Source organism: Steroidobacter flavus (genome assembly GCF_042651805.1).
GTDB lineage: Bacteria > Pseudomonadota > Gammaproteobacteria > Steroidobacterales > Steroidobacteraceae > Steroidobacter > Steroidobacter flavus.
In genome coordinates this window covers 690,137-805,479 of the sequence record NZ_JBHSDU010000014.1, presented here as the reverse complement: position 1 = coordinate 805,479, position 115,343 = coordinate 690,137, and the positions used below count along the sequence as shown (strand labels likewise).

Here is a 115,343-nt window from a genome sequence, read left to right as displayed (position 1 = left end):
AGTCGACCTCACTGGGATCGCGATCGGCGTGGGCTGCGCGGTGTTGGCCATTCATCTCGAGCGACGCGAGCGCATGCGCCCGGAATCTGACGGCAAGCAAGCTCGGAACGATATGCCGGCGCCGGCTATCGATTGATCACGTCCTCCGGAGCCGCCGCCATTCTGTTTCTTTCCTCCTTGGGCTTCGCCTTCGCCGGCTATGTGGCGCTGTGCGTGACGACCCGCGCTCAAGCCAGATCGCTCTGGCCTGAGAGCTGGCAAACGGCGCGGATATATGCAGTTCGCGCTGTCGGATATGCGTTGCTCGCGCTCTCTGGTGTTGCCTGGATGATGTCGCAAGGCGCGGCGATGGGCTTCGCCAGTTGGTTGTTTTGCGTGCTACCGCTGGCCGCGTTGCCGTTGATCTTTGCCTGGCCGTATTGGCCGCGTCGACTGATCGCTCTCGGTATCCTTTTAGTACCGCTCGCGGCGATCGGCATGGCCATATGCGCAATCGATATATAGGTGACCCCAATGCTACCGGGCGTGCCGCTAGCATGCGCTCCACGAATAAGGTCTAGACATGAACGCGAATTCGTTTGCGCGGAGAACAATCGTCATTCCGCGACCCCGACGGGGACCCTTGGTTTGGATGTTCCGGAGTAGTTTCGTGAAGAAGTCGTATCGTTTGGCGGCGGCCGTGGCGCTGCTCGCTGGCCCTGTGAGTCTGTATGCGCAGGAGAACGTCGAAGAAGTCATCGTGACCGCAACGTCGCGCCCCGAGTCCATTGCGCGCGTTGTCGGGACGGTCGATGTCATCGACACCGCGGCGATCGAGCGCAGTTCGGCGAAGTCGCTCACTGAGCTGCTGTCACAGAACGGAGTTGCTTTCCTCAACGAATGGACGCCGGGACAGACGGCCATCAACATTCGAGGCGGCGCGTCCGACGGTCAGGGACGCGACTTCCGCAGCCAGGTGCTCATCCTGGTCAACGGTCGACGGGCCGGCACGGCGAACCTCTCGAAACTCTCGCCGGCGTCGATCAGTCGCATCGAGATCGTGCGAGGCCCGTCTTCAGTCATCTATGGCAGCCAGAACATCGGCGGCGTGGTGAACATCATCACCAAAACCGGCAAGACGGCGCAGGGCGGCAGTGCGCGCATCGTCACCGGTTCCTGGGATCTGGTCCAAGGTGACATCGAGTTCGGAGACGCCGGCGAAACCGTCGACTGGTATGTCGGTGCCTCGGCAGGTGAGCGCGGCGACTTCGATGGCGGCGGCGACACCGGTAAGCAGATCAATACGAGCTGGGAGCGGCGTGGCGCAGTCGGTGCGCTCGGCGTGCAGATCGCTCCGTTACATCGTTTGGAAGTCACCGCGCGCACTGACGGTGTTTTCGACGCGGGATTTCGTGGATCGGCGGCGAACTACATCAGCAAGGACGATCGATACAATCGCTCGCTCGATGTGACCTACACCGGTGCCACGGCCAGCGAGCGAGTGGATTGGCTCGCCCACGTTTACGGCGTGCAGGATATCGACAATCTGCGCTGGGCCTCGCCTGTCATTCGTTCCAGTGCGGGGACACCGACGGCGGGCACCTCCAAGGATTACAACGTCCGCAAAGTCGACATCGTCGGCTCTCGCTTTCAGCCGCGAGTGAAGCTTTGGGAAGGCAATGAGTTGCTGGGCGGTTGGGACTATGAGCACAGCACGATTCGCTCGACCCGCATTCGCGAAGGCGTTGGCGGAGCCGCGATTGCGCAGCTGGCGCCCTATGACAACAACCAGACCGAAGACGTGCACGCTTTGTATTTCGAGGACGCGCAAAGCCTGTTCAACGACCGGCTCACGGTGCGTGGCGGATTGCGCTGGACGCAAGGTGAGACGTCGTTCGATCCCACGCCGAATCTTGCAGGGCAGGTGACCCGCGAGGAGAAGTACGACACAACGACTTATGCCGTTGGCTTCGCTTTCCGAGCGACGGATGCATTGACGCTGCGAGCCGGCACCGCGTCCGGTTTCCGCGCACCGAACTCAACAGAGTTGGCGGCGGACTTCACCGCGTTAGGCGGCGGCCGGACTTTCGGCAATCCCGATCTGGAGCCCGAGAGCAGCACGCAAATCGAGGCGGGCGCGAACTGGCGCGGCGCGCACTGGAGTGCGGATCTCGCTGTGTTCCGCAACGTGATCGAGGATCGCATCGTCACTTTGCCGCGTCCGAACGTGGTGAATACCAGCGACTATGCGAACAACGCGGGCGACGTGAATATCGAGGGCGCCGAGTTGCAGCTGGAGTTCGATGTTCTGCCCCTGCTCGGTGCGACTTCGTCGGAATGGCGCTGGTCGGTGAATGGCGGCGGCAGCTATCACTGGGACATGGAAGACGAGGGAGCGACGTCCGCCATGAATACGCGACGCGTGCAGCGCGTTTATCAATATCAGGCGGCCTTGGGCTCGCAGATCGGACAGGAGCGCACGCGCTTCGGTTGGAATTTCCGGCTGGAAGGCGTGTTGCACGGTCCGGTCTGGTACAACACCGAAGAGTTGCTGCCGGTGCCCGAGGTGGAGCCGAACTCGAACTACATCCATCGCAAAGGCGCGTTCTGGCTCGTGAACGTGCGCGGCGAGTTGGAGTTGACGCAGCAGGTGCGTGCCTTCGCGGCGCTCAACAATTTGTTGGACGAGGCTTATCACCCGTTGCTGATCGCGACGGGCGAGTCGCCGTATCTGCTGGATACGCGGTTCTCCAACGGCGGCTTGGGCAGCGCATTGCCGGGGCGCGAATTCCAGGTGGGTGTGCAAGTCAAATTCTGAGCGCATGAGACATGCGAAAGGACTCATGGATGACGCGAGCGAAGACGCAGACTCCGTTGGCGGCGCTGGACGGTCACGGACCCTTGTGGCAACAGGTCCGGCGGGTACTGGCTGAACCCATTCGCATGGGCACCTGGCCTCCTGGCACGCGCTTGCCGACCGAGATCGCGATCAAGGAGAGATACCGAACGTCACGGATGACCGTGAATCGGGCGTTGCAAAGTCTCGCCGACGACGGACTCGTCGAGCGTCGGCGCAAGGCGGGCACGATCGTGACGCGCGGCGCTCAGGAGCGCCCGGTGTTCGAGATCTGGGACATCGCCGACGTCGTCGCGCGCCTGGGCGGCGTCTATAGCCATCGGCTGCTCGAATGCGAAAAGGTGCTCGACAATCCACAGCGCCGCGAATGGCTGGGGGTATCGCGTCGAACTTCGGTGCTGTGGATGCTCTGCCTGCATTCCTGCGATGCCGAGCCGTTCCAATTGGAAGAACGCCTCGTCAATATCGATGCCGCGCCGGGTATCACATGTCGGCCGCTGGAGGAGGGCGGTCACGGGCCCTGGTTGTCCGCCCACGTGCGCTGGAGCGACGCCGAGCACAAGATCTCGGCGTGCGAGGCAACTGGCAACATCGCCACTCATCTCAAAGCGAAGCAGGGGGCGGCGTGTCTGGTCATCGAGCGTCGTACCTGGAACGAGACGACGCCGGTGACGTTCGCGAGATTCTGGCAGGCGAATAACAGGTTCAGCCTGATCGGGCACTACGAGCCGGATCGCTGATTGCTCAGCCCGCTTCGGGCAGGCCGTACTGCTGTGAGAGATAACGACGAATGATCTTTTCATCGGCAATGTAGCGCTTGCCGTTGGCGGTTTGGAACGGCACGACATTCTCATCGACCGCCCGGTCGGGTGCGAGGATGAGCACGGGCATCGCTGAGAAAGCCTTCCACCGGAACCGAATCGTTGCAGTAGAGCGGCCCGAGCGTGGCATTGAAGAAGCCGGGGCGTAACAAATAAAGCTGATCTTTCACTTCAGGGATCGGCAGAGTCGTGGGCGGGCCGCTGAAACTTATTATTAGTGCTGAGCGCCGTCAAATCGCGATGCTATGATCGCCAGCGCCTACCAGATGGACGCTGTGACTGGATGTCTAAGTCGATCAGGTTCAAGGATCACCGGGCCGAGCAAGAGCTCTTCGAGCAGCGAGCGCTGCTCGCGGCTGTCTGTATGGTGCTCGCATTGGGGGCGGTCATCGCCCGGCTGGTCTGGCTGCAGGTGGTTCGTTACGACTATTACGTCGGCGAGTCCCAGGGCAATCGAATCAAGGTCGAGCCCATCCCGGCCAACCGGGGCTTGATCCTGGATCGGAACGGGCTGCCGCTGGCCACCAACGCCCCTTCGTTTCAGCTCGAAGTGACGTTGGAGCAGGTGCCGGATCTGGATGCGACGCTGAACGGGCTGGCGGCGCTCAACTTGATCGATCGGGCCGAGGTCCCGCGAATGCGCAAAGACATTCGCAGCCGCCGCTCCTTCGACTCGGTGCCTCTCAAGCTGCAACTGACGGAAGAAGAGTTGGCGCGCTTTGCGGCGCGTCGGCATGACTTTCCCGGGGTCGAAGTCGTGCCCCGGCTGACTCGTTACTATCCGTTGGGCAGTAGCAGCGTGCATGCCATCGGCTATGTGGCCGCGATCAGCGAGGAAGATGAGAAGGAGCTCGACCTGGCCCGCTACGCCGGCACGGTGCTGACGGGCAAGAGCGGAGTCGAGCGCGCTTATGAAGACGAGTTGCATGGTTATCCCGGCGTTCAGCAGCTGCTGGTCAATGCCCGGGGACGCCGGGTCGAGCGCATCGGTCGAGCCGATGTGCCGTTGGAAACGCGGCAGCCGATTGCCGGCAACGATCTGTTTCTAACGCTCGATCTTCGGGTTCAGCAAGCCGCCGAGGCAGCACTCCGCGGTCAGCGTGGAGCCGCCGTGGCCATCGATCCGGCCAATGGTGATGTTCTTGCGTTCGTCAGCACGCCGGCCTTCGATCCGAATCTCTTCGCCCGCGGCTTGAGCCGCACACAGTACCTGGCACTCACCGAAGATCCGACGCGGCCGATGTATGACCGGGCGTTGCGAGGCGTCTATCCGCCGGGCTCGACCGTCAAGCCTTTGTTTGCGCTCGCCGCACTGGAGTACGGTGTAGTGACTCCGCATGACACTCGTTACTGCCGGGGCATGTGGTCGGCGCCCGGCTATGGGCGCGCCCGTCGCGACTGGAAGAAAGGCGGGCATGGCCCGGTCGATATGGAGAAAGCCATCGCAACATCGTGCGACGTGTATTTCTTCGATATCGCCAGGTCGATGGGGATCGATCGGATGGCGGCGTTCCTGGGGCGCTTCGGCGTCGGCAGTGCCACCGGTATCGATGTGGCAGGGGAGCGCCTGGGCATCCTGCCGTCGACAGATTGGAAGAAGCGCGCTTTCAAACGACCGGAGCTGCAGGTCTGGTTTCCGGGCGACACCATCAGCGTCGGTATCGGCCAGGGGCAGATGTTAGTGACACCGCTGCAGTTGGCGCATGCCATCGCCACGTTATCGGTTCGCGGCACCCGCTATCGGCCACGAATGGTCCGCGCCATTCGGGATGTTCAGACCGGCAAGGTTCGTGAGTTGCCGCCCGTGGCATTGCCTCCGGTGAAAACCGCCGATCCCGAGGCATGGACGGTCGCTATCGCCGGTATGTTGGATGTCGTAAACGCACCCTACGGCACGGCGCGATTCGCGCTGTCACCGGCGCCGGAATATAAGATGGCGGGAAAGAGCGGCAGCGCTCAAGTTTTCACGGTGGCGCTCAGCGAGCGCATGCGCAAGCCCAGCGAGTTGGCGGAACATCTGCGCGATCACGCGCTGTTCGTGGCGTTCGCGCCGGCGGATGCGCCAACAATCGCTGTCGCCGTCGTCGTCGAGAATGCACCTGGCGGCGGTGGCTCGGGATTCGCGGGACCGATTGCGCGCCGACTCCTCGATACGTATCTGCTCACGCCGGCGCAGCTCGCCGAGCAGGACGCAAAGCGCAAACCTTCCAAACCTGTGGTTGTGCCCGCCGAGCGAGAATGAGCGAGGTGTGAACTCGTTCTCATATCCTGTCGCGTAACTGACAAGTTCGCCGACACAGGTGCGCACTCCATCGCGAAATCCGATAGCGGCTCGAAAAAGTCACGCCGCGATCACAACGCTAACTCTATTGTCTGCAAAGGGAGACGCGACAGGGGTTGTCGCGCGATCGAGGAAGAGCTCCGGACGCCGACTAATAATGATGAAGCATCTCGTGGTCCTGATCGTCGCGGCGTTGGTTGGCTTGATCTCGGTTGCCTGGCTCATCAAGGATCCGCCGCGTCATCCACCGCCGCATCCGTCGTACTTACCTGAGAAATAATGGCAGCTACTGGCCACACGGCGTCGAGCTCGGCACGCTTCGAATTCATCGACGGGCTGCGAGGCGTGGCTGCGCTGCTGGTGGCGATCGCTCATCTTGCCGACGCCGCTTCCGATCGGCATCCAGGCATCCTGGGGCCGGGGATTGCAGAGCTGGCCTCTTTCGGCCGCTACGGCGTGCAGATCTTCTTTGTGCTCAGCGGTTTCGTGATCGCACACAGCCTGACGGGCGGTGAGTACTCGTTCAAGTATCTCGGCCGGTTCGCCGCCCGCCGTTTCGTGCGCCTGGATTTGCCGTACTGGTCGGTGATTGCGCTGGAGGTGGGGCTGCTGTGGCTGAGCGGCTGGCTGATGGTCGAGTACTCCCGGGAGTTGCCGTCGGCCGGGCAGATCCTGACGAACGCGCTCTATGTGCAGACCTTCCTGGGCTACGAGCACATCCTGCCGGTGTTCTGGACGCTGTGCTACGAGGTGCAGTTCTATCTGGTCCTGGTGCTGTCGCTGGTGTTGCTGGAAAAAATGCGCAATGCCGGGGTGGCCGCCGTCACTCTCCGCACCATCGCCAGCGTCGCGCTGTCGCTGACCTTTCTCTGGTCGATCTGCCTGTTCGTCGGGTTGCTGACGCCGTTGCGGGAGGGGCTGTTTCTCGACCGGTGGTTTCAATTCGCGCTGGGCCTGGTCGTCTATCTTTATTATCGCGGCCACTGCGACCGGGATGTGCTCATCGTGTCGGTGGTCCTGTGCGTGGTTGCCGCGGTGATGTTCGGCTCGAGCACCTATCGAGTCGCGGCTCCGCTGGTGACTGCCGCGACCGGGATTGCGATCGTGTGCAGCTTCCATTTTGCGTCCTGGCGTCGGTTGCTCGCGGGACCGGTGATGCAGTTCCTGGGGCGTATCTCTTATAGCTTGTATCTGTTGCACCTTGGGATCGGCTGGCGCGCGACCGTGCTGGTCCGCGAACTGATTGGCGCCAACTATTCCACCGTCTGGGCCTACGTTGCGTTCATCTGCGGAATGCTGACGAGCATCGTTGCCGCGTGGATCATGAATGTGCTGATCGAGCGGCCGGCGATGCGGCTGGCGCGAACCATCGAGCTGCCCAAGCGGGAGCCTCGTACTTTGACTGGTGTACTCGTGCCAGTGCCTGCGCCATAGTAGTGCCATCGCAGCTGGCAACTTACCAAGCAACACTGGATACATGGCGCCTTCGCCGGGTCGTAAAAAACGAGTGCTCGTGGCCGTGGGGGCGGATTCGCGAGCTGAGCACGTGATGCAGGCGGGGAAGCGCATTGCCGATTTGCTGGCGGCGCCATGGACGCTGGTCTTCGTCGAAACGCCTGACTTGCTGCAACGGCCTTCGAGCTCGCGCGATGGCTGGACGGAATTGCAGCGGCTCGCGGGCACGCTCGGCGCTCAGGCAGTCACGTTGGATGGTCAGTCCGCCGCTGAGGCGCTGCTCGACTATGCGCGTACTTCAGAAGCGACCCATATCGTGATCGGCGCGCCGAGGCGAAAGGGGCTGCTTGCCTCGCTGCGCCCATCGACCGCATCCCGACTGGTTCGCGAAGCCCGGCACTTCGACGTCATCACTATCGGCTCGGCGCATGGCGAGCGCTCCGGCACACGCTCCCGCGACTCTTCCAAAGCCAGCTGGCTGAAATCCATTCGATGGTCACGCTATGGATGGGCGCTCGCGATCAGCGCGCTCACCAGTGCCCTCCTGTATGCGCTGGATCCCTATGTGGCGGTGGCCAACATCATCATGTCTTACCTCGCGAGCTCGACGTTCGTCGCGGTCAAGTTCGGCCGCGGCCCGGCGGTGCTCGCCTCCTTTGCGAATGTTGCTGCCTTCGCTGTGTATTTCGTGCCGCCGCGCTTTTCCGTCACGATGGTGGACTTGCAATATCTGGTGACCTTCACGGTGATGTTGATCGTCGCTGTCACCATGGCGAACCTGATCGCGAGCGTGCGCCGGCAGAGCCGGGCCACGGGCGATCGAGAACGGCGCACGGCGTTGTTATATGCGATGACCCGCGATCTCAGTGCCACGCGCGGCGTCGCGAACATGTCTCGCGTGGCGGTCCGGCACATCGTGGATGTTTTCGATTGCCAAGCGGCCGTGTTGCTTCCCGATGCCACCGGGACGTTACAACGTCCGGCCGACGCGCCGATGGACGGTTCGTTCCGAAACGCAGACCTGTCCGTGGCTCAATGGGTATTCGAGCACGGGCCCCGCGGCGGCCTCGGCTCCGATTACATGCCGGAAGCACCGGCAATGTATCTTTTGCTCACACACGAGCAGCAGCGCTTCGGGGTTCTGGCGGTACTGCCACAGACCAGCCGGCGGTTGTTAGCTCCGGAGCAGACTCGTCTGCTCGATTCGTTCGCCGAGCAGTTGAGTCTGGCCGTCGAGCGCGCCGGCTTGTCGGCTGCCGCCGAGGCGGGTCGTGTCGCTGCCGAAACCGAAAGCCTGCGTAATACGTTATTGGCATCGATATCGCACGACTTGCGCACGCCGCTGGCGGCCATTGCCGGCGCCAGCAGCACACTGGCCGAGCGAGGACGAGAGATCGATGATGACATTCGGACGCAGCTGGCCCGATCCATCGAAGCGAAGGCCGTGGAAATGGCGGAGATTGTTTCCAACGTGCTCGACCTGATGCGCTTCGAATCGGGTCAGATCGCGCTCCGGCGCGACACGCATGCCCTCGATGATTTGATCGGCTCGGCGCTGGTACGGGTCGAGGAGCGTCTGCGGAGTCATCCGGTCCGCATCGATGTGCCGAACGAGTTGCCGGTGTTACACGTGGACGGAACCCTGATCGTGCAAGCGCTCGCCAACATCTTCGACAATGCCGCCAAGTACACGCCCGCCGATGCCGTCCTTCATATCGGAGCGCGGCTCGAGGAACAGCGGGTGAGGGTGGAGATCGACGATGAAGGGCCAGGCTTTCCAGCCGTGGATCGCGAGCGCCTGTTCGACAAGTTCAGTCGCGGACAAGGTGAAGGTGCGGTCGCGGGGGCCGGTCTGGGGCTGGCGATCTGCCGCGCCATCGTCCATGCGCATGGAGGCACGATCCGCGCGACCGATCGACCGGGCGGCGGAGCGCGTGTCGAGTTCTTTCTTCCAACCACCGCAGGCTCGCTGTGACACAAGCCATGCACCGCATTCTGGTCGTGGAGGACGACCCAACCATTCGCGCCGTGCTTCGCGCACTATTGCAGTCCGAGCCCTATCGTTTGGTTGAGGCCGAGACAGCAGCGCGAGCGCTGATCGAAGCGCGGACGCATCGACCGGATTTGCTGCTCGTCGACCTCGGGCTGCCCGATGCCGATGGAATGACCGTGATCCAGGGCGTTCGCGAGTGGTCCAGTGTGCCCATCATTGTGTTGTCGGCGCGGACCATGGAAACACAAAAGGTGGCGGCGCTCGAGGCGGGCGCGGATGACTACGTCACCAAGCCGTTCGGTGCGCCCGAGTTGATCGCGCGAGTCCGCGCCGCTTTACGCCGAAGCTCGCGAGGACTGGATCGCACAGCGATCGTTCGATTGGGCGATGTCACGATCGATCTGGCGCGCCGGGAGGCTCGCGCTGCCAATAAAGAAATCCGTTTCACGCCGTTGGAATATCGGGTGCTCGAATCGCTCGCGCGACAGGCGGGAATGATCGTGACCGCGAATCAGCTGATCCGGGAAGCGTGGGGCCCCGATCGCGCTCATGACACGCAGAGCCTGCGTGCTTGCTTGAAACATTTGCGTCAGAAGCTCGAGCCGAATCCGGCGCAGCCGGTGTTCATCATCACCGAAACCGGCCTGGGCTATCGACTGCGACCGAGCGACGCACCCGACGCACCATCGGCATAGCGGGCGACGTAAAAGCACGTCAAGCTCAGCGCCAGCATTTCACCGCCGTCCTCGACGATGGTCGCCATGGCATCGAACGCCGTGGTCGAGAGGAGGCGGTGGATTGCATCGCCGCCGATCGCGAACATCAGCAGCGCCGCCAGCAGAATGCCCATGTTGATCGAGATGGCGCGTGCCATCGATGAGCTGCGAATGTATGCGACCACGAGCACCGGCGTGAGGAACGCGCCGCCGATCGTTGCATAGATCAGCTCGCCCCAGTCGCGACCCCTCAGGCCGCCGAAATCGGCAATGTGCGCCCACGCGACCAGGTCGAGCCCGATGCGCTCATGAATGCGCATTGAGTCGTCGAGCAACAGGAAGCCATACACCCCGATCCAGAGCAGCAGCACAGGAAGGCGGGTTTTCCGAAACAACTGGCTGAGCGCGAACATGATGCCGGCGTACTTGAGATATTGAAACATCTCGCCGTAGCCGCGATCGCGTGCGATGGACCAGCGCTCCGAGGTGAGCAGGTTCGTATGCACGTGCAACCAATGCAGCACGATGAACAGCAGGTCGCCACCGATCAGCGCTGCCAGTAGTTTGCGAGGCGCGAGGATCGGGCTCGCAACGTCGTGCGACTCCGAAAAAAGTGTGGCACTCGAGTACGGGGAGGAGGTGTCGTCGATCACGAGCAGAATTCTAGGAGATCGACGCGTGGCTGGATTCACGAATTGCGTCGGTCATTGGCGACCCGGTTGTTGTATTTGCAACAATGTAGCTGCACGCCGACAGCAGCGCGCGGCGAACTATCATTTGTTAGTCGTCGCACAACAGCTCGACTTTGCGAATGGCCAGATCCACCGCCTGCTGATCCGTTGCTTTCGCGAGCTCCTGTTTCGCGGTATCGCAATGGACGGCCTCCGATCTCACAGCATCGCTCACCTGGCTGACTGCCTGCGCGTTGGTTGGATCGCAGTAGTCCGATGAAGCGCGACGAATGTTTGCATTGCTGCCGACCCGCTCGATGGCGACGCAATCGTTGACCTTGATTTCGCGCTGATCGCTGACGATGCGAACGGAACTGCCGTCCGCCATTTGCACAGTGTATTGAGTGCCTGAGCGATTGCCTTGAGTGGCGGCTGCGCCGGCAGCACCGACCACAGCTCCGGTGGCGGCGCCACGTGCCGCCGAACCGCGTCCGCTCGCAATGATGCCGATCGTTCCGCCGAGGAGCGCGCCTTGGGCGGCGTTCGAGTCCAAGGTGACTTGCTGGGCGTTTTGCACGACGCCGAACTGCACGGTCGCATTTTGACCGACCCGATGCGACGTGGCTTCGCATCCAGCAATCGCCGTGAGCGCGACACCGACGATGCAAAGAATCATTCGGCTCGAGGGGGAGTTGTCCATGCGACGGCCCTTTCAAAGTGTCGAACGTTGGCACCTCAGCGGCGGCGGCACTATTGGACCTGGGCCCAAGTCGAGGTTGACGCCTTGCGAAAACCACAATATCTTGTGCCCATCCTCGGTGCCTGCCCCAAGATCAGTGGGGCAGGCTGAAAAGGGAATCCGGTGACATTCCGGAGCTGCCCCGCAGCGGTAATTGGGAACGAACGGCGCACACAGCACTGGGCTTTTGCCTGGGAAGCAGCGCCAAGTAGGTCGGCACACGCCGGAGCCCATGAGCCCGAAGACCTGCCGAAGATCGCGCGTCGTCACAGGCGCGCACAGGCTGTCGGGCTCTCGTGGGAAAGGGCTGGCGGATGTTCGGATCGCTGCGTTCGCTAGTGACCTCGCTCCGTTGTTCCCGTCTTTCCCTCGATCGCCCGATTTCGCTCGCGGGAGCGACGCTTCGAGGAACAACACACATGCTGGCGACCCTGGACTCTGCTCAAACCGATTTTCATTTAACGCCTCCACACTCGGCTCGCACCCAGATGCGAGTCACCAAGCGCAACGGCGAGCGCGAAGCCGTCGACGTGAACAAGATCGTTCGTGCGGTCGGGCGCTGTGGCGACGGTCTCGACGCGGTCGATCCCATGCGCGTCGCACTGAAGACGATTGCTGGCTTGTACGATGGCGCGACCACTCGCGAGCTGGATGAGCTGTCGATCCGCACGGCCGCTTCGTTCACGTTCGAAGAGCCGGAGTATTCGCGTCTCGCGGCGCGTCTGCTCGCGGGCTTCATCGACAAGGAAGTGCAGGGGCAGGGCGTTTATTCGTTCTCGCAATCGATTCGCCTGGGCTTCGATGTCGGGCTGATCAACGAGCGCGTGATGAGCTTTGTCGAGAGCAATGCCCGCAAGCTCAACGACGCCATCGACGCGCGTCGCACCCACGAGTTCGAATACTTCGGTCTGAAGACGCTGTACGACCGCTACTTGTTGAAGCACCCGACGCGCCGGCTGGCGCTGGAGTCGCCGCAACAGTTCTGGCTGCGCATTGCCTGTGCGCTGAGCGCCAGCGTGCACGAGGCCATCGACCTATATCAGGTGTTCTCATCGCTCGACTACATTCCCAGCTCGCCGACGCTGTTCAACGCCGGCACGCGCCACGAACAATTGTCGAGCTGTTTCCTGCTGGATTCGCCCGGCGATTCGCTCGAATCCATCTACGATCGTTACAAGGACATCGCGCTGCTGTCGAAATTCTCCGGCGGCATCGGCGTGGCCTGGCATCGCGTGCGCTCGGAAGGCTCGCTGATTCGCGCGACCAACGGTCTCTCGAATGGGATCGTGCCGTGGTTGAAGACACTCGACTCGTCGGTGGCGGCGGTGAATCAGGGCGGTAAGCGCAAAGGCGCGGCTTGTGTGTATCTCGAGCCATGGCATGCCGACGTCGAAGCCTTCCTCGAACTGCGCGACAACACGGGCGACGAAGGCCGCCGTACTCATCACATCAATCTGGCGAACTGGATTTGCGATCTGTTCATGCGTCGCGTGGAGGCGGATGAGATGTGGTCGCTGTTCGATCCGAAGGATGTGCCGCAGCTGCCGGACCTGTGGGGCGAGGCGTTCGATGCGGCTTACACTCAGGCCGAAGCGCAAGGGCTCGCACGAAAGTCTGTGCGTGCACGCGACTTGTATGCCCGCATGATGCGCACCCTGGCGCAGACTGGCAACGGCTGGATGACCTTCAAGGACAAGTGCAACCGCGCGGGCAATCAGACGGCACGCGCCGGCAATACGATTCATCTGTCGAATCTATGCACCGAGATCCTCGAGGTCACCAGCGATGACGAGACTGCGGTGTGCAACCTGGGCTCGATCAATCTCGGCCGTCACGTGATCGACGGTGCATTCGACTTCGACAAGCTGGCGCAAACCGTGCAGACGGCCGTGCGTCAGCTGGACCGGGTCATCGATCTGAACTTCTATCCGATCGCCACGGCCCGTGCCTCGAATATGCGCTGGCGCCCGGTCGGGCTGGGTGTGATGGGCTTGCAGGATGTGTTTTTCCAGCTGCGCATGGCGTTCGACAGCGCGCAAGCGAAGGAACTGTCGACGCGCATCGCCGAGACGATTTATTTCCAAGCGTTGCGGACGTCCATGGAACTGGCGCGCGAGTTGGGACCTCACGATGCATTCAAGGACACGCGTGCCGCGGAGGGTGAGTTGCAGTTCGACAGCTGGGGCATCACGCCGTCGGACGAGACGCGGTGGAATGCGTTGCGCGCTGAAATCAAAGCGCACGGCTTGCGTAACAGCCTGCTCATCGCCATCGCACCGACTGCGACGATTGCCTCGATCGCCGGTTGCTATGAGTGCATCGAGCCGCAGGTTTCCAACCTGTTCAAGCGCGAGACTTTGTCCGGCGACTTCCTGCAGGTGAATCGTTACCTGGTGGAGGAGTTGAAGCAGCTCGGCTTGTGGACCGATGAGATTCGCAATCAGATCAAGCTGGCGGACGGCTCGGTGCAGGGCATCGCCGAGATTCCTCAGGCACTGCGCGCCATCTATCGCACGGCTTGGGAAGTGCCCATGCGGGCGCTGATCGATCTCGCGGCGTCGCGTGGCGCGTACATCGATCAGAGCCAGTCGCTGAACCTGTTCATCGCCAATCCGACCATCGGGCAGCTCTCCAGCATGTACATGTATGCGTGGAAGAGCGGCATCAAGACCACTTACTACTTGCGCTCACGTCCGGCGACGAACATCGCGAAGACGACGGTGCAGGTGAGCGACACCGCCGCGGTGGTGTGCTCGTTGGAGAATCCGGAACTGTGCGAGGCGTGCCAGTGAGCGCCGTCATGACTTCACGCAGCGCCTCCCTGCTGGATTCAGGCTTCGATCTGACGCTGCGCCCGATGCGCTATCCGCGCTTCTATGAAATGTATCGGGCCGCGATCAAGAACACCTGGACCGTCGAGGAGATCGACTTTCAGATCGATCTGGGCCATCTGTCGCAGCGGATGACGGCGGCCGACCGGCATTTGATCGAGCGGCTGGTGGCGTTCTTCGCCACCGGCGACTCGATCGTCTCGAACAACCTGGTCATCAGCCTGTACCGGCACATCAACTCGCCCGAGGCGCGGATGTATCTTTCGCGCCAGCTGTACGAGGAGGCGCTGCATATCCAGTTCTACCTCACGCTGCTCGACAATTATGTTCCGGATCAACAGCGACGCGCACAGGCATTCGCCGCCATCGAAAACATTCCGTCGATCCGTCGCAAGGCGGAGTTCTGTCAGAAGTGGACCGATGAGGTGTTCGGCCTGCAGCGGATCGAGAGCGACGCCGACAAGCGTCGTTTTCTCTTGAACCTGACGTGCTTTGCCAGCTGCATCGAAGGATTGTTTTTCTTCGGCGCGTTCGCCTATGTCTACTTCCTGCGTTCGCGCGGGCTGCTGCCGGGACTGGCGGCGGGCACGAACTGGGTGTTTCGTGATGAGAGCGCGCACATGGCGTTCGCGTTCGAAGTGCTCAATACGGTGCGTCGGGAAGAGCCGCATCTGTTCGATGCTTCCTGGGCTCGGCAGGTGCAGACGATGATCGAGGAGGCGGTCGAGTGCGAGGCCGCGTTCGCCGACGATGTGCTATCGGGCGGTGTCGTCGGTCTGACTCGTCGTGAGATGCGCCAGTATCTGGAATACGTTGCCGATCAACGGCTGCGCGCGTTACATCTGCCCACGCGTTACAACGTTCGCAATCCGTTTGCGTTCATGGAATTGCAGGACGTGCAGGAGCTGACGAACTTCTTCGAACGCCGCGTCTCGGCATATCAGGTGGGCGTGCAGGGGGAGGTCGCTTTCGACGAAGCCTTCTGATTTCGTTGCGCCAGGGGTCATCGCGCGAGGTGCGACGGTCAAACGGAGGCCCCCTATGTCGATGTGGAACATAGTCCTCCGCCCATGGCCGATCCGAAACTCAGTGTCCGAGGTGCAGCGGTCCTCCGAGCGTTCCTCGACGTCGCGCCGGAGGAGCTTACCGGTTCCGAGCTGATGAACAGCGTCGGCATCTCGTCGGGGACGCTGTACCCGTTGCTGAGCCGCTTCGAGTCGGCGAAGTGGCTGACCAGTCGCTGGGAGGCCGGCGATCCGGCGAAAATGGGCCGTCCGCGCCGCCGCTACTATCGCCTGACGGCGTTGGGGGCCAACAAGGCCAGGGAATGTATCGAGCTCATCGTGCCTGGTATCTGGAGCCGGGCATGATTGAGTTCCTGCTGTCGGTGCTGAAAACCCTGGTCGGAAAGATTGTCACAGACGAGTTCAATGCGACTTGTCCTTCCGTCGCCCAGTGGCTTGTGAAGAGGAGCGCTGCCCGGCTCGGCGCGGATCGAGAGCGCTATGAGGAACAGTGGCTGGCCGACCTGGCCGATCGCGGCACGTCGATCAGGAAGTTGATATTTGCTATCGGCGTGTGCCGAGCCGCGGTCACGCTGCGTCGGGAGTTTGTTCCAGCGGGGAAACCTGTCCAGACGGACAGCGAGCGTCGGTTGGCTGAAATCGATCAGGCGCGGCGAACCTTGGCGGCGCGCTTGACGATGCCAGCCCTGCGATTTGAATTGGAATGCCTGCGCGACGCGCTCACCAAAATCATCGAGAGATGCCTGAGCGATCTCATGCAATGGAAGATCTCTGCTGTTGTGGCCGTCGTCTTTACGATCTTCGGAATTATGCTGGCGTATTTCAGAATGCGCTGATCGCGGCCGGCCTCTTCAACGCTGCTCGCCAGCCGGCGCGAACTTCGCAAACCGAATCGCCAGTGCCGGCAGCACCAGCAGGTTCAAAATCATACTGGTCACCAGACCGCCCAGAATAACGATAGCCATCGGGCCTTCGATCTCCTTGCCGGCTTCCTCGCTGCCGACCGCGATTGGCAGCAGGCCGAGCGCCACGACCAGGGCGGTCATGACGATCGGTACCAGGCGCTCGCTCGCGCCCTGAAGGGCGGTGGCCACGCCCCAAGGCTTGCCTTCTCGGGTCACCAATTCCTCATAGTGAGAAATCATGAGGATGGAATTGCGCATGCTGATGCCAAACAGCGAGATGAAGCCCACCATGGCGCCGATCGACAAAGCGCCGCCGGTGAGCAGCAGGATCAGCACGCCGCCGGCCAATGCAAAGGGAATATTGGCCAGCACCAGAAACAGGTTGTGCCGGTTCGCGAACACCAGCGACAGGAGCATCACGATCACGACGAGCACGAACGCGGAGTGCAACAGCAACTCGTTCTGCGCTGTCTTCCTGGCTTGCGCCGCGCCGCCGACGGTCACCGAAACATCCGGAGGCAAGGTCACATCGGAGCGCACTTTCTTCTCAACCGCCTGTGCAAACGAGCTCAAGTCGCGCCCGACGACGTCCGCAGTGACCTGCTGACGCCGTTGCGTACCTTCATGCATGATCACATAGCGACCCGGCGTGCTCGCAATGGTCGCAAGCTCCCGCAGCGGCAAGGTCGTGCCAGTGGCGTTGCGGATCAACAGGCCGCCAATCGCCTCCGGATCCCGGCGGCTGCCGGGCTCGAGGATGACCGCCACCTCGAATACCCGATTGTTGTCGTTGGTTTGTGCCACCACGACGCCTTGATAGGCGAACTGGACCGCTTCGAGCACGTCCAGGGGCGCGAATCCATACTGACGAAGCCGATCCGGGCGCAACGCGATGGTGAGTTCGGGAGCGCCGGACTGAGCCTGCGACAGAACATCGGCCGCGCCCGGCACCGTCGCAACGACATTCCTGATCTGCTGAGCGACCCGATCCAGAACGTCGAGGTCGTCGCCGAAGATATTGATCACCATTTCACCGCGCCCGCCGGTGAGAATCTCTTCGATACGCTCCTCCAGAAACGGTGTGACCGCAAAGCTGATGCCTGGAAACGTTTGCAGCGTCGCCCGGATCTGTTCCTGCACCTGCTCCTCTTCCTCGCCGGAGAGGCGCTTCAGCTCGATGTGAAATTCGCTGAACTCGGGGCCGGCCGTGTCTTCGCCCTGTTCGGCGCGGCCGAGCTGTTGAGAGACAGACTGTATGCGTGGGTTCTTGAGCAACGCCTGAGTGATCCGCCCACCCAGGTGGAGACCAGCGTCGACCGAGGTGCCCGGCGCAGTCATGACTCGCAGCACATAGTGACCTTCCTTGAAGTCGGGCAGAAATTCCCCGCCCATGAACGGCAGGGCGAGCAAGGCGGCCAGACAGACGATGGCCGCGCTGCCGATGATGACGCGTGGACGCCGATCGATGCGCTCCAGCAGGCGACGGTGCCAATGTTTCAATCGGTCGATATAGCCGGGCTCGCTCGCATCGGTGTTCGCGAGCAGCAGACTGCACAGCGCCGGCGTCAATGTGACTGCGACGATGAGCGAAGCGATGGCAGCCAGGACGAACGACACGGCCAGCGGCGCAAACAGTCTGCCGTTGATGCCCGACATCATGAGCACGGGCCAGAATACGGCGACGACGATGAAGGTCGCGTACACGATGGGGCTGCGCACCTCGAGGGTCGCATCGACGACGACGGTATCGAACGGTTTCGGGTCCGCACTCGCCCGGTTCTCGCGCAAGCGTCGCCACACGTTCTCCAGGCCAATGATGGCGTCGTCGACGACCTCGCCGATGGCAATGGCAAAGCCGCCGAGCGTAATGGTGTTGATCGATGCGCCAAAGTGTGCGTACGCGACCAGCGCCATCAGCAGAGACAGCGGGATCGTGGCAATCGCAATGAAGGCGCTGCGAAGATTGGCCAGGAAGAACAGCAGCACGACGATCACCAGCGCGCCGCCGATCAACAGCGCGTGAGTGATGTTTCGAATCGACGTCTCGATGAAATTGGCGGGGCGGAACAGCGCCGGGTGCAAAGTAATCCGCTCAGCATCGAGGAGCGGCCGCAACTGGGCCAGCGCGGCTTCGACGGCGCGTGTCACATCCCGCGTGTTCGCACCGTACTGGCCGTGAATGTTCATGATGAGACCGGGCCGGCCCATGACCAGCGCATCGCCGATCTTCGGTTCTGGACCGTCGACGACGTTCGCGATGTCCCGCAGTCGAACGCTGGTGCCACCGCGTTGTGCCACTACGGCTTCGGCGAGCGCGGACGCGGAGAGTGACTGTCCTTCGGTGCGCAGCGTGATGCGTTGATTGTCAGTCTCGATGAACCCTGCGCCTCGGACACCCGTGGACTTGCTCGCAGCCGCGACGACTTCATCGATCGACAATCCATACAGCATCATCCGGTCCGGCAGGACCTGGATCTGCAGTTGCCGGATCTCGCCACCGAATGCTTCCACGCGTGCGACGCCCGGAACGCCGAGCAATCGTTGTCGTATCGTCCAGTCGGCCATCGTGCGCAGTTCCATCGCGGAGTGATGATCGGACGTGAGGCCGATCGAGAGCACCATGCTGGTGGACGACGCGAGCGCGCCCATGGCGGGTGTGTGAACCCCGGTGGGAAGGGCGCTCGCAAGTTGGGCGAGACGTTCGGCGGTCAGCTGGCGCACTCGATAGATGTCAGCGTCGTCTTTGAAGACGAGCGTGACGACGGAGAGCCCCTGGATGGATTGCGAGTAGATGTTTTCAAGCGCAGGCGTGCCGTTCAAGCTGTACTCGATCGGGCGCGTCACGAGCGTCTCGACCGCTTCGGCGGACAAGCCCGGTGCTTCTGTCTGCACGACGATTTGCGGTGGAGCGAACTCCGGAAAGACGTCGAGCTTCGCGCGCTGAGCAACGAATACACCGTAGGCCGTCAGCAGCACGGCAATGGCCACGACGAGGACGCGGAAGCGGACACATAGCGAAACGATGTGACGGAGCATGCCTAGTCCGCCAGATGAATCTGCGGGCGAAGCTCTTCAGACAAGAGAGTCTGCGCGCCGCCGACGACCACGCGCCCTGAAGGCGCGGCACTGGCATCGATGAACCAACCGTCGTCGAGCGCATGTTCCAGCACGACGGGCTTGCGTTCGAAAGTCCCATCGCCCGTCTGAATGTAGACCCAGGCTTGTCCCTGATGACGAACGATGGCCGAGCGGGGCAGGATCACGCCGCGCAGTCGCGGCCCCTCCAGCGTGAGAAAAGTAATCAGCCCCATCTCGGGCCGCAGCTCGAACGAGTTGGGTTGAAGTAGAAATAGAAATCCCTGGCCGGGAGTCTGCGCGGATGCCATCGTCGCCCGACCTAGAAATCGCGCCTCAGCAGAGCGCGTGGGATCGAAGGGCGACAGCACGCGTGCAGTGGCAGGGGACGATTTCAAGGACTCGTCGACGGGGAGATCCACGCGGATCAATACCGCCTCCAGGCTCGACAAAGATTGCACCAGCCGAGCCGCATCGCTCTTGATAAACGCTGGACCCCAGGCGCTGCCGAGCCTGCTGCGAATCGTCTCCACTTGAATTTGATCGCGCTTCACCGTGGCCGACGCAGTTTCCAGCGCGCGTGCCGACGCGTTTTGATCGTTGGCGTGGAGCGCTCGTACGCGCTCATATTCTTTGGTCGACACTTCGAGTGTGGCTTGGGCGGCGCGCAGTTCGGCGAGCAGATCGAGCAGCGGCTGCGTATCGATGACGCGTCCGTAACCTTTCACTTCGCGGGCCACCTCGCGAGGTTCCAAGTTGGCTACGACGATTCCAGCTTGGGTCAGCTGTTCCGGCTTGAGCTGTACGATGCCAGGAGTGTTCGCTTCTGCCGGGGCTTCATCTTCATTCGACTGCGGCGGTTGTTTCGTGTGAACGATGCCCCACACGGCAAGAGCGCCGATGAGTATGCTGCCCGCCAGCGCTGCCAGGATTTTTTTCATTTCAGTGCATCGAGTGCGGCGAGCGGCTGTTGAATCGCATCTTCCAGCGCGCCCGCGGCCCGGGCCGCTTGAGTTTCAATATCGAGAACGGCCACCGCGCTGACCGCCGCTTCCAGCTTCGCCGTTTGATATTCCAATTGATCGATGTCGCCGGCGCGCAGCCGGACTTCCTGGCGAGCGATGTCGTTGGCCAGTGCTTCGTGAAGCGTTCGTGCACGCGTCAACTGATCGGTCGCAAGGTGATGAGTTGCGCTTGCTTGATCGATCTGCGCGATGACCCCCGCCTCGAGCGCGTGAAAGCGGGCGGCGCTTTCCTCACGTTGCGCTTCAGCTTGGGCGATGCCGCCTCGATTGCGATTCAAGGGCAGCTCGAAGCCGATCCCAAGGCTCCATTTGCTCTCGCCTTGATCCCACTCGTAGGCGGGGCCCAGATGAAGGTCGGGATATTGTTTGGCAATCTCTGTCTGAAGATCCGATTCGCTCGCGGCGTATTCGGCGAGCCCGGCCGCAATGTCGGCGCGGTATTGAAGCGCCAGGCGACGTGACTGTGCCGCATCGAGCGCGGGCGCCGGATCGAGCGCGAAGTTCAGCGAGACGCCAGTGAGCGCATGCAACGGCACACCGAGTGCACGTGCGAGATTGCTCTGAGCATCCGTCTGCTGTCGCTCGGCTTCGGTGAGATCAAGCTGCAGACGAGTAATCGCAACTCGTGCCGGGGAGAGCTCGGCGGCCGATGCCGCTCCAAGATCGAACCGCTGTTGCAGAAGGTCTGCGATCCGTTGCTGAACGCGGAGCTGATCTTGTAACAACGAGAGCCGTCGTTGCGCGGCGGTCAATTCGATCAATGCCGATCGTAATTCACTGCGAACCTGCCAGGCGGCGCCGATGAAATTCAGTCGCGCCGCTTCGGCAAGATGCTCGGCTTTGCCGATGCGAAGACGGCGCTTGCCCGCGGTCTCGATTGGGATATCGACAGACACGCCGGGCAGCCAGGGCGACGTTCCACTCTGTGCGTCGACGTTGTAAGTAGGTGCCAGGGTGAGCGAGGGATTGGCACGCATGCCAGCCGCTGCCACGGTCGCTTCGGCTGTTTGCCACTGAGCTCGCGCCAGTCGCAGGTCGGTATTGAAGTGAAACGCAGCGAGCGTTAGAGCCGGTAGATCCCACCACGGCCGCGGCCAGGGCTCGGCCAACTGCGGAGCGTTGGCCTGCAGGAACACGCGCAGCTCATAGTCGTTCAAGCTGAGCGCGTCGTACTTCTCAGCGATGGTTTCTGGTTGCAGCGGTCGAGGCTCGAAGTGGGCACAGGCGGCCAGCGTCAGCAGGCTGGCCGCGAAAAGCGAGGCGCGACGTAGCGACACCGAGTACATCGCGCCATAGTGCCAGTGCGCCAGTAACACAACTCTGACGAAACATTGTCGAAATTGTCAGAGATCGCGCTTGCCGGGAAAGGTGAGGGTGATTTCAGTGCCCTTGCCGACTTCGCTCGCCAGGCGAGCGGCGCCTCCATGCAAGGTCATGATGGATTGGACCAGCGCGAGGCCGAGCCCGAAGCCGCCGGTTCGTTGGCTGCGAGAAGGGTCGGCGCGATAGAAACGATCGAACAGATGGGGCAGGTGCTCGGCCGCGATGCCCGAGCCTGTGTCGCGGACACAGATGGTCGTCGAGCCACCTTCGACCGTCGCAATTCCAACCGTCACTCGCCCATCTTTCGGCGTGTGGCGGACGGCATTGCTCAGCAGGTTGCTGATGGCTCGTTGGAACAAGAGGGAGTTCGCATACACCGGTGCGTTGCCTTCGACGGCGAGGCTTACGCCGTTCTCTTCGGCGTTGGCGCGATGGAACTCGATGACGTTCTCAACTTCTTTGGAGGCGTCGAGCTCGATCCGTTCCAACCGGCCGTCGACCTGGTCGGCCCGCGCCAGAAACAGCAAGGAATCGATCATGCGGGCGAGGCTGGCGAACTCTTCGATGCCGGACTCCAGGACCTGACGATACTCTTCCACCGAGCGGGGCTGTGACAACGTCACCTGCGACTCGGTCAGGAAATTCGTCACCGGCGTGCGCAACTCATGGGCAATGTCCGCCGAGAATTGTGAGAGCCGTCGGAACGAGTCTTCGAGACGTTCCAGCATCTGATCGAACGCGCCGGCGAGGGCGGTCAACTCCTTGGGCCAAGCCTGACTGCTGACGCGGCGATCAAGATTCCTGGCGCTGATCGCACCGGCGGCGCGCGTGATCGAATCGAGCGGCGCAAGCCCACGGCGCGCGATTGCATAGCCGGCGAGTGCGGACGTTGCCAGGCCTGCCAACAGCACAATGAGAAGATTGCGCCGATAACGCTCGAGCAGCGCTTCCTTGTTTGAGACGTCGAGCGCGAATTGCACCTGCCATGATTTGCCGTCGGTGGTCGGCGCGCGGGTGGTCATCAGGGCGAGCGTCCGGTTGCCCACCTTGATCTCGCGCATCTCCTCGGGAGCTGCGACTTCGGAGCTGAATGCGGCCGGCTCGATGAGCTTGCTCATGTCGGGCGTCTCGACGATCAGCTGTCGTTGCTCGTCGAGCACGCGCACGTAGTAACGGCTGAAGCGCCGTGCCGCGCCCTCCAGTCGTGTTTCCTCGTCGAACGCGGCCATGTCGTGCGGCCGGTCGTGAATGATCGCCCTGAGCACGAAGACCTTATCGGCCAGGAAGCGGGCGGTCTCGTCATCGAGGCTGCGTGCCAGCGTCCAGTAGAGAAACAAGCCACCGGCCAAAAGAATGCCGAAGCCGGACACCGTGATGAGCGCCGTGATACGCGCGGCGATCGACCACGTGCTGGATCCCGCAGATTTCTTGGCAGGGACGTCGGGCATTTACATGCGAGTGTACCTCATGGAATTTCGGCCTGCGGCCGGGGCAGGGCCAGCGGCCTCGGCGTCACTCGTTCGCGTTCCGGCGACAGTAAGTAGTAGTACAGGACGTCCGCGACAATCAGCATCACGAAGAAGGACACGACTGTGTCCGAGAAGAAATGCGCGCCGCTGGCAATTCGGCAGAACGATGCCAACGCGCCAAAGCCGAAGCCCGCGATCAGCAATGCGCGTCGTCGGCTCAGCGCTCTGGCCAGCGCCAGGAAGAAGAAGCCGCCGGCGGCTTCGCCCGATGAGAACGAACAGTTCTTGCCGCATTCGGTGCTGACGACGAACGGCGGCGTGTACAGCTTCGTGCCGCCGAACTCCACGACGTCCCTGGGTCGCGCGCGACCGAAATTATCTTTGAGCACCAGGTTGACGATCAGCCCGGCGCCGACCAGCAACACCATGAACAAGTAGACGACTTTTTTGCCGCAGACTTCGCCTACGTTGCGCTTCCACAACTTGTTGTAAACGTACACGCCGATGACTGTAGTCAGCGACAGACAGAGCACGTAACCCAGGCTCTCGTGCATGAGTTGGTTCCACCAGTGGCTGGCGAACGGGAAATTCCGGTCGAAGAACAGACGCGAGATGGACAAATCGATCTGCGGGAACGCCATCAGCAGTAATGCCGCCGCCGCGAAGCCGGCCAGGAACAGCCGGCTACGTTTCAACTTGAGGTAATGCATCGGTAATTTCGCCCCCCCGCAAGCACGACGGACTCGCCGACCAACGCTGGGTCGCGAGTGACATTGGGCGTAAGACGCGCGCGGCAGAAAAACCAATCGCGCAATGCACTACTTTTAAAATTAAACCGGCCGGGCGCTCCCGGGTGAAAACTTGACGCTACAATCGCCGCCCGTTTGCAGCGGAATCCGAGCGAGCCGACTTTGTTAAATTCGAGAGCGCGACTCCGCACGTCGCATACCCGGTTCCTGGTGGGGTTTTCCCTGCTGCTGTATGCGATCTGTAACGCGATCAACATCGACCGCCTGTCCCAGTGGTTTCGCCAGGGCGAGGGCATCGACTATTCGGCGCTGATTGCCTATCTGGTTGCCGGGCTGTGCCTGTTCATCGCGTTCTTCACGCTGCTGGCTCATCGCCGGACGCTCAAGCCGTTCGCGATCCTGCTGACTATCCTGAGTGCCGCCGTCACTTACTTCATTGCGAAGTACGGCGTCGCCATCGACAGCTCCATGGTTCAGAACACCGTCCACACCGATGCGACGGAAGTGCGGCAGCTCCTGTCGGCGCAGATGATCCCGTATGTGCTGTTCCTGATGGTCGTGCCCATCGGCCTCATTTTGTGGGTGGATATCGAGTTCAAGGCGTCGGGCCGATACCTGTTGGGCTCGCTGAAACTGTTCGGCGTCACGTTCCTGATCGCCCTGGCGTGCCTGTACGTGGAATACAACGCCATTCTTCGGGCGGGCAACGTGTCGAACAAATACATCGTCTATTCGCTGGTGCCGGTCAACGTCATCTCCAGCTCCATCAACGCGACCTCCAAAGCGGTCAAGCCTTACTTCAAGCGAAGCGAGAAAGAGGTTCAGGTCGATGCGCGCGTTACCGCGCCCGACAATCTCGTGGTGGTCCTGGCGGTGGGTGAGTCTTCGCGGAAAAAGAATTTCAGTGTCTACGGCTACACGCGGAAGAACACGACGCCCGTGCTGGAGAAGACTCCGGGCCTGCATTTCCTCGACGGCGTCGCGACGCGAGCTTCAACGCTCTATGCGCTGCCGAAGATCCTGACCAAGGATGACGTCAAGCTCACGACGATTGTTTCCAAGGCCGGCATTCCGACCGCGTGCTACGTCAATTACACGCTCTATGACAACTGCGCGGCCGTCGGAGAGACCAAGGCGACGAATTGCGGTCACGATGGCAAGTGTTACGACGAAGATGTGATTCCGCTGCTCCAGAGCAATGTGGCCAGCTACTCCTCCGGCTATCGATTCATCGTCCTGCATCTCGGCGGCGGCAGTCACGGCCCGGTCTACGGCGATCGGCATCCGCCGGAATTCCAGCAGTTCAAGCCCATGTGCGAAGATGCCGACGTCGCGGGAAAATGCACGACCGAGCAGATCTATAACTCCTACGACAACACCATTCTTTACGTCGACCATGTGCTGGGGCAGGTGATTCAGACACTGGAGCAGTCGCGCGTGCCGTACCTGCTCATCTATCTGTCCGATCACGGCGAATCGTTGCTGGAGAACGGTGTGATGTTTCATGGCATGCCGCCCGGCATGAAGTTGCCCGACGAACAGGCGCAGATTCCGCTGATCGTCAAATCGTCCGTGCCGATCTCGATCGTCAAACGCGCCGAGTACGGTCAGCCCGCGGTGTTCGATACGATCCTGGATTTGTTCTCGATCGAGTCGTCGAAGTTCGATCGGGCGGAGAGCTTCATCAAGAAGCAGAAGGGCAGTTAGCGGGCTTCGAGGACGAAGCCGACGCCGCGAACGGTGTGGATGAGCTTGAGCTGCGAGTCCCCATCGACTTTGCGTCGTAGCCGGCCGACCGAGACGTCCACCAGGTTCAGGTCGCTGTCGAAGTTGATATCCCACACCTGAGACGCAATCAGCGTGCGGCTCAGTACCTCGCCCTGACGGCGCATCAGCAGTGCGAGCAGCAGAAATTCCTTCGGCGTGAGATCGAGCAGGCGACCAGCGCGGGTCGCTTTGTGTTTGTGAAAATCCAGCTCGAGGTCCGCGACCCGCAGCGTATCCGGCTCTCTACTTTGAGCCCGGCGGGTGAGGGCGCGCACGCGAGCCAGTAGCTCCGCATAGACAAACGGTTTGACGACATAGTCATCCGCGCCCAGTTCGAGTCCTTTGACCAGATCCTCGGTCTGATCGCGAGCCGTTAGAAACAGCACCGGTGTGCGCTTGCCGGACGCCCGCAACTGGCTGACCAGCGACCAGCCATCTCGGCCGGGCAGCATCACATCGAGAATCAGCAGGTCGTACTCCTGCGTCTCCATCAGATGGGCGCCGCCAACGCCGTCGTCAGCCGCATCCACGACGAACCCGGCCTCCTTGAGTCCCTTGCAGAGGTAGGTCCGGGTCTTTTCTTCGTCTTCGACGATCAGCAGACGCATGGGTGAAGTGTAGCCCCTGAGCCGGGTGGTTGCCGATCCCGTCTTGACTAACCTGCGGTTCTCTCAAGAATACGGTTAGCAATGAAGACCGGCGACTCTCTGTTCGCGGTGCTGACCGACCGCACGTATCGCCACCTGTTTCTGGCGCAGATCGTCGCGCTGGTCGGGACGGGGCTGGCGACTGTTGCGTTGGGCTTGCTCGCGTACGACCTCGCTGGGAAGAACGCCGGCGCGGTGCTCGGTGTCGCGCTTGCGATCAAGATGATCGCTTACGTGGGGATCGCGCCCATCGCGGGCGCCTACGCGAATCGGTTGCCGCGTCGGACTTTGCTGGTGACGCTCGATCTGGCACGTCTGGCCGTTGTCGCCGTGCTGCCGTTCGTCAGTCAGGTCTGGCAGATCTATGTGCTGATCTTTGTCTTGCAGAGCTGTTCGGCAGCGTTCACGCCGACCTTCCAGGCCACCATTCCGGATGTGTTGCCGCAGGAGCGGGATTACACCAAGGCGTTGTCGCTCTCTCGACTTGCGTACGATCTGGAGACGCTGCTGAGTCCGGCGCTCGCAGCGTTGCTGTTGCTGGTGGTGAGCTACAACGCCTTGTTTGTTGGGACGGCGCTCGGCTTTCTGGGCTCGGCGCTGCTCGTTGTATCGGTTGTGCTGCCGCGGGCTGTCCTGCCGAATTCACAGACAACCATTCGAGAGAAGCTCACGCGTGGCATTCGGATCTATCTGCTGACGCCACGCCTGCGTGGATTGCTGGCACTCAACCTGGCGGCAGCGGCGGGGAGTGCGATGGTCATTGTGAATACTGCGGTGATCGTTCGAAGCGAGCTGGGTCATTCGGATCGAGCGGTTGCTCTGGCGCTCGCGGCGTTTGGTGCGGGGTCGATGACAATGGCGTTTTGTTTACCTCGTATCCTGCGACGCTGGTCGGATCGCATCGTGATGATGACCGGAGGCGTCGCGCTGACACTCGTGCTGGCGCTGCAAGGTGCGCTGTGGTTGTCGCTGTCTTCATCTTCGCGATGGCCCCTGTTGTTACTGGCGTGGCTTGCGCTCGGCGCGGCTTACGCAGCGCTGGTCACACCGGGCGGTCGGCTTCTGCGTCGGTCTTCGCATGAAGCAGATCGCCCGGCGTTGTTCGCGGCTCAGTTCTCTTTGTCACATGCATGCTGGTTGATCGCCTATCCACTGGTGGGCTGGCTGGGCGCACAAGCGGGCACAGCGCCAGCGTTGCTCGCCATGACGGGCCTTGCCGCGCTGGGCGTGCTCGTTGCCTCGGTGGCCTGGCCGCGTCATGACAAAGAAATCCTTGCGCATCGTCATGACGATTTGCCTGCGAACCATCCCCATCTGCGGAACAGCGGGCACGAGCATTCGCATGCCTACGTCATCGACGAGTTGCATGTTCGCTGGCCCGCTTAGTCTCTCGCTTCAACTCCGGCCCTCGTGCGGGCACCCCGCTTGACCTTCACCCAAGGTGAACCCGTAGAGTGCAGCCATGCAGCGGGAAGCGCGCGATTCCAAGACTCTGAGCATCGGCGAGTTTGCGGCCGCCACGCAGCTGACGCCGAAAGCCCTGCGTCTGTACGACGAACAGGGATTGCTGCGTCCGGCAAAAACCACGGTGAGCGGCTATCGAGTCTATGCGGTCGAGCAGGTCGGCGCAGGCAGATTGATCCGGGCACTGCGCGACATGAACTTGTCTCTGGCGCAGATTGCGCAGGTGCTGGAGGGCGACCCGCTCCAATCGGAAATGTTGCTCCGTGAATTCCTGATCGAAGCGGAGCAGAGATACGCACGCGAGCGACGCGCCTATCAAGCGGCGCTGGGATTGCTGCGTCATTCGCGACCCTCTCCAGGCGTATCCATCGAGGAGCATTCGATGGCGGCGCAGGTGGTGCTGGTGCACGGCTTCAGTGCCGACCAAACCAACTTCATCCCACGCTATCTCGCTGAGTTGCAGGAATCGCGACGGCGGTTGAACCTGTGTCAGCAGCGATTCGATGCCTGGTCCGCCTGCCTGCTGCTCGAGCCGTTGAGTCAGGACGAGAGCCGACTGGAGCTCGTCGTGCCGCTCATGGACGCCGACCGGAATCTGCCACTCACCACGCGTACGATTCCGGCACGGCGATATGCGGCGATTCGGCTCCACTCGACCGAGCCCGCCGCTCTGGCAGCCGCGGTCGATGCATTGTTCGACCGGTTCGATCGTCAAGGTGCGTTTGCGATAGACACGCCGATGGTGCGTGTCGATGAGAGCGAGGACAGGCGCTATCAGGTGTGGTGGGCGTTTGAATCGAGGTGAGGTGCGTCATGTTGAAGACCTTCGACTGCAATACGCTCTATGGTCAGCTCGGATTGCAAGACAGCCCGCTCATCGTCGATCTGCGCACCGCCGATGAGCTGGCGCACTCGGGAGAGTTCATTCCAAGTGCCGTTCGCGTCGATCCGGATGGAATCGAGCAGTGGTGTCGACGGCTCACGACTCATCGGTTGGTAGCTGTCTACGGCTCTAACGACGCCGCCAGCAATGCGATGGTGTCGCAACTCGAATCGCGGGGCATTGTCGCAGGAGCGCTCACGGGTGGATTCGATGAATGGCGGCGCAACGGCATGCCAACGGTGAGGGCGCGTCGGGAATATCGCGTGCCGGGTTCGTCCCGCTGGGTTACGCGCGAGCGCCCCAAGATTGACCGCCTGGCATGTCCATGGCTGGTTCGCCGCTTCATCGATCCACATGCGGTGTTCTTCTACGTACCGGCTCAGGCGGTTCGCGCCGAAGCCGCGGGTCTCGCCGCCGAACCTTACGACATTGCGGACGTAACGTTCTCACATCGCGGTCCACGCTGTAGCTTCGATGCCTTTCTCGATGAGTTTGGCTTGCACGATCCTGTGTTGGATCAGCTCGCCGACATCGTGCGCGCCGCGGACACGGGGACGCTGGAGCGTTCCAAGGAAGCACCCGGTCTGCTGGCGATTTCGTTGGGCATGTCAGCGACGATTCGCGATGACATCCTGCTGCTCGAGCAGGCAATGTTTGTTTACGACTCGCTGTACGCATGGTGCAAGAAGGCGCGCGATGAAACTCATTCGTGGCCGCAAACCAAGGGCGTGCCCGCGTGACGGCGGATCATTCGGCGGCGCCCGCGAGTGTCGATCGTAGTCAGGCGTCGCAAGAAACATTGACGGCTTTGTTTCTGAGATTCCTGAAACTCGGTGCCATGGCCTGGGGCGGGCCGGTTGCGCAGATTGCGATGCTGCGTCGGATGCTGGTGGACGATGAGCGCTGGGTGAGCTCCGAGCACTTCAACCGGATCTTGGCCTTGTATCAAGTCCTGCCAGGGCCGGAGGCGCACGAGATGTGCGTCCATTTCGGGACGCTGGCCCGCGGTCGAATCGGAGGAGTGCTGGCGGGTGTCGGCTTCATGCTGCCGGGCTTCGTGCTGATGTTTCTACTGTCGTGGGTGTACTTTCATTCTGGCCTGGACCTGCATGGCGACCTGTCGTTGCTGTTCTCAGCGGTGCAGGCGGCGGTCATCGCACTCATTGTCCGGGCGGTCCATCGAATCGGTAGCCATGTGTTGCTGGATCCATGGCTGTGGGCCATCGGAGCGGGGAGCCTGGCGGGGCAGCTGTCAGGTGTGCATTTCGCGGTGCTCCTGGCGGCCGGCGGTCTCATCTATTCCTTACGACAATCGAGTCGCTGGCTTGTCCAGGCGATGCTGAGTCTGTGCCTCGCAGGATTGGCTGGCAGCTTTCTGGTCCATGGCGCGCTGGATTCATCGCCACTGGTGGATGCGGCCACTGCGCTCGAGCCAGTATCGACATCGGTCGAGCAAGTGTCGCTCGCAACACTCTTCTGGTCCGGGCTCAAAGCCGGGCTGTTGACCTTCGGTGGCGCCTACACCGTGATTCCCTTTCTCCAGCGGGATGCCGTGTCGCAGGGCGCCTGGATGTCGAATGCTCAGTTCATGGATGGCATTGCCTTATCGGGGCTGTTGCCGGCGCCTCTCATTATTTTTTCGACCTTCGTCGGTTTCGCGGGGGGCGGCCCGATGGGCGCGGTGATACTGACGGCGGCAATCTTTCTTCCCGCGTTCGCGTTTCCACTGCTGGCGCATGGGCCGCTGGACAGGCTTCTGCACGAACCTCGTATTCGGGAGTTTCTTGACGGGCTCACAGCAGCCGTAGTGGGGCTCATCGCCGGGACCGTGGTCGTATTGCTGGTGACCGCCGTCAGGAGCACTTACACAGCCGCGGTGTTCGCGGGCGCACTTGCTTTGCTGTTCTGGTCCAAGCACAAATTGGCGGTGCCGCTCGTGGTCGCCGGCGCCGCGACCGTTGGGGCAATAGCGATAGCCATCCGGTGACGCGGGATTCTAGGGGGAATGTATGACTGAGCTTACTCGTCGCGAAGTCCTTCAAACAGCTGCTCTCGGAGTCACGATGCTTGCCACCACCGATGTTTCCGCCCAACAAACGGCAAGCTCCAGCGCCCCGGCGCTGTCGCGTGCTATCGAGCCGAAGCCATTGCCTTTCAATGCCAAGAGCCTCAACGGGCTCTCGGAGAAACTCGTCCAGTCTCACTGGGAGAACAATTACGCGGGCGCCGTCAAGGCGCTCAATGTCGTTCGTGAGAAGTTGCGAGCACAGTTGCCATCGCAGGATCCTCCCTACATCTACAATGGCCTCAAGCGCGAACATCTCATTCGCACGGGCTCCGTCGTCCTGCATGAGTTGTATTTCGGAAACCTCGGTGGGGACGGCAAGGCGCCCGCCGATCTCAGGTCGGCGATCGCGAAATCGTTCGGAACGTTCGACGCGTGGGAAAGCGAGTTTCGCAAGATTGCCCAAGGTCTCGGCGGCGGCTCGGGCTGGGTCGTGCTCGGCTACAACGAGCACCTGCAGCTCCTGGAGAACTATTGGCTGGCCGATCACGCACACAATCCGCCCCATACACGGCCAGTACTGGTGATGGATATGTACGAGCATGCGTATCACATGGATTTCGGGGCGGCGGCTGCCAGGTATATCGACGCATTCTTCGCGAATGTGAACTGGGATGAGGTGAGCAAGCGCGGCGTGTAGCACTCGATCTCATGAATGGGACTCCTGTAACGTTTGCGCCGGGGCTACGCGCACCGAGTCCGGCCGGTAGGCCATGCGATATAAGCCTGGCAGCACCAGCAAGGTCAGTAGCGTGGACGAGAGGATGCCGCCGATGACGACGGTGGCCAGCGGTCGCTGAACTTCCGCGCCCGTGCTCGTGTTCAACGCCATTGGGAGAAATCCGAGTGCTGCCACCAATGCGACCATCAGGATCGGACGTAAGCGCATCATCGCGCCTTCGCGGATGGCGTCCTCCAAGCCCGCGCCGTTTGCCAGTCGATCGCGGAATGCGGACACCATCATCACGCCGGTGAGCACAGCAACTCCCGACAATGTGATGAAGCCGACACCGGCAGTGATCGATAGCGGGATGTCTCGAAGCCAGAGGGCGATGACGCCGCCGGTGAGTGCCAATGGCACGCCGCTGAATACCAGCGCGGCATCCTTCGCTGAGCCGAACGTCATCAGCAGCAACGCGAAGATCATCACCAGCGTCACCGGGACCAGCACAGCGAGTCGCTGAGATGCCGATTGCAACTGCTCGAACGTGCCGCCGTAGTCGAGCCAATAGCCCGCCGGCAATTTGATCTCTTGCGCGATCTTCGCCTGCGCTTCCGTTACGAAGCCGCCCAGATCGCGTCCGCGCACGTTCGCTGAAACGACCAGTCGACGTTTGCCATTCTCGCGACTGATCTGATTCGGTCCGGGCGCAAGCTTGAGCGAAGCAACCTCGCCGAGCGGCACATAGCCGCCTTGCGGTAGCGAGATGGGCAGGCGAGACAGGTTCGTCACATCCGCACGCAGATGCTCCGGCAACCGAACCACTACGCCGAAGCGCTGATCGCCTTCGAAAATCTGACCGGCTGCTTCGCCACCGGTCGCAGCCGACAGCACATCCTGAACATCCGCGACGTTCAGCCCATAGCGATACAACGCCGCACGATTGGGCTCGATGGACAGGACGGGCAGGCCCGCCACTTGTTCGACCTTGACGCCCTCGGCGCCCTCGATGCCGTTCAAGACGCGAGCAATGGCGTTACCGGATTTCAATAACTGATTCAGATCGTCGCCGTAGATCTTGATGCCCAGGTCCGAGCGCACACCCGAGATCAATTCGTTGAAGCGCAGTTGAATGGGCTGACTGATCTCGAACGCGTTGCCGGGAATGGCGTCGAGCTTTTTCTCGATCTCCTTCACCAGCTCGGCCTTGGTTTTCTTCGGATCGGGCCAGTCACTGCGATCCTTGAGCATGACGTAGCCGTCCGAGATATTCGGCGGCATCGGATCGGTCGCGACTTCAGCGGTGCCCACGCGGGAGAAGTAGGTCTTCACCTCCGGAATATCTTTCAGTGCGCGCTCCAGCTGGAACTGCATCTCCAGCGATTGAGTGAGGCTGGTGCCCGGAATGCGCAGTGCCTGGACCGCGAGATCGCCTTCATCGAGATTCGGAATGAACTCGGAGCCCATGCGCGAGCCGATCCAACCGCAGAGCCCGACGAAGAGCACCGCGCCGGCGAGGATCGACATCCGAAACTTCAACGCACCCTCGAGAATGGGCGCATAGGCACTGCGCGCTCCGCGAACGATCGCGTTCTCTTTCTCTTCGATCTTGCCGGTCAAGAACAGCGCGACCGCGGCGGGGACGAGCGTGAGCGACAGGATGAGAGCGGCGATCAGCGCGATGATGACGGCGAGCGCCATGGGCCGGAACATCTTTCCCTCGACGCCGGTGAGGGCGAGGATGGGCAGATTGACCAGAATAACCACGAGCACGCTGACCAGGCTCGGGGTGAAGACTTCGCGAGTGGCGGAGAACACCGTCTTCAAGCGCTCTTCCAGATTCAACAAGCGCCCGAGGGCATGCTGACGCTGCGACAGCCGCAGGATGCAGTTCTCGACAATGATCACGGCGCCGTCGACGATCAAGCCGAAATCGAGCGCGCCCAGCGACATCAGGTTGGCGCTGACTTTCGACTGGACCATGCCGGTCATCAACATCAGCATCGAAAGCGGAATCACTGCGGCTGTGAGCAAGGCGGCGCGGATGTTACCCAACATCAGCAGCAGAACCGCGATGACCAGAATCGCGCCTTCGAGCAGATTCTTCTGCACGGTGCCGATGGTTTTCTCGACGAGAACCGTGCGGTCGTAGACCGGGTCGGCGGTGATACCCTCGGGCAAAGTCTTGTTGATCTCAGCGAGTTTGTCCGAGACGGCCTTCGACACTGTTCGGCTGTTCTCTGCGATCAGCATCACGGCCGTGCCGAGCACAGTCTCTTCGCCGTCGCGTGTGGCCGCGCCGGTTCGCAGCTGCTTGCCGTAAGCCACTTCCGCAACGTCTCGAATCGTGACAGGGACGCCGCCGCGGTGAGCGACGATGATTTGTTCGAGGGAGGGAATATCGGCGACCTGGCCCGGCGAGCGGATCAAGTACTGCTCGCCGTTGCGCTCGATGTAGCCGGCACCGACGTTGGCATTGTTCCTTTCGAGGGCCGCGACGATATCGTCGAAGGTCAGCCCGAACGCGAGCAGTCGAGCGGGATCGGGCGTGACGTGATATTCCCTTTCGAAGCCGCCAATCGTGTTGACCTCGGTGACGCCGGGCACCTGTCGCAGCTGAGGTCGAATGACCCAGTCTTGTAGCGTGCGAAGGGCAGTGGCGTCGTAAGGCCGTCCGCTGGGCTGGCGGGCATTCTCGTCGGCATGCACCGTGTAGAGATAAATTTCGCCCAGACCGGTGGCGATGGGGCCCATCTCAGGTTCGATGCCGGCGGGTAGCTGACTCTTCGCCTGCTGCAAGCGTTCGTTGATGAGATTGCGCGCGAAGTAGATGTCGGTGCCGTCCTGAAACGCGACAGTGACTTGCGACAATCCGTAACGAGACAGCGAGCGCGTGTACTCGAGGTGCGGCAGGCCCGCGATGGCAACCTCGACGAGGTAAGTAATGCGCTGCTCGACTTCGAGCGGCGAGTAGCCGGGCGCCTGGGTGTTGATCTGAACCTGGACGTTGGTGATGTCGGGCACCGCGTCGATGGGCAGGCGTTGATAGTTCCAGACGCCGGCCGCGGCGGCGACCAGTACCAGAAACAACACCACCCATCGCCGGGCAATCGAGAAGCGCAGGATTGCGTCGATCATGGGGTGGCTCCTAGTGTTCGTGCTCGGCCGAGCCTTTGCCCAGCTCGGCCTTCAGGATGTAACTGTTCGCGGCGGCGTAGCGCTCACCCGCTTGCAGACCATCCGTCACTTCGCTCAACTGACCGTCCGCGCGGCCGATGCGAACCGGGCGCGGCTGGAAGCCTTCATTGGCGTGGACGAACACGACGTTGCTGTTCTCCAGCGTTTGTAGCGCTTCGTTACGAACGACGAGCGGAACCTGATTCTCGCCAAGCGTGACATGCGCCGTCACATACAAGCCGGGAGCCCAGCGTCTGTCGGCGTTGTCGAGGAGTACTCGCGCAGTCAATGTTTGATTGGCGCTGCTGCCGAAGGGCGCGACGTAGACGATCTTGCCGTCGGCGTTCACGCCCGTGTCGCTGCTTGACACTCGAACTGTCTGGCCGACGCGAACCTTCGCCATATCGCGGGGAAACAAGGAGAGTTCCACCCAGACGGTCGACAGATCGGCGATGGTGAACAGCACTTTGTCTCCCGTCTGTTCGCCTGGATTGGCTTGACGCGCGGTGACGACGCCATTGAGTGGCGCGACGACCGAGTATGTTTGCAAGCTCTCGTTGCTCTCAACGGTGGCCAGCGTTTCACCCGCGCGCACGGAGTCGCCGATCTTCGCGGTGACCCCGCGAATCACACCGGGGAAGCGGGCGCCGACATCTCTGACGCGCTCAGCGTTCGGCGCGACCACGCCGTAGACTGGCAACGTTTCCCGGATGGTGGCCGGACCGGCTTCAGCGACGACGATTCCTGCGGCCTGGATTTGCTCGGGCGTCAGGGCGACGGATTGCGATTCGCCGCCTTCGTCGTCATGGTCGTCGTGGCCCGCCTCAGTCTTCGGTTCGGAGCCGCCGCAACCGCTGACAGCCAGCGCCGCGACGATCAGCACCAATAGTGATTTCTGATTCATGGTTGCAACTCAAGGTGTCATCGGGCGGGTGAGGGCGGCGCTGGTGAGACGTTCGATCTCAGCCAGTACGCGGTGGTAGTCGGCCGCGGCGTCGATGGCCGCGGCTTGCAATGCAAGCAGCTCTTCCTGAACCGTAATGAGCTCCAGGAAAGAGAAGCGGCCGCGGTCGTAGCCGTTGCGTGTTTGATCCAAGGCGAGTTGCGCTTGAGGCAGCGCCTCGTTTCGCAACGTATCGACGCGAGCACGGCCGGTGTTCATCTCCTGATACAAGGCAAGCAAGCTGGCGCGTGCTTTGATGCGCGCCGCGTTCCGGAGGGCATCTGTTTGATTGAGCCGGACCTGGGCTTCGCGAATCGTGCCTTGGTTCTTGTCGTAGATGGGCAGCGGCATCGAGAAGCCGGCGACCAGGGCCGCGTCGTTGTTTTCTTCGAAACGTCGCATGCCGACGCTGAAGGTGAGATTCGGTCGAGCCTGGACGCGGGCGAGTCGTAACTCTGCCTCACGCAGGCGTGCTTCCGACGCGAAGCGCGTGAAATCCGGTGATTGCTCCAGTCGATCCATCAATGCCTGGAACGACTCCACCGCGCGCAGATCGAATAGCTCCGCTCTGGCCGTAGTGAATGCCGGCTCGGGGCTGCCCCATGCGGCGGAGAGCGCGTAACGCGCGGCGCGCAGCTCACTTTCCGCTTGGCGTTGTTCGATGAGTGCCCGCGTCAGTGCGATGCGTGCGCGACTGCGTTCCGCTTCAGGGGATCGTCCCGCTTCGACGCGAGCGCCGATGGCATCGAGGGTTTTCTGTGAGAGCGCCGTTGCTTGTACGGCGAAGCGAACACGTTCCTGCGCGGCGACGACATCGATAAAGCGACCAGTGACTTCCGAGAGGACGTCCAGCTCGCGGGCACGTTGTTCGATGCTTGCGAAATCCAGATCCGCCTCGGCGGCGGCGCGACGCAAGCCTCGCTTACCGCCCAGCTCGACGACCTGACTTAAGCTGAGCGTCGTTTCGAGCGAGTCGACTCCCCGAGCCGCGCCGGTGCCCGCAAAGTTTTCGAGCTCCACGCCCAATTCAGGATTGGGCCGCAAATCCGCCTGCACGATGCGTGCTTGAGCGGCACTCAATTCATAGGCGCTCGCCAGCAGATCGGGGTTGCTGCGCAAGGCAGCGTCGATGGCACGCGCAAGCGTCAGCTCGCCCTCGGGATTCACCGGTTCAGCCGGCGATTGAGCGTCAACAGACGAAACAACAGACAGAAACAATAGAGCGCACGACGCCCAGGCGCGTGCAACAGCCAATAACATTGGAAACCTCCTACAGCACGCGCGTGTTCACACGCGTGACGTCACAGTGAATGACTAAGAAACGGAGGTTTAGCGAGGCGGTCCGCGCAACGGCGGACGGAGACTGAAGACAGAGGCGAGATAGGGAAGGACAAATTGAGCCGGACGGCTGGTGCTCTGCGTGATTGGCAGGAGCAGGGCGAGCAGAATGCTCGCAAATACGATGACCGGCATCTCATCGACACCGATCTTCTTGACCCAGGGAGCGACCGAGAGATCGACATCCACGTCGTTGTGGCCACCGTCGGACGCCTCGGCACCGCTATGCGTGGGTGCATCCTCGACGTGCATGGCAACCGCTTGTTGCTGCTGGCCGTCCAGACACAAGTGCAAATGCGCCTCTCCAACCCGCACCAATAGCAGCGCTATGGCGAGTAGCCATAGGAGCCGGGCGATGGGGGAGTGACGTAACATGCAGCTAGTATGCCTCAGGGGTGGCAGTTTCTCACGAACTCGATGGCGGGTTTGTGACGTTCATCTTGGACGGTACCGCCGGGCGATACCCTGCATGGACCGCCGACGAGCCGACTAGTTCACATCCCGTGGCGGCTACGCGTTGTTACCGGGCGACTCCGAGTAAGCCATGTTGTAGGCCCCTTCTTCCTGGCAGTACACTGGCCCCCATGACTCGCTCCCTGCGATTCCTTTGCATTCTGTTGCTGAGCCTGTGCGGCTGGGTCACCCCGTCGCTGGCTTGCAACTTCATGCCGGAGCAGCGGGACTGTTGTCCGGAAGGCGTGCCTTGCGAAAGCGAGCGCAGCCATCCGGCCGACGACTCGACGGGCCTGGTGTGTTGTGCTCCGTCGACGACCACCAACTCATCCACTGTTTCAGCACAGCAGCAACACGACGACCAAGCATTGCTGCCTGTCGATGGCGGGGCGCAGCCGGGCGTCGTGATGCCGCGCGCACCTCCGGTGCTCTTGTCCCGGGCTCCGATCGATTTTCCGCTGTTCCTTCCTCAGCAGGACACCTACCTGCGCACCGGGCGTCTACGCCTTTAAATCCTCGGCATGTGAAGCCTGCGGCTCACCCGCGTTGACGTAACCGTCCATCGCGAAGCTGCCGCATTCCAATTCCGTGCGTTCACGAGGAATGTATGTTCGTCAGGTCACTGGGCGCGCTCATCGCAGCGGCGCTCGTTCTCACACCCGCGACTGCGGTGTACTCCGATCCTTTGTCTTTGGAACAGTCCATTGAGCTGGCCTTGCAGCGTGCGCCGGAGCTGCAGGCGCGAGCTGCGATGGTGGAAGCCGCTCAGCACGTAGCGGTCGCTGCGGGTCGGTTGCCCGATCCGGAACTGTTGTTGGGGACTGCAAACCCTCCCGTGGACGGGCGCAATGCCTGGAGCTTCGATCGCGACGAGATGACGATGCGCGAGATCGGCGTCATGCAAACGTTTCCGAACTCACGCAAGCGCGCTTCGGAACGGGAACAAGCTGAGGCGCAGATAAAAACAGCGCGAGCGAAATCCCTGCAGGAACAGCAGGAAGTCGCTGTGCAAGTGAGCCGGGCCTGGTTCGAGGTGTATGCCGCACACGCGGCGGTGTTGAGCCTGGAGCAGAGCCGTCCGGAGATCACGTTGCAAGCCGAAGCGGCGCGCTCGGCTCTTGCAAGCGGTCGAGGCACAGCGGCCGATGCGCTGGCGGCCGCGTCAGCTGTTGGCGAATTCGAGGATCGGCTGCTCGAAGCGCGTCGCATGGAGAAGGTGGCAAGGATCGAGCTTGCTCGATGGCTGGGCGACGACGCGAGTCGCGAGCTCGCCGCTCCGGGTCCCATCGATCAGCTCCCAGCGCCGCGTGAAGCTCTGCTGGCATCCATTCATCAGCACGTCGCCTTGGAAACGTTGGACGCGGAGCTGTCGGCCGCCGATGCGCGTCTCAATCTTGCCCGTGCGCAGAAGCGCCCGGATATCACAACGGAGCTTTCCTACGGCAAGCGCGGCGATGTGTACGGCGACATGGTGTCGTTTCAAGTGCGCATTGGATTGCCGATCTTCGGCGGTACCCGACAAGACCCGGTGATTGCCGCGCGTCATGCCGAGCTGGAGCAATTGCGAAGCGACCGGGAAGCGCAACTTCGCATGCACACGGCAGAGGTGGCGCAACAGCTGGAAGTGTGGGAGAGCGCACGCGCACGAATACAACTATTGGAGCGAGATCGATTGCCGATAGCTCGCGAGCGGTCGCGGGCAACGCTCGTGGGTTTTCAGTCGGGCCAGACAATGATCGCCGACGTGCTCGATGCGCAACTCGATGAGTTCGTGCTCGAGCGCGAGCACGCGAAGGTGCTGGCGGATCTCGGCGCGGCGTGGGCGTATCTCGCCTATCTCAACTATCCAGCACGAACTGTAGCGGGGAGCCTTCAGCCATGAGCCGCGAACATAAACTGATTGCCGCCGTGTTCGTTGCGTTGCTGGTCGGAGTTGGTATCGGCTTCGCGATATCGCGTCATCCCGCGAATCAGCCCTCCGTGGAGAAGACCGAACGCAAGGTGCTGTACTGGCACGACCCTATGTCTCCCGGTGCGCGTTTCGATAAGCCGGGGAAGTCGCCATTCATGGATATGGATCTGGTGCCCGTGTACGCAGATGAAGTGAGCGGTGCTCAAGTGACTGTGAGCCCGACCGTCGCGCAGAACCTCGGCATTCGGTTGGGCACCGTCGAGAAGGCGGCGTTACAACAACGATTGAGCACGGTAGGCAGCGTTGCATTTGACGAGCGCTTGCTCGAGGTCGTGCAGGCGCGCGTCGACGGATATGTCATTCGACTCCATGTGAAGTCGGCATTGGAGCACGTTCGTCGTGGCCAGCCGCTTGCGGACATTCAGTCGCCGACTTGGCTCGCCGCGCAGGAAGAATATCTCGCGCTGCTCGATGCGCAGTCGGAGCGTGGGCGCGGGATTCGCGAGGCGGCCAGACAACGACTCGCGGTGCTCGGCGTGCCGGAGGCGACGATTCGAGATCTCGAGAAGACGCGTCACACGAACGCGACTACGACAGTGGTAGCACCCATCGATGGTGTAGTAGCGGAGCTGGCTGTTCGTGAAGGCGCAGCGTTCGCAGCCGGCGCGGCGTTGTTTCGGATCAACGGTCTGACGACTGTGTGGACGAACGCGCAAGTACCAGAAGCTCAAGTTTCAATGATCCCGATTGGATCCAGCGCGACTGCTCACGCAACCGCGTGGCCTGGCATGAGCTTCAAGGGGAAGGTCATGGCGTTGTTGCCGGAGGTCGATCCACAGACGCGTACGCTCCCGGTCCGCATCGAGATCGAGAACGCCGGATTCAAGCTCGCGCCAGGCATGTTTGTATCGCTCGAGTTCGCGGGCAACACAGAGCGGGAACAACTCGTGGTGCCGAGTGAGGCAGTCATCCTGACTGGCGAGCGCACGGTCGTCATCGCTGCTAGAGAGGAAGGCGGTTTCGACGTCGTCAATGTCAGCGTTGGGATGGAAGCGAACGGTAAGACGGCGATTCTCTCCGGGTTGACGGAAGGGCAATCGATCGTGCTGTCAGGTCAGTTCCTGATCGATTCGGAAGCGAGCCTCAGATCGACGGTGTCGCGGCTGTCGGGCGATGCGAAGGAGCCTCAGCAATGATTGCGGCGCTGATTCGCTGGTCGCTCCAGAATCGTTTCCTGGTATTGCTCGCGACGATTGTTTTCGCAGCGTGGGGAACCTGGGCCGTCTCGCGCACTCCCCTGGATGCCTTGCCGGACTTGTCCGATGTGCAAGTGATCATTCGCACGTCCTATCCGGGGCAGGCGCCTCGCATCGTCGAGGATCAGGTCACCTATCCGTTGACGACGACGATGCTGTCCGTGCCTGGCGCGAAAGCCGTGCGTGGCTACTCGTTCTTTGGCGACTCGTTCGTTTATATCCTGTTCGAGGACGGAACGGACTTGTACTGGGCGCGCTCGCGCGTACTCGAATATCTGAATCAGGTGCAGGGGCGGTTGCCCGCCAACGTGCAGCCATCGATTGGACCGGATGCGACTGGCGTGGGCTGGATATATGAATATGCGCTCGTCGATCGCACCGGCCGGCACGACTTGTCACAGCTGCGTGCCCTGCAGGACTGGTTTCTGAAGTACGAACTAAAGAGCGTGCCGAACGTCGCGGAAGTGGCGACGCTCGGCGGTGCTGTGCGCCAGTATCAAGTCGTGATCCAGCCGGATCGGCTTCGTGCGTACGGGATCTCACATCGAGACGTCATCGCGGCGATTCGCGGTGCGAATCAGGAAGCGGGCGGCTCGGTGCTCGAGCTTGCTGAGGCGGAGTACATCGTGCGTGCCACGGGGTATCTGCGAAACCTGGATGACTTTCAGAAGATTCCGTTGCGCACTGGAGCATCGGGCGTGCCGGTGAAGCTGGGCGACGTGGCCCACATACAACTCGGACCGGATCTGCGGCGAGGCATTGCGGAGCTCGATGGCGAAGGTGAAGTGACCGGCGGCATCATCGTGATGCGCTCGGGCAAGAATGCGCTGGAAACCATCCAGGCCGTCAAACGCAAGCTCGATCAGCTCAAGCCCGGACTGCCGGAAGGCGTGGAGGTGGTCGAGACCTACGACCGCTCGGGGCTGATCGACCGTTCGATGCGCAATCTCACCAGCAAGCTCGCCGAGGAGTTTGTTGTCGTCGCACTGGTGTGCTTTGTCTTCCTCTTTCATCTGCGCTCGGCGCTGGTCGCTATCGTCTCGCTGCCGTTGGGCGTGCTCATCGCGTTCGTGGTCATGTACTACCAGGGGATCAACGCGAACATCATGTCGCTGGGTGGGATTGCGATAGCCATCGGCGCGATGGTCGATGCCGCGATCGTCATGATCGAGAACGTGCACAAGCACCTGGAGCGTTGGCATGAAGCTCACCCGGCACGCGAGCTGACCTCGGGCGAGCGCTGGAAGCTCGTTGGCGATGCAAGCGTGCAGGTCGGGCCGGCGCTGTTCTTCAGTCTGCTGATCATCACGCTGTCGTTCATTCCCATCTTCACGCTCGAGGCGCAGGAAGGGCGTCTGTTCGCGCCGCTCGCGTACACCAAGACCTATGCGATGGCGGCGGCGGCCGGACTTGCTGTGACGCTGGTGCCAGTGCTCATGGGCTATTTCATTCGCGGGCGTATTCCCGCGGAGGACAAGAATCCGCTGAATCGCTGGCTGGTGCGTGGCTATCGGCCGCTGCTGGATCGGGTGCTTGAACGGCCCGTGGTCACAATCGCCGTCGGCGTGGTTCTGCTGGCGTTCACCGCGGTTCCGATCCTGCGCCTGGGCAGCGAGTTCATGCCGCCGCTCGATGAAGGCGATCTGTTACACATGCCGTCGGCATTGCCTGGGTTGTCGGCTGGCAAGGCATCTCAGTTATTGCAACAGATGGATCGCCTGCTGATGACGATTCCCGAAGTGAAACGGGTGTTCGGCAAGATGGGGCGGGCGGAGACTGCGACCGATCCGGCGCCGCTCGAAATGGTGGAGACCACGGTTCAGTTCAAACCACGCGATCAATGGCGCGAGGGGCTGACAACCGAAGCGCTCATCGAGGAGCTTGATAAAACACTCAAGATCCCCGGGCTCGCGAACACCTGGGTGCCGCCGATCCGGAATCGTATCGACATGCTGGCCACGGGCATCAAGAGCCCGGTGGGCATCAAGGTGGCCGGCGCCGATCCGAGCGTTATCGATAAAGTCGCTCAGCAGATTGAGCAGGCTGTGAAGCAAGTCCCGGGTGTTACGTCGGCATTGGCCGAACGGCTCACCGGCGGTCGTTACATTGAAGTGCACATCGATCGCGAGGCGGCTGGACGCTATGGGCTCAACATCGACGACGTTGAGAGCATTGTCACAGCGGCGATTGGCGGTGAGACGATTGCGGAGACCGTGGAAGGGCGGCAGCGCTTTCCCATCAGCGTGCGCTATCCGCGTGAGTTGCGCGACTCGTTATCCGATCTGCGGCAGCTGCCCATCGTGACCGCCAACGGGGCTCAGATCACGCTCGGCACCGTGGCCGAGCTGAAAATCACGAATGGACCGCCGATGCTTCGAAGCGAGAACGCACGGCTCTCCGGTTGGGTATACGTCGACCTGCGTGGGCGCGACCTTTCTTCCGCGGTCGAGGATATGAAGAGGGCGGTTGCGCGTGAGGTCAGCCTGCCGGCCGGGTATTCGATTGCGTGGTCCGGGCAGTTTGAATATATGGAGCGTGCGCAAGCCAAGCTGCGGATCGTCGTGCCGTTCACCCTGGTCGTGATTTTTGTATTGCTCTATCTCACGTTCCGTCGGGTCGATGAGGCGCTACTCATCATGGGAACGCTGCCGTTCGCACTGATTGGCGGGTTCTGGTACGTCTATCTGCTCGGACATCAAGTTTCGATAGCGACCGCCGTGGGCTTCATCGCACTCGCTGGTGTCGCTGCGGAGTTCGGCGTCGTCATGCTCATCTATCTGAAGCAAGCCTGGGAGGAGCGGCTTGCGTTGGGTCGGCCACCAACACTCGCCTTGCTCGACGAAGCGATTCGCGAAGGCGCAGTGCTACGCGTGCGCCCCAAAGTCATGACGGTGAGCGTGATCGTTGCGGGCCTCCTGCCCATCATGTGGAGTCATGGCACGGGTTCGGAGGTCATGCAGCGGATCGCCGCCCCGATGGTGGGTGGAATGATCACAGCGCCGCTGCTGTCGCTCTTGGTGATTCCGGCGGTGTATCGCATCTTGCGACGGCGTGAGCTTACTTAGTTGGCTCACACCTGTTTCTCCGGCATCGACACGACGAGCCCGTCGAGGGCTTCTGTCACTTTGATCTGGCACGACAGGCGACTGTTGGGGCGCGGCTCGCAGACCGCTTCGAGCATGGCTGTTTCGTCCTCGCTCTTTGCGTCGAGTCTCGCACTCCAGGCGTCATCGACATACACATGGCAGGTGGCGCAGGAGCACGCGCCACCGCACTCAGCGATGATGCCTCGCACGTTGTTCTCGACGGCGGCTTGCATCACGGAGCGGCCGGTTGTCACGTCGACGACGCGATGCTCTCCGTTGAACTCGATATAAGTGACTTTCGGCATCGTTGTTATCTCAGACTCGCTTGCCGCTCAGCGGCGCACTACCGAACATGCCGAGCTTCACTTTGCCGGTCATCGCATCGCCCTCGATGGTGGCTTCGAATCCCAGCTTGATCGACACGGGCTTGCTCAGGCTGACCGTCCAGCTGAGCGTGTTGCCAACGATCTTGCCGTCGATCTCCTGAACGCCCATCTCGCCCGTGATCGATCCGGAAAAGCGGTCGCTGGATCGAGCGATCTGCGCCGTCATTTTCTGTGCGCCCATCGGTGTCGCGAGCGTCAGCTCCCAAGTTTCAGCGCCGGGCGCCGCTTGCGCCGCTGTTTCTGGCAAAGGGGATGACGTGCGGCTGCTGCTGCGTGCGGCCTTCCCGGTATAGGCGGGCAGGGTGTCCCAACCTCGTACGGTCGAGGTGGACGACAACTTCGCGTTGTCGAGATCGACCGTCCAGTCTGGAAATCGCTTCAGCACTTCATCGAGTGCTACTCGACCTTCCACTCTCGCCAGCGCCGATCCGAGGCAAGCGTGGACTCCGCGTCCGAAGGCGATGTGCGGTGGGCCTTGGCGGTGGATGTCGAATCGATCCGCGTTCGGATAGCGACGGTCATCTCTGTTGCCAGAAGCTGCGAGCAGCAAGGCGGCGCTGCCCGCCGGCACGGTGCGTCCGTGGATCTCGATATCGCGTGTGACGTATCTCGCGATGGAAGGACTGGGAGGCTCGAAACGCAGCACCTCTTCGATCGCATTGGGAATCAGGGACGGATTGCGGGCGAGCTCCGCCCGCTGCTCCGGATGTTCGCTCAGCACCTTGCCCGTCCAGCCGATCAGACGCGTCGTGGTCTCGTTGCCGGCGCCGGCAATCACATTCACGAAAATCAGCACTTCTTCGCGAGTGAGCTTGCGGCGCACTCCGGTCTCGTCCTGAAACTCGACGTTCAGCAGCTCGGTCATCAGATCGTCGGACGGATGTCGGGTTCGCCACTCGATGTATTCCTCGAACCCTTCGCCTTGATAATGCGCCTTGGAAATCTCCATGGGCTTGCCGGCTTCGGTGCGCAGGGCTGCATCGACGCTCTCGCGAATCGCAACCTGATCTTCTTCGGGGATGCCGAGCAGCATCCCGATGACGCGCATGGGCATCTGCGCGCCGAGATCGGCGATGAAATCGAACTGACCGGCGCCAACCAGCGGGTCCAGGCATCGGGCGCAGTAGGCGCGCACCTTCTGCTCGAGATCGTTCATCCGCTTTGGCGTGAACACGCGCATGAGCACGCCGCGATGAGCCGTGTGTAGCGGTGGGTCTTCCCAAATGAACATTCCTTTCGGTACCGGCGTGTTCGCCTTGATGTACTCGAGGATGTCGCCCCGGCTGGAGCTGAATGTTTCTTTGTCGACCAGCGCGCTCTCGACGTCGCTGAAGCGACTGACCGCGTAGAAGTCATATTGCTCGTTATAGTAGAGCGGCGCTTCTTCGCGCAGTCGTTTGAAGACCGGATACGGGTCGCGCCAGATATCGGGTCGATAGGGATCCCAGTACACGGCGCCTTCTGCCAACGCATTCATCCGCTGTTCCTCGCTCGGTGGGGCGGGCAGAGGATATGCAACACGGTGTAACAGATCAACAGTCGTCTGCCGATCTCAGTAGACAGCTTGTAAAGCCAGTGAACTCAGAGTAAAACGAAACCAACGGTCGATCCGAGCAACAAACATCTGCGTTTCTTTAATGAAATCAGCAGGTCGAGGCGCCGAATAAGGTTCGTAACAGCGAAGAAGCCATTACAGACTGGGGGATGAAGATCGATGAGAACGAGAATTCTGGACCTGGCCACGGGTTCTGGTTTGTTATTGATTGCCGCGACCGTTTCGGCGCAATCGGTGCCGGTCGCTGCGCCTGAGGAGGCCGCCAGTGTCGGCGTGGAGGAAATCGTCGTCACTGCCCGACGGCGTTTCGAAAGTCTGCAGGATGTTCCGCAGACCGTGAACGCGGTCACTTCGGATGCGCTGCAAGAGCTCAATCTGCAGCGGTTCGAAGATGTTCAAGCCGTGGTTCCGGGGTTGACGTTGAGCGGCGGTAACTCCGGCTACACAACGGCGGCAACGGTGCGCGGCGCATCGTTCGAAGTGGAATCTGGGGCTACGGCCACGGTCGAGTTCTATCTCAACGACTCGCCCATCCAGTCCAACTATTTGTTTCAATCGATGTACGACCTGGGTCAGATCGAAGTGCTGCGCGGACCGCAAGGCACGCTGCGTGGCCGTGCATCGCCTTCTGGCTCCATCACAGTGACCAGCCAACGTCCCGATCTCACAGACTTTGGCGGCTACTTGAACGTCACTGCAACGAATCAGCAGGGCAGTAACGTCAACGGCGCGGTGAACGTGCCCATCGTGACGGATCGATTGGCCTTACGCGTCGCCGGCCTGTTCGATGAAAATGACTATGACCAGGTTCGTAGCATCAACAACAGCACCCATCCGTTTCAAAGAAGCAAAAGCGGCCGGGCTACCTTGCTGTGGGAGCCGACGGACACGATCAATGCCACGGTCATGTACCAGAACATCGATCGCACGCTGCACTCGTTCGATGCTTATCAGTCGTTCCATCTGGTCGAGCCGACCGCGCCCGTCGTGAATACCGCCACCGATCCGGAGATCGCGGCGAGCGACCGATTGAGCATCACCGACGGCGCTCGCGAAGCCACGCAGGATATGGACATCATCACTGCGCAGCTGAACTGGAGCGTGGCCGGTCAGGTGCTGAGCTATGTCGGTTCCTATACCGAACAGGAGCTCAATGCGTTGAGCCCGCAGGATCGCGGCAACCGCGCTCGCGGCCTGGAGATCTATCAGGATCTGCATATCCACGAGACCAACAAGTCGCACGAGCTGCGGCTCGCGTCCGAGGAACGGCTGTTCAACGTGCTGGACTACACGGTGGGCGCATTCTATTTCGATTCGACGACACCCAGCGAGTACACGTCGGAAACGATCGTCGGCATCCAGGCGGGCCCGATCATCAATCCCATCACGGTGGTGCGAACGCCCATCGTTCGCAGGGGCGGTTTCGAGGAAAGATCGTTCTTTGGCAATCTGACGTATCACTTCAGCGATCGAACCGAGCTGTCGGGAGGGCTGAGACGCATCACGTACGAAACGAAGGACGTGACGTTGCTCAACGGCCGCGCGCTTGCCGACATTGCGGACAAGGAGGAGCCGACGATCTATAACGTTGCGGCTTCACATCGCTTCACCGATGACTTCATGGTGTACGTCAATCACGGCAAGTCGTGGCGTAACGGACCGTCCACGATCGGCGTGACCCGGGAACTGACGCCACGGCTGGATCAATTCACCAACCTCGAGGAAGAGACTTCGAAGTCTTATGAAGCGGGCTTCAAGGCGGACTGGCTCAACCGGCGCCTGCGTGTGAATGCGTCGCTGTTCTATCAGGACTTCAGTAACTTCATCTATCGCGGTCCGCCGGTCTACTACGTCAACTTCGATCAGACCGGCCCGATTCCTTCCACGTTCAACTTCGTCGCCAATGTGGATGCGACGGTGAAGGGCGGGGAGTTGGAAGTGACGTTCCAGCCGAGCGATCGTCTGCGGATCGGCGCGGCTTTCAGTTATGCGAAAGGCGAGATCGATAACGGCCTGGTCGCCTGCAACGACTTCAACAGGGACGGAATCCCCGACCGGAATCCGCCGGCGCCGACCGTGCAACAGATTACCGACGCCGCGGGCAACAATGAGGCGGTCGCGTCCTGCCGCGTCAACGATCGTCTTTCGTTCGCACCCGACTGGAGCGCGACGCTGACGCCGGAATATGCGTTGCCGATCACGCCGCGGATGGATGCCTTCGTTCGAGGACTGTTCACCTACTACCCGAGTAACGAGCGCGACCCGAACAATAGTTACGATCAGGTTGGCGCCTACGGTTTGTTGAATCTCTATGCCGGCATTCGCAGTCCGGATGGCGCGTGGGAGGTGGCGCTGTTCGCGAAGAACGCCACCAACACCGGCGAAACACTCGAGTTGGGAGGCAGCCCGATGACGACGAACTATCAGCGGTTGCTGCCGCCGACGTTCCAGACAACGGAAGGCTCGAGCCTCGCCAGTCCCTACATGACCGCTCGCTACACGCCGCCGCGTGAGATCGGGTTGAACGTTCGCTATTCCTTCGGGTCACGCTAGCCGGGCTGCCTGCCTGGCACTCCGGCCGAGCACACCCCTGGTCGGCCGGAGGGTTTTTCTTCGTCCTGTGCGGTCAAGCAATGGGAGTCGGAAGTGGTAAGCTCCGACCAATGACTGCCGCCAAACGTGCCTCGATCCGCAAGCCCACCCTGCGCGACGCGCAAAAAGCTCAGACCCGTCAACGGATCCTCGATGCCGCGCGCTCGGTATTTTTCCGGGAAGGTTATTACGGTGCCACGGTGGATCAGATCGTGGCCGAGGCGGGGGCCAGCCGGCCGACGTTCTATCTGCATTTCCGCGACAAGGAACAGATCCTCGGCGAGCTCATGGAGAATTATGTGGCTCGGGCGCTGCCGTATATGGAGCGTCTGCCAGGGCCGCAACCCACGGTGGAGCAATTAGAAACATGGCTCTATGACATCGGGGCATTCCTCGAGCAGGAGCAGGCCATCGCTTCGGTGCTGACCGAGGTGAGTGCGCATCGGCAGGCCAATAGGCCTCGCTATGGATTGGCGGCCATTGCCGCATGGGTTACCGCGCTGGCACGTCGCGCACCGGCGTTTGCCGCCGCGGTTCGAAAGACATCGCCCGATGTCGCTGCCCGGGCTCGAGCGCAGCTGCTCATCATTGAAATTGCATGGGCCGGCGAGACGATTTCAATGAACGCGGATCGGGCCTTCGTCGACGAGGCGGTGAGAATGGTGGCCACGTCTCTGCACGAGTTTCTTAGCGATCCCCGTTTCCATGTCGGCGCGACCAAGGCCGGCAAAGCGCGTTCCACCCGCCGTTAGATTTTCTTGCCGTGTCGCCTGCTGTCAGGAAACTCGCATTACACTCTGTATAGTGGGTGTTCATTGCGATAACTTGGGGCACGGGCACGCGTGGACTTGGGACAATGTTCTGCCATCGTCAGCGGTGGCGCCGGCGGCCTGGGTGCAGCCACCTCGCGTCGGCTGGTGGAGATCGGCCTTGGCGTAGTAGTCTTCGATCCGGACGGTGACAGGGCCGCCGACGTCGCAAAGGACCTTGGCAACCGGGCGATTGCGGTCCGCGGCGATCAGAGTAGCGATGCCGACGTTACTGCTGCGATTGCCGCCGCCCGGACGCTCGGCGTGTTCTCCGTCGCAGTCAACGCCGCCGGTGTGCCGCTTCCCGCGCCTCATACCGCGACGGCCGACGGCATTCCCCACGACATGAGCTTGTTTCGAAACATGCTCGAAATGCATCTGATGGGGCCCTTCAATGTCTCGCGTCTGAGCGCCGCTGCCTTTGCAGGCAATTCTCCTGACGCCGACGGTCAACGCGGCGTGATCGTGAATACTTCATCGACCGCCGCCTTCGATGGTCAAATGAAGCAGGTGGCGTACACGTCGGCGAAAGCGGGGATCGCCGGCATGGCGCTGGCGATGGCGCGCGACCTGGCGGGCATTGGCGTGCGAGTCTGCGCCATCGCGCCGGGCCCGATCTGGACGCCGCGTCTCGCGCGGGCGCCGGAAAGCCTCAAGCAGGCGCTCATTTCAAATGTCGCGTTCCCGAAGCGGTTCGGTCATGCCGAGGAATATGCGCTGCTGGTCGAAGCGATCGTCCGCAATCCATTCCTGAATGGCCAGGTCATCCGGCTCGACGGCGCGCTGTCCACGCCGTTGACGGATATGTCGCCGGGGAGAACGCCATGAAGATGACCGGAGAGGAGCGGATCCCTGCGTCGCTCGATCGAGTTTGGCAGGCGCTGAACGATCCGCAGGTTCTGCAGCAATGTATCCCCGGCTGCCAGTCGCTCGCACGAGATGGCGACGATCGGCTGCGTGCCGTCGTGGAAGTCAAGATCGGGCCGATCGGCGCGCGGTTCAATGCAAACATCGCGCTCTCTAACATTCAGCCGTCGCAGGGCTACACGCTGATCGGCGAGGGGCAGGGCGGTACGGTCGGCACAGCCAAGGCCACCATACACGTGCGCCTGCAGAGTGAGAGCCCTGTAACGCGATTGACCTATGACGTGGATGCGCAAGTCGGCGGCCGCCTCGCGCAGTTGGGCGGACCGATCATCGATGCCACTGCGAAGCAGTTCGCGGCAAAGTTCTTCAGCAAGTTCGGAGAGATCGTCGGCGGTCGCTCTGGAGCTTCGCAAGCTGCTGCCGGTCGTGAGATCTCACAAGCGGCAGCCGAAGTCGAGCCTGTGCCGAGAGCCAAAGACTCGCTTCCTTATGCATGGATACTCGCCGTTGTCGTCGCCGCCCTGACCGGCTTTCTCGTCGGGCGAGGCGAGGGCGGCACGGGATCGGATTGGGCGGGACTGTGCATAGGTCTGCTCGTCATCATCGTTGGCGTGGCCGGCGTGGAATATGGCCGCAGGGTCGCGGCGCCTCAGATCGTCGTAGATGCCGCAGCTCTAGCGCGCTTGCTCCGTGGAGAGCGGCAGTGAAGCCGGCGCCGTTCGATTACTACGCGCCCAAGAGTGTCGAAGAAGCGTGCGCGTTACTGGCCGAAGCGGGTGGCGGCGCTACTGTTCTTGCCGGCGGTCAGACGTTGTTGCCCTTGCTGGCATTACGCATGAGCCAGCCGTTCGTGCTGGTCGACATCAATCGAATCGAGTCGCTGAAGTTTATTTCCAAGGTGAATGGCGGCACGCGCATCGGTCCGCTCGTGCGTCAGAACGAAGCGATCTCGAGCGAGTTGCTGAGGCAGCGCCTACCGGTGCTGACCACGGCCACTCAGCACGTGGGACACCATCAAACCCGCAATCGCGGAACGATCGGGGGATCGATCGCGTTGGGCGAACCGGCGGCGGAGCTTCCGGCCACCGCCGTTGCGCTCGGTGCGTCGATTGAAGTGCGCTCGGTTCGAGGTGCGAGAAGCATTCGTGCTGAGGAGATGTATCTCGCTCCCTATGCGACGGCGCTCGAGCCGGATGAGCTCATCACCTCGATTGATTTTCCGGAGTGGCCGGTCGCGAACACCGTCCCGTTGTTTCGTGAGGTCGCGCAGCGTCCCGGAGACTTCGCCTTGGTCGGATTGGTCGGCGCGATGGTCGTGGAGAGTGGACGTATCAGTCGTGCCGGTATCGCCTGGTTCGGTATGGGGCCAACGCCCATCAAGGCGCGGCAGGCCGAGGCCGCATTGGTGGGGCAGAGCATTGCGAGTCTGGATATACAGCGGATTGGCGAGCTGGCCATCGCGGACACCAATCCTTTCGACGATCGGCATGCAACGGCAGAGTACCGTCGCACGGTCGGCAAACGTATTTTCGTTCGGACTCTGAGCGAGGCGCTGAATCAGCGACAGGCGGCATGAGCGAACACAAGATCGAGCTCTCTATCAATGGCAGGAAGCTGCAAGCGACGGTTGAGGGTCGGACGTTGCTGTCCGATTTCCTGCGGGTCGATGCCGGATACACCGGCGTGCACATCGGTTGCGAGCATGGTGTCTGCGGCGCATGCACGGTGATGGTCGATGGACTCGCCGTTCGTTCGTGCTTGATGCTGGCGGTGCAGGCCGACCGCTGCGATGTGACTACGGTCGAAGGGCTCGCGGCCGACGAAAACTCGCTGCACGTCATTCAGCAGACGATGCGCGATGAGCACGCGCTTCAATGCGGATTCTGCACGCCCGGCGTGGTGATGACGCTGGCGGCGCTGACGAGCGGAGCAGAGAAGCCAGACGCGGAAACGTTACTTGCCTCGATGTCAGGGCACGTTTGCCGCTGCACGGGCTATCAAGGCATTCGACGCGCCATTCTGAAACTTGCCGAGGCGAAGCAGCCGTGACCTTGCAAGCAGAGGGAGCTGTTATCGGCAAGCGCCTGCCTCGCAAGGAAGATGCGCGACTGCTGACCGGACGAGGCACCTTCGTCGATGACGTAGTGTTCCCGGGAATGCTACACGTCGCCTTTGTTCGCAGCTCCATTGCGCGTGGACGCATACGATCGCTCGATGTTTCTGTCGCACGCGATCTCCCCGGCGTGCTTGCCGTGCTGACTGCTGCTGACATCGACCGCTTCAACGCCAGGCTGCTGACGTTCTTTTTCACGCCCCCGGCGGAGTTTCCATTCCCGTTGCTGGCTCGCGATCGAGTGGCGCACGTGGGTGAGCCCATTGCAATGGTTGTGGCCAAAGATCGTTATGTGGCCGAGGACGCGGCCGGTCTCGTCACCGTTGAGTACGACGAGGAGGATGCCGTCGTCACCATCGCCGAAGCGATGCGAGCATCGCCCATTCATGCAGCGGCCGAGTCCAACGTCGGCGCGGTGATTGGTGTCGAGCTGGACGAGGATTTGGAAGCGACGCTGGCGAGCGCGCCGTATCTGCTGACCCGGACGGTCCGTCACCAAAGAATCGCGCAATCGCCAATGGAGACCCGCGGCGTCGTTGCCAACAAGCAGGGCGACGAGCTGCTGGTGCATATCAGTTGTCAGAGCCCGCATCTGGTCGCACGCTACCTTTCGATGGCGCTCGGTCAGCCGCACCTGAGTATTCGCGTGATCGCGAAAGATGTGGGAGGCGCGTTCGGTTTCAAGAATCATCCGTGGCGGGAGGAAATGTCCGTCATCCTGGGCTGTATGCTTCTCGGCCGGCCGTTGAAGTGGATCGAGGATCGCTGGGAGAACCTGGTCGCGGGCTGTAACGCGCGCGAGCAGGAGATCACGGTGCGTATCGGATTCGATAGAGACGGCAAGTTGCTGGCCTCGCATTCCGACTACAGCCTCAACTGCGGGGCTTTCCCTCAAGTGACGGATGCCAACGTTGCCGTCCACATGTTCATGTGGGCCGCATACAAAGTGCCGCAGGCCGGCTTCTATTCCCGAGCGTGGTACTCAAACACTCCGGGACTGGGTGCCTATCGTGGCCCTTGGGGAATGGAATCGTTAGCGCGGGAGACGTTGTTAGATGTCGCGGCGAGAGAGCTTGGGATCGATCCCATCGAGCTCAGGCGGCGCAATCTGATCACCAAGGCCGATCAGCCCTGCACCACGGTGTTCGGCGTGCAGCTGGATGACATCACTCCCGCCGAATGTTTAGAGAAGCTGCTCGAGAAATTCGATGTCGCCGTGTTTCGTGAAGAACAAGCGGCGTCCCGGAAAACGGGTCGATACTTGGGGCTCGGTATCGCAGCCTACATCGAACCCACCGGCGCTGCTGGCGCCATGGCGCCCATGACAGGCGAGCTCGTCCAGCTTCGTATCGAGCCGACGGGCACCGTCACTGCGCTGATGAGCACGCACTCGCAGGGGCATGGCACGCAAAGCACGATGGCACAAGTGATCGCGGATCAACTGGGCGTTCCTTATGAAGATGTTCAGGTGTTCGAAGGCGACAGCTCTCGCGGCGGCTTCGGTCCGGGGGCCGCCGGCAGTCGACAAGGTGTGATCGGTGGCGGTGCTTGCAGACGAGCCGCGGCGCTTTTGAAAGACAAGGTGGTCCGCGTCGCTGCTCACATTTTCAACGTGCCGGTCGAGAGCATCACTATTCAGAACGGCACTCTGCACATCGGAGGGGAGACGAAGAGCCTGCGACAGATCGCCGAGATCGCCTATGGCGAGCCCTCACGGTTGCCCCCCGGCATGGAATCGGGCCTGGAAGCGCAGTATCGCTACGATCCGCCGCCAGTGACCTATACGAGCGCTGCCCATGCGTGCGTCGTCGAAGTGGATGTGGATACGGGCTTCGTGAAGATCCGGCGTTGGTTGTCTTGCGAGGACTGCGGAAACATTATCAATCCCGCGGTGGTCGAGGGGCAGATCGCGGGAGGGCTCGCGCAGGCCATCGGTGCGGTGCTGCTGGAAGAGGCGGCGTACGATGCCCTAGGTAATCCGCTGGCCGTGACCTTTAAGGACTACCTGCTGCCTTCGATCTCGGATATTCCAGACTTCGAATACTTGCACGCGTGCACGCCGTCGCAGTCGGAAGGTGGTTTTCGAGGCGTAGGCGAGGGTGGCGCGATCATCGGACCGCCGACGCTCGTCAATGCCATCGCCGATGCGCTCGCGCCCTTCGGCGAGGTGCCGCTGGATCTGCCGCTGACACCCTCGAAGCTGCTGAGCGTGATCGAAGGTCGGCCGATCGCAAAGCCGGCGGAGACGTCAGCCGCCCCTGCAGCGCCTGCGCCCGCTGTTGTTGAAGCGCCGCCGCCTCAGGTTGCTGCTCCACCGTCTGCTCTGCTGATCGATGGCTCGTGGAACATGGTGCTCGCGACGCCCATGGGCCCACAACCGATGGTCGGGCGTTTTGAAACCAATGGCACGGTGCTCAAAGGCTCGCTCGCCAGCGATCAGGGCTCTCAGGATTTCGAAGGCACGGTGACCGGCAATCTGCTCAAATGGGAGATGAAGGTCACCAAGCCCATGCCGCTCACGCTCAAATATGAGCTGCTGGTGGAAGGCGATAAGATCTCCGGCAAAGCCAAACTGGGTATCTTCGGTACCGCCAAAGTGACCGGACAGCGCGCTTGATATCGAGCGAAATCACTAGGACGAACGACCCGCCAAAATCCCGCATCCGCTGTCGCCGGGCTCCCGGATGATTGTATCGTTCGCCCATGGGTGAGGCCGTAGACGAGTGGTTCAAGCGGGAGGTCGTCGTGCACGAAGCGGCACTGATGCGCTTCCTGCGCCGCTGCTGGCCTCACGCGCAGGACCTCCACGACCTGCGCCAGGAAACCTACATTCGCGTTTATGAGGCCGCGGCGCGTTCCCGACCGCAGCAGCCGAAGGCGTTCCTGTTCGCGACCGCCAAGCACCTGATCGCCGACCGGCTGCGACGCCAGCGGGTCGTGACCATCGACACCGTGGGGGATTTGGAAACCCTGGACGTCATTATTGATGACGTCTCTCCAGAGCGACGGCTCGGCGCACGTCAGGAGTTGCGCGAGCTGGCGCGGGCGTTCGATCAGCTACCCGCAAAGTGTCGCGAGACTGTGTGGCTGCGCAGGGTCGACCGGCTCCCGCAGAAGCAGGTGGCCGCTCGCCTGGGCGTGACCGAGAAGACCGTAGAAAAGCATTTGATGAAAGGCATGAGACTGCTCACCGAGGCGCTCTTTGGCGCGGGCGCCTCCGATCAGAGTGAGGATGAAGCACGCAGGCACGAGAGCGGACAGGCACGTGAACAGCAGAACGATTGAAGAACAAGCTGCAGCGTGGCTCGTCCGACGCGATGGCGAGAGTTGGAGCGACGCGGACGCCGCGCAACTCGCAACGTGGCTCGAAGAGTCCACCGCAAATCGCGTCGCCTTTCTGCGTCTCGAAGTAGGTTGGGAGCAAAGCGAACGCTTGAATGCTCTGGGTGCCGGCAAGCCCCGTGGCGTCGTGCCACCGCGAGGCGAATGGCGCGTTTCTCCGCTCTTCAAGCTGCGGCAAGCAGCTGCCTCGCAGCGTCAGCGCCGCTTCCGACCGTGGCTCGCATTTGCAGCCAGCCTTCTCATCGCTGTCCTCGGTGGCGCGTATTTCTTGCTGTTCCATAGCGGCGAAGACTACGTCACGCCCATTGGCGGCGTTGCTTCGATCCCGCTACGCGATGGCTCGAATGTGACTCTCAACACCGCAAGCAAAGTGCGCGTGGCGGTGAGTGACGGCGAGCGGCGTATCCGGCTCGATCGAGGCGAGGCGTACTTCGAAGTCGCCAAGGATCCGAGTCGGCCCTTCGTGGTGATTGCCGGTAACAGGCGCGTCGTGGCGGTCGGGACGCGATTCTCGGTGCTCAGGGACGGAGATGAGATTCGAGTCGTCGTGACCGAAGGCAAGGTTCGTGTCGAGTCGACCGATGCGCCTTTGGATTTCGAATCGAGCAAGGGTGGGCCTTTGTTGCTCGCCGGTACGATCGCGCGAGCCTCCAGCACGGCGGTCGTCGTGGAGGCCAGCTCGCTCCAACGCGCTGAGGAGATGTTGAGCTGGCGCGGCGGCTATCTGATCTTCGATGAAACGGCGCTCGCGGACGCCGTCGCTGAGTTCAATCGCTACAGCGCTCGCAAGGTCTACATCGACGATCCGGCCGTGGCCGCGCTTCGTATCAACGGCAAGTTCCGGGCGACCAACGCCGATGCCTTCATCCGCGTGCTCAGAGACGGCTTTGGCATCCAGGCGAGCGTTTCGGACGATCGAGTCGTGCTTTCTTCCAGCCCGTGAGGGCGGGATTTCGCCAGTTGCTTCGTCACAATTCCCAACGGCACTTCAAAATCATATAGCCGACACCGGAGGGGATGATGAAACAGGTCGTGGCCAGGCTCAGCGGCATTGCTATCGCGTGCACGATTTCACTGGCGGCTCAGGCTGCGGTTGCGCAGTCGGAAGCTCAACTAAAAATTCCAGCCGGAGAGCTCATTCCCGCGCTGAAGTCGCTCGCGACACAGCTCGACATCGAGCTGGTCTATCAGCCCGAACAACTGAGGAACATGCGCACGGATGGCGTGCAAGGAAATTACTCCGCGCAACAAGCCACCGCGATCTTGCTCAAGGGAACGCCGCTCGAAGTGCGCACCGATGTTTCCGGAGCGATGGTGATTGCACCCGCGATCAAGCAGCCATCCGCACGGACAGCGCAGCCCGCGCTGTCTCGCATCCGCCTCGCTCAAGTCAGCACGCCACCCGCTTCGTCAGCAGCGGCTGAGAATCCCGCGAGCTCGCCGCAGCTGGAAGAGATCGTGGTCACCGGAACATTGATTCGCGGGCTCGAGCAACCGACCGGCAGTAATTTGGTCAGCGTCAGCGAAGAGCAGATACAAGCGACGGGCGTGTCGTCGGCAGTCGAGCTGCTGAATCGGACCGTCACGCAATTGCCATCGTTCAATTCACTGCCGTCCGGCACGGCCGACTTCGGCACGGCAACCACTCGCATCGGCTTGCGGGGTATCGGCACGACCACCGGCACCGCCGCCGGCCAATCCGCGACGTTGGTGCTGTTCAACGGCCATCGCATCGTTCCGGTCGGCATCCTGAGCACCGACCCGGATCCCAATCTGATTCCCTCCGACTTGCTCGCCGGTGTCGAGGTCATGCCGGATGGCGGCTCGGCCACGTATGGCTCCGATGCGATTGGCGGCGTGGTGAACTTCATCACCCGCAAGCGTTTCGACGGCGTGCAGTTTCATGGCCAGCAGGGCATGGCCGAGGATTACAACGAAACCAATGGCAGCTTGACCGGCGGCACTTCCTGGGATCGAGGCAGTGCGGTGCTCAGCCTCGCGTATACGAATCACGATGCCTTGTTCGGCAAGGATCGGGACTATGCAACGTCGGATTTCACGGCGCACGGCGGCCAGGACTTTCGCTCGACGACTTGCGAGTTCGGAACATTTACGGTCAACGGCCAGCTGTACACAGGAGCGTCGTCTGCCCCTGCGAGCGCGCGTCCGAAATGCGATCCGACCGACTACACGAGCATCTATCCATCCGAGAAACGCTACACAGCGTTTGGATACATCGAGCAGGAGCTGAGCGACACGCTGAAGTTCAGCATGGATGCGTTCTACTCAGCCCGCGAAACCAAGATATATACGGACACGGCGAGCATCCCAGTCTCGATGACCATCACGAACGCCAATCCGGCATTCCGCCCCGTGGCAGGCGAGACGTCGCAAACCGTTGCTTTCAACTACGTTCGCGCCATCGGGCCGTTCCGCACTTCCAAGCAGGACTTCGATGAATATCAGTTCTCGCCCAGACTGGACTGGCGGCTGAGCGACGATTGGAATGTCCGTGCCGATTTCATCTATGGTCGTAGCGATGCCACGAATCGCGACCGTCGCGGATTGAATGGCGCCGCGATCAATGCCAACAACGTCAATCCTTACGATCCCGCGCTGACCGATCCGAGCCTGCTGGCGACGCTGGTTGACAACGAGTTCTACAATCAAGGCGTCAACACGCTCACGAGCGGCCAGCTGGTCGCGAATGGCTCGCTGTTCACTTTGCCCGGTGGCGATGTGCAGATCGGCGTCGGCTCGGAACTGCGCCGTCAGGAACTGAAGGCCACGACGTTCCAGGGAGCGATCGATTCGTTCGCCGGCGTTCGTGAGTTCCCAGTGCATCGGACGGTGACTGCGGGCTTCGCTGAGTTGCAGGTGCCGATCGTGGGTCATCCCAACGCCATGACGGGCGTGCAGAGTCTGGATTTCAACGTGGCCCTGCGTTACGACGACTACAGCGACTTCGGCGGCACGACCAATCCTCGCTTCGGACTGGACTACAAGCCCTTCGACGACCTGCGACTGCGCGCCAACTATCAGACCAGCTTCGTCGCGCCCAGCCTCGCCGACAGCGGCAACAAAGTAGATACACGATTGCAGCTTGCGACGCTGGCACCCAACGTCTATCGGGCGTTCATCGCGGGGGCGGGCGTCAATCTCAAGCCTCAAGAAGCCAAGACCTTCTCGTTCGGCGCCGACTGGACTCCCGAGCAGATCGACGGGTTGAGCGTGAGCACCACTTACTGGCGAACCCGAATCGATAATCTGGTCAGCCAGGCCTTGTCCGCATTCGGCGGCTCGGCGGCGGCCTCGGCAACGCCGTACAACGTTTGCGGCAGCGGCTTTCAAACGCTCGTGCCTTCCTCGAGCGGCCCTTGCTCGCTGGATTTCCTGACCAGCCTGCAAGATATCTTCGTGCGGATCGACAATGCGGCCGCGCCCGGCGTTCGCACGCTCAGCGATCTGTTCGCGCCGGGGGTGACGATCTCCGCGGTGATCGATGCGCGGCGGAATAACTTCGGCAGTGCCAAGCTCGAAGGCATCGACAGCAATGTTTCTTACGGGCATGACGTCGGCAATGGCCGCATCGTCGGCGAAGTGGGCGGGACCTACAATCTCAAGCGCGACATTTCGTCGCTGGCCGGCGGCGTCTTCATCGACTATCTGAGCGGCGGGGCGGTACAAGCCGCGCCTCGTTACAACGTGTTCGCCTCGATCAGCGCTAGCTCCGGCCCGTTCAACGGGCGGCTCACTGTCAGTCACAATGCGGGCGTCGACATACCGCTGGCACGCGCGGTGGCGATCAATCAGACGCACATCGAATCGTTCACGGTGGCGGATCTGTTCCTGAGTGCCACGCTCGGCGATATCACGGTTCTGAAAGACACCGCACTCGAGTTCGCGGTAACCAATCTGCTGGATGAGGAGCCGCCGTACTCGGGCGCTCAGCCGAATGCACAGGCGAGCGGCGGCTTCGAGAACGGCGGCACGCTGGGGCGGATGTTCCGCTTGGGACTCAGGACGAAGTTCTAACTCATGACTCGGCGCTTGCTTCGTGTGGGTCTCTTGGGCCTGATCTTGGGCGCGGCGGGAGCCCTTGCCGCGCCTGAGCAGGATGCTCTGACGGCTGGATTTCTCGATCCGCCAAACAGCGCGCGTCCACGGGTCTGGTGGCATTGGATGAGCGGCAATGTCAGTGCCGAAGGTGCGCGCCTCGATCTCGAATGGATGCAGCGAATCGGCATCGGCGGCGTGCATGCCTTCTCCGGCGGCAAGCTGCCGTCGACTCCGGTCGTCGCGAATCCACAACCTTTCATGAGCGAAGGGTGGCGAGAAACATTTCGACAATCGCTGGATCAGGCGCATGCCGCTGGAATGGAAGTGGGCATCGCCGGCTCTCCGGGATGGAGCCAGACCGGTGGGCCGTGGGTGGCGCCTGCGGACGCGATGAAGAAATATGTATGGAGCGAGACGATTATCGAAGGCGGTCGGCCGTTTCGCGGCAAGCTGCCGGCTCCGCCGCGCGTGACAGGTCCGTTCCAAGACAAACCACTCAAAGATCCAAAGGGCGAGGCCTACGGCGACGTGGCCGTGATTGCGTTTCCAACGCCGTCGCTGGAGCGCGCTCTTCCAGCTGCGAAGTGGATCGGCAGCACAGGCGTCGATAATCTGGACGTGATTGCTTCAGGCGATTTTTCCAAACACGAGCCGATCAAGCTCGTGCCGCCGGCCGATACTCATCAGGTCTGGATCGAGGCCACCTATCCCAAGCCGGTCACGATTGGCGCCGCGTCCTTCAGCATCGAGGAGGGCGCGAACGTCACGATTCAAGCAGAACAACCCTCAAAAGGTTTTCGTACGATCGGTGCGGGTGTCATCGATGCGCCGCTCGGGCCGGTCGATCATCCCGGCGCACAGGAAACGTTGGCCTTCCCGCCTGCGACCGCGACGCGCTTTCGATTTCTGCTCAGTCCCGCTGAGATTCGACCGCGCGGCATCCTGGGAATGTCGAGAGACGGTACTGCAAAACCCATCGCTTTTACGGTAGCTCAGTTGCGCCCGATCGGCGGAGCACGCATCAACGGCTTCGAAGCGAAGGCCGGCTTCGAGCCTACGATTCAGGCCGACGCGGTCGGCTCGCCGAACGTGCCTCGCGATGCCAGCATCGATCGATCGAAGGTGCTCGACCTCACGACCCGGCTCAGGCCAGACGGCTCCCTCGACTGGACGCCCCCTTCCGGTCGATGGACTGTGCTGCGCCTGGGCTGGTCATTGACGGGCAAAGTGAATTCGCCCGCCGAACCGTTGTCGACGGGATTGGAAGTCGACAAGCTCGATGCCGGGGCGGTGCGTCGGTATCTCGCCAGCTACCTGGATTTATATAAGGACGCGGGCGGCGGGCGACTCGGGCCGGAGGGCGTGCAAACGTTGCTGACCGATAGCTGGGAGGCGGGCGTGCAGAACTGGACGCCGGCCCTGCTCGATGAGTTTCGCGCCCGCCGCGGTTATGACCCGATACCGTTCTTGCCGGTGCTGGCAGGTCGGGTCGTCGACAGCAGCGATGTTTCAGAGCGATTTCTGTTCGACTTCCGACGGACCTTGCAGGACCTCGTTGCCGATCATCACAACGGTGTCATCGCAAGCGAGCTTCGCGCGCGAGGCATGAGTTATTACACCGAAGGATTGGGTGACAGCACGCGCGGCATTGTGGATGGCATGACTCTGAAAGCCCGCGCCGATATTCCCACGGCCGAGTTCTGGTATCGCCCGTTCGCGACGCTGCCCGGCCAACCGCCGCTGAAAGCGGATCTCGAAGAGGCGGCGTCGGCGGCTCATGTCTATGGCAAGACGCTCGTCGCCGCCGAAGCGCTCACGGTGGGAGCGCCGCTGGATCCGTGGGCCTTTTCGCCGGCCATGCTCAAGCCGGTGGCGGACGAGATCTTTGCCCGCGGCGTCAATCGCATTCTGTTGCACGAATCTCATCATCAGCCGCTGGTCGATGCGAAGCCGGGCTTGCGGATGTTCATCTTCGGTCAGTTCTTCAACCGCAATGACACCTGGGCCGAGCAGGCCGCGCCTTGGGTGACTTATCTCGCCCGATCTTCCTTCCTGTTGCAGCAGGGCCGCTTCGTCGCCGATGTGGCGTATTTCTATGGCGAAGAGCGCAATCTCACCGAGCAGTTCCTCGAACGCTTCAACACGGATGTACCGAAAGGTTACGCCTACGACTACATCAATCCGGAAGCACTGCTGACGTTGTTATCGGTGCGCGATGGTCGCATCGTTACGCCTAGCGGGATGAGCTATCGCGTGCTGTTTATCCCCGATCAAGTACGGCACTTCACATTGCCGACGCTGCGCAAAGTACGGCAGCTGGTTGCAGATGGAGCGGTGCTCGTCGGCAAGAAACCTCTCGGCAGTTTGGGGCTGCAAAGCACTGACGCTGACGTGGAACGCATTGCGCTGGAGCTTTGGGGCGAGAATGCGACGGAAGGGCGGCGAGTGGGCAAAGGCCGGGTGTATACGAATCTGCCAGCGGCGCTCGCTGCGGAGCAGATCGTTCCGGACGTTGCGTTCGAAGGGGATGACGAGCTGCTGAGTCTGCATCGTCGAACGGACGACGCGGACATCTACTTCGTATCGAATCAAAGCAACTCCGCGCAAAGCCTGCGTGCGCGATTCCGCGTTGAAGGCCGTGCTCCGGAAGTGTGGCGCGCGGAGACCGGTTCGATCGAACAGATAAGTTATGAGAAAGTGCCCGATGGCATCGCTGCGCCGTTGTCGCTCTCTCCACACGAAGCGGTGTTTGTCGTCTTCCGCAAGCCGGCGACGACTCCGTCCTGGACCGCGCCTACCGTTCAGCGCACGACGGTTGCGTCGCTCAATGGCCCGTGGCAGGTATCGTTTGAACAGGGGCGAGGCGCGCCACCGACCGCCACGTTCGATCGGCTCATCTCGTGGCCGGAGTCGAGCGATCCGGGCATCAAGTACTTTTCAGGCGCGGCGATATATCGAATGGATGTGAAGGCACCGCGTGACTGGCTCGAGTCCGGACGACGGATCGAGCTCGACTTGGGCGAAGTGCGTGAGCTGGCAGTCGTCTCAATCAACGGGACGCGGGTTGCGACGGCCTGGCGCCCGCCCTACACGGTCGATATCACCAGCGCGCTGAAGGCCGGGGCGAATCGACTTGAAGTCGAGGTGGTCAATCTCTGGCCGAACCGTCTGATCGGCGACCGACAGCCGGGCATGAAGCCGATTGCCTTCGCGCCCATGTCGCCTTACCAGGCGGACTCGACGCTGCTGCCCTCGGGCTTGCTCGGGCCGGTCAAGATCGTGGCGGTCGATCCGAAGCGCTGACGAACCGCCGCGTCTGTGGTGGAATACGATCCATCTTCGGTCTGCGCACCGACGTCTGGATCGGGTCATTGGAAGAAGCCTCTAACAGCGCCCCCAAGGTCGAACGGCGGCAGCTGGTGAAAAACACCGCTGCCAGGCTGCGCGATCTCGTGCTTTCCCGCGAAGTGGGCACCAACCTCGGCTCGCTGAAAGACGTCGCGCAGATGCTCGGGGTCGGCATCGTGACCTTGCAGCAGGCGGCTCGCATTCTGGAACACGAGGGCTTGTTGTCGGTTCGCCGTGGGCCGGGCGGCGGCTACTATGGGACCCGGCCCGATGAAGCTGCACTCGAGCGCGGGTTCGCTGCGTACCTGCGCGTGCACGGCTTCAGCTATCGAGAGTCGCAGCGGTTACTTGCGCTGCTGGATTGTGAGCTCATGCCGGCGGCCGCGCGCTGCCGCGACGAAAGTCTGCTCAAAGTCATGCGTGAGTTGCGCGATAGCGTCGACCGATGCGACACGCCCGAGCTCAGGGTTCAATTGGAAACAGAGCTGCGTCGGACGCTGTTCAAGATGGTGAGTCAGCCACTGATCGAATTCGTCGTGCGCGTCACCGGCCGGCTCTACACCCATCCCCGCGCGGTCATGCTATTTGGCGGCGAGGAGGGCGTCGCGGCCTGGAAGCTGGGTCGCGCCCGGATCTTCGACGCGATCTTGCGGCACGACGAAGAGCTGGCTCGATTCGAAGCCGAGCGCTATCGCAAGGAAGTGTTGGCGCGCCTCGACCACTATCAGGACGAGGAGCCTGCCGCGGACAAGGAATGATCTCGTCAGGGCCGTAGCACCCAGCCGCCATCGGCATGCATCACCTGGCCAGTGATCCAATCGCCCGCCGACGAGCACAGGAGCAGGAGCGTTCCCACCAGTTCATCGGGCTGACCGCGCACGCGCATTGCCACGGTGGCCTCGAGCAATTTGATAAAAGGTGAATCGTCGGGCGTGAGCAGCTTGCCGGCGTCGCTCATGGTGTTGCCGGGCGCAATCGCGTTGACGTTGATTTTTTCCCGCCCGAGCTGACGTGCGAGCGTCGTCGTCAATCCGACCAGCGCCAGTTTGCTCACGCCGTAGACCGACATCGCAGGAAACGCGCCGGCGGACACCTGGTTCACGATCTTGCCGCCGCCACGGGCACGCATGAGCGGCACGACGGCTTGCACGCAGTTGAGCGCGCCAGTCACGTTGACGTCCATGATCCGATTCCATTGCTCGATGGGAATATCCACGGCAGGCAGATAACCGAGTTCCGCCATCAATGCCGCGTTGTTCACGAGAATATCGACGCCACCGAAGGTCTCGACAGCGGCGCGGGCCATGTTTGCAACCGATGTGGGCTTTGTGATGTCCACCTCGACGCCGATGGCCGTGCCGCCTGCAGCTACAATTTCCCGCGCGACTGCATTCGCACCCTCTGCGTTGAGATCCGCCACGACCACGGCGGCGCCAGCCTGCGCTAATCCCAGCGCGTATGCGCGCCCAATGCTATTGCCGCGTCCGCCTGCGCCTGTCACTACAGCCACTTTGCCGGCAATGCGAAACTGATCGACAGAGAAAGTCACGGGATCTCTCCTGGGGCGGGAACGCCGCGTTGGATGAGTTCGAGAAATGGCAGGGCCACACTTTGAATGGGCGCAAACGCCGGATCGGCGTCGAGCACTTCACTGAGCAACCGCACGTCCTTCAGCAACAGCTTTGCGCCGTGAGCGAACGCGTAGGGGTCGGGAAGGCGCGCATACACATCGAAGCCGAAGCTGCGGCCGCTGCTGGCCTTGACGATTTCTTTCAATGCTCGTCTGTCCAGAGCGAGTGCGTCGCCCGCCGTGAGGGCCGAGTGCGCGAGGGCGACATGCGCGGCCATGAGTGCGTTGTTGACGAGCTTGGCCATCTGGCCTGCGCCGACCTCGCCGACGCGAACGATCAAGCCGGCGAAACATTCGAAGACCGGCCGCGCTGTCGAGAATGCAGCCTCGGAGCCGCCACACATGACGGTCAGCGTGCGGGCTGCCGCCGCGGGTCCGCCGCCGCTGACGGGAGCATCGATGAATGCAATTTCTCGTTCGGCTGCTCGCTGAGCGAGTGCAACGACCGTCTGAGGATGAACGGTCGAGTGAACTGCGAGCAGGCTGCCGGGCTTCATCGTGCCAAGCAGCTGATCGCAGACTTGTCGAACGCCCGCGTCGTCGACGACGCATACACCCACGTATTCGGAGCGGGCGCCGAGGTCGGCTACGCTTTCGGCCCGCGTAAATGAAATGTCAGCAAACGGCGCGTAAGCCTCGGCTCTTCGCGCCCACAACCTGACTTCGTGGCCTGACTCGATCAAGCGTCGCGCCATGGGGCCGCCTTGACTGCCGAGTCCGATGAAACCGACGCTTGCCATGGACGTCAGCCCGCGGTGATGCCGCGATCGATGGAGACAATCGATCCGTGATAGCCACGCCCCGCGTCGGAGGCGAGGAACGCGATCATGTCTGCCACATCGTCCACTTCGACGAGCCCGCGCAGACCGGAGTAACGTTTGATCAACGCATAGTCGACCTCCGGCGGCATCTTCAGGTTCTGAGCGATGTTGGTGAGCATGCCGCCCGGTGCGACCGCGTTGAAGCGGATCGGCTCGTTGATGTATTCCATCGCCAACGCCTTGGTCATGTGATTTAAACCGGCTTTGGTGGCGCAGTAGGCGACTGCATACGCTTCACCGACGAACGCAGCGGAGGACGTGACATTCACGACGGCGCCATTGGCTTGCAGCAGGTGAGGGATGGCTGCCTGAATGAGATAGAAGGGCGCGCTTAGATTGACGGCCAGGGTTTTCTGAAACTCCGCGGCGGTCATCTCGTGCGCGTTACACATCACGATGATGCCCGCCACATTGCACAGCGCGTCGAGCCGATCGAATTCCTCAACGGCGCGTGCAACGGCTTGGCCGCAATTGCCGGGCTCCGAAAGATCGGTGGCATGAACGAGGGCTCTGGTGCCAGATTCGCGTAACAGCGCGGCAGTTTCTTCGAGGCCAGCGGCGTTGACGTCGACGATACAAACATCCGCGCCGGCCTGCGCGAGTTTGATCGCAGTGGCTCGTCCCAGTCCCGAGGCGGCACCGGTGACCAGCGCAGCCTTGCCTTTCATGTTGGTTGGAGAGGGCATCTGACTGTGAGTCCTCGTTATTGGTAGGGCAGACCCTTGGCCACGCGTTCGCCCATTTCGAACACGACGGCTTGCAGGACGGAGGCGCGCGGCCAGCCGCCATGCACGGCGTACTGCAAGACGAACTCATGCATCTCCGGCAAGGTCGCGTTGCCGCTGGCCATGGCTGCGTAGATATGGGTCCGAATAGGAGTCGTCGACGACGAATCGGCGACGCCGACCAGCGTGACCCAGCGTCGTGCGCGTTGATCGAGGCCGGGACGCATCCACATCTCGGCGAACACAAAGTTCAGAATGCCGCCTTCGAAATAAGGAGCATTCGGCGGCGGGGCGGGGAAGATCATCACCGATTTGAAGTTCTCCGCGCCCGCGCCCAGGCGCTCCTGGGGATCCCAAGTGGCATCGCAGATCGGATCGAACGTCGGCTCGTCGAGTTGCAGCGTGTGGGCTACGCGTGTGATCGCGGCGTTCATCGCAGTGCCTCGCGACCAGCCCGCGTAAACGGCCAGATGCAAGGCCGCTTCACGCAACTCAGTCACGGTGAGCGCTTCGCATGTCAGGGCGCCACGTATGTAACCATCGAGCACGTCCGGTCGACCGCCTTCGCAGGCAGCGCCGGCAATGGAGATCAGAAAGCGCGAGCGGCGGTCGAGACCGCTGCGAGTCCAGATTTCCGAGAACACATAGTCTCGCCACGACGCGTCCAGCAGTGTCGAGGGCTCATCGACGGGCGCTGCCAGCAATTCCGACTGCTGTTGCTCGCCGATGCGAATACGTTCTGCCGGATCGCGCAGAGTCATCGTGCTGCCTGCGGATTGGCGAGATTCATCCAGACATTCTTGGTCTGCAAGAACTCATGCAAGCCCTGTTCGCCGCCGAGCCGTCCATAGCCGCTTTGTTTCATCCCGCCGAACGGTGCGTAGGGCTGCATGCCTTCTCCCGATCCGTTGACTTGCACCATGCCGGCTTGCATCTGACTGGCCACGTGATGAGCGCGTCGCAGGTTTTGGGTGTGGATGTAGGCACCCAAGCCGTAACTGGTGCCGTTCGCCATCGCGATGGCTTCGTCTTCGGTGTCGAACGGCGTGACCGCCAGTACCGGGCCGAACACTTCATGTTGAGCGACCGCGCTGTCGGTATCGACATCGGCAAGGATCGTGAGAGGAAGGTAGTAGCCATCGGCGTGGTCGCCGCTCAGTCGCTCGCCGCCGGTGACGAGGCGGGCGCCGTCTTTCTTTATTGCTTGCCCAACGATCCCGAGGATTCGTTGTAGCGACGTTTCGGAGATGATCGGACCCATGATGGTCGCGGGATTCAGTGGATCGCCGACGCGAATGTGACCCGACATGCCTTGAAGCATTTTTAAATACGGCTCGTAGATGGAGCGCTCGACCAGCAAGCGCGTGCCATTGACGCAGCCTTGTCCGCTGACACTGACGGCGCCGGCGAGCCCGCGTCGAGCGGCTTCCTGCAAATCCGCATCGGCGAACACGATCACCGCCGACTTGCCGCCGAGCTCCAGGCCGCACGGCTTGAGCGATTCGGCCGCCGTTTGCAGGACTTTCTTCGCCGTCGCGCCGCTGCCGACGAACTGAATCTTGTCGATGCCGGGATGTTTCACCATGGCTTCGCCGACCTCGGCACCGCCCGCAATGACATTCACGACGCCGGCAGGAAAGCCCGCTTCCCGAAACAATTCGCCGAGACGCATCACCGTGAAGGGAGCCAGCTCCGGGGCCTTGAGCACCACGCAATTGCCAGTCGCGAGTGCAGGCGTGACGACCATGGTTGCCGCAAACAACGGACCGTTCCACGGCACGATGGCGCCGACGACTCCGTAGGGTTCATAGGAAACGTAGTTGTGCGCCGGGCCGCCCCATGAGCTGATGGTTTCGCCCTGAATCTTGTCGGCCCAGCCGGCGAAGTAACGAAATTTCTGGATGGCATCGACGACGATGTGCGGCGTCACCATGCTGACCGAGCCGTTCTCGAGCGTGCAGAGTTGCGCGAATTCCGCTGCGTGCTGCTCGATCAGTGAGGCCATCTTCAACAGCAGATCGCGCCGTTTGTTTCCAGCCAATGCGCGCCATGCCGGGAATGCGCTACGAGCGGCGCCAACGGCGCTCTGGACGTCGTCAGCGGATCCGAGCGTGAGCTCGCATGTTTCGCGACCGTTCGCGGGATAGATATGTCGGTGCCGGCCGCCGGAGCCTTGTTCCAGGCGCCGGTCTCCAATGATCAGCGGATGGCGGGGCAGGATCGCCGTGTCCGGACTGCCGAAGCCCATGAGCTCCCCCTACATATATATGAGTGGTGCGGCCAGATCGGCCGGGGGAGATATTAGTGCATGTAATTATCGATTGAATGACTCCAGGCGACACGGATTGGGGTTGAGGCGGTTATTTATGTGCACATTTATAGGTCGGTGGCCGCGAACGCGGCCAGCGTGCCCGCGTTGGCCAGCGTCGTTCATATCCGGAACGACGACCGGCTCGTTTGTTTCCGTTACTTCGGGCGTCCTGTGAATCCCGCTTGGGTCCGCAATTCGTCGGCGTTGAGCAGCAGACCTTCGAGCATGACGATGCGTGTATGTCGCAGGTCGCCGATACGCACCGAGGGATTGCCTTCCACTAGCAACAGATCGGCCACCTTGCCTACCTTGATCGAACCGGTGCGCGCGTTTTGACCCACGAGTCGCGCGGGCACGATGGTCGCCGTCGCAAGCGCCTCGGCGGGTGTGAAACCGGCTTGCTGATAAATCTCGAGCTCATGGACGAGCTCGAACCCGGTCGAGTCGGTGCCGGCAACGATCGGCACGCCGGCTCGATGCAATCGCCCGAGCAGCTCGATCATTTTCTGCCAGCTCGCGCGATAGTCAGCACGCGTCAATCCATTCGGGACTTTCAATCCGCCGATGCGGAGGGCGCGCTCGGTTGAGGTTGGCATCGTGCCGAGATACGGGATCGCGGCCGTCGAGAACTCGCCCTGTTCGGTGGCGATCAGTCCTTCGAACACGACCATGGTGGGATCGGCGTAAATCCGTTTCGCGGCCATGGTGCCGATCAGTTCCTTGAAGGCGGGACTGTCCAGATCCAGGTCCTTGGCGTATCGGCCTGGGCCTTCGACTCGCAGGATGCTGTTCGAATGTTTCACCACGTCTTCGGGCATGCCCTGCATGATCAACCAATTGATGTGCGTGATCTCGTCGTAGCCTGCCTTGATCACGTCCATCGGCCGCAGACCCACCGGCAGATGACCGTGCACGTGCAGACCAAGCTTGTGCGCTTCGGCGATGGTGGCGGGTAGCCAGCGCGGGTCGAATGATCCGTAGATCTTTACGCCGTCGAAGTCGTTGGCCTTGGCGCGACGAACGTGCGCGATGGCTTCTTCTTCGCTGGTCGCGACGTTTGCAATTTGCGCGGTGTAGGGGCCTTTGCCATCGATCATCGACGACAGATACATGTGTGGGAACAGCAGTTCGCCAGCGGCGCGGCGAGTGCGCCGGTCCACGCTCTTCTTGTCGTCGTTGCCCGGGTCGCGGATGGAAGTCACGCCGAAGGCGAGCGATTGGATGCCCGAGTAGTCATCGCTGGCATGCTTGTGGGCGTCCCACAGCCCGGGAGTGAGCGTCATTCCGCGACTGTCGATGATCTCGGCCCGCGGAGGAATCGTTGTGGTCGCGGCGTTGCCGACGGCGGCGATGGTTTGATTGCTGACGATCACGGTCTGGTCGTCGAGGAATTGCAGATTGTCTGCGTCGAACATGCGCACATGAGTGAACGCGACTGGAGTGGCGGGTTTACGCGCCAGTGTTTTGGCTAGCTCCATCGATTTCTTTCTCGAGGCTGCGGCGCTGAAGGCCTGCATTTTGTTGGCTTCGCCGACATACGCTTCCGGGAGCCAGGTCAGGTAGCCGTAGGCCGTCATGGAGAAGAAGCGGCGCTGCTGATCGGTCCAGAAGAGCTGCGGTGTGGCGTTCAGTCCGGTGAGCGTCCAGAGATCGATGGTTTGTCGGGTCGCGCCCGTGCCGACGACAAGATTTCCCAGATGCTCGGCACGTGCTGTGCCGCTCGGAAGCAGATCAATCTGCCTTGAGGGGCTTGCGATCAATTGTTCGAGCAGCCAGGCCGTGGATTCGATGGGCCCGCTGTTTGCTGAATAGAAACGACCGGCGGCGGGGGCGGAGCCTTCATCGACGGGGCTGCGCCATTTAGCCTCGCCGTTGTTCGTGGTGAATGTTTCCTCGACGTTGCCGGTGGGGATGGTGCCTGTGACCTTCATCATTGCCGGCACGCCGCTGCCATCGGCGCGCCCCTCGAAACGCCACTCCCAGCTCATTCCGCGCATGGTCATCGATTCACGGTTGTGTCGCGTGCCATCGGCCGCAGTCCAGCGCCAGGAGTCGCCCTGCTTCGCGGCGACGGACGAGATCACGAAGTGCTGCGCGTTCTTGGGAATCACGTCCTCGGCCGCCGCCGGACTGGTGAACGAAGGCAGAGCGCCGGCGGTCGCCGCCGGACTGGCGGGCGAGAGTAGAGCGACGGCGGACGCGGCCGGATTGGTGGACGAAGGCAGAGCGCCGGCGGCCGCCGCGGGACTGGCGGGCGAGAGCAGAACGCCGGTGGCCGCCGCGGGACTGGGGGGCGAGACCAGAAGGCCGGCGGTCGCGGCCAGAATGACGTGGAGCGAGGTTCGAAACATTGGCGAGCTCATGCGGTGAAAGAGGATTTGCTTGATGGCGGGCTCAGGCGGTAAAGGTGAATTTGTTCGATGGGGGGGGCTCATGCGGTGAATGTGAAACCGTTCGATCATGGCTGCTCGAGCGAGCGCTTCTCAGCGGCGACCATATCCGCGACATCGCGAAGTAATGCCGGGGCGTCGTAGACGATTCCATCCTTGATCGTGTAGCGCACACCGCCGACGCGCTCGGGCTCGTTGGTTTTTGGGTTCAGGCGAAGGTGTTGCGTGCCGTAGAGCACTTTGAGATTGGCCAGTGGGTTTTCGGGCACGATCACCAGGTCGGCGAGCATGCCGCGTCTCACCATGCCGAACGGCGCGGGTTCTGCTTTGGGCGCGTAGATCGAGGCTGCGCCTTCAGAAGTTGCGGCGCGCATGATCTCGGCAGGAGTGAAGCCGGCTTCGAGGAAGATCTCCATCTCTTCGACGTAAGAGAAACCCCAAAGCTTCCAGATGTAGCCGGCATCCGTGCCGACAGTCACGCGGCCGCCGAGATTCTTGTAGTCATTCATCAAGCGCCCGTACAGCTCATAATATTTCTTCCACGCCAGCTCGCGCTCGCTGGTCCAGTCATAAAAGTAAGAGCCGTGATACTCGCGATTCGCCTCGAAGAACCGCATCAATCGAGGCAACGTATACGTAGGCAGCCACTCCGCAGTTCGCGCCTTCATCAAGTCGCGAGAGGCGGCATAGATGACGAAGGTAGGATCGAAAGTCACGCCGCGCTGAAGCTGGCGGTCGAGATATCCGCGCCACTGTGGCGTGTCGGGGCCGTAGATGTGCTCCCGAATATTCGCGACTTCGCCGAAACGCATCGACTCGTCGTCATTGTTGTAGTCGGCGGGGAAGGGCTGGAGGGTGACGTCCTTCAGCAGGCTCTCGAAATGCCCGTAGAAATGCGTGACCGTGCCCAGGCCGGCCGCGCCGGCGTCATCGGCATTGAACGACCCGACGTTGTTCTGCGATAGATGCGCGACGGTGCCGAGTTTCAGCTTGCGGGCTTCATCCAAAGCGGCCCGGTCGATCTCAGGCGTTTCGTCGCCTCGATTAAAAAACTTCACGCCGTCGAGTCCCACGGCGGCGGCCCAGCGCATGAACTCGCGGGCCTTCTCGGGTGAATCGATGCGTCCCTCTTTCCAGCCTTCGCCAATGCGACCATAGGCGAAGAGGCGAGGAGCGACGATCTCGTTCTTATCGCTCCGCCGCTTCTCGCTGAGCGCGGTGGTGACATCGGCAAGAGGAACGCCGCGTACCGTCGTCACGCCATGGGCGAGCCATAATTTATAGGCGTACGAGAGGTCGGGTGCCTTGGAGAGCTCCGCGCCGTGACCGTGCGTGTCCACGAAGCCGGGCAGTAGATACATTCCGGTGGCATCGATCTCATGATGGAAGTCGCGAGGTTCGCGATTGGGCTGCAACGGCACGCCCGGCGTGCCGGCCGAACGAATATTCGAGATTCGATTGCCTTCGATGATGATATCGACCGGACCGCGCGGCGGACCGCCTGCGCCATCGATCATCGTTACGCCGCGGATCACCATTCGTCGAAAGGGGCCCACGCCTTCGCCCGGCTTGCGCGCCGGCGCTGGAACAAAGCGTTGACCTTCGGCCGAGCTCCACATGGGAGGCAGAGGATCAGCGTGGGCCGAGTGACAGAAGAGAAGGGCGGCAATCAGTTTGAGAGCGAAGCGGGTCCGCTGCATGGACGGTCCTCTGTTCAGGGGTTCTTGACGCGTGAGATGTACGCAACGACTTGTTGTTCGAGCACATCGAGCGGCAGCGCGCCGTTCGCAAGCACGACGTCGTGAAAGTCACGAATGTCGAAGCGAGTGCCCAACGCGGCTTCGGCCCTGCGTCTGAGCTCGAGAATCTTGAGATGGCCGATCTTGTAGCTGGTGGCCTGTCCGGGAACGGACAGATATCGATCGACCTCGCGGCTCGCATCCAGATCCGACAGCAGCGTGTTCTCGCGCAGATAGTTCCTGGCCTGCTCGCGCGTCCAGCGCTTGGCGTTGACGCCGGTGTCGGCGACGAGTCTGGCCGCGCGCAAAGCGTCGCCGGCGAGCTGGCCCAGTTTCGAGTAAGGATCTTGGTAAATGCCCAGCTCGTCGCAGAACGACTCGGCATACATTCCCCAGCCTTCGCCATAAGCAAAGTAGTTGCCGCGGCGGCGGAACTTCGGCAGATCCTCCAGCTCGCTGGCGAGGCTGAACTGGAAGTGATGACCCGGCGCGCCCTCGTGACACGCAATGCTCGCCAGCTGCGGTTTCAACGTCTGGGACAGATCGGCGAGATTGATGTAGACGATCCCGGGACGCGAACCATCCGGTGCGCCGACGTTATAGAACGCGATCGGTGCGCTGGCCTCGCGCCACTTTTCAACTGCGCGCACTTCCAACTGAGCTTTCGGTAGACGACGAAACTTCGCGGGCGCCTTGCTCATCACTTCGTCGACCACGGCGCTCGCATCGACGAGATATTCGGCGCGGCCGGCCTCGCTGTTGGGATAGTGGAACTGGGGCGCTGTTTTGATGTGAGCGAAGAATTCCTGAAGGCTCCCCTGGAATTCGAGCTTGCGCATCAGTGCACGCATCTCTTCTTGAATGCGAGCCATCTCCTGTAGACCGATGTTATGAATCTCGTCGGGGCTCAATGCGGTCGTGGTTGAGATCGCGACTCGCGATGCGTAGTAAGCAGCGCCGTTCGGCAATCGCCACACGCCGTCATTGCTGGATGCGCGCTTTGCGACCGATTCCAAGGTGGCAATGATGTGCTCGTAGCCGCGTCGGAACGGCCCGCGCAAGGCGGCTTCAGCGTCGGCGAGCAATCTGTTGCGGGCTGCGCCTTGAACGTCGAGCTTGCTTAGCTTGGTCTTGAAGTCCGCCCACAAGGGCGTGTCAGGTCCATCGACGAACGGCGCGCCTGCGATGACTTGCCGGGCGCTCGAGATTGCCGCTTCGAAAATAAATTGCGGTTCGATGGCGCCGCTCGCTGCGCGCGTGGTCAGGTCGGCCGAAATTTCAGCCATGACCCGTTCAACCTCGCGTAGCCGAGACACATATGCCTCGGCGTCGGCCGTAGTGTCGATACGATGATTGTTGATGAGGAACAGCGGCAGATTGCTGGTCGGCATATCGAGCGCCGAGAACACGAATCGGTGTCCGCGCCAGCGCGTCGTCTGTTCGAACCGGTCCACATCGCCCTTGAAGAGCTGATACGACAGTCGGGCCTGCGGGCCGAGGGTCGCCACGTCGAATTGACGTTCCAGCTGCGCTCGCTGCCCCAGGAGGAATCTCAGCTCTCGTTCGGCGCTGGTCGGAGTGTAGTCATCCAGCCGACCGTACTCGCGCTTGAGACCCAACAGGGTCATGCGCTCGGGCGAGAGCGCGACCCGGGTGTCGTAAGCGGTGTCGAGAAAAGCCTTCAGCCGGGCATCCTGATCGTCAGTCCGGGCCGGAGCGGAGGCGGCGAGGACGGGCGCCGCCAGGAGCAGCAGGGCCAGCACTGGGGTGCGTTTCATGGTGATGATTTCTAAGGAATTGTGAGGAGGGCGCCGGGCAGGGGCGCTCCTTACCTACGACGCGTGACGGCGCTGTTTCCGCGGTCGAGAAATTTTTCTTGCGTCGGGTCGACGGAATTTCCCGCGCCGTTCATCATTGTTCTTGATAGGGGTTGTTCAACACTGGTGCGACGTGGGGCAGAGTCGAGCCGAGTTCGTTGGCTGGGTGGGAAGAAACGTGCTTCCGCACGAAGGCGATGTGCGCAATTGGCTGAGCCGGCGCCTGCCTTCGGCGGCGGCCGTGGACGATGTGGTGCAGGAAGCCTATTGCCGGCTGGCGGCGCTGGAGAGCGTCAGTCACATCGCCAGCGGCCGCGCCTATTTCTTTCGGAGCGTGGCCAACATCGTCATCGAGCAGGTGCGCCGGTCGAAAGTCGTGCACATCGATTCGTTCGCCGAGATCGAGGAGCTGGACGTGATGGACGATGCGCCACCGCCGGACCGGATCGTCTCGGGCCGGCGCGACCTGGCGCTGGTCGGCAGGCTCATCGCCGGGCTGCCCGAGCGCTGTCGACGAGTGTTCGAACTGCGACGCGTGTACGGTCTGCCGCAGCGGGACGTCGCCGAACAATTGGGAGTGAGCGAGAACGTGGTGGAACAGCAATCCATCCGCGGCCTCAAGTTGATTTTGAAGGCGCTCGCGGAGGCGGGCGCGGAAGACATCGTGCCGTCGAGGTTGACGAAATCGAGTGAGCGAAGTGGAACCCGCAGCAAAGATTGATGAAGACGCCGCGGAATGGGCGGTGAAACGAGAGACGCACAGCGCCGATCCGGCGTTCGTCGCTGAACTCGACGCTTGGCTCGCCGCCGATTCGCGGCGGGTCGGTGCGCTGCTGCGTGCTGAAGCGGCGTTGAGTTATCTCAATCGCGGCCGGGCACTCGCTGGCGGGCAACCGGACGTTGCTCCTCGCGTCGGTCGGCGAAAGTTGCTCATCGGCGGCGCCATTGCGGCGCTGGCGGCGAGCGTCGGCGGTCTGGCACTGCTACTACCGCAGGAACAAAGCATCGGCACGATGATGGGCGAAGTTCGCAAAGTACCGCTGTCCGATGGCTCGCTGGTGGCGGTGAACACATCGAGCGAGGTTGTCGTCGCGCTGACGCCGGAGACTCGCAAGCTCTCGCTCGTGAAAGGCGAAGCCTGGTTCAAAGTCGCTCATGACACGCAGCGGCCGTTCGTGGTCGAAGCCGGTCCGGTGCGAGTCCGCGCGTTGGGTACCGCGTTTTCAGTGCGTCGAAACGAGAGTGGCGCGGACGTGCTGGTGACCGAAGGCACTGTGGAAACATGGGCCGTCGGCGAGGAAAACCATCGCATCAAGCTGTCGGCGGGCAACAAGGCAGTGCTTGGCATGGGACGGCCCCCGCAAGCGGTGGCGGCAAACGATCAGATTGAGAATGAGCTCGCGTGGAGGAATGGCGAGATCGTGTTGTACGGCCAGACGCTCGCCGACGCGGCTGCCGAGTTCAATCGTTACAACGCACGCAAGGTCGTCATCTCGGATCCGCAACTCGCCGCCGAGACGATGGTCGGTCGATTCAACGCGGACGAACCTGAGGCATTCGCTCATGCGGCGGCACTCGCCACGGGCGCGCGTGTCACGCAGACGGATTCGACATTGCAGTTAACTCGCAATCCATCACGGTAGGAGATCGATCGCTCCGGTGCGCAGCTCCTGGCGGCGACTGACAGGTCTAGGATTGACGGCGGCAATCAGCGTGGTCGTGGCTGCTCCGGCGCGGGCTGAGCAGCGCGTTTTCGATTTGCCGGCGCAGGAGGCGACCACCGGCATTCCGGCGTTCGCACAGCAAGCGGGCATTCAGATCCTGGTATCGGAGTCCGCGGCCCGCAATCGTCGGACTGCGGAGGTCGTCGGCGAGTTTTCGATACAAGCGGCGCTCGAGCGGCTGCTGTCCGGTTCCGGCCTGAATGTTTTATTTCAGGATGCGCACACGATCGTGCTGGCGCCGGAGGTTCGTGGGACTGCATCCTCGACCGAGCTCGAGGAGATCGTCGTCACCGCGTTTCGACGCGATGAATTGCTTCAGGAAGTGCCGGCCGCCGTTAGCGTCTTGCGTCGCTCGAATCTCAAGGCGAAGGGCGCGCAGGACTATCGCGATTACTTGACGACGATTCCTGGAGTGAACTTCACACAGAGCGCGTCGAGCGCGATGCGCGTGACTATTCGCGGCGTGTCCGATGGTATCGGCGGCACCGATCCGCTGACCGGGATCTACATCGACGAAACGCCCATTACCGAGAGCTTCACGGCGACGCTTGACCCGAGCATCTATGATGTTGACCGGATCGAGGTGCTGAAGGGACCGCAAGGCACGCTGTACGGATCGGGCTCGATGGGCGGCACCGTGCGGGTGATCACCAATAAACCGAAGCTCGATGCATTAGAAGCATCGGTGCATGGCCGGTTCGGTACTGTCGCGCACGGCGATCAGAACCGCCGGGTCGATGGCGTGCTCAATGTGCCGTTGACGGCGCGCTCCATGGCGCTGCGCGTGTCGGCGGGTCATCGCGAAGATGCCGGCTGGATCGACGACGTGGCTCGACATGAAAAGGATGGCAACACGGTCGACAAGAGCGACGCGCACGCTCAGTGGTTGTTGCGTCCCGGCGAGGCGACCTCGATCCTCGTGAGTTTCCTATATCAAAAGGAGCGGGCGGGCTTACCCTTCTTCCATGACTTCGCACTGCCGGAACATCAAACGGCACGTGCGTTCCGGCAGAGCAGTGAATCGCAGGCGAGGCTGTCGAGCATCACGCTCGAGCAGATTTGGGATGAATGGTCGCTGACCTCCGCGAGCGGCTATCTGCACAAGGAGGGCACCAACACGAGCGATACCACCAATGCCGTTCGCCCCTTGCTGAGCGACCTCGCGAACGTGGACCTGGGGCCCACCGAAGGCACTGGTTTGCGCACCGACTCGAGCCTGACCTCGTTTACTCAAGAAGTGCGCCTGGCCTCGCGAGGCGAGCATCGGGTCGACTGGGTGGCGGGCGTCTTCTACTCGAACAACACCAGCGATTTTCCTCAGACGTTCGATTTCTCTCAGGCCCCCTCGACAAACGGCGTGACGAGCGGAGCCGAGTTCTATTCGTCGGCGCAGAGATACCGAGCGCGTCAGATTGCGACGTTTGGCGAGGCAACTTGGAACGTCACCGAGCAGCTGTCGCTCACGGGCGGCTTGCGGGCGTTCGATGTCGATCAACGCAACGTACTCAGCGGCAGCGGCACCCTCAACGGCGGTGCGACCGTCTGGCAACAGCAAGCCTCGAACTCCTCGACGATCCAGAAATATCTATTGAAGTACCAGCCCCGGCCGGATCGCATGATCTACGCGCAGGCGGGGCAGGGGTATCGCAACGGCGGTCCGACGGGCGGCTTCCCGCATACAGCTTGTGCTGCCGATCTGGCCGCGATCGGGTTCGCTACCGTGCCCTCGCAGTTCGGGCCTGACACGTTGTGGAATTATGAGATCGGCTCCAAGAACACCTTGCTCGAGGGGCGAATGGCGCTGAATGGCGCGGCGTTCTACATCGACTGGAGCGATATTCAGAATGCGATCAGCCTGCCTTGCGGCTTCGGCTTTACCACCAATGCCGGCCGCGCAGCGAGCAAGGGCGCGGAACTGGAAACCTCGCTGACACCGGTTCGCGGTCTTACGCTGACGGCGGGCGTCTCCTATGTGGACGCGACATTGACCCGCGCGGCGATCGGTGTTCCCGCGCGCGATGGCGATCCGTTGCCGCTGACGGCGAAGTGGTCCGCCAACGTGAGTGCCGAGTATGAGCGCCACCTTGGGCGCAACGTGCAGGGTTTCGTGCGCGGTGAGCTCAATTATGTCGGCGAGCGCTGGAATATGTTCCGAAGCAACACTGCGCGTGCCCGATTGCTGGACGACTACGCCACCGTGAGCATGCGTGTCGGACTCACATCGGGCGCATGGAGCGCCGCGCTGTTTGCGAACAATCTGACCGATGAGCGCATCGTCAGCTTCACGCCAGGCACCAACTACGAGATCGTGGGCTCGCCGCGCGTGGTTGGCGTCGATGTGACCTACGACTTCTAGCCGCCCAGAAAAATTTCTCGTTCGTCCCGCGGATATGGATCCGCCGTTCGTCGTCCAGAGTGGGGAACAACATCTGGCACGGGGACAGAGAATGCAAACTGCTCAGCTTTTTAGAATCGTGGCACTCTCCGGCGCGGTGCTCGCACCGGCTGCGGTGTTTGCTCAGGAATCGGCGGTCGTCGAGGAAATCGTCGTCACCGCGCTGCGTAGAGAGGAGTCGTTGCAGGAAGCGCCGGCGGCCATCAGTGTGCTGGATTCGGCGGCGCTACAAGCCAAAGGGGCGCAGGATTATCGCGATTACCTGACATCGGTTCCCGGCGTGAACTTCGCTCAGAGCGGTGCGGGCGCGATGCGCGTCACGATTCGCGGTGTCTCCGATGGCATCGGCGGCTCAGATCCGTTGACAGGCATCTACATCGACGAAACCCCCATCACCGAAAGCTTCACCGCGACGCTCGATCCGAGCATCTATGACGTAGAGCGCGTCGAAGTGTTGAAAGGCCCGCAGGGCACGCTCTATGGCTCGGGCTCCATGGGCGGCACGGTGCGAGTGATCACCAAGAAACCGAAGCTCGATGAGTTCGAGGGATCGGTGCAGGCGCGGGTCGGCAGCGTCGCGCACAGTTCGGATTTGAACAGCCGCGTCGATGGCGTGATCAATCTTCCTTTGGTCGACGAGCGCATGGCGCTGCGAGTGTCGGCGGGCTATCGCGAGGACGCTGGCTGGATCGACGACGTCACCCGCAATGAGAAGGATGGCAACACCGTCGAGAAAACCAACGCACGGGCGCAGCTGCTTCTGCAGCCGGGCGAGGGCACCTCGATCATTTTCGGTCTGCTCTACCAGAAGGAAGAGCTCGGGCTGCCGTTCTTCGAAGACTTCGCGCTGCAGGACTATCAGACCGGTCGGGTGTTTCGTCAGAGCGGCGAGTCCGAAGCCAAGCTGTCGAGCGTGACGATTCAGCATGACTGGGACTGGATGTCACTGACTTCCGCGACCAATTACTTGCGCAAGGACGGCACCACTACGGCCGATACCACCAACTCGGTTCGCACGCTGCTGAGCCGGCTGGCGAATGTGAACATCGGGCCCACTGAAGGCACCGGTGTGCGCAGCGATTCGGATCTGAGCCTGTTTACCCAGGAAGTGCGACTCGCTTCGAAAGGTGAGAATCGCGTGGACTGGGTTGCCGGCGTGTTCTACTCGAACAACACCAGCGAATTTCCGCAGGTGTTCGACTTCACTCAAGCACCGTCGACCAATGGCGTGACCACCGGCGCGGCGTTCTATACGTCGGAGCAGGAGTACAGCACGCGGCAGATCGCGGCCTTCGGCGAGCTCACATTGAATCTCACCGATGCGCTGTCGCTCACTGCCGGCTTGCGCGCGTTCGATGTCGACCAGCGCAACGTGCTCACCGGCAGCGGTATTCTCAACGGCGGCTCGACGGTGTCACAGCAGGAGGCGTCGAGCTCGTCGACGATCCAGAAGTATCTGATGAAGTATCAAGTCACGCCCGACCACATGATTTACGCCCAGGCCGGGCAGGGCTATCGAAATGGCGGTCCTACGGGCGGGTTCCCGCACGCGGCGTGTGCGGCGGATCTGGCGGCCGTGGGATTCAATTCTGTGCCGACGCAGTACGGCCCGGACAAGTTGTGGAACTACGAGGTCGGCTCGAAGAACACGTTGTTCGGCGGCAGCATGACGTTGAACGGCTCGGCCTTTTATATCGACTGGACCGATCTGCAAAGCTCGATCAGCCTGACCTGCGGGTTCGGCTTCACGGCGAACTCGGGCAAAGCGGTGAGTCAGGGCGCCGAGTTGGAAACATCGTTCACGCCAGTCGACGGGTTGATGTTCACGGCGGGCGTGTCTTATGTCGATGCGACGCTGGAGGAAGCCGCTGCCGGCACGCCGGCGCGTGACGACGATCCGTTGCCATTGACGGCCGAGTGGTCTGGAAACATCAGCGCTCAATACCAGCGTGAGTTGACCGGCAGCCTGGCCGGATTCGTTCGCGGTGAAGCCAACTATGTGGGCGAGCGGTGGAGCACTTTCCGTAGTATCGGCGCGCGTGCTCGTCTGCTGGATGCGTATACGACGTTCAATTTGCGGGCGGGTGTTTCATCGGGTCCGTGGCGCGCCTCATTGTTTGCGAACAATCTCACCGACGAGCGCATCGTCACGTTCACGCCCGGCACCATCTACGAGGTGGTCAGTCTGCCCCGGGTGATCGGGTTGGATCTGACGTTCGACTTCTAACGTCCGCACCCGAATTTATCTTCGCCGTCAGCCCGGCAGCAATGCCGGGCTTCCCGAGAGGTATCATCTTGAAGACAGCCGCGCTCGCTACAACGCTCGCATTGTCGATCGCCACCGCCGTTGCCTCAGAGAATTCGATCAAGGCACCGGCTCGATCGTTGACTCCGCCCGCGAGCGTGACGTCGCCGAGTCTGCCCGGCGCCGCGCCCGTGCCGCTGGCTGACCTGTTCGACGCGGCCGCGAGCAACAACGCCGTGTGGTCGGCGGACGGGCGTTCCGTCATCTACAGCAGCAATCAGACCGGTCGAATGAATTTGTGGAGCGTGCCCGTCGACGGCGGTCCCGCGAAGCAGCTGAATAGCTCTGAGCGTCGTCAGCAGTCGAGGTCGGTGACGCCGGATGGCAAGTGGGTGATCTTTCAATCCGATGAGGGCGGGCGCGAGATCTACGATCTCTACGCGCTGCCCGCCACGGGAGGCGAGCCGGTCAATCTCACCGCGAGCGACGATATCAACGAGGCGCTGCCCATCGTTTCGTTCGACAGCAAGCTGATGGCTTATTCCGCTCGCCGCAAGAGCGAGTCCTCGGACAACGTGGCAGTGATGGACCTTGCCACGCGTAAGTTGCGCTATCTCACAGACGAGAAGACGTCTGGCGTGCAATGGATTGTCGCTGCGTTCACGGGTGACGGTCGCACCTTGCTGGCGAACCGGTACGATTACAGCTTGACCTTCGGCGAGGTCTACAAGATCGATGTCGCGTCGGGTGCGGCCACGAGATTGTCGCCCGAAGGCACATACGCGCACGCGAGCGACATTTCCGCGGACGGTCGCTATGTGGCGCTATCCATCGAAACGGCCGACGGTCGTCGCAGAGCCGCGGTTCTGGAAGTGGCCACCGGCAAACAAACATTCGTCTCATCGAGCGACTGGGAACAACGCACGGCCGATCTCTCTCCGGACGGGCGCACGTTGCTGGTCGTCAGCAATGTCGATGGGCGCGAGGAGTTGATGACCTACGACCTGGTCAGCCGCAAAGCTTCGCCGCTGCCGGTGCCGGTCGGCGTCAATACCAGCGGTTTTTACATCCTGACGTTGCCGCAGTTCTCGCCGGACGGGCGAAGCATCCTGCTTTCTCATACCTCGGGCTCGGCGCCGCTGGAGTATTGGGTTTACGACATTGCGCGGGGCGAGTCCCGTCAAGTCACGAAGCTCGCCAGCATGGACCCGCGTCATTTGCCCAAGACGCAGTTGGTCCATTACCGAAGCAAGGACGGTCTGGTCATCAGCGCATTCCTCTGGATGCCCTACAACCTCGAGCGCAATGGCAAGGCTCCGGCCATTCTTTATCCTCACGGCGGCCCAACGTCGCAGACGTACGATCAGTTCGATCGCAAGGCCGCCGCGTTGGCTTCGCGTGGCTACGTGGTGCTGGCGCCGAACTTCAGAGGGTCCTCCGGTTACGGCAAGGAATTTCTCGACGCGAATCGTCACGATCTCGGCGGCGGCGATCTGCAGGATGTCGTTGCCGGCGCAAAGTTCTTGATCGATACCGGCTACGTCGATGCAAGCAAGGTGGGCATCAACGGCGGCTCTTATGGTGGCTACATGACGATCATGGCGCTCGCCAAGACGCCCGAAGTCTGGGCCGCCGGTGTCGAGGAGTTCGGCATCGTCAATTGGAACACGATGTGGGAGCACGGCGCGCCTCAGAACCGTCGCTATCAGTCCGGCCTCATCGGCGATCCGGTGCAGAACAAAGATGTGTATGAGCGGGTGAACCCGACTACCTACTTGCATCAGCTGCGTGCGCCATTGCTGGTGCTACAGGGAGTGAACGACCCGCGTGTGCCCAAGCTCGAGGCCGAGCAGCTCGTCGAGTTCATCAAGAAGAATGGCCGGGTCGGCGAGGGACATTTCTACGCGGACGAAGGGCACGGGTACTCCAAACGCGAGAATCAGATCGACTCGCTGGAGCGGGTGATCGCTTGGTTCGATCGTTATCTGAAGGGCAAGTGATGTCACGTCGATCGATCGCGGCGGCTGCGCTGGCGTGGGTGTTGTTGGGTACGGTGCAAAGCAGCTCCGGTGCGGAACCGGCGGTAACGAAGCCAGATGTTTCCGAGCTGCCGCCGCTGCCTGCCGATGCCACGATCGAACAGAGCATCCAGGTCGAAGGGCGCAAGCTCACCTACTCGATCACAGTGGGCGCGCTACCGCTCAGGGGCGATGACGGTCGCAAGACGGGCGAGGTGGTGCTGACCGCATACGTGCTCAAAGGCGCGGATCGCGGTCGCCGACCGGTGACGTTTGCGTTCAACGGTGGCCCGGGCGCGTCGTCGGCGTACCTGGCGCTGGGCGCGATCGGCCCGAAGCAAGTGCAGTTCGGCGGTGCCGGCGACAGTCCTTCGGATCCGCTCGAGTTTCGTGACAACGCGGGCACGTGGCTCGATTTCACCGACCTGGTGTTCATCGATCCCATCGGCACGGGCTACTCGCGTTCGCTGTTGCCCGCGGACGTCGCCGACAAGACATTTTTCAGCCTCGACGGTGACGTGGCCTACTTGTCGCGAATCATCTATGACTGGCTTGCGAAACACGGCCGTTTTACTTCGCGGACCTATCTGGTCGGTGAGAGCTTCGGCGGCTGGCGAGCACCGGCGATTGCCCAGGTGTTGCAGACCCGGATGGGCGTGGGCGTGTCGGGCATCGTGATGATCTCTCCCTATCTCACTTACAACGATCGCGACGTCTCGCCGCTCGGCTGGGCGGCGATGCTGCCGTCGATGGCGGCTGCGCATTATGAGAAAGAAGGTCGACGCCCGGACGCGGTGTCGATGAGCGAGGTTGAAAACTACGCGCGCGGCGAATATGTGGTCGACTTTCTGAAAGGAGTCCGCGACCCGAGTGCACTGGATCGACTCGTGACGAACGTTACACGCTTCACTGGCCTCGATGCGGACGAGGTAAGGCGCAAGGGCGGTCGTATCGAAGGCGGATTCTTCGTGCGTAGTCTGCATCGAGAAGCAGGTCAGGTGGGCAGCTACTACGATCCCAATGTCACCGGCTTCGATCCGTATCCACTGGCGTCCGAGTCACGCGCTCCGGATCCAATTCTTGCGGGGACGCACGCGCCGTTGACAGCGGCCATGTCCGATCTCGTAACCCGACAAGTTGGTTGGAAGGTGGACGGCCACTATGAAGTGCTGAACTACGAGGTGAATCGCCGGTGGGAGAAGCGTTGGTCGGTCGCTGCCGATACCTTCGGCAAGGTCCGGGAGGTGCTGGCGGTGGATTCAAAGGCGAAAGTGCTGGTCGCGCACGGCTACAGCGACCTTGCCTGCCCGTACTTTCGCTCGGTCATGATGCTGGCACAGCTGCCGGCACTGGGCGCGGACGACCGTGTGCGACTGACTGTCTATCCCGGCGGGCATATGTTCTATTCACGCGCGGAGAGTCAGGCAGCGTTCCGGCGCGATGTACGAATTTTGTATGGATCGATCTGACCTTTGAATTGTTCCCGGCCGGACCGGTTGTTACCGTCGGCGGATGAAATGCGCAAGGATCGGTCGCTTCCTCTGGCTATCGTTATTGGTGGTCGTTACCACGGGCCAGGCAGAGCCGACGAAGGTCCTCGCGCTGAGCGCGACCGGCGAGGACGGCGAAGCGCCCGTCTACTGGGATTTCCGCATCGATCAAGGCCGCGGCGCGGGCCAGTGGCAGCGAATACCGGTCCCCTCGAACTGGGAGCAGCAGGGCTTCGGGACCTATCTTTACGGCATGCAGGTTCGTCGCAAGCCGGACGACGACCCCGCCATTCCCAAGGAGCGGGGCGAGTATCGACGCGAATTCATCGTGCCTGGCGACTGGCGCAATCGACAAGTGCGCATCGTGTTCGAAGGAGCGATGACGGACACCGCCGTGCGGATCAACGGTCAGAGCGCCGGTCCGGTCCATCAAGGCGGGTTCTATCGATTCGAGTATGACATCACATCGTTGATCCGCTTCGATCAGCCGAATCTGCTCGAGGTGCAGGTCGACAAGGAATCGACCAATGCCAGCGTCAATCGGGCGGAGCGACGCGGCGACTACTGGACGTTCGGTGGTATTTATCGACCCGTCTGGCTCGAAGCGCGACCGGCCCGACACATCGAATGGCTGGCAGTCGACGCGCGTGCCGATGGATCGCTCTACGCGCAAGTCCATCTGGGGGGCGCTCCATCCGAGTCCGAACATCTCGAAGGACGTGTCATCGACGCCGCGGGGCGGGCAGTCAGCAACTGGCGTCGAATCGACGTTCCGCTGCATGGACCGGCGATCCTGCGAGAGCAAATCTCCAAGCCGCTCGTGTGGAGTGCAGAGACGCCCAACTTATATCGTCTGCAGGTGCGTCTCGATGGTGGCGAGGGCGGGCATGAGCTCGAGACGCGCTTCGGCTTCCGCACGTTCGAAGTGAGGCCGAGAGATGGCTTGTATCTCAATGGCAGGAAGATCGTGTTGAAGGGCGTAAATCGACACAGCTTCAACCCGGACACCGGCCGCACCCTGACCCGGCAGAACAGCGTGAGCGATGTCCGGGCGATGAAAGCCGCGAACATGAATGCCGTGCGCATGTCGCACTATCCACCCGATCCGCACTTTCTCGAAGTGGCCGACGAGCTGGGGATGTATGTGTTGAATGAGCTTGCGGGGTGGCAGGGCGCCTACGACACGCCGACAGGCACGCGTCTCATCGGCCAGATCGTGCGGCGGGATGTGAATCATCCGAGCATTCTGTTCTGGGACAACGGGAACGAAGGCGGCTGGAATCGGGAGGTGGATGGCGAGTTCGATCGCTGGGATCCGCAGCGCCGGCCGGTGTTGCATCCGTGGGCCATTCATAGCGGTATCAACACCGATCACTATGAAAACTACGACAGCACCGTGAAGCTGAGCGCGGGCCCGGACATTTTCATGCCGACTGAGTTCTTGCATGGCCTCTACGACGGCGGCGCGGGCGCCGGCCTGTATGACTATTGGAAGGTCATGTCGTCGAGCCCGACCGTGGGCGGCGGTTTTATCTGGGCATGGGCCGACGAGGGTGTTCGACGCACCGATCAAGGCGGTCGCATCGACAATCGGGATGACTTCGCACCGGATGGCATCGTCGGGCCGCACGGAGAGAAGGAAGGCAGCTACTTCACCATCAAAGAACTGTGGTCGCCGGTGCAGATCGAAGACCTGGCGCTCACGCCGAAGGGATTGAGCATGCGAGTGAGCAATCGCTACTCGTTCACCAATCTGCGTGAGACCCGGGTGGAATGGCAGTTCGTCAAGCTGCCGAGCGCATCGAATCCGACCGGCCATCGCGAGGTGGTGCTCTCAGGTCAACTAAAAGGGCCCGAGCTCGAGGCCGGCGCGGAGAAGCTCTGGGAAGTGCCGATCAAGCTGAAAGGGCGCAAGGACTTTGATGTCGCTCAGCTCTCAGTGGTCGATGCCAATGGGCAGCAACTATGGACCTGGTCCGTCCCGAACCAGCGTGCCACTTCGCCGCCTGCGAATGAAACAACCTTCCCGCCGGCAACCGTCGAAGGCGGCGCTGATCGGGTCAGCGTGCACGTGGCAATGTTCGAGCTGGGCTTTTCTCGCAGCACCGGGCGGCTCACGGATGTCAGCAAAGAGGGGCGCACGTATCCGCTGCGTAATGGTCCGCAACCGGTCGCCTATCGTCGCGAGGGCAAGAAGTTCGTTCCTATCGCACCGGAGTCGCGGCTGTTAGAGCTGAAGACGGAAGGGCTCGAGCCCGGAGAGATCGCCCGGGCAAAGTACGATGGAATATTGCGCCAGGTTGTATGGTCGCGCGTGGGCGATGCAATCGCCGTCGATTACGAAGTGGCCTGTGAGTGCACGACGACTTTGTTCGGTGTGAGCTTCGACGTGCCTGAAGCTTCGGTGCGGAACAAGCGCTGGGTGGGCAATGGGCCGTACCGCGTCTGGCAGAATCGATTGCAGGGCGGCGTTTGGGATCTGCACGAGGTGTCGTACAACAACGCGGTTCCAGGCGAGAGCTATCAATACCCGGAGTTCTCCGGTTACTTTTCCAACTGGCAGTGGCTCGCGCTGGAAACGGATTCCGGCACTATCACTGTCGAGAATGCCAGCGACATTCCGTATTTCGGTTTGTTTCGTCCGCCCGGCGGCGTGCGTCCGATTCTCGAGCTTCCCGATGTGGGGCTGTCGCTGCTGTCCGTGATCCCTGCAATGGGGTCCAAGTTCGGTGCGCCCGAGCTCTTTGGCCCCCAGTCTCAGCCCCGAACACTCAGGGGCTCGCACCAAGGACGCGTTCTGCTCCGCTTGCAGTAGCTGTTATCGACGCGTCTTCTTCGGCGCAGGCTTCGCCTCAGCGGGCGTTGGTGTTGCGCGCGGCAAGCGTGGAGGGCGCTGCGGACCTGCGGGTGTTGGTTCGGCGGTCGGTGATGAAGTAGCTGCCAGTGCTCGGAATCCAGCAGAGAAGAGCGTGAGCAGCCGTTCGTACAATTCATCGATCTGCGTGGAATCGCATTGACCTTCGGAGAGCCGTTCGACGCGTCCGGTCTGGGCCAGCGACAGGGTAATTGCGCCGGAAAAGAAATGATTGGCCCAGTGCAGGTCGCGCGCCGAACATCCCGGCAAGGCTTCCTGCATGGCCGCGACGAATTGCCGGATGAAAGGATCGAAGTGCTGGGTCATGAGGGAGGACCACTCGGGCGAGTTGTTCACTTCCGCGACCAGCGCGAAGTAATGTCGCCAGCCCGGGTTGTTTTCTTTCAAGCGCCGCGTGAGCGGAGTGACATAGGCTTCCAGCAGCGCTTCCGGCGTCGGCGGTAGCGGCCAGAAGCGGCGGCGCGCTTCTTCGAGCTGTTCCAGGCGATCGGCGTTCACGCTTTGCGCGCGTCGATCGAACACCGCGGCAATCAACTCCTGTTTCGAGCCGAAGTGATAATTGATCATGCTCACGTCGACGCCGGCGGCCTGCGTGATATCTCGCACCGACACCCCGTAGAAGCCGCGCTGAGCAAACAGCGCCTCGGCGTGATCGAGCAGATGCTCGCGAGTGTCGCGGGGCGCCTTGCCGCTGCGCGCACCGCTCTTCTTCTTTCGTCCGACTGCCATCCTCGCACTAACCCTCGAATCCACGGAAAGAGGGGATTGTCCGCCCATCGGCCTGTGCCGGCAAGAAAGTGCGCGCCGGAGGTTGCCGTGGGCCAGGGCCTGCGCTAGGATTCCAACGACTGTTGGAAAATAATTGAACAACCGTTGGAACGGCGACCGGGGGAATCATGATCGTGCGCGAATCGGGTCTGGGCGCGGGCGTGTCTATGGCTGTCTGCGCGATGGTGTCATCGCTGAGCCCGCAAGTAACGTGGGCGCGCGAGGCGCCGGATGCGGGGGTGGAGGAAGTCATCGTTACCGCTCGGCGCCGTGCCGAGAATCTGCAGGACGTGCCGATCCCAGTCACCGCGGTCAGCGGGCAGGCACTGACCGATCTCGGGGTGGCCACCCTCGAAGACATCAATTCCGTCGCACCGAATATCAAAGTGAATTCGGGACGCGGCAGCTCCAACACCATCAACGCGTACATCCGCGGCGTCGGCCAGAACGATCCGCTGTGGGGATTCGAGCCGGGCGTCGGCATCTATATCGACGACGTCTATATGGCGCGACCGCAGGGCGCCTTGCTGGATGTTTATGACGTCGAGCGGATCGAAGTATTGCGCGGGCCGCAAGGCACGCTCTACGGCAAGAATACGCTGGCCGGCGCGATCAAATACGTGACTCGCGACATCGTCGGCGATCCGTATTTGAATGCATCGGTTGCGGCCGGCAGTTACAACCAACTGGACTTGAAGGTGTCCGGATCGATCGGCCTTACCGATCAGCTCTATGTGTCGGCGGCGTTGGCCAAGCTCACGCACGACGGCTACGGAGAGGTGAGGGAGAGCACCACGCCGCAGCAGTTCAACAAGGTCGGCGAGGACGTTTCGGATAAAGATGTATTCGCCGCGCGTGCCAAGATCGCCTATGTGTTCAGCGAGGACACGCGCCTCGAGATTCTTGGCGATCTGATCAATGACGATTCGAATGCGCGTGGCGGTCAGCGGTTGACCGATGCGCTCGCACCGCGCCTGCCGGATCGTTACGACGTGCGCAACGACACGCCGGTCGACGAAGACAAGATTCGGATTCGCGGGGTCTCGGCCATCTTCAACACCGGATTCAGCGATGCGCTGAAATTCAAGGTCATTGGCGCCTATCGCGAAGGTGACGCGGATTCGTTCATCGACTTCGACGAGCTCAATCTGAATGCGCTGAATGTGCCGGCGGTGTTGAGCGACGATCAGACCAGCGGCGAAATTCAGCTGAACTACGATGCGGGCGGCCGTCTGCGCGGCGTGACGGGGTTGTATTACTTCGATGGCACGGCGTGCGGCTCTTTCAATAGCGTGCTCGGATTGGTGCGCGTCTCGCCGCTGGTACCGCAAGGACTCACGAACCTCACTCAGGGCTGCGTCGATACTCGCAGTCTCTCGGCGTACGCGGACGGGACGTTTGCGGTGACGGATCGATTCAACATCAACGCCGGCGTGCGCTGGAACGAAGATCGCAAGGAAGCCACGGTCTTCGTCGCGAACTACGCCGGCGCGCCACCCGCGAACGGGGCGCTGTTCGATCGGAACAATATTCCCGCGGGATTCGTGCCGCTCGGCGTGGACTCGGACTACACCTCGGAGCGTACGTTCAGCGACGTGTCGCCGCGGCTCGGTGTGGATTTCAAGATCACCGACGACGCGATGCTCTACGCGAGCTATGCGCAGGGCTTCAAGAGCGGTGGCTTCGACATGCGAGGTAACGCGGCCGTATTTCCTGGCACTCGCGACGGCTATGACTCGGAGAGCGTCGACAACTACGAGATCGGCCTGAAGTCCGAGTGGTTCGGCCGACGCTTGCTGTTGAATCTCACGGCATTCCTGGCCGAGTACACCGATGTGCAGATCGGCACTCAGCAATTCGTCGTCGTCAACGGCTTGCCGCGCAATGTGACGGCTGTGCTGAATGCCGGCGAGCAGGAGAACAAAGGCGTCGAGCTCGAAATTTCGGCGCGTCCCGTCGAAGGGCTCGACCTGACAGCGAATGTCGGCTGGCTCGATGCCGAGGTCACGGAGTTCCTGACGTCCGATCCGGGCAATCTGGGTCAGATCATCGACATCTCCAACACGGTCGAGCCGATCAATGCGCCGGATCTCACTGTGTATCTCGGCGCGGCGTACCGGATGCCAATTGCCGGTGGCGAAGGTCTGGTCCGCGTCGGTTGGCAGTATCGCAGCGATACGAAAGTGCAGAACCTCACGGCCAGCGTGACTGATCAACCTGCCTATGACGTCATCGATGCCACCGTCGCCTGGACATCCGATGGCGGTCGCTGGCGGTTCGCGCTCGACGGACGCAACCTCGCCGATGAGGAATACCGGACCTCGGGTTATGACTTCGGTCCGGTCGGCTCGGGCTTGTTCGGCGGCATCAGCCAGATTGGCTTCTATGGACCGCCGCGCACCTGGACCGTGAGCGCCATCTACTCGTTCGAATAACAGGGAAGGCCATGCAGCCAGGCGAATTCACCTATCGGTCCGCGGACGGGCTCGATCTTTTCTATCGCGAGTACCGGTCCGCGACGTCCGGGCTCGACGTGTTGTGTCTGCCGGGACTGACGCGCAATAGCGCCGATTTCTCGACGCTGGCGGCCACGCTGTCGACGCGATATCGCGTGATCGCTCCGGATCTGCGCGGTCGCGGTCGTTCGGCGTGGGATCCGCAATGGTCCAACTATCAGCCGATGGTGTACGTGCACGACATCCTGAGTTTGCTCGACCATCTCGCGCTGCCTCGCGTGGTGGTGATTGGCACGTCGTTGGGCGGGGTGCTCGCGATGGTGCTGGCCGCGTCCAGAAGCGATCGGATCGCGGGGATCGTGCTCAACGATGTGGCGCCAGAAGTCTCTCTCGAAGGCGTGGCGCGCATCGCTGAGTACGTGGGGCGAGCGGCGCCGGTTGCGAATTGGGATGAAGCGGTTCGGCAGTCGAAAGCAAACTATGGAAGCGCGTTGCCGGGCCTGTCGGAGCAGCAGTGGCGGGACTTCGCGGAGCGGAGCTATCGACAACAGCCCGATGGCACCATCATCGCGGACTACGACCCGAATATCGGAACGGCGATTCGCGCCACGCCGCCTGTGACGGCGGATCTCTGGCCCTTGTTTCGAACGTTGGCGTCCATTCCGATGCTGGCCTTTCGAGGCGCGAATTCAGACATCGTCGCGCCCGCTGTTTTCGATCGGATGCTGGCCGAGCATCCAACCCTTCAGCGCGTGGTCGTGCCGGATCGTGGCCATGCACCGCTACTCACCGAGCCGGAATGTACTCTAGCGATCGAGCAGTTTCTGCAGTCGATCGATTCAGCGAGTCACTGACTAATGCTCGAATTGGCTTCTCTCATCTCTCAGAACGCGCGTAGCCACGCCACACGCGAGGGCGTGATCGTCGACAACGAGCGATTCACCTGGGGTGAGTTCGGCGCACGCGTGGCGAAGGTGGGCAACGTCCTGCGTTCACTCGGTGTCACCAAGTCGCATCGAGTCGTCACTGTCCTGCCGAACTGTCGCGAGTTGCTGGAAGTGTATTGGGCGTGCCCGACGATTGGTGCCGTGCTGGTGCCTTTGTCGCCACTGCTGCGCGACGCGGGGCTGGCACGATTGATCGGCGATGCCGCGCCCACCTGCGTGATCACGAATGCTTCACTTGTTTCTGGCGTACAAGCCGCGCTACGCGAACTTCCTGCCGACGCGATGCCTCACATCGTGGTGACGGATGGGGGAGCGGAGGGTTATGCGGCCGCGACAGCGGCGGCGAGCGATCGCATCGAGCCCGAAGCCTGCGACGCTGAGGATATTTATAACATCATGTACTCGAGCGGCACGACGGGGTTGCCGAAGGGCATCGTGCACACTCATCGAGTGCGTGCGATGTACGCGATGTTGGGCGCTCCGCTCGGAATAGGGCGCACGTCGACGGTCGTGCAGTCCGGCGCGCTGGTGTTCAACGGCGCGTTTGTGATGATGATGCCGCTGTTCCTGAGCGCCGGTCGCTATGTGCTCGCTCGCCAATTCGATCCTGAGTTATTGCTGGATCTGATCGAGCGCGAGAAGGGAACGCATATCAGCGTCGTACCGTCGCAGCTCATCGCGATGTTGGAGGCGCCCGGTTTCGATGCGCGTCGACTGGCTTCGCTCGAGTGCATCATGTCCGTCGGCGCGCCGCTGCTCCGTAGCTATAAGGATCGGATCAACGAGCTGTTGCCGGGACGCTTGTGTGAGGTTTATGGACTGACCGAAGGATTCGCCACGTTGCTCGATCGTAGCGACGTGTGCCGTAAGCCCGATTCGGTGGGACTGCCATTTTTCTTCAGCCGCATGCGCATCGTGCGCGAAGACGGTACCGACTGTGCGCCCGGCGAAACCGGAGAAATCATCGGGCGAGGTTCGATCCAGATGGCGGGCTATCACGGCCGCCCGGATCTGACGGCGGAAGTGGTGCGCGACGGCTGGCTGCACACCGGCGACATGGGATATGTCGACGACGAGGGATTTCTGTACCTGGTCGATCGCAAGAAAGACATGATCGATTCGGGCGGCGTGAAAATCTATCCGCGCGATGTGGAAGAGATTGCGGTTCGACATCCCGCGGTGCTGGATGTGGCCGTGTTCGGCGCGCCGGATCCGAAGTGGGGCGAAACACCCATTGCCGCCGTGCTGCTGAATTCACCGGGCGCGATCGCGGCCGAGGAGCTGCGCGACTGGATCAACGAGCGCGTGGCCGCCAAATATCAGCGCGTCTCGAAGGTCGTCATCATGAATAGTTTTCCGCGCAGCGTCGCCGGCAAGACGCTCAAGCGCGAGTTACGAGAAGCTTTCTGGAGGGATGTCGGGCGTCGGATCTAATTAACTAACATCGGGGGATCAGTCATGACGATGATGTCGAGATTGTTGTTTGCATCGTTGATAGTCTGGGCGAGCGTAACGTTCATGCCCTCGGTGGCTTTAGCCGACCGTTGTTCGTCGGATGCCGATGGCAACTGGACCTGCACTCATCAAAAGCGCACCAACTATTATTTTTGTAACGGTCTGCCGGTGCCTCGAGTCGTGCGTTGGCAGGTGCCGGAGGGAACGCCTCCCGCGGGTGGTTGGCCCGTCGCTTTCTACTACGCCGGCACGCAGTTGACCGATACCTCGCATGCGTTCGCGCGTAACGTCGGCGATAGCTACGGTCGGGTGTTCGAGCCGCAAATCATTCACGAGCTGCTGGACGATCCGTATGGCTCGGGCAAGAAATATGCGGTGTTCGTTCCCGATCCGCCGGCGGCCGCGGTGTGGCTGCAGTTCTGGAACACCAACGCAGTCAACCCGTACGAGTTCAGCTGCGACTACGATTTCTTCAACGATTTCTTCGGCGAGATCAAAGGCGGCAGCTATGGCACTGCTTCGCGATTCAACATGAGCCGTCGCTACGCCTACGGTGTCTCGAGCGGAGGCTACAACTCGAGTCGTATGGCGGTGACCTTCAACAGCGGCGCCGCCAACGGGAACACTTGGAAAGCCTTGGGCATCGTGTCCGCTTCATATGCGACCTGCGTCGGGCCGCTATGCTCCGTGCCGTCGCTGCCGGGCAATCATCCGCCGACCAAGTTCTGGATCGGACAGCTCGATGCGTTCGTCCCGGTGTCGACCGTCGATCAGTACTACCAGGCGCTGCTATCGGCGGGCATCGCGACTCAGCAGCTCCAGCATGCGGCGGGCCATGAGTTCACCAGCGATTCGATCGGAGCATCCGGCGTGAAGGCATGGTTCGACCTGTATTGAGCGCCGATCCTATCTTTCTTCGCGACATGCCCGCGCGGATCTGCGCATTTGTGCCGCATGGCGCGCGGATTCTTGCGCTCGGTGCGAGAAAAATCTTTTAGTTTCAAGGCTCAGCCGCCATCGGCGCCTGCCGTCCAGTGGATGGACGGCAGCGCGCGGTGATCCCATATTTATCTCCGGGGATCACAACGTCTATAGAGAAAATCGGCTGGGAGACCTTGAACCAATGAAGCTTCGATCCGCGGCGCCTCGGCGCCAGTGTGCTCTGTCCACCGCGATTCTTGCAGCGAGTGCATTCGCCGGCACTGCGTACGGTCAGACGACCGCCGACACGGGCACCTCGAACACGAAATCTGTGGAGCTGGAGGAAGTGTTCGTCGTGGCCCAGCGTGCCCGCCGCGTCAGCAGCGGCGCGACCAACCTCGATATGGAAATCAAGGAAACCCCGCAGTCGATCAGCGTGATCAATGCGGAGCAGATGGAGCAGTTTGGCGCCGACGATCTGAACCAATCGCTGCGCATGGCTACCGGCATCCAGGTCGAGCAGACCTCGACCAACCTCACTCAGTTCCTGGCGCGCGGCTTCGAGATCAAGAACACGCAGATCGACGGCGTCGGCCTGCCCAACGGCTGGGGCCTGGTCACCAACAGAATAGACACGTTCGGCTTCGAAAAGCTGGAAGTGATCCGTGGCGCGAACGGTCTGCTGACCGGCGTCGGCAACGCGTCCGGCACCATCAACTACGTCCGCAAGCGTCCGACCAACGAAGCGCAGGGCAAGCTCGGTGTGACCGTCGGCTCCTGGGATCGCCGCCGCGTCGAAGCCGACTACTCGACGCCGTTCAACGAAGCCGGCACCTGGGCCGGCCGCCTGGTGGTCGCGAACGAGGAGAGCGATTCGTATCTGCGCGACTTCGAGTCCGGTACGAAATTCGTTTACGGCGTGATCGACGGCCAGATCGGCGAGAACGGCTCGCTGGCGTTCGGCTATTCCTGGCAGGAGGCCAAGACCGACCACGGCATGTGGGGCGCGCTGACCTTCACGGACGTCGATGGCAATCGGCTCGACTGGGATCGCAGCGCTTCGGCCACTCAGGATTGGGTGCATTGGAACTCGACCACGAAAGCCGCTTTCGTCGAGTACACCCATCGGCTCGGCGACAACTGGAAAGTTGAGACGTCGTACAACTATCGTCTGTACGACCATGACTCCAAGATCTTCATGGCTTATTCGCTCGCCGGCATGGATCCGGTGACTCACGAAGGTTTGTATGGCTGGGCTTACCGCAGCCCGTATGAGACCGAGGCGCATCTGGTCGACGTAAAGCTCAACGGCAAGTTCGAGCTGTTCGGCCGCGAGAGTGAAGCGATGCTCGGCGTGAGCTGGGCGAAGAGCGATGGCGTGGACTACTACCACCCGACGGACACGACCGGGGTTCAGTTCCTGGCGTTGCCCCCGTTCCCGTACGCCGGCGACGCGCTTCCCGAGCCGGTCTGGGGCGCGAAGGCGGTCTACACGACCATGGATCAGGAGATGAAGCGCGTGTTCGGCGCGAGCCGTGTGGCGTTGACCGACCGGTTCAAGGCCATCGTCGGCTTCAACTGGGCCGAATACACGCTCGACGCTGTCGACAACACACTCCAGCGCACCGACAAGACCGACCGCAAGTTCGCTCCGTATGCCGGCCTGACCTTCGACTTCACCGACCGGGTACTCGGCTACGTCAACTATTCGTACATCTTCCAGCCGCAGGAGCAAGTCGACATCAGCCGCGGCTACCTGGCACCGACCAAGGGCACGAACTACGAGGCCGGCGTCAAGATGGAGTGGCTGGACCAGCGCCTGCTGACGACCTTCGCCGTGTTCAAGGCGAAGCAGGACGGCCTCGCAACGTACGTCGACACCATGTTCATGGAGGGCTACGCGTACGGCTACTACCGGCCGGTCGATGTCGAATCCGAGGGCATCGAGTTCGAGGCCACCGGCAAGCTCAGCGAAAATGTCGATGTGTTGCTCGGCTACACCTATTTGCGGATGGATGGCGAAGACGGCGACGACACCTACTCGTGGGTGCCGCGGCGGACTGCCAATGCAACAATCACCGCGCGAGTGCCGAACTTCACAGCGCTATCCTTCGGTATCAGCGGCAAGTGGCAGAGCGGCATCAAGGGCGAGGAGGACTATACCTTCCACCCGGTTTACCAGGACAGCTATGCGCTGGTGAACGCCTTTGCGGCCTGGGACATTCAACCGAACATCACGGTGCGTGGCAACGTGTTCAACATCACCGACGAGAAGTACATCACCAGCCTGTACAACGTGGGCTACTACGGTGCGCCAACCCATTATTCGGTGAGCGTCGACTGGCGCTTCTAAGTCGTCAGCATCGTTGGCATCATCGCCGCCGGCCTGTCCTTGGCCGGCGGCGAGAGAGTCGTATGACTTTTGCTTGGACTGCATTGGGACGATGCGCGCTGGTTGCAGTGCTGTTCATCAGCTCGCTTGCCAGCGCGGCCAACTACGACCGCCGTGTGTTCGACATTCCCATGCGCGATGGGGTGAAGCTGCACACGGTGATCGTCCTTCCGAAAGGCGCGAAGCACGCGCCGATCTTGCTCACTCGCACGCCCTACAACGCGGAGTGGATGACGAAGCAGAAAGAGAGCAACGACATGCGCGTGCTGCTCGAAGGCTTCGACAATGCCGCCGATGTGATCGTAGAGGGCGGCTACATTCGGGTCGTCCAGGACATTCGGGGCAAGCACGGCTCGGGCGGCGACTTCGTCATGACCCGACCGCTCGCGGGCTCACCGTTCAATCGCACCTCGGTCGACGAATCAACGGATGCTTACGACACCATCGATTGGCTGGTGAAGCACGTCGCCGAAACCGATGGCAAGGTGGGTGTCATCGGCATTTCTTATAACGGCTTCACGACGCTGATGGCGCTGGTGAATCCGCATCCCGCGCTCAAAGTCGCCGTGCCGATGGACCCGATGGTCGACGGCTGGCGCGGCGACGACTGGTTTCACAACGGCGCCTTCCGGCAGTACGCGATCGCGGCCATTCATGGCAGCGAGTCACGCGACAACAGCATCGAGTTTTCCTGGGACAGCGCCGACCGCTACGAAACATTCATGCGCGCCGGATCGGTGGGAGAGCTGGCGCGTCGGCGTGGCACCGATAAGGTTCAGTACTGGAGAAACATCGTCGAGCATCCGGCGTACGATGAATTCTGGCAGTCGCAGGCGGTCGATAGGATTCTCGCCAGCCGGCCGCTACAAGTGCCGGTGATGATCTCGGGCTCGCTGTGGGATCAGGAAGATATCTACGGCGCCACCGCTGTTTACAAAGCGCTCGAGCCCAAGGACGACACGGGCAAGAAGGTCTATCTCACGTTGGGGCCTTGGCATCATGCGCATGCCATCTTCGATGGCAGCAGCGTAGGCAACATTCGCTGGGGACACGACACGGCGAAGTGGTGGCGACAGAACGTGCTCGCGCCATTTCTCGCGCATCATTTGAAAGGCGCGCCGATGGATGTGGCGCCGGTCACCGCGTTTCAGTCGGGCAGCAATGAATGGAGACGGTTGGAGCAATGGCCGCCGGCGTCAGCGAACACTGCAAAGCTTTATCTCAAGCCGGAGGGCGAGCTGGGGTTCGACGCGGTCCCAGGGGCGACCCAAACGGCCGACTACATTTCCGATCCTGCCGATCCAGTGACATTCGTGCCGCGTCCGATTCGTGTGGACGATAACGGGGAGCAGTGGGAGCCGTGGCTAACGACCGATCAACGCAGTAGTGCCGCGCGGCCCGACGTTCTCACATTCACGTCGCAGGTGCTCGATAAAGCAGTGAGCATCGCAGGCGAGCCGATCGTCAGGCTCACTGCATCGACCAGCGGTACGGACAGCGACTGGGTCGTGAAGCTCATCGACGTGTATCCGGATCGAGTGGCCGACGATCCCGCGATGAGCGGCTATCAGCTGCCGATCGCGATGGAGATCTTTCGCGGCCGCTATCGCCAGTCGTTGTCGCAAGCGACGCCGCTCGAATCGAATGTGCCGCTACGTTATGAGTTCGCGTTACCGGATGCGAATCACGTGTTCCGGCCTGGCCATCGCATCATGGTTCAGGTGCAGTCGAGCTGGTTCCCGCTCTACGACCGCAACCCGCAAACGTTCGTACCGAACATTTTTCTCGCGAAGCCGCGTGACTATGTGAAGGCGACGCAGAAGGTGGTCGTTGCCGGCCCTGATGCAAGTCACATAGTGTTGCCCGTCACGCAGTGACTCAGTCGCCCGGTTTCTGGATCAGCTTGTAGCCCTTGAACGTCTTGATCTGATCCATCAGGAAGTGCGAGACGATCTTCTCCACGCCGAAGCCGCCGTTCACCAGGATGGTCATGATTCTTTTCCAGGCATGCATGTCGGGCACGACCACGCGCAGGATGTAGTCGACGTTGCCGCTGACCCGGTAGGACTCGACGATTTCCGGGATGGTCTCGATGCACTCGTCGAAGTCGTGCAGGTTCTTGATCGTGTGCTGCGAGAACGTGATGTGCGCCATTACGACGGTCACGCTGCGCATCTTGTCGACCTGAATCTGCGCACGGTACGCGCTGATCAGGCCCCGGGTTTCGAGGTCGCGCACCCGTCGCAGACAGGCGCTCGGTGACAAGGCAACCCGATCGGCCAGCGCCTGGTTGGTGATCCGGGCGTCCTTCTGCAGGACCTCCATGATGCGGAGGTCGATCTGATCCACCTCTTCGAAACTCGCCGGGGTGTCTTTCTTTTCGTGCGGGGCGGTCATGGCACGTACCTGATAGAGCGGGCGGGGCGGGCGTCGATCCTGTCAATCTCCCGGACCTGCCGGTAAGGATCTGCGTCTTTTGCCGGCCCGCCGCGCCGATTGTTGCGTGGTCCAAGAGAAAAAGCCTTGCACATCAAGGGCTGTGCACCTGCCTCACGCCGTGGCTGATGGCTGGACGTTGACGCCGACTATATCCATATTTACTCGCACGCGTCACGCCACAGCAACGTTCTGGCCGAAGTAATGACACAACCAGGGACTCCTCCCGACTCGCCATCCGCAGCGTCGCTGCGTCCCTCGCTCGGTTGGGCGGGGCTGCTCGTGCTGGGAGTCGCCAACATCCTCGGCGCCGGCGTCTTCGTGATGACGGGGACCGCGGCGGCTTCTTTCGCCGGGCCGGCCGTCACGATTTCGTTCCTGCTCGCTGGCTTTGCCTGCCTGCTGGTGGGGCTGTGCTACGCCGAGTTGGCGTCGCGGCTGCCGGAGTCAGGGTCCTCTTACACCTACACCCGACGCACGTTCGGCGCGCTGCCGGGTTGGGCGCTCGGCTGGCTGCTGTTCCTCGAGTACAACATTGCCGCGTCCATGCTCGGCCTGGGCTTCGGCGGTTATCTGGTGAGCCTGCTCGCCGACTTCGGCATTCATGTGCCGGCGAGCGTGTCGACCTCGCTGGTGACTGCGAAGCTGGTGGACGGCGTTGGCTTTCAATTCGGCATCGGCCACAGCGTGAACCTGGTCGCGGCTGCGGCGTGTCTCGGTGCCGGCATCATTCTCGCGCTCGGCATCTCGAAGTCCGCGCTCGTCAATTCCGTGCTGGTGGTGATCAAGGTGCTCGTGCTGGTCGGCTTCGTGCTGGCCGGCGCGCACGCGGTCGATCCGACCAACTGGCAGCCGTACATTCCTGCCAACGAAGGCGGATTCACGTATGGCTGGGAAGGGATCGCGCGGGCCGCCTCGCTGTTGTTCTTCGCCTTCCTGGGTTTCGAAACGGTGTCGACGGCCGCCGCGGAGACGCGCAATCCGCATCGTGACGTGCCGGTGGGCATTCTCGGGTCGTTGGCGATCTGCGCGTTGTTATATGTGTCGGTCGCGACGGTGCTGACCGGGTTGGTGCCGTTCCGCGAGCTCGGCGTCGCCGATCCCATCGCGCTGGCGGTCGATCGCATCGGTTGGCCCGTGATCGCCACGCTGATCAAGATCGGTGCGCTGGCCGGCCTGGGCTCGGTGCTGCTGGCGAATGCGTTTGGTCATTCGCGGGTCTGTTACGCGATGTCCAACGACGGCTATCTGCCGCGATTGTTTTCGGTGGTCCATCCGAAGCGCAACAGTCTGTGGAAAGCGAATCTCACCTTGGCCAGCCTCGCGGGACTCGGTGCCGCGCTGCTGCCGATCTCGGTGCTGGCCGACATGATTTCGTTGGGCGTGTCGCTCACCTTCGCGATGGTGGCGGCCGCACTGATCGACCTGCGTAGTCGCGAGCCGGAAAAACAAGGGCGCTTCCGCGTGCCGCTGGGCGGCGTCTGGATCAATGGCATCTGGTTCGGCACGGTGCCGGTGCTCGCCATCGTCGTCAGCTTCCTGATGACCTTGCCCGTGCTGCTGGATCTGGTGAATCAGATCCGTCACGGCGAATGGTTGCCCGCCTGCCTGTTGCTGACCTATCTCGCGGTCGGCCTGGCGATTTACATGCTGTACGGCAAGCCCCGTGCGCAGAGTCTGCAGACGACGGCGCCCGTCGAGCTTTCAGGAAGTTTGAACTGATGACGATTCGCGAAGTTTCATTGTCCGAGGCGCTGGCGCTCGGAAAGCTGGATGCGCACGACCAGGCACGACTCGTCCGCGATGGCGAGCTGCCGGTCGAAGCACTGACGGAGGCGGCCATCCTGCGCATCGACGCTCTCGATCCAACGGTGCGCGCCTTGAGTCATTACGATCCCGCGTTGGCACGCGCTGAAGCTCGAGCCCTCCGCGAAAGCGGCGGCACGATGCGAGGTGTGCCGTGGCTGCCGAAAGATTCGCTCGACTATCCAGGCATGCCGACGACTTCGTGCTCGCGCAGTCGCAGTCGCAAAGCCATTCAACACGGCTATCCCTACGTACAACGCTTGCAGCAGGCCGGGTTGGTTGCGCTGGGCAAGTCGTCGATGCCGGAGTTTGGATTGTTGGGATCGACTGAACCGCTGGCGGGTCCGACGACGCGTAATCCGTGGTCGCTCGCACATTCACCGGGCGGCTCGAGCGGTGGCGCTGTCGCGGCCATCTCCGCTGGACTCGTACCGCTGGCACACGGCAGCGATGGCGGCGGTTCGATTCGCTTGCCCTCATCGTGTTGTGGCGTGGTTGGGTTGAAACCCGGGCGTGACAGCACCGTCCGTGTGCGCGCACGTCACCTCGTCGAAGATTTGCTGGTCGCGGACAGTTTGCACTCACGCAGCGTTCGTGACGTCGCGTGGGGATTCGCTGCTGCTCATCTCGATTCCAAACGTTCGGTTGTGACGGGCCCGTCGTCGCGGCGGCTGCGCATCGCAGTGATCGAACGTGGATTGCGAGGAAACGTGCCGCATGCCGACGTTGCGCGTGCCATCACATCTACGGCGGACCTTTGCGCAAAACTTGGACACAAGATCGAGCGGACCACCTGGCCCTTCGACGGTCACGCATTCCTCGACTCCTTCGAAGATCTCTGGTCGCACCTGGCGGCAGATTGTGTCGATGCGACTCGTACGCTGCTGGGCGGCGGTCGGTTGGAAGATGCTATCGAGCCATGGACTATCGGATTGGGTAAGCGTGCTGAACAGTTGCCGATGTCGGCACTGGAGCGCGCGTACCAACAGATCGTGCGGTTGCCTGTTCAGCTCAACGATTTCTTCTCGCGTTTCGACGTCGTGTTGTCTCCCGTGACGAACGCGCCGCCGCCGCTGCTCGGCACCTATGGACCGACCGTGCCCACGGAGCAGTTGATGTCGACCATGTTCGACTGGGTTGCGTACACGCCGCTGCAGAACATGGCGGGCACGCCGGCCATTTCGTTGCCGCTGTTCCAGAGCAGCGAGGGGTTGCCCATCGGCAGCATGTTTGCCGCCGATCGCGGGCAGGAAGACACGTTGCTGGCACTGGCGTTCGAGCTCGAAGCCGCATTGCCCTGGGCTGAGCGCTGGCCCAAGCACAGCATCGCCACTCTCCATTTCTAAGTTTTCAGTCGACGATTTTCATGAGCAACCGATTCGAACCTCGTACCGCCGACGACCTTCGTGCCCTGGTTCAGGAGCAACCTCTGGCATGGATCGTTTCAGGCGAGCCGGGGGCACAGCATGCAACGCCGCTGCCGGTGCAACTCGTGTGCGATGCCGATGGCACGCCGCGAACTTTGTTGGGTCATTTCGCCCGTCGCAATCCGCAAGTGGCGGCGCTCGCTGCTAACTCGCGCGCCACGGTATTGCTGATCGGACCGCACGGTTACATTTCGCCGTCGTGGGTGAGCGATCGCACCTGGGGCCCGACGTGGAATTACGCGAGCGCGATGTTCGATGTCGATCTCCAGTTTTGCGACACGCGGGCGGATGCGGATCGCCTGCTGTCGGGGCTGGTGAAGCAAATGGAAACGAACCGTCCGGCGGCCTGGCAGCCGCAGGAGATGGGCGCGCGTTACGAAAAGCTCGTGACCGGCATCATTGGTTTCGAGGCAAAGATTCTGGCCGTTCGCAGCTGCTTCAAGCTCGGCCAGGACGAGCGCGACGAAGTGTTTGCCGACATCCTGCGTGCATTGGACATCAAGGATCAGGCGTCGTTGACCAAATGGATGCGCCGCTTCGGCGAATCCCGACCGGCGCAGGCATTGGCGCCGAGTCAGCCGCCGCCGCGTGCGCTCGATCCGGAAATCAAACGTTTCATCGACAACGTCATCGCCAAGGGACGAGAGCTGACGGCCGGCCGCGATCTGAGTTGGCCGGAGCGTCGCGAGATTTGTGAGCTGACCCGTGCGCCCTGGACCAAAGGCGGCCCGGTGATCGCCGACACTCGCAATATCGTCGCCGAGACCAAAGCCGGCCCGGTCCGCCTGCGTATCTATGATCCGTCGCCGGGTCACAGCAAGCCGACGTTTGTTTTCATGCATGGCGGCGGCTGGTCGTTGTTCAGTGTGAACACGCACGACCGAGTGATGCGCGAGTTCGCACACCGTGGCGGCATGGCGGTGGTGGGTGTCGACTACGATCTGTCGCCCGAAGTTCGCTATCCGACGGCATTGAATCAAGTGATCGCCGTCGTGCACTGGTTGCACGAGCAGGGCCGCGCGCACGGGCTGGACGGCGAGCGGATTGCGCTCGGTGGCGACTCCGCGGGTGGCAATCTTTCGATGGGCGCTGCGCTTCGCTTGCGAGACGCCGGTCATCCGAATCTGGTGAAAGCCGTGCTGAGCATTTACGGCGGCTCAACGCCGGATTGTTCGCCAGCCTCCCGGCAACGTTATGGCACCGAGCAGGACATGCTGACCGCCAACGAGGTCGACACGTTCTGGGACAACTACATCGGTCACCTCGGCGACCGGCGCGATCCGTATGTAGCCACCGCGTATGCGCCGTTGCAGGGATTGCCGCCGGTGTTTCTGGTGATTGCCGAGTGCGACATCCTGGCCGAACAGAATTTGCATATGGCGGGTCGATTGCTCGAAGCCGGCGTGCAGGTTCAGGCGAAGGTGTACCCGGGCGCGCCACACAGCTTTATTGAGGCGGTCGCCGTCTCGCGCGTTGCCAACGAAGCGGTTGACGACGGCGTTGCGTTCCTGCGCTCGGTGCTACTGCGTGAGCGAGGTGCCCGCGTCCATGTGGCCTGAGGCCGGCATTGCCTCGTTCCAGTGTCCGACGAAGCTCATCTTCGGCGTCGGCGCTCACGAGCAGCTTGCCGATCTGGTTCGTGAGCATGCGTCCAAACGTTTGCTGGTGCTGCTCGATCCCGCGCTGGCCGATAGCGCCATCCATCGGAAGGTAACGAATCTCCTGGCGCAGAGCGACGTTGCGACGGCTGTGTTCAGCGATATCGATGCTCACCCGAACGACAGCACCGTGCGGGCTGCGTTCGAGCTGAGTCGTGAGCAGCGAGCTGAAGGAATCGTAGCCCTCGGTGGAGACAGCACCATCGAGGTCGCGAAGTCGGTCGATCTGCTGATGTCGTCATTGCCGCTGATCTCGATCCCGACGACGGCTGGCACTGGAGCGGCAGTGGCGGGCGACTCGGCCATTACGATTCTGGATCCGCTCACTGTCAGTGCCATGCCGGCGCATGACGCGGCGTATGCCGGCATCGACGCCTTCGTTCATGCATTCGAATCTTATTTGTCCCGGCGAGCCACGGTCTTTTCCGACGCGATGAACCTGCATGCGATGACGCTGATCGCCGGCAGCATTCGTGCCTTCGTCGCGGATCGAAACAATGAATCGGCCGCGCTGGATATGTTGTGCGGCTCGTCGATGGCCGCGATGTCGTTCGGCGTCACCGGGCTAGGCAATGTGAATTGTATGGCGACGTCGGTGAGCTCGTTGTTTCCAGTGCCGCATGGACTGGCCAGCGCTGTTTGTTTGCCGCATGCCGCCGCGTTCAACGCCCCCGCGAGCCCCGAGCGATATGCCCGGATCGCTGCGGTCTTGGGTATCGACGGCAGCGGTCGACGCGAAGCGCAGGGTGGGGCGCAGGCCATTCATGGGCTGCGCGCACTTTGCAGCGATCTTGGCATTCCGCCGCGCTTGCGCGATGTCGGTGTCGATAAAGATCAGCTCGACGAACTGGCACGACGCAGCTTTGCTTCGGACCACAGCTCCTGCAATCCGCGTCTCACCAGCGAGCAGGACTTTCGAGATCTATTTCGTTCTGCTTATTGATTGCTACTAATACCGACGAGACGCCCATGACACTCGATTCACGCCTTCCGAACTTCCGCTCGCTGACTCCCGCGCAGCGTCTGCGCTCGCTCGCTGACGCGGGTATCGTCGCGGCCGCCGACGTGGAGCTGCTGGCCAAGCCGGGCGCACTGCCAAGCGCCGCGGCGGACGGAATGATCGAGAACGTGATCGGCACCTTCGAGCTGCCGCTCGCGGTGGCCAGTAATTTCCGGGTCAACGGCAAAGACGTCATCGTGCCGATGGTGGTGGAAGAGCCGTCGATCGTCGCGGCCGCGTCGTTCATGGCGAAGCTGGTGCGTGAGTCGGGCGGCTTTTTCACATCGAGCACGCCGCCGCTGATGCGCTCTCAGATTCAGGTCATCGGCGTGTCCGATCCCTACGGTGCACGTCAGGCCATTCTGCGGGCGCGCTCCGAGTTGATCGAGGTGGCGAACGGTCGTGACAAGGTACTGGTCGGGTTGGGCGGCGGCTGTCGAGACATCGAGGTGCATGTGTTCCCCGACACGCCTCGCGGTCCCATGGTCGTCGCTCACCTGATCGTCGACGTTCGCGATGCCATGGGCGCCAACACGGTGAACACCATGGCCGAGGCCGTGGCAACGAAGATTGAAGGCATCACCGGCGGCTCGGTCCGACTCCGCATTCTTTCCAACCTCGCGGACCTGCGTCTGGCGAGAGCGAGCCTGCGTGTGACGCCGTCGGTGCTCGCGACCTCGGAATATTCCGGTGAGCGTGTGATCGAAGGAATGCTCGATGCCTATACGTTCGCCGCGGTCGATCCTTATCGGGCCGCGACTCATAACAAAGGAATCATGAACGGCATCGATCCCATCGTCGTTGCCACGGGCAACGATTGGCGTGCGGTCGAGGCGGGCGCGCATGCGTATGCGGCGCGCAGCGGTCACTACACCTCGTTGACCACCTGGGAGCGCGCCAACAACGGAGATCTGATCGGCACGATTGAAATGCCGATGCCGGTGGGGCTGGTCGGCGGCGCGACCAAGACGCATCCGCTGGCGCGAGCGGCCTTGAGAATCCTGCAGGTGACGTCGGCTCAAGAGCTCGCTGAGATCATCGTGGCCGTCGGTCTCGCACAGAACATGGGCGCCATGCGCGCACTCGCCACCGAAGGCATTCAGCGTGGGCATATGGCGCTTCACGCCCGCAATATCGCGGTGGCGGCCGGTGCTGTCGGCGCTGAAGTGGATCTGGTCGTCAAGCGCATGGTCGAGTTGCGCGACGTTCGTATGGATCTGGCCGTCGAGTTGCTTGCTCAATCGCGTAAGTGAGGTTCGCCATGGCTGCTTCAGCAAACGAAGTGCCGACAGCTCCCGCGGTGGGGCCGTTGCATGGCGTGTTGGTATTGGACCTGACGCGCGTCGTCGCGGGCCCATACTGCACGATGATGCTGGCCGACCTCGGCGCCACCGTAATCAAGATCGAGAATCCGCAGGACCCTGACTACGTGCGAACGTTTCCACCGATGGTGGAGCAGGGCGCGGAACGGCTCAGCGGATTCTTCGCTCAATACAATCGACACAAGCTGGGCGTGACGCTGGATCTGAAATCGGCCAAGGGGCGCGAGTTGTTTCTGGACATGGTTCGCAAGGCCCATGTCGTGGTCGAGAATTTCCGACCGGGCACGATGCGCAAGCTACGTCTGGATTTCGAGGAGCTGCGGAAGGTCAATCCTCGGCTGATCTACACAGGCATCAGCGGCTTCGGACAAAGCGGCCCCAACTCGGCGCGTCCTGCTTACGACAACTCCGCTCAAGCGAGCGGAGGACTGTGGTCGATGAACGGCACGCCGGGTGAGCCGCAGCGGGTTGGTACGATCATCGGCGATCTCGCCGCGTCGTTGTATGCCGCTCTCGGTACCGTCGCAGCGTTGCGCGAAGCTGAAAGCAAGGGCGTGGGCCGGCTCGTGGATGTGTCACAGCAGGACGCTGTGTTCACGCTCACCGAAAACGCCGTTGTGAATTTCACGACCCAGGGAAAGATCGCGCAGCCGCTGGGCAACGATCATCCGTTCGTGCGGCCGTATGGACGTTACGAGTGCAAGGACGGTCATGTGTTCTTCGGCGGCTACACCGACAAGTTCTGGCAAGAATCCTGTGCCGCGTTCGGCACGCCGCAGTTCGCGACCGATCCCGAGATCGACACCATGGAGAAGCGCTTCGATCAAGCGGTGTACGCGCGCCGTGTCGAACCGATCGTGCGCGGCTGGTTCGCCGACAAGACCAAACAACAGCTCGAGGCCATCGCCTCCGACCGCTTCCCCTTGAGCCCGATCAAGAACATCGCGGAAGTCGTCGAGGATCCGCACATGCTGGCGCGGGACATGCTCGTCGACGTCGCCTATGGAGATGCCAAGGTGAAAGTCTTCGGCTCCGCGGTTCACTTGTCTGGAGCATCCGCTGGGGCTGAGCCGAAAGTCCCGTTGATCGGGGAGCACAACGAAGCCGTCTTTCTGGACTGGCTCGGCCTCGACCGCCAGTCGTTCGAGTCGCTGCGCGAGAGCAAGGTGATCTGACCATGTCCATCGCTTATGACGTCCAGGACGGCATCGCCCGCATCACCTTCAATCGGCCGGCCAAGCTCAATGCGATGACGCTGGCCATGTACGACGAGCTGGGCGCTGCATTCAAGGCAGCCGGTGAGGACGATCGCGTTCGCGCGGTGATCCTCACGGGTGCGGGCGAGCGTGCGTTCTGTGCTGGCGCCGATTTGAAGGAAGCCATTCCCGCCCTGGCGCGCAATGAGATCGACATCTCCGCGTGGGACGCGGCGCATCTGAAGGGCTTGAACCTCGACAAGCCCATCGTTTGCGCCATCAACGGGCTGTGCATGGGGGCTGGATTCGAGATCATGCTCGCGACAGACTTGCGTATCGCATCCAGCACGGCAGTATTCAGCCTGCCCGAAGTCTCGTTGGGGATCGTGCCCGCGGGCGGCACGCTCGTGCGCCTGGTCCGGCAGATCGGCTACGCCGCGGCGATGGAGATCCTGATGACGGCGGATCGCTTCAGCAGCGAACATTTGTTACGGGTCGGCGTACTCAATCGAGTCGTCGCGCCCGAGCAGCTGTCGCAGACCGCAACTGAGTGGGCCGAGCGCCTCGTGCGCTTGAGTCCCACGGCACTCCAGGTCACCAAACGAGCGGTGCGGGAACTGAGCGATCTGCCGCTCGAGGAAGCGTTTCGTCGCGAGGCTGTGCTTGGGCAACTGGCGTTCACGAGTGCCGATGCCAAACGAGGCCTGGCGGCCTTCGCGGAAGGCAAGAAGGTCGAGCATTACTGACGCCAGCGCGGTGACCGCGGACTGGCATCGATAAAGGTGTTTGAGCATGGGGCAATCGTTCGTCTGCATGATCGTTGCGGCCTGGGCCGCATTCGCGTCCGCTCCGGCCTCGGCGTCGGCTCTGCCGATGACGGATGGCAAGTACGACGTCGGCGTGGTCCGGTCCGAGTTCGTCGACTTGTCGCGACGACTCGATGCCGCCGATCCGGCCAGCGGGCCGAGACGATTGCCGGCGATTGTTTGGTATCCGGCGAAGGGGCGCGCTGTCGGTGGCGCCGCGTACATGGAAGGCGATGCGGCTACCATCACCCTGCCGGCCATCGCTCGGAATTTCAAATATGCCGTCGAAGACCTGCACGCGTTGACCGTCACGCGAATGAATGTGCGACCGGGCGCGACGCCGGCGCGGCAGTCACAGGGATTTCCGGTCGTGGTGTTCAGCCACGGTTTCTTTTTGTATCCAGAGCAGAACAGCGTGCTCGCCTCGCGCCTCGCGAGTCATGGTTACATCGTGGTGTCGATTGCACATCCAGGGGACGTCGCGGACGTGCGTCTGGAGGATGGCAGTGTCGCCGCGACCAAGCTCGCGGGCTTGGGAGACGATCCGAGATTTGCCGACGCGTTGAAAGCGTTGTCGGGAGGGAAGGATCTCACAACAGTCCGCGACGCGTTGCCGGTCTACGCGGAGTCGTTTCCTGCGACCCGGCTGGGCCGTTCCTTCGCCGAATGGCGCGACGATACGCTGGCGGTTGCCAAGGCCATCGTCGACAAGAAAGAGCCTCAGAAATTGCGCGGCGTGTTGACCGCCGCCGACCGAAGTCGCCTTGCTTTCGCCGGCATGTCATTCGGCGGCGCGACTTCGGGCACGACCTGCAAGCTGGTCGATGCCTGTCGTGCGGCGGTCAATCTCGACGGTCAGAATTTCGATCCGGATTTGTTCGATCGGCCGGTCGGGCGACCTTTCCTGCTGCTGTTGAGCGACTGGGCGCGCTACAGCTTGTTCGATGGCCAGCCTCGCGACGCGGACTTCAGCCCGAACGATCTCGCGTACGAGTCCTGGAATAAAACGGGCCAGGATCGCGATGTATTGCGCGTTCGTCTGGAGGGCATCCGTCACATGGGGTTCACCGATCTCGTGGCGTTGCTGGAGGGACCGAAGCGAGTAGAGCGCGTGGGCGACATCGCTGGCGATGAGGCGCTGTCTGCGATCGGCGATGTTGTCCTGGCTTTCCTGGATGCGCACGTACGCGATGGCAAAGTTGAGAATATCGACCGCGCGATCGAGCGCCATCCCGCCCTCGAGCGCCACGAGCCGACGCGTTTGCAGCGATGGGTGGGCGAGTCCCATCAACACTGAACGATCGCGCCACGCATGAAACATCTCGGTTCACGAATGGTCAGCCTGGTGGCTGCGGGGTTGCTGCTGGCGAGCGTCCAGAGCATCGGCCAGAATGTTTCTTACCCGGCGTCGACGCAGGGCGGCTTCTACACGCACAACTATTACTTTGGTCCGGCACCGAGCTCGACGCCCTGGGCCCCGGCCTGGTCGCCCGATGGGTCGAAGATCGCCGTGGCGATGAGCGGTTCCATCTGGATCGTCGATCCAAACTCGGGTGCCGCGCGTGAGCTCACTTACTCTCGCAAATATCATTCGATGCCGGCGTGGTCGCCCGATGGACGCTGGATCGCGTACGTCGCCGACGATGGCGGCCAGACGATTCAGCTGGAGATCGTCGAGGTCCAAACGGGTAAGCGTTGGGCGCTGACCTCAGACAATCAGGTCTACATGGACCCCGCGTTCTCACCCGATGGCACTCGCCTCGCCTATGTCTCGACCAAGCCGAAGGGCGCATTCAACGTGTACATCCGCGCGTTGAAGGATGGGCGGTTTGCGGGCGAAGAGATCGCCGTCACGCGCGACAACGACTTCGGCCGGGACCGGCTCTACTTCGGGCCGATGGACCTGCACATCACGCCTGCCTGGATGCCTGACGGGAAAGAGCTGCTGCTCGTTTCCAATCGCAACGTGCCGCTGGGATCAGGCAACGTGCTGCGAGTTCCGGCGGTGGCGAACGGCATCGAACGGGCGACCACTGTGCTTGCGGAGCAATCGCTGTTCCGCGCGAGGCCGGACGTTTCTATCGACGGCAAGCGATTCGTCTATTCGTCGACGCGCGGCGCCGCCGATCAGTTCAACAATCTGTATGTGCAGCCGACCTCGGGTGGCGAACCATACAAGCTGACATTCTTCCGGCACGACGCCTTCCATCCGCGCTGGTCGCCCGATGGCGAGTGGATTGCCTTCATCTCGAACGAAGAAGGTCTGCCGCAGCTGCAGTTGCTGGAGACTTACGGCGGCACGCTCAAGAAGATCCACATCGGCGAGCGTCGATGGCTGCGGCCGATGTCGGTCGTGTCAGTTAAAACGATTGACGCAACGACCGGTCGACCGACCGCTTCGCGCATTCATCTCACCGCGTCGGATGGAAAGATGTACGCGCCGGAAGATGCGTACGCTCGCGTCACGGGTGAGGGTGATCGCGTCTTTCATCAGACCGGCACGTTTCGAGTCCAGGTTCCCGTGGGGCCCGTGACCCTCGAGGCCGTCAAAGGTTTCGAATACACGCCAGTGAAGACAACTGTGCTGGCCCGCGCCGGCAAGGTCGCGGAGATCGAACTGAAGCTGCAGCCGCTGACCGATCTGTCGGCGCGCGGCTGGTACAACGGCTCGACGCACGTTCACATGAACTACGCCGGCAATCTGCACAACACGCCCGCGAACCTGATGATGATGTCGGCCGCCGAAGATCAGGACATGGTCAACGAGCAGGTCGCGAACAAGGACAATCGTATTCTCGATTACGACCTGTTCATTCCCGGTGGCAAGCCGCACCCGATCTCGACGCCGGAGCGGCTGCTGATCGTGGGCCAGGAATATCGGCCGGCGTTCTACGGGCACGTCTTCATGTTCCAGCTGCGCGATCATTTGATCAGTCCGTTCACGACGGGCTACGAAGGAACTGCCATCGAGAGCTTGTATCCGAGCAACACGGACATGCTGCGCAAGGCGAAGGCGCAGGGTGCGACCGTTGGATACGTGCACGCGTTCGGTAGCAAAGATCCGCTGGCCGGCACGCTCGGCGGCGGCAAAGGTTATATCGTCGATGCCGCGCTCGGCACGACCGATGCGCTCGAATGGTCTTACCCCGGCTTGGGCAGTTTCTTTCCGTGGTATGCGACGCTCAACAATGGATTGCGCGTGACAGCGGTCGGTGGCGAGGACTCGATCAGCAGTATGCAAATTTCCAAGGTGGTGGGCTCGGCGCGGACGTATGTGCACACGGGCGATCGCGGGCTCGATGCCGACGCCTGGTTCGAAGGTTTGCGCAAGGGCCATGCGTTTGTAACGACCGGGCCGCTGGTCGAGCTCACGGTCAACGGGCAAATCCCCGGCAACGAGATCAAGCTGCCGGCGGCCGGTGGCGAGGTCAGCGTCGAGGCCCGCGTGCAGTCGATCACGCCACTCGAGAGCGTGGCGCTCGTGTCGAACGGCGAAGTCATCGAAAAGATTCCGCTGTCGGCGGATCGCAAGAGCGCGCAGTTGAGTAAGAAGCTCAAGGTCGCACGCAGCGGCTGGTATCACCTGCGCGCGGAAGGAAATCCCAAAGAGCGCTACCCACTCGACGCCGAATTCGCCCAGGCTTTCACCAATCCCGTGTGGGTGACGGTCGGCGATCAGCCCGTGCGCAACGCGGCCGCCGCGGACTACTGTCTGAAGTGGATCGACAAGCTGCAACAGATGGCGGAGGCGTGGCCGGGCTGGCGCTCGCAGCGTGAGAAGGATCACGTCTATGCGCAGTTCGACGAGGCACGCGCGGTGTATCGAAAGTTTCGTGATGAGGCGACGGCTGGAGGGGTGGAGCGATGAGAAGGTTTTGGTTGGGCTGCCTGATGTTTGCTCCTGTCGTCGGGTGGACGGATGCGCCTGCAATTCGGGATTGCGCCGAGTGTCCCGAGATGGTCGTCGTGCCCGCCGGCAAGTTTCAGATGGGCTCGTCCGAGCGCGAGCAAGGTCGTCTCACTGACGAAGGCCCGTGGCACACCGTCACGTTCGCCAAGCCGTTCGCGATTGGCAAATACGAAGTCACATTCGACGAATGGGATGCTTGTGTGAAAGCCAAAGCATGTGAAGCCGTTGGAGATGAAGGGTGGGGTCGCGGCCGTCGCCCGGTGCTCAATGTCAACTTCGAGATGGCGCAGGGCTATGCCAAGTGGCTGACGAAGAAGACCGGCAAACAGTATCGCGTGCCGAGCGAGGCCGAGTGGGAATACGCAGCGCGCGGCGGCTCGACGACGCCGTGGTTCTGGGGCGAGGACTCGAAGCGCGCTTGTGACTTCGCCAACGTGGGCGATGAGTCAGTGAAGCAGGAGCACCCGGATTGGCCACGGCACGATTGCAACGATGGCTATGCGAAAACATCGCCGGTGGGCAGCTTTAAACCGAACGGATATGGCTTGTACGACACCGTCGGCAATGTTTGGGAGTGGGTGGAAGATTGTTACAACCCGTCGTACGAAGGCGCGCCTGCGGACGGTCGCGCCTGGGTGACGGGCGACTGTGCCCGGCGTATCGATCGGGGCGGCGGCTGGTACAACAAGCCGGAAGCGGTGCGCTCGGCGCAGCGCTACGGCGGCGACGATTCGGCCCGACGGAATAACACGCTGGGATTCCGCGTCGTCCGAGCGATGCCATAAGGAACGCGGCTCTCCGGCTCCGGAAACTCTCGACGGTACCGAGAGACTGCAGCGCTCAGGCGCCGGTCGCTTTCACCGGCCACTCGACCATGAACCGGGCGCCGCCGAGTGGTGAGCCGTCGACGCGGGCGGCGCCGCCGTGCCATTCGATGGCGCGCTTGACGATGGCCAGCCCGAGGCCGAAGCCGGTGTGCGAAGTGTTCCGCCCGTCAAGTTGCACGAACGAGCCGAAGACGCGCTCGCGGTCCGCCGCGGGAATGCCGGGACCGTCATCCTCGACATGGAGCTGATAGCTGTCGGCTGCAACTCGAAAGCTCACATGAACTCGTTGCTTCGCGTAGCGAGTGGCGTTGTACAGCAGATTGCGTAATACCGTTTCGATGAGATGGGCGTCGCACAGCACGCAGTGGGTGTCGTCGGCGACGTCGTAGCTCAACACCAGATCGTCGCGAACGCCGCGCTTGACGGACTCGGTCACTGCCGGGACGACCAGCGTGAAATCGTGCTGGCCGATGTTCAACGCGACCTCCGCTCGCTCGAGCACCGCATATTCCAGAGTCGCGGTGACGAATGCATTCAGCTCGGCAATATCGGTGTTCAAGTGATCGAGATGTTGCATGAGGGCTTCGCGTGTCTCGGCGGAGCGGGCCAGCTCGATTTCGAAGCGCATGCGCGCGAGCGGTGTTTTGATCTCGTGCGACATCGCATTCGCCATGTCCTTGTGCGAGCCGATCAGTCCGTCGATCCGGCGCGCCATGCGGCCGAACGCGGCGGCGAGCGAAGCGACCGGCGAGCGTGGCGAGATCCCGGCGTCGAAACTCCAGTTGCGATCCCCGAAGCGCAGCGTCGAGTGCTCGAGCGCCCGCAGGTCGCGCCGGAGCGGCCACAGCCACAGCATGATGACGAGCGCGATGGCGGCATAGAAAATGATGACCAGCAGCCATTCCAGCGGCGTCCGCTGCGATGTTTCATCCACGAATCGAAACGCGAGCAGGCGATCGCTGTTGGCGAGTCGCTGTAAGGCCCAGACGCGATCATCCGCGTCGGTCCACAGGGCGGGCTCGTCTTGTTCCGGCCCTGCTGCCTCGATGCCGGCCAATTCTCCGGGCTCCATCAGCTCCAGATCCAGCCCCGTGCTGCGGGCGAGCTCCGCGACCGCCGCGGGCCAGCGATCCTGCGGCATCGATGTGAGCTGTCGTTCGACGAGGGTCAGCACCGCGGTTTGCGACGGATAGCTGTCCGGCCGCGCGGCATCCGCATATAGATGCCACAACCGGTCCTGGCCCCAACTGACGATGGCAAACGTTGCGACGATGCCAAAGTAAAGCTGCAGAAAGTGGCGGGCCACGCTCAGCCCTCGGACGCGAACAGGTAGCCGTGTCCCCAAACCGTTCGGATTCTTTCCGGCGCGCCGGCATCGCTCAGCTTCTTGCGTAGATGCGAGACACGCACATCGAGCGTGCGGTCGAGCCCGTCGTAGTCACGCTTGTAGAGCTGTTGATACAACGTCTCGCGCGACTGAATCTCACCTGCGCGACACGCCAGATAGAACAACAGATCGAACTCGTTGCTGGAGAGCGTGACTTCGTCCGGCCCGACGAACACCGAGCGGGACAGAGGATTGATGGAAACGTTGCCGAACTTCAGCAGGCGCGGCTCGGGCTGTTGATTGCCCTTGCTACGACGTAACAGCGCGTGAATGCGTGCCACCAGCACCCGAGGCTCGACCGGCTTGGCGACGTAATCGTCGGCGCCGAGCTCCAGGCCGACGACATGATCGATATCGTTGTTGCGCGCGGTGAGAATCAGAATGGGCAGCGTCGACAGGCTCCGCACTTCCTTGCAGACGGAAAAGCCGTCGCGACCCGGCAAGCCCAGGTCGAGAATGATCAGATCGGGCTTGTCCTGCTGAAGGTGCCCGACCACCAGCTCGCCGCGATGCTCCACGATCACGCGAAAGCCATTGCCCTGCAGATACGTGCGCACCAGTTCCGACAGCCGCGGGTCATCTTCGACGAGCAGGATGACGGGCGGGGAGGGTTCGGCGCTCAATAGAAAATGCTCCACGGTTGCCGGCGCTTGCGTCGAAACTGCAGCGCCTTGCGAATGACGGCGATCGCTTGCGAAGCCAGCACGCGATCGAGCTCGGTGTCGCGCAGCTGGACCACGAGATCCTCGCTGAAAGACACTTCCACGCTGTAGGTCCCTTCGGAGTGCTGCTCCCAGCAGCGCTTGATGTGAGGTTGATTGACGATCACGAGGCACAGCGATTCGTTCTTGGGCGAGCGCCACTGCGCACGGACAGTGGTGTCACAAGTCGCGTCGGTGTCGGCGATCGTGCAGACACGCGGGCGCAGCCGGAGCTCGATCGGCGGCTGCCCGGCCTCAGGCGCGGCATCTGCCGGGGCTGCGATGAGCAGGCCATACAGCAGCGTCGCGCTAAAAAACTTTGAAGTTGAAACCCACAAACGCAGTCACCACGGATGGATCGGACACGATCGGACTGTCGGCAATCTCATTGCTGAGATATTCATAATGAACGAAAGCATTGAGCGTCCAGCGCTCGGACAGCACGCGTGAGTAAGCGACTTTGACGAAGGGATTGAGCGCCGCACTCGGTCGATAGAAGCCTTCGACGCCATAGTAGTAGCGCACTGTTGCCGCGCTCTTCCAGGTAAAGCCGGCGTTCGCGACCAGGGAGTTTTCAGTCTGGATCAGCGGCGTGGAGATCGCGCCACGGACCTCGTAGCCATCGTGCCGCCCCGTCACTTCATACAAGGCGCTGAGCTGTCCTGCGAACCGGCCATAGGAGAACAGCCACTCGGGACCGGCGAGATAAGTCGTGCGGCGACGGTGAGTGACAAATTCCTGAATGCCGCGATCATCTCCGAAGTCGATACTGTTTCCGCCGCCTGTGCCTGGCGCCGACGCCAGGCTGTTGACCAGCAGGTTCTGCGGATCGCTACGACTGAAAAATACCCGGTCGTAGCCCGGGGCGGCCACCACGTTGAAGGTGTGCACGTCGCCGTCGTGCAAGGTAAAGCCCGGTTCCAGGTTGTCGATGAAGAAGCGCTTGCCGTAATAACTGAACTGAGGAATGACGTAGAGCGGAATGTCGGAACGACCGGCGACGGGGTTGGTCCGCACGCCCACGCCGAGACCGACGCTCAAATCCCACTCGCCGACGATCACGCAATCGGGTGAAACAGCCTTGCATTTCCCTTGCGCGCCGGCACTCAGC

87 protein-coding genes, 1 pseudogene and 1 riboswitch (2 of these 89 running past the window's edge) are annotated in these 115,343 nt (G+C 61.9%); of the genes and pseudogenes, 58 read left to right on the top strand and 30 right to left on the bottom strand.

Annotated features, from left to right (window positions below; all coding sequences use genetic code 11):
* The 4 genes from ACFPN2_RS26095 to ACFPN2_RS26080 form a co-directional block, all read left to right on the top strand.
* A protein-coding gene (locus tag ACFPN2_RS26095; protein WP_380602101.1) for a PepSY-associated TM helix domain-containing protein crosses the window boundary here: on the top strand, positions 1-136 show its 3' end. The gene continues 1,445 nt to the left of window position 1, outside the view; 136 of the gene's 1,581 nt are visible here — the last part of the coding sequence; the start codon falls outside the window, past its left edge; the stop codon is at positions 134-136.
* Between the two features lie 65 nt (positions 137-201).
* Positions 202-504 (top strand): DUF3325 family protein, encoded by a 303-nt coding sequence (locus ACFPN2_RS26090; RefSeq protein ID WP_380602845.1) that lies wholly within the window; start codon positions 202-204, stop codon positions 502-504.
* A gap of 145 nt (positions 505-649) precedes the next feature.
* Positions 650-2,797 (top strand): TonB-dependent receptor, encoded by a 2,148-nt coding sequence (locus ACFPN2_RS26085; RefSeq protein ID WP_380602099.1) that lies wholly within the window; start codon positions 650-652, stop codon positions 2,795-2,797.
* Between the two features lie 29 nt (positions 2,798-2,826).
* Complete coding sequence (locus ACFPN2_RS26080; protein WP_380602097.1) at positions 2,827-3,576, top strand: UTRA domain-containing protein; 750 nt, start codon at positions 2,827-2,829, stop codon at positions 3,574-3,576.
* Positions 3,577-3,580: 4 nt separating this feature from the next.
* Here ACFPN2_RS26080 and ACFPN2_RS26075 read toward each other — a convergent pair whose 3' ends face one another.
* A complete protein-coding gene (locus tag ACFPN2_RS26075; RefSeq protein ID WP_380602095.1) occupies positions 3,581-3,727 on the bottom strand; it encodes a hypothetical protein in 147 nt (48 codons plus the stop codon).
* Positions 3,687-3,827 (bottom strand): DUF3088 family protein, encoded by a 141-nt coding sequence (locus ACFPN2_RS26070; protein WP_380602093.1) that lies wholly within the window; start codon positions 3,825-3,827, stop codon positions 3,687-3,689. Before ACFPN2_RS26070 ends, ACFPN2_RS26075 begins: the two co-directional genes overlap by 41 nt.
* A gap of 113 nt (positions 3,828-3,940) precedes the next feature.
* On the opposite strand from ACFPN2_RS26070, the gene mrdA reads away from it, so the two are divergent.
* From mrdA to ACFPN2_RS26045, 5 genes are all read left to right on the top strand, one after another.
* A complete protein-coding gene (gene mrdA / locus ACFPN2_RS26065) occupies positions 3,941-5,899 on the top strand; it encodes a penicillin-binding protein 2 (RefSeq protein WP_380602091.1) in 1,959 nt (652 codons plus the stop codon).
* A gap of 196 nt (positions 5,900-6,095) precedes the next feature.
* Positions 6,096-6,218 carry a hypothetical protein gene (locus ACFPN2_RS26060; RefSeq protein ID WP_380602089.1) on the top strand — a complete coding sequence of 41 codons (123 nt, stop codon included), beginning with the start codon at positions 6,096-6,098 and terminating at the stop codon, positions 6,216-6,218.
* A complete protein-coding gene (locus tag ACFPN2_RS26055) occupies positions 6,218-7,372 on the top strand; it encodes an acyltransferase family protein (RefSeq protein WP_380602087.1) in 1,155 nt (384 codons plus the stop codon). Before ACFPN2_RS26060 ends, ACFPN2_RS26055 begins: the two co-directional genes overlap by 1 nt.
* A gap of 79 nt (positions 7,373-7,451) precedes the next feature.
* Positions 7,452-9,368, top strand: a complete 1,917-nt coding sequence (locus tag ACFPN2_RS26050) for an ATP-binding protein (protein WP_380602085.1) — start codon at positions 7,452-7,454, stop codon at positions 9,366-9,368.
* The gene (locus tag ACFPN2_RS26045; RefSeq protein WP_380602083.1) at positions 9,365-10,081 is read left to right on the top strand and encodes a response regulator; all 717 of its coding nucleotides are present in this window, start codon (positions 9,365-9,367) and stop codon (positions 10,079-10,081) included. Before ACFPN2_RS26050 ends, ACFPN2_RS26045 begins: the two co-directional genes overlap by 4 nt.
* On the opposite strand, the gene ACFPN2_RS26040 is transcribed toward ACFPN2_RS26045, so the two are convergent.
* Together ACFPN2_RS26040 and ACFPN2_RS26035 are read right to left on the bottom strand one after the other, a co-directional pair.
* Positions 10,036-10,755 carry a hypothetical protein gene (locus tag ACFPN2_RS26040; RefSeq protein ID WP_380602081.1) on the bottom strand — a complete coding sequence of 240 codons (720 nt, stop codon included), beginning with the start codon at positions 10,753-10,755 and terminating at the stop codon, positions 10,036-10,038. The two genes, ACFPN2_RS26045 and ACFPN2_RS26040, sit on opposite strands and share 46 nt — an antisense overlap.
* A 127-nt stretch (positions 10,756-10,882) precedes the next feature.
* The gene (locus ACFPN2_RS26035) at positions 10,883-11,473 is read right to left on the bottom strand and encodes a hypothetical protein (RefSeq protein WP_380602079.1); all 591 of its coding nucleotides are present in this window, start codon (positions 11,471-11,473) and stop codon (positions 10,883-10,885) included.
* 99 nt (positions 11,474-11,572) lie between these two features.
* Positions 11,573-11,780: riboswitch (cobalamin riboswitch) on the top strand.
* Between the two features lie 151 nt (positions 11,781-11,931).
* On the opposite strand from ACFPN2_RS26035, the gene ACFPN2_RS26030 reads away from it, so the two are divergent.
* From ACFPN2_RS26030 to ACFPN2_RS26015, 4 genes are all read left to right on the top strand, one after another.
* Entirely contained in the window at positions 11,932-14,304 is a 2,373-nt protein-coding gene (locus ACFPN2_RS26030) for a ribonucleoside-diphosphate reductase subunit alpha (protein WP_380602077.1), read from the top strand.
* Positions 14,305-14,312: 8 nt separating this feature from the next.
* Positions 14,313-15,329, top strand: a complete 1,017-nt coding sequence (locus ACFPN2_RS26025; RefSeq protein ID WP_380602075.1) for a ribonucleotide-diphosphate reductase subunit beta — start codon at positions 14,313-14,315, stop codon at positions 15,327-15,329.
* An 84-nt stretch (positions 15,330-15,413) separates the two neighbouring features.
* Entirely contained in the window at positions 15,414-15,713 is a 300-nt protein-coding gene (locus ACFPN2_RS26020) for a PadR family transcriptional regulator (protein ID WP_380602073.1), read from the top strand.
* Positions 15,710-16,204, top strand: a complete 495-nt coding sequence (locus tag ACFPN2_RS26015; protein ID WP_380602071.1) for a hypothetical protein — start codon at positions 15,710-15,712, stop codon at positions 16,202-16,204. The genes ACFPN2_RS26020 and ACFPN2_RS26015 overlap by 4 nt, the downstream gene beginning before the upstream one ends.
* 15 nt (positions 16,205-16,219) lie before the next feature.
* On the opposite strand, the gene ACFPN2_RS26010 is transcribed toward ACFPN2_RS26015, so the two are convergent.
* Genes ACFPN2_RS26010 through ACFPN2_RS25990 form a run of 5 tightly spaced genes read right to left on the bottom strand, consistent with a single transcriptional unit; the run spans position 16,220 to position 23,875 of the window.
* The gene (locus tag ACFPN2_RS26010) at positions 16,220-19,309 is read right to left on the bottom strand and encodes an efflux RND transporter permease subunit (RefSeq protein WP_380602069.1); all 3,090 of its coding nucleotides are present in this window, start codon (positions 19,307-19,309) and stop codon (positions 16,220-16,222) included.
* A gap of 2 nt (positions 19,310-19,311) precedes the next feature.
* Positions 19,312-20,289 carry an efflux RND transporter periplasmic adaptor subunit gene (locus ACFPN2_RS26005; protein ID WP_380602067.1) on the bottom strand — a complete coding sequence of 326 codons (978 nt, stop codon included), beginning with the start codon at positions 20,287-20,289 and terminating at the stop codon, positions 19,312-19,314.
* The gene (locus ACFPN2_RS26000) at positions 20,286-21,689 is read right to left on the bottom strand and encodes a TolC family protein (protein ID WP_380602065.1); all 1,404 of its coding nucleotides are present in this window, start codon (positions 21,687-21,689) and stop codon (positions 20,286-20,288) included. Before ACFPN2_RS26000 ends, ACFPN2_RS26005 begins: the two co-directional genes overlap by 4 nt.
* Positions 21,690-21,716: 27 nt before the next feature.
* Positions 21,717-23,144 (bottom strand): heavy metal sensor histidine kinase, encoded by a 1,428-nt coding sequence (locus ACFPN2_RS25995; protein WP_380602063.1) that lies wholly within the window; start codon positions 23,142-23,144, stop codon positions 21,717-21,719.
* A 17-nt stretch (positions 23,145-23,161) separates the two neighbouring features.
* The gene (locus tag ACFPN2_RS25990; protein WP_380602061.1) at positions 23,162-23,875 is read right to left on the bottom strand and encodes a phosphatase PAP2 family protein; all 714 of its coding nucleotides are present in this window, start codon (positions 23,873-23,875) and stop codon (positions 23,162-23,164) included.
* 201 nt (positions 23,876-24,076) lie between these two features.
* Between ACFPN2_RS25990 and ACFPN2_RS25985 the strand changes: the two genes are divergently transcribed.
* The gene (locus ACFPN2_RS25985) at positions 24,077-25,621 is read left to right on the top strand and encodes a phosphoethanolamine transferase (RefSeq protein ID WP_380602059.1); all 1,545 of its coding nucleotides are present in this window, start codon (positions 24,077-24,079) and stop codon (positions 25,619-25,621) included.
* On the opposite strand, the gene ACFPN2_RS25980 is transcribed toward ACFPN2_RS25985, so the two are convergent.
* A complete protein-coding gene (locus ACFPN2_RS25980; protein WP_380602057.1) occupies positions 25,618-26,289 on the bottom strand; it encodes a heavy metal response regulator transcription factor in 672 nt (223 codons plus the stop codon). The two genes, ACFPN2_RS25985 and ACFPN2_RS25980, sit on opposite strands and share 4 nt — an antisense overlap.
* 99 nt (positions 26,290-26,388) lie before the next feature.
* Between ACFPN2_RS25980 and ACFPN2_RS25975 the strand changes: the two genes are divergently transcribed.
* From ACFPN2_RS25975 to ACFPN2_RS25955, 5 genes are all read left to right on the top strand, one after another.
* Complete coding sequence (locus ACFPN2_RS25975) at positions 26,389-27,714, top strand: MFS transporter (protein WP_380602843.1); 1,326 nt, start codon at positions 26,389-26,391, stop codon at positions 27,712-27,714.
* A gap of 76 nt (positions 27,715-27,790) precedes the next feature.
* A complete protein-coding gene (locus ACFPN2_RS25970; protein WP_380602055.1) occupies positions 27,791-28,597 on the top strand; it encodes a MerR family transcriptional regulator in 807 nt (268 codons plus the stop codon).
* Between the two features lie 8 nt (positions 28,598-28,605).
* A complete protein-coding gene (locus ACFPN2_RS25965; RefSeq protein ID WP_380602053.1) occupies positions 28,606-29,415 on the top strand; it encodes a chromate resistance protein ChrB domain-containing protein in 810 nt (269 codons plus the stop codon).
* The gene (gene chrA / locus ACFPN2_RS25960; protein WP_380602051.1) at positions 29,385-30,662 is read left to right on the top strand and encodes a chromate efflux transporter; all 1,278 of its coding nucleotides are present in this window, start codon (positions 29,385-29,387) and stop codon (positions 30,660-30,662) included. Before ACFPN2_RS25965 ends, chrA begins: the two co-directional genes overlap by 31 nt.
* 22 nt (positions 30,663-30,684) lie before the next feature.
* Positions 30,685-31,380, top strand: coding sequence for a superoxide dismutase (locus tag ACFPN2_RS25955; protein WP_380602049.1), 696 nt, complete (start codon positions 30,685-30,687; stop codon positions 31,378-31,380).
* Between the two features lie 9 nt (positions 31,381-31,389).
* On the opposite strand, the gene ACFPN2_RS25950 is transcribed toward ACFPN2_RS25955, so the two are convergent.
* From ACFPN2_RS25950 to ACFPN2_RS25935, 4 genes are all read right to left on the bottom strand, one after another.
* Positions 31,390-34,539, bottom strand: coding sequence for an efflux RND transporter permease subunit (locus tag ACFPN2_RS25950; RefSeq protein ID WP_380602047.1), 3,150 nt, complete (start codon positions 34,537-34,539; stop codon positions 31,390-31,392).
* Between the two features lie 10 nt (positions 34,540-34,549).
* Positions 34,550-35,482, bottom strand: coding sequence for an efflux RND transporter periplasmic adaptor subunit (locus tag ACFPN2_RS25945; RefSeq protein ID WP_380602045.1), 933 nt, complete (start codon positions 35,480-35,482; stop codon positions 34,550-34,552).
* A 9-nt stretch (positions 35,483-35,491) separates the two neighbouring features.
* Positions 35,492-36,781, bottom strand: coding sequence for a TolC family protein (locus ACFPN2_RS25940; protein WP_380602043.1), 1,290 nt, complete (start codon positions 36,779-36,781; stop codon positions 35,492-35,494).
* A 69-nt stretch (positions 36,782-36,850) separates the two neighbouring features.
* Positions 36,851-37,234 (bottom strand): hypothetical protein, encoded by a 384-nt coding sequence (locus tag ACFPN2_RS25935; protein WP_380602041.1) that lies wholly within the window; start codon positions 37,232-37,234, stop codon positions 36,851-36,853.
* A 209-nt stretch (positions 37,235-37,443) separates the two neighbouring features.
* Here ACFPN2_RS25935 and ACFPN2_RS25930 point away from each other — a divergent pair, with 209 nt between their 5' ends.
* The 4 genes from ACFPN2_RS25930 to ACFPN2_RS25915 all read left to right on the top strand — a co-directional run bounded on the left by ACFPN2_RS25930 (position 37,444) and on the right by ACFPN2_RS25915 (position 43,545).
* Entirely contained in the window at positions 37,444-37,824 is a 381-nt protein-coding gene (locus ACFPN2_RS25930; protein ID WP_380602039.1) for a hypothetical protein, read from the top strand.
* A gap of 95 nt (positions 37,825-37,919) precedes the next feature.
* On the top strand, positions 37,920-39,194 hold the full coding sequence (locus ACFPN2_RS25925; protein ID WP_380602037.1) for a TolC family protein: 1,275 nt from the start codon (positions 37,920-37,922) through the stop codon (positions 39,192-39,194).
* Positions 39,191-40,420, top strand: a complete 1,230-nt coding sequence (locus ACFPN2_RS25920; RefSeq protein ID WP_380602035.1) for an efflux RND transporter periplasmic adaptor subunit — start codon at positions 39,191-39,193, stop codon at positions 40,418-40,420. Before ACFPN2_RS25925 ends, ACFPN2_RS25920 begins: the two co-directional genes overlap by 4 nt.
* Positions 40,417-43,545, top strand: a complete 3,129-nt coding sequence (locus ACFPN2_RS25915) for an efflux RND transporter permease subunit (protein ID WP_380602033.1) — start codon at positions 40,417-40,419, stop codon at positions 43,543-43,545. Before ACFPN2_RS25920 ends, ACFPN2_RS25915 begins: the two co-directional genes overlap by 4 nt.
* A 5-nt stretch (positions 43,546-43,550) precedes the next feature.
* Here ACFPN2_RS25915 and ACFPN2_RS25910 read toward each other — a convergent pair whose 3' ends face one another.
* Positions 43,551-43,871, bottom strand: coding sequence for a 2Fe-2S iron-sulfur cluster-binding protein (locus ACFPN2_RS25910; protein WP_380602031.1), 321 nt, complete (start codon positions 43,869-43,871; stop codon positions 43,551-43,553).
* A 373-nt stretch (positions 43,872-44,244) separates the two neighbouring features.
* Positions 44,245-45,429, bottom strand: a pseudogene (locus ACFPN2_RS25905) (cytochrome P450); the annotation flags it as partial.
* Between the two features lie 237 nt (positions 45,430-45,666).
* On the opposite strand from ACFPN2_RS25905, the gene ACFPN2_RS25900 reads away from it, so the two are divergent.
* The 12 genes from ACFPN2_RS25900 (at position 45,667) to ACFPN2_RS25845 (ending at position 63,395) form a co-directional block, all read left to right on the top strand.
* Positions 45,667-48,060 carry a TonB-dependent receptor gene (locus tag ACFPN2_RS25900; protein ID WP_380602029.1) on the top strand — a complete coding sequence of 798 codons (2,394 nt, stop codon included), beginning with the start codon at positions 45,667-45,669 and terminating at the stop codon, positions 48,058-48,060.
* Between the two features lie 110 nt (positions 48,061-48,170).
* Positions 48,171-48,851 carry a TetR family transcriptional regulator gene (locus ACFPN2_RS25895; protein ID WP_380602027.1) on the top strand — a complete coding sequence of 227 codons (681 nt, stop codon included), beginning with the start codon at positions 48,171-48,173 and terminating at the stop codon, positions 48,849-48,851.
* 90 nt (positions 48,852-48,941) lie between these two features.
* Positions 48,942-49,736 carry an SDR family NAD(P)-dependent oxidoreductase gene (locus ACFPN2_RS25890; RefSeq protein WP_380602025.1) on the top strand — a complete coding sequence of 265 codons (795 nt, stop codon included), beginning with the start codon at positions 48,942-48,944 and terminating at the stop codon, positions 49,734-49,736.
* Positions 49,733-50,482 carry a CoxG family protein gene (locus ACFPN2_RS25885; RefSeq protein WP_380602023.1) on the top strand — a complete coding sequence of 250 codons (750 nt, stop codon included), beginning with the start codon at positions 49,733-49,735 and terminating at the stop codon, positions 50,480-50,482. The genes ACFPN2_RS25890 and ACFPN2_RS25885 overlap by 4 nt, the downstream gene beginning before the upstream one ends.
* On the top strand, positions 50,479-51,351 hold the full coding sequence (locus tag ACFPN2_RS25880) for an FAD binding domain-containing protein (RefSeq protein WP_380602021.1): 873 nt from the start codon (positions 50,479-50,481) through the stop codon (positions 51,349-51,351). The genes ACFPN2_RS25885 and ACFPN2_RS25880 overlap by 4 nt, the downstream gene beginning before the upstream one ends.
* Positions 51,348-51,824: a (2Fe-2S)-binding protein gene (locus ACFPN2_RS25875; protein ID WP_380602019.1), complete on the top strand. Its 477-nt coding sequence runs from the start codon at positions 51,348-51,350 to the stop codon at positions 51,822-51,824. The genes ACFPN2_RS25880 and ACFPN2_RS25875 overlap by 4 nt, the downstream gene beginning before the upstream one ends.
* Positions 51,821-54,505 carry a xanthine dehydrogenase family protein molybdopterin-binding subunit gene (locus tag ACFPN2_RS25870; protein WP_380602017.1) on the top strand — a complete coding sequence of 895 codons (2,685 nt, stop codon included), beginning with the start codon at positions 51,821-51,823 and terminating at the stop codon, positions 54,503-54,505. The genes ACFPN2_RS25875 and ACFPN2_RS25870 overlap by 4 nt, the downstream gene beginning before the upstream one ends.
* 86 nt (positions 54,506-54,591) lie before the next feature.
* Complete coding sequence (locus ACFPN2_RS25865; protein WP_380602015.1) at positions 54,592-55,173, top strand: RNA polymerase sigma factor; 582 nt, start codon at positions 54,592-54,594, stop codon at positions 55,171-55,173.
* Positions 55,154-56,173 carry a FecR family protein gene (locus ACFPN2_RS25860; RefSeq protein ID WP_380602013.1) on the top strand — a complete coding sequence of 340 codons (1,020 nt, stop codon included), beginning with the start codon at positions 55,154-55,156 and terminating at the stop codon, positions 56,171-56,173. The genes ACFPN2_RS25865 and ACFPN2_RS25860 overlap by 20 nt, the downstream gene beginning before the upstream one ends.
* A gap of 74 nt (positions 56,174-56,247) precedes the next feature.
* The gene (locus tag ACFPN2_RS25855) at positions 56,248-59,265 is read left to right on the top strand and encodes a TonB-dependent receptor domain-containing protein (protein ID WP_380602011.1); all 3,018 of its coding nucleotides are present in this window, start codon (positions 56,248-56,250) and stop codon (positions 59,263-59,265) included.
* A gap of 3 nt (positions 59,266-59,268) precedes the next feature.
* Positions 59,269-62,592, top strand: coding sequence for a glycosyl hydrolase (locus ACFPN2_RS25850; RefSeq protein ID WP_380602009.1), 3,324 nt, complete (start codon positions 59,269-59,271; stop codon positions 62,590-62,592).
* Positions 62,593-62,660: 68 nt separating this feature from the next.
* Complete coding sequence (locus ACFPN2_RS25845; protein WP_380602007.1) at positions 62,661-63,395, top strand: FadR/GntR family transcriptional regulator; 735 nt, start codon at positions 62,661-62,663, stop codon at positions 63,393-63,395.
* A 5-nt stretch (positions 63,396-63,400) separates the two neighbouring features.
* Here the strand turns inward: ACFPN2_RS25845 and ACFPN2_RS25840 are convergent, their stop codons facing one another.
* The 8 genes from ACFPN2_RS25840 to ACFPN2_RS25805 form a co-directional block, all read right to left on the bottom strand.
* A complete protein-coding gene (locus ACFPN2_RS25840) occupies positions 63,401-64,186 on the bottom strand; it encodes an SDR family oxidoreductase (protein WP_380602005.1) in 786 nt (261 codons plus the stop codon).
* Complete coding sequence (locus tag ACFPN2_RS25835) at positions 64,183-65,007, bottom strand: NAD(P)-dependent oxidoreductase (protein ID WP_380602003.1); 825 nt, start codon at positions 65,005-65,007, stop codon at positions 64,183-64,185. Before ACFPN2_RS25835 ends, ACFPN2_RS25840 begins: the two co-directional genes overlap by 4 nt.
* Before the next feature lie 5 nt (positions 65,008-65,012).
* The gene (locus ACFPN2_RS25830) at positions 65,013-65,774 is read right to left on the bottom strand and encodes an SDR family NAD(P)-dependent oxidoreductase (RefSeq protein ID WP_380602001.1); all 762 of its coding nucleotides are present in this window, start codon (positions 65,772-65,774) and stop codon (positions 65,013-65,015) included.
* Positions 65,775-65,791: 17 nt separating this feature from the next.
* On the bottom strand, positions 65,792-66,574 hold the full coding sequence (locus ACFPN2_RS25825; protein ID WP_380601999.1) for a carboxymuconolactone decarboxylase family protein: 783 nt from the start codon (positions 66,572-66,574) through the stop codon (positions 65,792-65,794).
* A complete protein-coding gene (locus tag ACFPN2_RS25820; RefSeq protein WP_380601997.1) occupies positions 66,571-68,061 on the bottom strand; it encodes an aldehyde dehydrogenase family protein in 1,491 nt (496 codons plus the stop codon). Before ACFPN2_RS25820 ends, ACFPN2_RS25825 begins: the two co-directional genes overlap by 4 nt.
* Before the next feature lie 218 nt (positions 68,062-68,279).
* The gene (locus ACFPN2_RS25815) at positions 68,280-70,475 is read right to left on the bottom strand and encodes an amidohydrolase family protein (RefSeq protein ID WP_380601995.1); all 2,196 of its coding nucleotides are present in this window, start codon (positions 70,473-70,475) and stop codon (positions 68,280-68,282) included.
* Positions 70,476-70,582: 107 nt separating this feature from the next.
* Positions 70,583-72,133 carry an amidohydrolase family protein gene (locus ACFPN2_RS25810; RefSeq protein ID WP_380601993.1) on the bottom strand — a complete coding sequence of 517 codons (1,551 nt, stop codon included), beginning with the start codon at positions 72,131-72,133 and terminating at the stop codon, positions 70,583-70,585.
* Between the two features lie 95 nt (positions 72,134-72,228).
* Positions 72,229-74,031, bottom strand: a complete 1,803-nt coding sequence (locus ACFPN2_RS25805; RefSeq protein ID WP_380601991.1) for a DUF885 domain-containing protein — start codon at positions 74,029-74,031, stop codon at positions 72,229-72,231.
* Between the two features lie 217 nt (positions 74,032-74,248).
* Here ACFPN2_RS25805 and ACFPN2_RS25800 point away from each other — a divergent pair, with 217 nt between their 5' ends.
* The 7 genes from ACFPN2_RS25800 to ACFPN2_RS25770 all read left to right on the top strand — a co-directional run bounded on the left by ACFPN2_RS25800 (position 74,249) and on the right by ACFPN2_RS25770 (position 86,757).
* On the top strand, positions 74,249-74,791 hold the full coding sequence (locus ACFPN2_RS25800) for an RNA polymerase sigma factor (RefSeq protein ID WP_380601989.1): 543 nt from the start codon (positions 74,249-74,251) through the stop codon (positions 74,789-74,791).
* Positions 74,760-75,713, top strand: coding sequence for a FecR family protein (locus ACFPN2_RS25795; protein ID WP_380601987.1), 954 nt, complete (start codon positions 74,760-74,762; stop codon positions 75,711-75,713). Before ACFPN2_RS25800 ends, ACFPN2_RS25795 begins: the two co-directional genes overlap by 32 nt.
* A 52-nt stretch (positions 75,714-75,765) precedes the next feature.
* A complete protein-coding gene (locus tag ACFPN2_RS25790) occupies positions 75,766-78,150 on the top strand; it encodes a TonB-dependent receptor (RefSeq protein ID WP_380601985.1) in 2,385 nt (794 codons plus the stop codon).
* A gap of 91 nt (positions 78,151-78,241) precedes the next feature.
* Complete coding sequence (locus ACFPN2_RS25785) at positions 78,242-80,416, top strand: TonB-dependent receptor (RefSeq protein WP_380601983.1); 2,175 nt, start codon at positions 78,242-78,244, stop codon at positions 80,414-80,416.
* A gap of 68 nt (positions 80,417-80,484) precedes the next feature.
* Positions 80,485-82,434, top strand: coding sequence for a S9 family peptidase (locus ACFPN2_RS25780; RefSeq protein ID WP_380601981.1), 1,950 nt, complete (start codon positions 80,485-80,487; stop codon positions 82,432-82,434).
* Positions 82,434-83,921 carry a S10 family peptidase gene (locus tag ACFPN2_RS25775; protein WP_380601979.1) on the top strand — a complete coding sequence of 496 codons (1,488 nt, stop codon included), beginning with the start codon at positions 82,434-82,436 and terminating at the stop codon, positions 83,919-83,921. Before ACFPN2_RS25780 ends, ACFPN2_RS25775 begins: the two co-directional genes overlap by 1 nt.
* 43 nt (positions 83,922-83,964) lie before the next feature.
* Positions 83,965-86,757 carry a glycoside hydrolase family 2 protein gene (locus ACFPN2_RS25770; protein WP_380601977.1) on the top strand — a complete coding sequence of 931 codons (2,793 nt, stop codon included), beginning with the start codon at positions 83,965-83,967 and terminating at the stop codon, positions 86,755-86,757.
* Positions 86,758-86,760: 3 nt separating this feature from the next.
* On the opposite strand, the gene ACFPN2_RS25765 is transcribed toward ACFPN2_RS25770, so the two are convergent.
* Positions 86,761-87,546, bottom strand: coding sequence for a TetR/AcrR family transcriptional regulator (locus ACFPN2_RS25765; protein WP_380601975.1), 786 nt, complete (start codon positions 87,544-87,546; stop codon positions 86,761-86,763).
* Between the two features lie 167 nt (positions 87,547-87,713).
* Between ACFPN2_RS25765 and ACFPN2_RS25760 the strand changes: the two genes are divergently transcribed.
* The 6 genes from ACFPN2_RS25760 (at position 87,714) to ACFPN2_RS25735 (ending at position 97,633) form a co-directional block, all read left to right on the top strand.
* On the top strand, positions 87,714-90,020 hold the full coding sequence (locus tag ACFPN2_RS25760) for a TonB-dependent receptor (RefSeq protein WP_380601973.1): 2,307 nt from the start codon (positions 87,714-87,716) through the stop codon (positions 90,018-90,020).
* Positions 90,021-90,031: 11 nt separating this feature from the next.
* Positions 90,032-90,895 (top strand): alpha/beta fold hydrolase, encoded by an 864-nt coding sequence (locus tag ACFPN2_RS25755; protein ID WP_380601971.1) that lies wholly within the window; start codon positions 90,032-90,034, stop codon positions 90,893-90,895.
* A 3-nt stretch (positions 90,896-90,898) separates the two neighbouring features.
* Positions 90,899-92,422: a class I adenylate-forming enzyme family protein gene (locus ACFPN2_RS25750; RefSeq protein WP_380601969.1), complete on the top strand. Its 1,524-nt coding sequence runs from the start codon at positions 90,899-90,901 to the stop codon at positions 92,420-92,422.
* A 24-nt stretch (positions 92,423-92,446) separates the two neighbouring features.
* The gene (locus ACFPN2_RS25745) at positions 92,447-93,340 is read left to right on the top strand and encodes an extracellular medium-chain-length polyhydroxyalkanoate depolymerase (protein ID WP_380601967.1); all 894 of its coding nucleotides are present in this window, start codon (positions 92,447-92,449) and stop codon (positions 93,338-93,340) included.
* A gap of 226 nt (positions 93,341-93,566) precedes the next feature.
* Complete coding sequence (locus ACFPN2_RS25740) at positions 93,567-95,717, top strand: TonB-dependent siderophore receptor (protein WP_380601965.1); 2,151 nt, start codon at positions 93,567-93,569, stop codon at positions 95,715-95,717.
* A gap of 62 nt (positions 95,718-95,779) precedes the next feature.
* Positions 95,780-97,633 (top strand): CocE/NonD family hydrolase, encoded by a 1,854-nt coding sequence (locus ACFPN2_RS25735; protein WP_380601963.1) that lies wholly within the window; start codon positions 95,780-95,782, stop codon positions 97,631-97,633.
* A 1-nt stretch (position 97,634) separates the two neighbouring features.
* On the opposite strand, the gene ACFPN2_RS25730 is transcribed toward ACFPN2_RS25735, so the two are convergent.
* Positions 97,635-98,153 (bottom strand): Lrp/AsnC family transcriptional regulator, encoded by a 519-nt coding sequence (locus tag ACFPN2_RS25730; RefSeq protein WP_380601961.1) that lies wholly within the window; start codon positions 98,151-98,153, stop codon positions 97,635-97,637.
* Positions 98,154-98,396: 243 nt separating this feature from the next.
* Here ACFPN2_RS25730 and ACFPN2_RS25725 point away from each other — a divergent pair, with 243 nt between their 5' ends.
* From ACFPN2_RS25725 to ACFPN2_RS25680, 10 genes are read left to right on the top strand one after another with little or no spacing between them, the layout of a single operon-like run.
* Positions 98,397-99,914 carry an amino acid permease gene (locus ACFPN2_RS25725; RefSeq protein WP_380601959.1) on the top strand — a complete coding sequence of 506 codons (1,518 nt, stop codon included), beginning with the start codon at positions 98,397-98,399 and terminating at the stop codon, positions 99,912-99,914.
* Entirely contained in the window at positions 99,914-101,344 is a 1,431-nt protein-coding gene (locus ACFPN2_RS25720) for an amidase family protein (protein ID WP_380601957.1), read from the top strand. The genes ACFPN2_RS25725 and ACFPN2_RS25720 overlap by 1 nt, the downstream gene beginning before the upstream one ends.
* A 20-nt stretch (positions 101,345-101,364) precedes the next feature.
* On the top strand, positions 101,365-102,984 hold the full coding sequence (locus ACFPN2_RS25715; RefSeq protein WP_380601955.1) for an alpha/beta hydrolase fold domain-containing protein: 1,620 nt from the start codon (positions 101,365-101,367) through the stop codon (positions 102,982-102,984).
* Positions 102,974-104,026, top strand: coding sequence for an iron-containing alcohol dehydrogenase (locus ACFPN2_RS25710; RefSeq protein WP_380601953.1), 1,053 nt, complete (start codon positions 102,974-102,976; stop codon positions 104,024-104,026). Before ACFPN2_RS25715 ends, ACFPN2_RS25710 begins: the two co-directional genes overlap by 11 nt.
* Positions 104,027-104,052: 26 nt before the next feature.
* Positions 104,053-105,336 (top strand): hydroxymethylglutaryl-CoA reductase, degradative, encoded by a 1,284-nt coding sequence (locus ACFPN2_RS25705; RefSeq protein ID WP_380601951.1) that lies wholly within the window; start codon positions 104,053-104,055, stop codon positions 105,334-105,336.
* A gap of 8 nt (positions 105,337-105,344) precedes the next feature.
* The gene (locus tag ACFPN2_RS25700) at positions 105,345-106,580 is read left to right on the top strand and encodes a CaiB/BaiF CoA transferase family protein (RefSeq protein ID WP_380601949.1); all 1,236 of its coding nucleotides are present in this window, start codon (positions 105,345-105,347) and stop codon (positions 106,578-106,580) included.
* A gap of 2 nt (positions 106,581-106,582) precedes the next feature.
* Entirely contained in the window at positions 106,583-107,347 is a 765-nt protein-coding gene (locus tag ACFPN2_RS25695; protein ID WP_380601947.1) for an enoyl-CoA hydratase/isomerase family protein, read from the top strand.
* 46 nt (positions 107,348-107,393) lie between these two features.
* Positions 107,394-108,704, top strand: a complete 1,311-nt coding sequence (locus tag ACFPN2_RS25690) for an alpha/beta hydrolase (protein ID WP_380601945.1) — start codon at positions 107,394-107,396, stop codon at positions 108,702-108,704.
* 15 nt (positions 108,705-108,719) lie between these two features.
* On the top strand, positions 108,720-111,275 hold the full coding sequence (locus ACFPN2_RS25685; RefSeq protein WP_380601943.1) for a CehA/McbA family metallohydrolase: 2,556 nt from the start codon (positions 108,720-108,722) through the stop codon (positions 111,273-111,275).
* Positions 111,272-112,102, top strand: a complete 831-nt coding sequence (locus tag ACFPN2_RS25680) for a formylglycine-generating enzyme family protein (protein ID WP_380601941.1) — start codon at positions 111,272-111,274, stop codon at positions 112,100-112,102. The genes ACFPN2_RS25685 and ACFPN2_RS25680 overlap by 4 nt, the downstream gene beginning before the upstream one ends.
* A 55-nt stretch (positions 112,103-112,157) precedes the next feature.
* Here ACFPN2_RS25680 and ACFPN2_RS25675 read toward each other — a convergent pair whose 3' ends face one another.
* The 4 genes in view from ACFPN2_RS25675 to ACFPN2_RS25660 are tightly spaced (at most 2 nt apart) and all read right to left on the bottom strand, a layout consistent with a single transcriptional unit that may run on beyond the window.
* Positions 112,158-113,450, bottom strand: coding sequence for an ATP-binding protein (locus ACFPN2_RS25675; protein ID WP_380601939.1), 1,293 nt, complete (start codon positions 113,448-113,450; stop codon positions 112,158-112,160).
* A gap of 2 nt (positions 113,451-113,452) precedes the next feature.
* Positions 113,453-114,154, bottom strand: a complete 702-nt coding sequence (locus ACFPN2_RS25670) for a response regulator transcription factor (protein WP_380601937.1) — start codon at positions 114,152-114,154, stop codon at positions 113,453-113,455.
* Positions 114,151-114,570, bottom strand: coding sequence for a DUF3019 domain-containing protein (locus ACFPN2_RS25665; RefSeq protein ID WP_380601935.1), 420 nt, complete (start codon positions 114,568-114,570; stop codon positions 114,151-114,153). The genes ACFPN2_RS25670 and ACFPN2_RS25665 overlap by 4 nt, the downstream gene beginning before the upstream one ends.
* Positions 114,542-115,343, bottom strand: the 3' portion of a protein-coding gene (locus tag ACFPN2_RS25660) for a MipA/OmpV family protein (RefSeq protein ID WP_380601933.1). Its footprint extends 56 nt past the window's final position; the window shows 802 of its 858 coding nt (coding positions 57-858); its start codon lies off the right edge, out of view; the stop codon is at positions 114,542-114,544. Before ACFPN2_RS25660 ends, ACFPN2_RS25665 begins: the two co-directional genes overlap by 29 nt.

Coding starts and splice junctions, on each gene's coding strand:
- ACFPN2_RS25820 (WP_380601997.1), bottom strand. CDS start 68,061: ATGGGCTTCGGCAGTCCGGACACGGCGATCCTGCCCCGCCATCCGCTG.
- ACFPN2_RS25830 (WP_380602001.1), bottom strand. CDS start 65,774: ATGCCCTCTCCAACCAACATGAAAGGCAAGGCTGCGCTGGTCACCGGT.
- ACFPN2_RS25735 (WP_380601963.1), top strand. CDS start 95,780: ATGACTTTTGCTTGGACTGCATTGGGACGATGCGCGCTGGTTGCAGTG.
- ACFPN2_RS25770 (WP_380601977.1), top strand. CDS start 83,965: ATGAAATGCGCAAGGATCGGTCGCTTCCTCTGGCTATCGTTATTGGTG.
- ACFPN2_RS25900 (WP_380602029.1), top strand. CDS start 45,667: ATGAGAACGAGAATTCTGGACCTGGCCACGGGTTCTGGTTTGTTATTG.
- ACFPN2_RS25765 (WP_380601975.1), bottom strand. CDS start 87,546: ATGGCAGTCGGACGAAAGAAGAAGAGCGGTGCGCGCAGCGGCAAGGCG.
- ACFPN2_RS25750 (WP_380601969.1), top strand. CDS start 90,899: ATGCTCGAATTGGCTTCTCTCATCTCTCAGAACGCGCGTAGCCACGCC.
- ACFPN2_RS25815 (WP_380601995.1), bottom strand. CDS start 70,475: ATGTTTCGAACCTCGCTCCACGTCATTCTGGCCGCGACCGCCGGCCTT.
- ACFPN2_RS26075 (WP_380602095.1), bottom strand. CDS start 3,727: ATGCCCGTGCTCATCCTCGCACCCGACCGGGCGGTCGATGAGAATGTC.
- ACFPN2_RS25865 (WP_380602015.1), top strand. CDS start 54,592: ATGGGTGAGGCCGTAGACGAGTGGTTCAAGCGGGAGGTCGTCGTGCAC.
- ACFPN2_RS25700 (WP_380601949.1), top strand. CDS start 105,345: ATGGCTGCTTCAGCAAACGAAGTGCCGACAGCTCCCGCGGTGGGGCCG.
- ACFPN2_RS25835 (WP_380602003.1), bottom strand. CDS start 65,007: ATGGCAAGCGTCGGTTTCATCGGACTCGGCAGTCAAGGCGGCCCCATG.
- ACFPN2_RS25970 (WP_380602055.1), top strand. CDS start 27,791: ATGCAGCGGGAAGCGCGCGATTCCAAGACTCTGAGCATCGGCGAGTTT.
- ACFPN2_RS25965 (WP_380602053.1), top strand. CDS start 28,606: ATGTTGAAGACCTTCGACTGCAATACGCTCTATGGTCAGCTCGGATTG.
- ACFPN2_RS25995 (WP_380602063.1), bottom strand. CDS start 23,144: ATGCCCGACGTCCCTGCCAAGAAATCTGCGGGATCCAGCACGTGGTCG.
- ACFPN2_RS25895 (WP_380602027.1), top strand. CDS start 48,171: ATGACTGCCGCCAAACGTGCCTCGATCCGCAAGCCCACCCTGCGCGAC.
- ACFPN2_RS25775 (WP_380601979.1), top strand. CDS start 82,434: ATGTCACGTCGATCGATCGCGGCGGCTGCGCTGGCGTGGGTGTTGTTG.
- ACFPN2_RS26010 (WP_380602069.1), bottom strand. CDS start 19,309: ATGCTCCGTCACATCGTTTCGCTATGTGTCCGCTTCCGCGTCCTCGTC.
- ACFPN2_RS25940 (WP_380602043.1), bottom strand. CDS start 36,781: ATGTTATTGGCTGTTGCACGCGCCTGGGCGTCGTGCGCTCTATTGTTT.
- ACFPN2_RS25760 (WP_380601973.1), top strand. CDS start 87,714: ATGATCGTGCGCGAATCGGGTCTGGGCGCGGGCGTGTCTATGGCTGTC.
- ACFPN2_RS25990 (WP_380602061.1), bottom strand. CDS start 23,875: ATGCATTACCTCAAGTTGAAACGTAGCCGGCTGTTCCTGGCCGGCTTC.
- ACFPN2_RS26060 (WP_380602089.1), top strand. CDS start 6,096: ATGATGAAGCATCTCGTGGTCCTGATCGTCGCGGCGTTGGTTGGCTTG.
- mrdA (WP_380602091.1), top strand. CDS start 3,941: ATGTCTAAGTCGATCAGGTTCAAGGATCACCGGGCCGAGCAAGAGCTC.
- ACFPN2_RS25740 (WP_380601965.1), top strand. CDS start 93,567: ATGAAGCTTCGATCCGCGGCGCCTCGGCGCCAGTGTGCTCTGTCCACC.
- ACFPN2_RS25725 (WP_380601959.1), top strand. CDS start 98,397: ATGACACAACCAGGGACTCCTCCCGACTCGCCATCCGCAGCGTCGCTG.
- ACFPN2_RS25930 (WP_380602039.1), top strand. CDS start 37,444: ATGACTCGCTCCCTGCGATTCCTTTGCATTCTGTTGCTGAGCCTGTGC.
- ACFPN2_RS25730 (WP_380601961.1), bottom strand. CDS start 98,153: ATGACCGCCCCGCACGAAAAGAAAGACACCCCGGCGAGTTTCGAAGAG.
- ACFPN2_RS25695 (WP_380601947.1), top strand. CDS start 106,583: ATGTCCATCGCTTATGACGTCCAGGACGGCATCGCCCGCATCACCTTC.
- ACFPN2_RS25745 (WP_380601967.1), top strand. CDS start 92,447: ATGACGATGATGTCGAGATTGTTGTTTGCATCGTTGATAGTCTGGGCG.
- ACFPN2_RS25920 (WP_380602035.1), top strand. CDS start 39,191: ATGAGCCGCGAACATAAACTGATTGCCGCCGTGTTCGTTGCGTTGCTG.
- ACFPN2_RS25680 (WP_380601941.1), top strand. CDS start 111,272: ATGAGAAGGTTTTGGTTGGGCTGCCTGATGTTTGCTCCTGTCGTCGGG.
- ACFPN2_RS25980 (WP_380602057.1), bottom strand. CDS start 26,289: ATGCGTCTGCTGATCGTCGAAGACGAAGAAAAGACCCGGACCTACCTC.
- ACFPN2_RS25925 (WP_380602037.1), top strand. CDS start 37,920: ATGTTCGTCAGGTCACTGGGCGCGCTCATCGCAGCGGCGCTCGTTCTC.
- ACFPN2_RS26035 (WP_380602079.1), bottom strand. CDS start 11,473: ATGGACAACTCCCCCTCGAGCCGAATGATTCTTTGCATCGTCGGTGTC.
- ACFPN2_RS25825 (WP_380601999.1), bottom strand. CDS start 66,574: ATGACTCTGCGCGATCCGGCAGAACGTATTCGCATCGGCGAGCAACAG.
- ACFPN2_RS25720 (WP_380601957.1), top strand. CDS start 99,914: ATGACGATTCGCGAAGTTTCATTGTCCGAGGCGCTGGCGCTCGGAAAG.
- ACFPN2_RS25915 (WP_380602033.1), top strand. CDS start 40,417: ATGATTGCGGCGCTGATTCGCTGGTCGCTCCAGAATCGTTTCCTGGTA.
- ACFPN2_RS25690 (WP_380601945.1), top strand. CDS start 107,394: ATGGGGCAATCGTTCGTCTGCATGATCGTTGCGGCCTGGGCCGCATTC.
- ACFPN2_RS25850 (WP_380602009.1), top strand. CDS start 59,269: ATGACTCGGCGCTTGCTTCGTGTGGGTCTCTTGGGCCTGATCTTGGGC.
- ACFPN2_RS25875 (WP_380602019.1), top strand. CDS start 51,348: ATGAGCGAACACAAGATCGAGCTCTCTATCAATGGCAGGAAGCTGCAA.
- ACFPN2_RS25810 (WP_380601993.1), bottom strand. CDS start 72,133: ATGTGGAGCTCGGCCGAAGGTCAACGCTTTGTTCCAGCGCCGGCGCGC.
- ACFPN2_RS25855 (WP_380602011.1), top strand. CDS start 56,248: ATGATGAAACAGGTCGTGGCCAGGCTCAGCGGCATTGCTATCGCGTGC.
- ACFPN2_RS26030 (WP_380602077.1), top strand. CDS start 11,932: ATGCTGGCGACCCTGGACTCTGCTCAAACCGATTTTCATTTAACGCCT.
- ACFPN2_RS25910 (WP_380602031.1), bottom strand. CDS start 43,871: ATGCCGAAAGTCACTTATATCGAGTTCAACGGAGAGCATCGCGTCGTC.
- ACFPN2_RS25955 (WP_380602049.1), top strand. CDS start 30,685: ATGACTGAGCTTACTCGTCGCGAAGTCCTTCAAACAGCTGCTCTCGGA.
- ACFPN2_RS25705 (WP_380601951.1), top strand. CDS start 104,053: ATGACACTCGATTCACGCCTTCCGAACTTCCGCTCGCTGACTCCCGCG.
- ACFPN2_RS25805 (WP_380601991.1), bottom strand. CDS start 74,031: ATGAAACGCACCCCAGTGCTGGCCCTGCTGCTCCTGGCGGCGCCCGTC.
- ACFPN2_RS25715 (WP_380601955.1), top strand. CDS start 101,365: ATGAGCAACCGATTCGAACCTCGTACCGCCGACGACCTTCGTGCCCTG.
- ACFPN2_RS26025 (WP_380602075.1), top strand. CDS start 14,313: ATGACTTCACGCAGCGCCTCCCTGCTGGATTCAGGCTTCGATCTGACG.
- ACFPN2_RS25755 (WP_380601971.1), top strand. CDS start 90,032: ATGCAGCCAGGCGAATTCACCTATCGGTCCGCGGACGGGCTCGATCTT.
- ACFPN2_RS26015 (WP_380602071.1), top strand. CDS start 15,710: ATGATTGAGTTCCTGCTGTCGGTGCTGAAAACCCTGGTCGGAAAGATT.
- ACFPN2_RS25710 (WP_380601953.1), top strand. CDS start 102,974: ATGTGGCCTGAGGCCGGCATTGCCTCGTTCCAGTGTCCGACGAAGCTC.
- ACFPN2_RS26080 (WP_380602097.1), top strand. CDS start 2,827: ATGACGCGAGCGAAGACGCAGACTCCGTTGGCGGCGCTGGACGGTCAC.
- ACFPN2_RS26005 (WP_380602067.1), bottom strand. CDS start 20,289: ATGAAAAAAATCCTGGCAGCGCTGGCGGGCAGCATACTCATCGGCGCT.
- ACFPN2_RS26020 (WP_380602073.1), top strand. CDS start 15,414: ATGGCCGATCCGAAACTCAGTGTCCGAGGTGCAGCGGTCCTCCGAGCG.
- ACFPN2_RS25945 (WP_380602045.1), bottom strand. CDS start 35,482: ATGAATCAGAAATCACTATTGGTGCTGATCGTCGCGGCGCTGGCTGTC.
- ACFPN2_RS25685 (WP_380601943.1), top strand. CDS start 108,720: ATGAAACATCTCGGTTCACGAATGGTCAGCCTGGTGGCTGCGGGGTTG.
- ACFPN2_RS25935 (WP_380602041.1), bottom strand. CDS start 37,234: ATGTTACGTCACTCCCCCATCGCCCGGCTCCTATGGCTACTCGCCATA.
- ACFPN2_RS25785 (WP_380601983.1), top strand. CDS start 78,242: ATGCAAACTGCTCAGCTTTTTAGAATCGTGGCACTCTCCGGCGCGGTG.
- ACFPN2_RS26055 (WP_380602087.1), top strand. CDS start 6,218: ATGGCAGCTACTGGCCACACGGCGTCGAGCTCGGCACGCTTCGAATTC.
- ACFPN2_RS25885 (WP_380602023.1), top strand. CDS start 49,733: ATGAAGATGACCGGAGAGGAGCGGATCCCTGCGTCGCTCGATCGAGTT.
- ACFPN2_RS25950 (WP_380602047.1), bottom strand. CDS start 34,539: ATGATCGACGCAATCCTGCGCTTCTCGATTGCCCGGCGATGGGTGGTG.